Origin of the sequence: Azospira sp. I09 (genome assembly GCF_009177135.1) — a bacterium.
Taxonomy (GTDB): domain Bacteria; phylum Pseudomonadota; class Gammaproteobacteria; order Burkholderiales; family Rhodocyclaceae; genus Azospira; species Azospira oryzae.
Window position 1 is genome coordinate 1574757 of sequence record NZ_AP021844.1, and the last position, 113036, is coordinate 1687792.

Annotated in this window: 99 protein-coding genes (2 of these 99 cut by a window edge); 33 read left to right on the top strand and 66 right to left on the bottom strand. The window is 67.6% G+C overall.

Translation table 11 applies throughout. From position 1 onward, the window contains the following. The 3 genes in view from AZSP09_RS20570 to AZSP09_RS07305 are tightly spaced (at most 44 nt apart) and all read left to right on the top strand, a layout consistent with a single transcriptional unit that may run on beyond the window. Positions 1–993: the 3' portion of a Na/Pi cotransporter family protein gene (locus tag AZSP09_RS20570; RefSeq protein ID WP_152089607.1), read on the top strand. The gene continues 699 nt to the left of window position 1, outside the view; only the last 993 of its 1692 coding nucleotides appear in the window; its start codon lies beyond the left edge, outside the window; the stop codon is at positions 991–993. Positions 994–1013: 20 nt separating this feature from the next. Beyond that, the gene (locus AZSP09_RS07300; RefSeq protein WP_152089608.1) at positions 1014–1379 is read left to right on the top strand and encodes a Crp/Fnr family transcriptional regulator; all 366 of its coding nucleotides are present in this window, start codon (positions 1014–1016) and stop codon (positions 1377–1379) included. 44 nt (positions 1380–1423) lie between these two features. Continuing rightward, positions 1424–2221: an FRG domain-containing protein gene (locus AZSP09_RS07305; RefSeq protein ID WP_152089609.1), complete on the top strand. Its 798-nt coding sequence runs from the start codon at positions 1424–1426 to the stop codon at positions 2219–2221. 125 nt (positions 2222–2346) lie between these two features. Here AZSP09_RS07305 and AZSP09_RS19935 read toward each other — a convergent pair whose 3' ends face one another. The 4 genes from AZSP09_RS19935 to AZSP09_RS07320 all read right to left on the bottom strand — a co-directional run bounded on the left by AZSP09_RS19935 (position 2347) and on the right by AZSP09_RS07320 (position 5935). Further along, positions 2347–2523 (bottom strand): hypothetical protein, encoded by a 177-nt coding sequence (locus AZSP09_RS19935; protein ID WP_172974716.1) that lies wholly within the window; start codon positions 2521–2523, stop codon positions 2347–2349. Between the two features lie 180 nt (positions 2524–2703). After that, positions 2704–3858: a pyridoxal phosphate-dependent aminotransferase gene (locus tag AZSP09_RS07310; protein ID WP_152089610.1), complete on the bottom strand. Its 1155-nt coding sequence runs from the start codon at positions 3856–3858 to the stop codon at positions 2704–2706. 186 nt (positions 3859–4044) lie between these two features. Next, on the bottom strand, positions 4045–4767 hold the full coding sequence (locus AZSP09_RS07315; protein WP_152089611.1) for a DUF2325 domain-containing protein: 723 nt from the start codon (positions 4765–4767) through the stop codon (positions 4045–4047). 253 nt (positions 4768–5020) lie between these two features. Continuing rightward, entirely contained in the window at positions 5021–5935 is a 915-nt protein-coding gene (locus AZSP09_RS07320; RefSeq protein WP_152089612.1) for a YXWGXW repeat-containing protein, read from the bottom strand. A 196-nt stretch (positions 5936–6131) separates the two neighbouring features. Here AZSP09_RS07320 and mtnA point away from each other — a divergent pair, with 196 nt between their 5' ends. Both mtnA and AZSP09_RS07330 read left to right on the top strand, forming a co-directional pair. After that, complete coding sequence (mtnA, locus tag AZSP09_RS07325; RefSeq protein ID WP_152089613.1) at positions 6132–7223, top strand: S-methyl-5-thioribose-1-phosphate isomerase; 1092 nt, start codon at positions 6132–6134, stop codon at positions 7221–7223. After that, positions 7213–7863, top strand: a complete 651-nt coding sequence (locus AZSP09_RS07330) for a class II aldolase/adducin family protein (RefSeq protein WP_152089614.1) — start codon at positions 7213–7215, stop codon at positions 7861–7863. The genes mtnA and AZSP09_RS07330 overlap by 11 nt, the downstream gene beginning before the upstream one ends. 79 nt (positions 7864–7942) lie before the next feature. Here the strand turns inward: AZSP09_RS07330 and AZSP09_RS07335 are convergent, their stop codons facing one another. Both AZSP09_RS07335 and AZSP09_RS20575 read right to left on the bottom strand, forming a co-directional pair. After that, positions 7943–8518, bottom strand: coding sequence for a hypothetical protein (locus AZSP09_RS07335; RefSeq protein ID WP_152089615.1), 576 nt, complete (start codon positions 8516–8518; stop codon positions 7943–7945). Between the two features lie 416 nt (positions 8519–8934). Further along, positions 8935–9846, bottom strand: coding sequence for a universal stress protein (locus AZSP09_RS20575; protein WP_014238392.1), 912 nt, complete (start codon positions 9844–9846; stop codon positions 8935–8937). A gap of 386 nt (positions 9847–10232) precedes the next feature. Here AZSP09_RS20575 and AZSP09_RS07345 point away from each other — a divergent pair, with 386 nt between their 5' ends. After that, entirely contained in the window at positions 10233–10934 is a 702-nt protein-coding gene (locus tag AZSP09_RS07345; RefSeq protein WP_152089616.1) for a Crp/Fnr family transcriptional regulator, read from the top strand. A 21-nt stretch (positions 10935–10955) separates the two neighbouring features. Here AZSP09_RS07345 and AZSP09_RS07350 read toward each other — a convergent pair whose 3' ends face one another. The 5 genes from AZSP09_RS07350 to AZSP09_RS07370 all read right to left on the bottom strand — a co-directional run bounded on the left by AZSP09_RS07350 (position 10956) and on the right by AZSP09_RS07370 (position 18305). Next, positions 10956–12920 carry a monovalent cation:proton antiporter-2 (CPA2) family protein gene (locus AZSP09_RS07350; RefSeq protein ID WP_014238394.1) on the bottom strand — a complete coding sequence of 655 codons (1965 nt, stop codon included), beginning with the start codon at positions 12918–12920 and terminating at the stop codon, positions 10956–10958. A 36-nt stretch (positions 12921–12956) separates the two neighbouring features. Next, complete coding sequence (locus tag AZSP09_RS07355) at positions 12957–14225, bottom strand: putative Na+/H+ antiporter (RefSeq protein ID WP_130458968.1); 1269 nt, start codon at positions 14223–14225, stop codon at positions 12957–12959. 196 nt (positions 14226–14421) lie between these two features. Beyond that, on the bottom strand, positions 14422–15081 hold the full coding sequence (locus AZSP09_RS07360) for a response regulator transcription factor (RefSeq protein WP_014238396.1): 660 nt from the start codon (positions 15079–15081) through the stop codon (positions 14422–14424). Further along, complete coding sequence (locus AZSP09_RS07365; protein ID WP_152089617.1) at positions 15078–16847, bottom strand: ATP-binding protein; 1770 nt, start codon at positions 16845–16847, stop codon at positions 15078–15080. The genes AZSP09_RS07360 and AZSP09_RS07365 overlap by 4 nt, the downstream gene beginning before the upstream one ends. Before the next feature lie 90 nt (positions 16848–16937). After that, positions 16938–18305, bottom strand: a complete 1368-nt coding sequence (locus tag AZSP09_RS07370) for a citrate transporter (RefSeq protein WP_130458970.1) — start codon at positions 18303–18305, stop codon at positions 16938–16940. A 135-nt stretch (positions 18306–18440) separates the two neighbouring features. Between AZSP09_RS07370 and scpB the strand changes: the two genes are divergently transcribed. The 3 genes from scpB to AZSP09_RS07385 are packed head-to-tail and all read left to right on the top strand — an operon-like array spanning position 18441 to position 20091. Then, complete coding sequence (gene scpB / locus AZSP09_RS07375; RefSeq protein ID WP_152089618.1) at positions 18441–19220, top strand: methylmalonyl-CoA decarboxylase; 780 nt, start codon at positions 18441–18443, stop codon at positions 19218–19220. 46 nt (positions 19221–19266) lie between these two features. Further along, positions 19267–19659, top strand: a complete 393-nt coding sequence (locus tag AZSP09_RS07380; RefSeq protein WP_152089619.1) for a VOC family protein — start codon at positions 19267–19269, stop codon at positions 19657–19659. Between the two features lie 33 nt (positions 19660–19692). After that, positions 19693–20091: a hypothetical protein gene (locus tag AZSP09_RS07385; protein ID WP_152089620.1), complete on the top strand. Its 399-nt coding sequence runs from the start codon at positions 19693–19695 to the stop codon at positions 20089–20091. 36 nt (positions 20092–20127) lie between these two features. Here the strand turns inward: AZSP09_RS07385 and AZSP09_RS07390 are convergent, their stop codons facing one another. The 5 genes from AZSP09_RS07390 to AZSP09_RS07410 form a co-directional block, all read right to left on the bottom strand. Continuing rightward, a complete protein-coding gene (locus AZSP09_RS07390) occupies positions 20128–20907 on the bottom strand; it encodes a gamma-glutamyl-gamma-aminobutyrate hydrolase family protein (protein WP_130458974.1) in 780 nt (259 codons plus the stop codon). 134 nt (positions 20908–21041) lie between these two features. Beyond that, entirely contained in the window at positions 21042–22166 is a 1125-nt protein-coding gene (locus AZSP09_RS07395) for a YbdK family carboxylate-amine ligase (protein ID WP_152089621.1), read from the bottom strand. Next, complete coding sequence (locus AZSP09_RS07400; RefSeq protein ID WP_152089622.1) at positions 22159–23403, bottom strand: cation:proton antiporter; 1245 nt, start codon at positions 23401–23403, stop codon at positions 22159–22161. The genes AZSP09_RS07395 and AZSP09_RS07400 overlap by 8 nt, the downstream gene beginning before the upstream one ends. Before the next feature lie 186 nt (positions 23404–23589). Then, positions 23590–26337, bottom strand: coding sequence for a cation-translocating P-type ATPase (locus AZSP09_RS07405; RefSeq protein ID WP_152089623.1), 2748 nt, complete (start codon positions 26335–26337; stop codon positions 23590–23592). A 64-nt stretch (positions 26338–26401) separates the two neighbouring features. Further along, positions 26402–27607: an MFS transporter gene (locus AZSP09_RS07410; RefSeq protein ID WP_152089624.1), complete on the bottom strand. Its 1206-nt coding sequence runs from the start codon at positions 27605–27607 to the stop codon at positions 26402–26404. Positions 27608–27741: 134 nt separating this feature from the next. Between AZSP09_RS07410 and AZSP09_RS07415 the strand changes: the two genes are divergently transcribed. Continuing rightward, positions 27742–28614, top strand: a complete 873-nt coding sequence (locus AZSP09_RS07415) for a LysR family transcriptional regulator (RefSeq protein ID WP_152089625.1) — start codon at positions 27742–27744, stop codon at positions 28612–28614. A 531-nt stretch (positions 28615–29145) separates the two neighbouring features. Here AZSP09_RS07415 and AZSP09_RS07420 read toward each other — a convergent pair. The 8 genes from AZSP09_RS07420 to AZSP09_RS07455 all read right to left on the bottom strand — a co-directional run bounded on the left by AZSP09_RS07420 (position 29146) and on the right by AZSP09_RS07455 (position 39583). Further along, positions 29146–29475 (bottom strand): hypothetical protein, encoded by a 330-nt coding sequence (locus AZSP09_RS07420; protein WP_152089626.1) that lies wholly within the window; start codon positions 29473–29475, stop codon positions 29146–29148. A gap of 628 nt (positions 29476–30103) precedes the next feature. Next, complete coding sequence (locus AZSP09_RS07425; protein ID WP_152089627.1) at positions 30104–30700, bottom strand: PIN domain-containing protein; 597 nt, start codon at positions 30698–30700, stop codon at positions 30104–30106. Positions 30701–30804: 104 nt separating this feature from the next. Further along, complete coding sequence (locus AZSP09_RS07430) at positions 30805–31086, bottom strand: hypothetical protein (protein ID WP_152089628.1); 282 nt, start codon at positions 31084–31086, stop codon at positions 30805–30807. A 20-nt stretch (positions 31087–31106) separates the two neighbouring features. Continuing rightward, positions 31107–31835 (bottom strand): hypothetical protein, encoded by a 729-nt coding sequence (locus tag AZSP09_RS07435; protein WP_152089629.1) that lies wholly within the window; start codon positions 31833–31835, stop codon positions 31107–31109. 699 nt (positions 31836–32534) lie between these two features. Next, a complete protein-coding gene (locus AZSP09_RS07440; RefSeq protein ID WP_152089630.1) occupies positions 32535–33038 on the bottom strand; it encodes a hypothetical protein in 504 nt (167 codons plus the stop codon). Between the two features lie 214 nt (positions 33039–33252). Next, positions 33253–34692 carry a metalloprotease TldD gene (gene tldD, locus AZSP09_RS07445; RefSeq protein WP_152089631.1) on the bottom strand — a complete coding sequence of 480 codons (1440 nt, stop codon included), beginning with the start codon at positions 34690–34692 and terminating at the stop codon, positions 33253–33255. A 99-nt stretch (positions 34693–34791) separates the two neighbouring features. Then, positions 34792–35625: a carbon-nitrogen hydrolase family protein gene (locus AZSP09_RS07450; RefSeq protein ID WP_014238411.1), complete on the bottom strand. Its 834-nt coding sequence runs from the start codon at positions 35623–35625 to the stop codon at positions 34792–34794. Beyond that, positions 35606–39583, bottom strand: a complete 3978-nt coding sequence (locus tag AZSP09_RS07455; RefSeq protein WP_152089632.1) for a YhdP family protein — start codon at positions 39581–39583, stop codon at positions 35606–35608. The genes AZSP09_RS07450 and AZSP09_RS07455 overlap by 20 nt, the downstream gene beginning before the upstream one ends. Before the next feature lie 158 nt (positions 39584–39741). Here AZSP09_RS07455 and glnE point away from each other — a divergent pair, with 158 nt between their 5' ends. Then, positions 39742–42525 (top strand): bifunctional [glutamate--ammonia ligase]-adenylyl-L-tyrosine phosphorylase/[glutamate--ammonia-ligase] adenylyltransferase, encoded by a 2784-nt coding sequence (gene glnE / locus AZSP09_RS07460; RefSeq protein WP_152089633.1) that lies wholly within the window; start codon positions 39742–39744, stop codon positions 42523–42525. Positions 42526–42809: 284 nt separating this feature from the next. On the opposite strand, the gene AZSP09_RS07465 is transcribed toward glnE, so the two are convergent. Both AZSP09_RS07465 and AZSP09_RS07470 read right to left on the bottom strand, forming a co-directional pair. Continuing rightward, on the bottom strand, positions 42810–43028 hold the full coding sequence (locus tag AZSP09_RS07465; RefSeq protein ID WP_152089634.1) for a hypothetical protein: 219 nt from the start codon (positions 43026–43028) through the stop codon (positions 42810–42812). A 99-nt stretch (positions 43029–43127) separates the two neighbouring features. Then, on the bottom strand, positions 43128–43607 hold the full coding sequence (locus AZSP09_RS07470) for a hypothetical protein (RefSeq protein ID WP_152089635.1): 480 nt from the start codon (positions 43605–43607) through the stop codon (positions 43128–43130). Positions 43608–44239: 632 nt separating this feature from the next. Here AZSP09_RS07470 and AZSP09_RS07475 point away from each other — a divergent pair. After that, the gene (locus AZSP09_RS07475) at positions 44240–45664 is read left to right on the top strand and encodes a DEAD/DEAH box helicase (RefSeq protein WP_152089636.1); all 1425 of its coding nucleotides are present in this window, start codon (positions 44240–44242) and stop codon (positions 45662–45664) included. A gap of 146 nt (positions 45665–45810) precedes the next feature. Next, on the top strand, positions 45811–46950 hold the full coding sequence (locus AZSP09_RS07480) for a methyltransferase (protein ID WP_152089637.1): 1140 nt from the start codon (positions 45811–45813) through the stop codon (positions 46948–46950). Between the two features lie 83 nt (positions 46951–47033). On the opposite strand, the gene AZSP09_RS07485 is transcribed toward AZSP09_RS07480, so the two are convergent. The 11 genes from AZSP09_RS07485 to AZSP09_RS07535 all read right to left on the bottom strand — a co-directional run bounded on the left by AZSP09_RS07485 (position 47034) and on the right by AZSP09_RS07535 (position 56032). Then, complete coding sequence (locus tag AZSP09_RS07485) at positions 47034–47423, bottom strand: hypothetical protein (protein WP_152089638.1); 390 nt, start codon at positions 47421–47423, stop codon at positions 47034–47036. Positions 47424–47556: 133 nt separating this feature from the next. Further along, on the bottom strand, positions 47557–48123 hold the full coding sequence (locus tag AZSP09_RS07490) for a hypothetical protein (protein ID WP_152089639.1): 567 nt from the start codon (positions 48121–48123) through the stop codon (positions 47557–47559). 68 nt (positions 48124–48191) lie between these two features. Then, positions 48192–48932 (bottom strand): PP2C family protein-serine/threonine phosphatase, encoded by a 741-nt coding sequence (locus AZSP09_RS07495; protein ID WP_152089640.1) that lies wholly within the window; start codon positions 48930–48932, stop codon positions 48192–48194. A gap of 21 nt (positions 48933–48953) precedes the next feature. Then, entirely contained in the window at positions 48954–49265 is a 312-nt protein-coding gene (locus tag AZSP09_RS07500) for a hypothetical protein (RefSeq protein ID WP_014238420.1), read from the bottom strand. Positions 49266–49326: 61 nt separating this feature from the next. After that, entirely contained in the window at positions 49327–50223 is an 897-nt protein-coding gene (locus AZSP09_RS07505; protein ID WP_014238421.1) for an HDOD domain-containing protein, read from the bottom strand. 6 nt (positions 50224–50229) lie between these two features. Beyond that, positions 50230–51492: a glycolate oxidase subunit GlcF gene (gene glcF / locus AZSP09_RS07510; protein ID WP_152089641.1), complete on the bottom strand. Its 1263-nt coding sequence runs from the start codon at positions 51490–51492 to the stop codon at positions 50230–50232. 1 nt (position 51493) lies between these two features. Beyond that, positions 51494–52594, bottom strand: a complete 1101-nt coding sequence (glcE, locus tag AZSP09_RS07515; protein ID WP_152089642.1) for a glycolate oxidase subunit GlcE — start codon at positions 52592–52594, stop codon at positions 51494–51496. Further along, positions 52591–54051: an FAD-linked oxidase C-terminal domain-containing protein gene (locus tag AZSP09_RS07520; RefSeq protein WP_152089643.1), complete on the bottom strand. Its 1461-nt coding sequence runs from the start codon at positions 54049–54051 to the stop codon at positions 52591–52593. Before AZSP09_RS07520 ends, glcE begins: the two co-directional genes overlap by 4 nt. Continuing rightward, positions 54044–54853, bottom strand: coding sequence for a FadR/GntR family transcriptional regulator (locus AZSP09_RS07525; protein WP_130458994.1), 810 nt, complete (start codon positions 54851–54853; stop codon positions 54044–54046). Before AZSP09_RS07525 ends, AZSP09_RS07520 begins: the two co-directional genes overlap by 8 nt. Positions 54854–54909: 56 nt before the next feature. After that, positions 54910–55305: a hypothetical protein gene (locus tag AZSP09_RS07530; protein ID WP_152089644.1), complete on the bottom strand. Its 396-nt coding sequence runs from the start codon at positions 55303–55305 to the stop codon at positions 54910–54912. Beyond that, positions 55298–56032, bottom strand: coding sequence for a sulfite exporter TauE/SafE family protein (locus AZSP09_RS07535; RefSeq protein WP_152089645.1), 735 nt, complete (start codon positions 56030–56032; stop codon positions 55298–55300). The genes AZSP09_RS07530 and AZSP09_RS07535 overlap by 8 nt, the downstream gene beginning before the upstream one ends. Positions 56033–56141: 109 nt before the next feature. Between AZSP09_RS07535 and AZSP09_RS07540 the strand changes: the two genes are divergently transcribed. After that, positions 56142–57041, top strand: coding sequence for a LysR family transcriptional regulator (locus AZSP09_RS07540; RefSeq protein WP_152089646.1), 900 nt, complete (start codon positions 56142–56144; stop codon positions 57039–57041). Between the two features lie 25 nt (positions 57042–57066). Here the strand turns inward: AZSP09_RS07540 and AZSP09_RS20580 are convergent, their stop codons facing one another. Together AZSP09_RS20580 and AZSP09_RS07545 are read right to left on the bottom strand one after the other, a co-directional pair. Next, on the bottom strand, positions 57067–57192 hold the full coding sequence (locus AZSP09_RS20580) for a hypothetical protein (protein WP_269473827.1): 126 nt from the start codon (positions 57190–57192) through the stop codon (positions 57067–57069). A gap of 234 nt (positions 57193–57426) precedes the next feature. After that, positions 57427–58746: a glycerate kinase type-2 family protein gene (locus AZSP09_RS07545; protein WP_152089647.1), complete on the bottom strand. Its 1320-nt coding sequence runs from the start codon at positions 58744–58746 to the stop codon at positions 57427–57429. A 359-nt stretch (positions 58747–59105) separates the two neighbouring features. On the opposite strand from AZSP09_RS07545, the gene AZSP09_RS07550 reads away from it, so the two are divergent. After that, complete coding sequence (locus tag AZSP09_RS07550) at positions 59106–59582, top strand: bacteriohemerythrin (protein ID WP_014238430.1); 477 nt, start codon at positions 59106–59108, stop codon at positions 59580–59582. Between the two features lie 287 nt (positions 59583–59869). On the opposite strand, the gene otnI is transcribed toward AZSP09_RS07550, so the two are convergent. Next, positions 59870–60679, bottom strand: a complete 810-nt coding sequence (otnI, locus tag AZSP09_RS07555) for a 2-oxo-tetronate isomerase (protein ID WP_152089648.1) — start codon at positions 60677–60679, stop codon at positions 59870–59872. Between the two features lie 85 nt (positions 60680–60764). Here otnI and AZSP09_RS07560 point away from each other — a divergent pair, with 85 nt between their 5' ends. Beyond that, complete coding sequence (locus AZSP09_RS07560) at positions 60765–61343, top strand: cob(I)yrinic acid a,c-diamide adenosyltransferase (protein ID WP_152089649.1); 579 nt, start codon at positions 60765–60767, stop codon at positions 61341–61343. Positions 61344–61507: 164 nt separating this feature from the next. On the opposite strand, the gene AZSP09_RS07565 is transcribed toward AZSP09_RS07560, so the two are convergent. After that, positions 61508–61906 (bottom strand): RidA family protein, encoded by a 399-nt coding sequence (locus AZSP09_RS07565; RefSeq protein ID WP_014238433.1) that lies wholly within the window; start codon positions 61904–61906, stop codon positions 61508–61510. A 188-nt stretch (positions 61907–62094) separates the two neighbouring features. Between AZSP09_RS07565 and AZSP09_RS07570 the strand changes: the two genes are divergently transcribed. Then, positions 62095–62997, top strand: coding sequence for a LysR family transcriptional regulator (locus AZSP09_RS07570; RefSeq protein WP_152089650.1), 903 nt, complete (start codon positions 62095–62097; stop codon positions 62995–62997). Positions 62998–63134: 137 nt separating this feature from the next. Here AZSP09_RS07570 and AZSP09_RS07575 read toward each other — a convergent pair whose 3' ends face one another. Further along, on the bottom strand, positions 63135–63659 hold the full coding sequence (locus tag AZSP09_RS07575) for a cysteine hydrolase family protein (protein WP_152089651.1): 525 nt from the start codon (positions 63657–63659) through the stop codon (positions 63135–63137). A gap of 118 nt (positions 63660–63777) precedes the next feature. Between AZSP09_RS07575 and AZSP09_RS07580 the strand changes: the two genes are divergently transcribed. The 5 genes from AZSP09_RS07580 (at position 63778) to AZSP09_RS07600 (ending at position 70794) form a co-directional block, all read left to right on the top strand. Beyond that, positions 63778–64737 (top strand): helix-turn-helix domain-containing protein, encoded by a 960-nt coding sequence (locus AZSP09_RS07580; RefSeq protein WP_152089652.1) that lies wholly within the window; start codon positions 63778–63780, stop codon positions 64735–64737. A 219-nt stretch (positions 64738–64956) separates the two neighbouring features. Continuing rightward, complete coding sequence (locus tag AZSP09_RS07585) at positions 64957–66114, top strand: efflux RND transporter periplasmic adaptor subunit (protein WP_152089653.1); 1158 nt, start codon at positions 64957–64959, stop codon at positions 66112–66114. Continuing rightward, positions 66114–69200: an efflux RND transporter permease subunit gene (locus AZSP09_RS07590; protein WP_152089654.1), complete on the top strand. Its 3087-nt coding sequence runs from the start codon at positions 66114–66116 to the stop codon at positions 69198–69200. The genes AZSP09_RS07585 and AZSP09_RS07590 overlap by 1 nt, the downstream gene beginning before the upstream one ends. Further along, positions 69197–69517 (top strand): DUF3240 family protein, encoded by a 321-nt coding sequence (locus tag AZSP09_RS07595; protein WP_014238439.1) that lies wholly within the window; start codon positions 69197–69199, stop codon positions 69515–69517. Before AZSP09_RS07590 ends, AZSP09_RS07595 begins: the two co-directional genes overlap by 4 nt. Before the next feature lie 8 nt (positions 69518–69525). Continuing rightward, positions 69526–70794 (top strand): TolC family protein, encoded by a 1269-nt coding sequence (locus AZSP09_RS07600; protein WP_165397460.1) that lies wholly within the window; start codon positions 69526–69528, stop codon positions 70792–70794. A gap of 124 nt (positions 70795–70918) precedes the next feature. Here the strand turns inward: AZSP09_RS07600 and AZSP09_RS07605 are convergent, their stop codons facing one another. The 16 genes from AZSP09_RS07605 to AZSP09_RS07680 all read right to left on the bottom strand — a co-directional run bounded on the left by AZSP09_RS07605 (position 70919) and on the right by AZSP09_RS07680 (position 90729). Continuing rightward, entirely contained in the window at positions 70919–71425 is a 507-nt protein-coding gene (locus AZSP09_RS07605) for a GNAT family N-acetyltransferase (RefSeq protein ID WP_152089655.1), read from the bottom strand. An 82-nt stretch (positions 71426–71507) separates the two neighbouring features. Further along, on the bottom strand, positions 71508–71765 hold the full coding sequence (locus AZSP09_RS07610) for a YjhX family toxin (protein ID WP_014238442.1): 258 nt from the start codon (positions 71763–71765) through the stop codon (positions 71508–71510). 668 nt (positions 71766–72433) lie between these two features. Continuing rightward, entirely contained in the window at positions 72434–72817 is a 384-nt protein-coding gene (locus AZSP09_RS07615; protein WP_197739069.1) for a nuclear transport factor 2 family protein, read from the bottom strand. 85 nt (positions 72818–72902) lie between these two features. Beyond that, on the bottom strand, positions 72903–73436 hold the full coding sequence (locus AZSP09_RS07620) for a dihydrofolate reductase family protein (protein WP_232058866.1): 534 nt from the start codon (positions 73434–73436) through the stop codon (positions 72903–72905). A 96-nt stretch (positions 73437–73532) separates the two neighbouring features. Then, a complete protein-coding gene (locus AZSP09_RS07625; RefSeq protein ID WP_152089657.1) occupies positions 73533–74387 on the bottom strand; it encodes a hypothetical protein in 855 nt (284 codons plus the stop codon). A 74-nt stretch (positions 74388–74461) separates the two neighbouring features. Continuing rightward, entirely contained in the window at positions 74462–75478 is a 1017-nt protein-coding gene (locus AZSP09_RS07630) for an SIR2 family protein (protein ID WP_172974718.1), read from the bottom strand. Positions 75479–75663: 185 nt separating this feature from the next. Next, positions 75664–76161, bottom strand: a complete 498-nt coding sequence (locus tag AZSP09_RS07635) for a GNAT family N-acetyltransferase (RefSeq protein WP_152089659.1) — start codon at positions 76159–76161, stop codon at positions 75664–75666. A gap of 287 nt (positions 76162–76448) precedes the next feature. Continuing rightward, complete coding sequence (locus AZSP09_RS07640; RefSeq protein ID WP_152089232.1) at positions 76449–77462, bottom strand: IS110 family transposase; 1014 nt, start codon at positions 77460–77462, stop codon at positions 76449–76451. 636 nt (positions 77463–78098) lie between these two features. Beyond that, on the bottom strand, positions 78099–78989 hold the full coding sequence (locus AZSP09_RS07645; protein WP_152089660.1) for an NAD(P)-dependent oxidoreductase: 891 nt from the start codon (positions 78987–78989) through the stop codon (positions 78099–78101). Continuing rightward, a complete protein-coding gene (locus AZSP09_RS07650) occupies positions 78986–82018 on the bottom strand; it encodes a sensor domain-containing diguanylate cyclase (protein ID WP_152089661.1) in 3033 nt (1010 codons plus the stop codon). The genes AZSP09_RS07645 and AZSP09_RS07650 overlap by 4 nt, the downstream gene beginning before the upstream one ends. Before the next feature lie 13 nt (positions 82019–82031). Then, positions 82032–82931, bottom strand: coding sequence for an NAD(P)-dependent oxidoreductase (locus tag AZSP09_RS07655; RefSeq protein ID WP_130459013.1), 900 nt, complete (start codon positions 82929–82931; stop codon positions 82032–82034). A gap of 145 nt (positions 82932–83076) precedes the next feature. Next, a complete protein-coding gene (locus AZSP09_RS07660; protein ID WP_152089662.1) occupies positions 83077–84726 on the bottom strand; it encodes a methyl-accepting chemotaxis protein in 1650 nt (549 codons plus the stop codon). Between the two features lie 127 nt (positions 84727–84853). Continuing rightward, positions 84854–85063 carry a YgaP family membrane protein gene (locus AZSP09_RS07665; RefSeq protein WP_014238448.1) on the bottom strand — a complete coding sequence of 70 codons (210 nt, stop codon included), beginning with the start codon at positions 85061–85063 and terminating at the stop codon, positions 84854–84856. Next, complete coding sequence (locus AZSP09_RS07670) at positions 85060–88311, bottom strand: efflux RND transporter permease subunit (RefSeq protein ID WP_152089663.1); 3252 nt, start codon at positions 88309–88311, stop codon at positions 85060–85062. The genes AZSP09_RS07665 and AZSP09_RS07670 overlap by 4 nt, the downstream gene beginning before the upstream one ends. A 26-nt stretch (positions 88312–88337) precedes the next feature. Next, complete coding sequence (locus tag AZSP09_RS07675; protein ID WP_014238450.1) at positions 88338–89612, bottom strand: NAD(P)/FAD-dependent oxidoreductase; 1275 nt, start codon at positions 89610–89612, stop codon at positions 88338–88340. Between the two features lie 82 nt (positions 89613–89694). Continuing rightward, positions 89695–90729, bottom strand: coding sequence for an efflux RND transporter periplasmic adaptor subunit (locus AZSP09_RS07680; protein ID WP_232058867.1), 1035 nt, complete (start codon positions 90727–90729; stop codon positions 89695–89697). Between the two features lie 326 nt (positions 90730–91055). Here AZSP09_RS07680 and aroG point away from each other — a divergent pair, with 326 nt between their 5' ends. Genes aroG through AZSP09_RS07695 form a run of 3 tightly spaced genes read left to right on the top strand, consistent with a single transcriptional unit; the run spans position 91056 to position 94719 of the window. Next, positions 91056–92153: a 3-deoxy-7-phosphoheptulonate synthase AroG gene (gene aroG / locus AZSP09_RS07685; protein ID WP_152089665.1), complete on the top strand. Its 1098-nt coding sequence runs from the start codon at positions 91056–91058 to the stop codon at positions 92151–92153. An 11-nt stretch (positions 92154–92164) separates the two neighbouring features. Further along, on the top strand, positions 92165–93811 hold the full coding sequence (locus tag AZSP09_RS07690) for an ArnT family glycosyltransferase (RefSeq protein ID WP_152089666.1): 1647 nt from the start codon (positions 92165–92167) through the stop codon (positions 93809–93811). Next, entirely contained in the window at positions 93811–94719 is a 909-nt protein-coding gene (locus AZSP09_RS07695; RefSeq protein WP_152089667.1) for a decaprenyl-phosphate phosphoribosyltransferase, read from the top strand. The genes AZSP09_RS07690 and AZSP09_RS07695 overlap by 1 nt, the downstream gene beginning before the upstream one ends. Before the next feature lie 229 nt (positions 94720–94948). Here AZSP09_RS07695 and AZSP09_RS07700 read toward each other — a convergent pair whose 3' ends face one another. Then, positions 94949–96319, bottom strand: coding sequence for an ATP-binding protein (locus AZSP09_RS07700; RefSeq protein ID WP_152089668.1), 1371 nt, complete (start codon positions 96317–96319; stop codon positions 94949–94951). Further along, entirely contained in the window at positions 96319–97017 is a 699-nt protein-coding gene (locus AZSP09_RS07705; RefSeq protein ID WP_152089669.1) for a winged helix-turn-helix domain-containing protein, read from the bottom strand. The genes AZSP09_RS07700 and AZSP09_RS07705 overlap by 1 nt, the downstream gene beginning before the upstream one ends. An 85-nt stretch (positions 97018–97102) precedes the next feature. Here AZSP09_RS07705 and AZSP09_RS07710 point away from each other — a divergent pair, with 85 nt between their 5' ends. Both AZSP09_RS07710 and AZSP09_RS07715 read left to right on the top strand, forming a co-directional pair. Next, positions 97103–99226 (top strand): putative bifunctional diguanylate cyclase/phosphodiesterase, encoded by a 2124-nt coding sequence (locus tag AZSP09_RS07710; protein ID WP_152089670.1) that lies wholly within the window; start codon positions 97103–97105, stop codon positions 99224–99226. Positions 99227–99365: 139 nt separating this feature from the next. After that, the gene (locus tag AZSP09_RS07715; protein ID WP_014238458.1) at positions 99366–100661 is read left to right on the top strand and encodes an acetyl-CoA hydrolase/transferase family protein; all 1296 of its coding nucleotides are present in this window, start codon (positions 99366–99368) and stop codon (positions 100659–100661) included. 73 nt (positions 100662–100734) lie between these two features. Here AZSP09_RS07715 and AZSP09_RS07720 read toward each other — a convergent pair whose 3' ends face one another. Next, positions 100735–102018 (bottom strand): MFS transporter, encoded by a 1284-nt coding sequence (locus AZSP09_RS07720; protein WP_152089671.1) that lies wholly within the window; start codon positions 102016–102018, stop codon positions 100735–100737. 172 nt (positions 102019–102190) lie between these two features. Here AZSP09_RS07720 and rfaE2 point away from each other — a divergent pair, with 172 nt between their 5' ends. Then, complete coding sequence (rfaE2, locus tag AZSP09_RS07725; protein ID WP_014238460.1) at positions 102191–102682, top strand: D-glycero-beta-D-manno-heptose 1-phosphate adenylyltransferase; 492 nt, start codon at positions 102191–102193, stop codon at positions 102680–102682. Between the two features lie 9 nt (positions 102683–102691). Further along, positions 102692–103600: a cation diffusion facilitator family transporter gene (locus AZSP09_RS07730; protein ID WP_152089672.1), complete on the top strand. Its 909-nt coding sequence runs from the start codon at positions 102692–102694 to the stop codon at positions 103598–103600. Positions 103601–103685: 85 nt separating this feature from the next. On the opposite strand, the gene AZSP09_RS07735 is transcribed toward AZSP09_RS07730, so the two are convergent. Together AZSP09_RS07735 and AZSP09_RS20295 are read right to left on the bottom strand one after the other, a co-directional pair. After that, on the bottom strand, positions 103686–104102 hold the full coding sequence (locus AZSP09_RS07735; RefSeq protein WP_152089673.1) for a YbhB/YbcL family Raf kinase inhibitor-like protein: 417 nt from the start codon (positions 104100–104102) through the stop codon (positions 103686–103688). 77 nt (positions 104103–104179) lie between these two features. Continuing rightward, positions 104180–107155 (bottom strand): HD domain-containing phosphohydrolase, encoded by a 2976-nt coding sequence (locus AZSP09_RS20295; RefSeq protein ID WP_152089674.1) that lies wholly within the window; start codon positions 107153–107155, stop codon positions 104180–104182. A gap of 188 nt (positions 107156–107343) precedes the next feature. On the opposite strand from AZSP09_RS20295, the gene AZSP09_RS07745 reads away from it, so the two are divergent. Next, a complete protein-coding gene (locus AZSP09_RS07745) occupies positions 107344–107721 on the top strand; it encodes an oxidoreductase (protein ID WP_014238464.1) in 378 nt (125 codons plus the stop codon). A gap of 74 nt (positions 107722–107795) precedes the next feature. On the opposite strand, the gene AZSP09_RS07750 is transcribed toward AZSP09_RS07745, so the two are convergent. Then, the gene (locus AZSP09_RS07750; protein ID WP_014238465.1) at positions 107796–109679 is read right to left on the bottom strand and encodes a potassium transporter Kup; all 1884 of its coding nucleotides are present in this window, start codon (positions 109677–109679) and stop codon (positions 107796–107798) included. A gap of 308 nt (positions 109680–109987) precedes the next feature. On the opposite strand from AZSP09_RS07750, the gene minC reads away from it, so the two are divergent. The 3 genes from minC to minE are packed head-to-tail and all read left to right on the top strand — an operon-like array spanning position 109988 to position 111963. Next, positions 109988–110836 carry a septum site-determining protein MinC gene (gene minC, locus AZSP09_RS07755; protein ID WP_130459027.1) on the top strand — a complete coding sequence of 283 codons (849 nt, stop codon included), beginning with the start codon at positions 109988–109990 and terminating at the stop codon, positions 110834–110836. 46 nt (positions 110837–110882) lie between these two features. Next, positions 110883–111695 carry a septum site-determining protein MinD gene (gene minD / locus AZSP09_RS07760; protein WP_014238467.1) on the top strand — a complete coding sequence of 271 codons (813 nt, stop codon included), beginning with the start codon at positions 110883–110885 and terminating at the stop codon, positions 111693–111695. Position 111696: 1 nt separating this feature from the next. After that, positions 111697–111963 (top strand): cell division topological specificity factor MinE, encoded by a 267-nt coding sequence (gene minE / locus AZSP09_RS07765; RefSeq protein ID WP_152089675.1) that lies wholly within the window; start codon positions 111697–111699, stop codon positions 111961–111963. A 94-nt stretch (positions 111964–112057) separates the two neighbouring features. Here the strand turns inward: minE and AZSP09_RS07770 are convergent, their stop codons facing one another. Together AZSP09_RS07770 and AZSP09_RS07775 are read right to left on the bottom strand one after the other, a co-directional pair. Then, positions 112058–112915 carry a transporter gene (locus tag AZSP09_RS07770; protein WP_152089676.1) on the bottom strand — a complete coding sequence of 286 codons (858 nt, stop codon included), beginning with the start codon at positions 112913–112915 and terminating at the stop codon, positions 112058–112060. Between the two features lie 85 nt (positions 112916–113000). Then, positions 113001–113036, bottom strand: the 3' end of a protein-coding gene (locus tag AZSP09_RS07775; protein WP_172974719.1) for a tetratricopeptide repeat protein. The gene runs 1515 nt beyond the window's last position; 36 of the gene's 1551 nt are visible here — the last part of the coding sequence; the start codon falls outside the window, past its right edge — the gene reads right to left on this strand; it ends in the stop codon at positions 113001–113003.

A 113036-nucleotide genomic window follows, 5' to 3' on the forward strand; every position in this document is an offset into this window, starting at 1 on the left:
GGCATCGTCGCCGCCATCGGCGCCACCGCCAACGCCAAACGCCTGGCCGCCGCCCACGTCTTCTTCAACGTCGCCACCGCGGTGGTTGCCGCCGCCCTGCTGGTGCCCCTGCTGTGGCTGTCAAAGGCCATAGACCTGGGGCTGGGCGACGGTGACGACCCGGTAACCCAGCTGGTGATTTTCCACACTCTCTTCAACGCCCTCGGCGTGGTGCTGATGGGCCTGCTCTCCCGCTGGCTGGTGCCCTTCCTGCTGTCCCGCTTCGCCTCCACCGAAGACAACGCCGCCCATCCCCGCTACCTGGACCGCAACGTCGCCACCGTGCCCCAGCTGGCGCTGCAGGCCCTGCGCCGGGAACTGGCCCGGGTCGCCCACCTGGCCCTGGAACTGGGGGACCTGGCCTGCCGCCACCTGCAGCAGCAGGCGCCGGCCGACGCGGTGCAATTCACCCGCCGCCTGGAAGTGATCGAAAAGCTCCAGGCCGAGATCGGCCGCTTCGTCGGCGAAGTCAGCCGCCGCCAGGTGCACCGGGACCAGGCCGAACAGCTGCCCGAGCTGCTGCGCATCGCCAACTACTACGACACCCTGGCCCGGGTCATGTACCACGTGGCTCTCAGCGGCCAGGCCGGCCCCCGGGTCCTCAGCAGCCCCAACCGGGACGAACAGACCGACCTGCTGGCCGCCGTCGCCCCCGTGCTGGTCTCGGCCCAGGCCTTCTTCGGCGCCGCCGACCCGGACTGCGGTGAGGCCCCGGAGAACATCGCCCTGCGCGCCGAAGAGGCCCGGGACAGCTTCGAGGACACCTACCAGCGCAGCAAGGCCGCCCTGCTCCAGGCCGGGGCCGGCGGCACCGACGTCAATGCCATTTACGACTGGCTGGCCTGCCTCAGCGACCTGCGCCGCGCCGTGGCCCAGGGCTTCAAGGCCAGCCAGCGCTTCGCCTCCCTGCCCGAGCTGAAGGAACCGGCCCTGGACAGCGAGTCGGAAGACTGAACATTCCAAGGAGAAACCCCATGCTGTTCCACGACCTGTTCCGCCACGAACCCAACCAGCGCCGCATCGCCGCCGGCGACTTCCTCTTCCGCGCCGGCGACCCAGGCGACGCCCTCTACGTCCTCCTCGATGGCCACGCCCGGGTGCTGGTGGGCGAGCGGGCGGTGGACGAAGTGGAAGCCGGCGCCATCCTCGGCGAAATGTCCCTGGTGGAACGGCTGCCCCACTCCGCCAGCGTCCTCGCCGTCAGCGACTGCACCTTCGCCGCCATCGACGAAAAGCGCTTCCACATCCTCATCGCCCAGACCCCCCACTTCGCCACCGAAGTCATGCGCATCATGGCCCACCGGCTGCGGGCGACGAATCAGTTGCTGAGTCAGGCCTAAGCCCCGCACAGCATTTAGTGATTTTGCAGAAAGGACAGTCCCATATGAATGAGCAGTTCGATTACGCAACATGGGAGGAACTGGAAGAGAAGCTTCTGGAATTGGACAACACCGCTGTCGAAAGCGGACATTCTCATTTGCTGTATCGAGGTCAGGCCAACCATGAATGGGAGCTGCAAACCACTCTTGAACGCAGTGGTGCCAGAATCGAACGCCTAACTGACTACTACCGTAGCATTGCGATAGCAAAAACCAGGATTGAAACCTTTACTGAAAAGGCTTGGCCTGAAATCGATTACCTCACAATCGATCCACATTTCCGAAACTATGACGCTTTACGCAATCAGCCCCCGCCAGCCTATGAATTTCTTGTTTACCTGCGACACCACGGCTTTCCCTCTCCACTTCTAGATTGGACAAGCACCCCTTACATCGCTGCTTTTTTTGCTTTTCAAAGTGTTCCTAAAGACGCGGAGCGGGTTGCCATCTGGGTATACCAAGAACATTCGGGAAGCGGAAAACACACTTCCTCCAGGACACCTCAAATTAAGCAACTGGGACCATACATTCGCTCTGATAGGAGGCATTTTCTGCAGCAGGGGGAGTACACATTAGCTGTCACATTCCAAGAAGGAGAGTGGTGTTTTGTACCACACGCATCCATATTCAACGATGGAAACAGGCAGTGTGATCACCTCATCAAGCTGACTCTTCCAAAATCGGAAACTGATAGGGTCATGTCAAAGCTTGATCGGATGAACATCAACACTTACTCCCTGTTTCAAACTGAAGATGCACTCCTGGAAACCACCTGGCGAAAACTTAAAATGCGATTTGGATAAAAAAAGGGCACGTCACCGTGCCCTTTTTTGTTGCCTCACCGAGGCGTCCAATCCACGCCACTCTCCAGGCATACCACCCGAAGAATGTCGTCCCGCCTGGCCCCCAGGCCAGGCGGATTACGGAATCACTTGCCGGCGTCTTCCGGCTGGCCGGCGGCCCGCTTCCACGCGGCTTCTTCGGCCAGTTCCCTGGCCCGCAGTTCCTGCCATTGGGCTTCGCTCAGCCCGTGGCTGCCGTCGCAGTATTCGCGGCGGCCGCAGCCGCAGCGGCCGATGTCGGCCGGATTTTCCTGTACCCGCATGGGGATGCTCCTGATGTTGCGGTTGATCGAGACGCCGGCTGTGGCGCCGGCCCGCTGCAAAGACCGCCGGCGCGGTGGAAAATTCCCCGGCCATGAAAAAAGCGCGGCGATTGCCGCGCTTTTTCTTTGGGGTCCGGAGCTGCAGCCGGCCCGCCGATGGCGCTCCGGGCCGCGCCCGGCTCAGATGCCGCGCAGCTTTTCACCGGCGGCGGCCAGGGTGGATTCCTGCTTGGCGAAGCAGAAGCGCACCACCTTGTCGTCCCAGCCGTCCGGGTAGAAGACGGAGACGGGGATCACCGCCACCCCCACTTCCCGGGTCAGCCACTGGGCGAACTCGGTGTCGGGCAGATCTGAGATGGCGTCATAGCGGGCCAGCTGGAAGTAGGTGCCGCGGCTGGGCAGCAGTTCGAACTTGGTGCCGGCCAGCTGCTGGCGGAAGAAGTCCCGCTTCTGCCGGTAGAACTCGGCCAGCTGCAGGTGCCGGGAGTGGTCGGCCATGAAGGCGGCCAGGCCCACCTGGGAGGGGGCGTGCACGGTGAACACGTTGAACTGGTGCACCTTGCGGAACTCGGCCATGAGGGCGGCGGCGCCGTAGCAGTAGCCGATCTTCCAGCCGGTGATGTGGTAGGTCTTGCCGAAGCTGGAGACGATCAGGCTGCGGGCGGCCAGCTCCGGGTGGCGCGCCAGGGACTGGTGCTCGCCTTCGAAGCAGATGTGTTCGTACACCTCGTCCCCCAGCACCACAATATTGGTGTCGCGGGTCAGTTCCGCCAGGGCCTCCAGGTCGGCGGCGTCGAGCAGGCTGCCGGTGGGGTTGTGGGGGGTGTTGACGATAATCATGCGGGTGCGGGGCGTGATCAGGGCGCGCACCTCGTTCCAGTCGGGCTTGTAGTCCGGGTAGCAGAGGTTGGCGTAGACGGCCTTGGCGCCCACGGTCTCGATGGCGGGCACGTAGGAGTCGTACACCGGGGCGAAGACGATGACCTCGTCCCCCGGACCGGCGAAGGCGGCGATGGCGGTGAACAGGGCCTGGGTGGCGCCGGCGGTGACGGTGATCTCGCTCTCGGCATCATAGACGGTGCCGTAGAGGGCCTGGACCTTGGCGGCGATGGCCTGGCGCAGTTCCGGCAGGCCGGTCATGGGGGCGTACTGGTTGCGCCCGTCGAGCATGGCCTGGTGCACGGCGTCGAACAGGCTGCGGTCGGCCTGGAAATCGGGGAAGCCCTGGGACAGGTTGATGGCGCCGCATTCGGCGGCCAGCTTGCTCATCACGGTGAAAATGGTGGTGCCGACCCAAGGCAGCTTGGAGTCGATGGCGACGGGAGATTGGGGCATGGAAATCGGGACTTGAGGCTTGGGGAAGCGGAAGTTTAGGCCCTTTCGCCGGAATAGGCACCTGGGGCCATCCCCGGTTGCGGAGGGAAGGCGACGGCGGGCCTGCCGGTGGTTTGGGTGGCGCCCGGCCCGTCTTCCCGATTCACGGCGGGCGCCCTGATGGGGGCCGGGCTGCCCCGAAACGCCTCAGTCCGCCGCGGCCCGGGCCGGCGCGGGGGCCGCCGCATCCTCCTTGGCCAGCAGCAGGCAGCGCTTGCCGCTGCGGGCGCAGTAGTCCTGCACCCGCCAGTAGTCGTCGTGGCTGAGGCAGCCGGTCTGGCACAGCACCAGGTCGGCCGCCGCCAGAGCCTCGGTCAGTTGGGCCTCGTCGGGCAGGGCCGCCACCAGGTCGGCGGAGAGGATGGCCACGGTGCCCGGCCCGGCGGCCGCTTCCCTGGCCCGCAGGCTTTCCCGCTCGGCCCGCCACAGGGCGGCGTTGCGCTCCCGCTCCAGGGCGACGATGCGCTCGGCCTGGATGTCCAGCAGGCGCACCAGCTCCTGCCGCCCGGCCAGACCCGGCACCTGACGGCGCAGTTCCGCCAGTTCCTCCCGCAGCAGTTCCAGGGCTGTGTCCCGCACCATGAGCTGGCCGCGCAGGGCCAGCAGCTGGTCGTCCCGCGCCGCCAGCTGGTCCGCCAGGGCCCGGCGCTCGGTGTCGTGCTCCGCCTGCAGTTCCGCCTGGAGTTCGCTGCGCACTTCGGCACGCAGCTCCTCGAACTGCCGCCCCACCCGCTGCTGCACCTGGCCCAGATAGCGCAGCAGGACGCTGCGCTCGCAAGACTGGGCAGAACGGCCGGGGCCGGCTGGGAAAATGGCGGCGTCGGCAGTAGCGCCGGGCAGGGGCGGAAGATCGGCAGGCAGATGGGCCATGGTCGGCTCCCAGGAAAAGTGGATGAAGGTGGCGCGGGGCGGCGTCCGCCGGCCCGCTCTGCGCCCCCGCCGGCAGCCCCGGACTGCCCGCCAGACGGCGGCGGCGGGGGCGCCCGGCGAGGTGCCATGGCGTCATCCTAGTACAGTCTCCACCCCATGTAAACGCGAACGACTCTCAACAACTAACTTTTACACGGCATAAAAAAGGGCGCCCCTGGGGACGCCCGTATTGCCGCATCGCCGCGGCCAGGGCTCAGCGGTCGCCGTCGCCGCCCGACCGATCGTTGCGCCGGCCGCCGCCCCAGGAGTTGCCTTGGCGCTGCTCGCCGCCATCGCCACCTCGGGGCGGGGTCACCCGGCTCTCGCCGGAGCTGCCGCCGTCCCGGCCCATGCTGCGCTCCCCGCCCGGCTGGCCGGACTGGCCCCGGGGCTGGAGCGGAGCGCTGCGGATCTCTTCGCGACGGAAGCCGCTGTCCCGGTCCAGGGGCGTCAGACGGCGCTGCTCGACGCTGCTGTCGGTAGCGGGCCGGTTGCGCTCCTGGGGGGCGACGCCGTTGCCCGGGGTGCCGCGGCGGCTGTCGTCACCCCGGTCGTTGCGGTCGCCCCAGCCGCCATCCTGGTTGCCGCGGCGCCCATCGCGGTCGCGCCCCTGGACGCCGTCGGGGATGCCGTCCCGGTCCCGGTCCTGCCGGCCGTCCCAGCCGCCGGCGCCATCCCGGTCGCGCCGGGGCGAGACGTCGGTGCCGCCGTAGCCGTAACCGGGGCGGGCAGGCTGGGGCACGGCCTGGGGCCGGGGCTGGGCGGGGGATTCCCAGCGATGCTCCCGGGGGGAATCGCGCATGGGTTCATCATGCCGTTCCCACTGGCCGCCCCGGGGCTGCCAGCGGTCGCCGTCCCGCTCCCACTGGCGCGGCACCCAGCGATAGCCGGGGCGGGGCGCCTCCCAGCGGCCCGGGACCCAGACGTAGCGCACGCCGATCCAGTTCCAGTAGCCGCCGATCCAGACATAGCCCACCACCGGCGGCGCTCCCATCACTTCCACCCGCAGCGGCGGCGGCGCCATGCGCACCGGTTCGCCGTAGTAGGGACGGCTGACGGGCTCGACGGCACAGCCGGCCAGGCCGGCCACGGCGGCGAAGAGAAGGGAAAGCCAGAGTTTGCGTTTCATGGTGCCTGCCTCATGGGGCGTTGGAAAAAAAGCGCTGTTGCCGGCTTTAACGCGGCAGCGGCAGGCACCGCCGACCCGTTGCCCCGGGCCTTACGAATTGTTGCAACTGCCTTTACCCAATCTTGCCGCGGGCCTCTGGCCGGGCCGTGGCGTCGCCGTGCTTGGGCCGCCCGCCGCCTTGGCCTAGAATCGCCCCATGAGCCCAACCACCCTCCCCTCCCGCACCCTCTGGCCCGTGCCCGGCACCTGCGCCGTGGACATCATCGACCAGACGGCCCTGCCCCATCATTTCCGCACCCTGCGCCTGTTCACCCTGGAAGAGGCGGCCCACGCCATCCGCGCCATGCAGGTGCGGGGCGCGCCCCTGATCGGCGCCACCGCCGCCTACGGCGTCGCCCTGGCCCTGCAGCGGGATGCCTCCGACGCCGCCCTGAGCCAGGCTGTGGCCACCCTGGGCGCCACCCGGCCGACGGCGATCAACCTGCACTGGGCCCTCAACCGCATGCAGGCCCTGCTGCGCCTGCTGCCCCAGGAAGACCGGGCCGAAGCGGCATGGACCGAAGCCGCCGCCATCGCCGACGAGGACGCGGAACAGAACCGCCGCATCGGCCAGCACGGCCTGGAACTGCTGCGGCCCCTGGCGGAAAAGCGGGGACGGCTGCAGATCATGACCCACTGCAACGCCGGCTGGCTGGCCACTGTGGAACACGGCACCGCTCTCGCCCCGGTCTATGCCGCCCACGCCGCCGGCCTGCCGGTGCATGTCTGGGTCTCCGAGACCCGGCCCCGCAACCAGGGCCTGCTGACGGCCTGGGAACTGGCCCAGAAGGGCGTGCCCCACACCCTCATCGCCGACAACGCCGCCGGCCTGCTGCTGACCCGGGGCGAGGTGGATGCGGTGATCGTCGGCGCCGACCGCATCGCCGCCAACGGCGACGTGGCCAACAAGGTGGGCACCTATCTCAAGGCCCTGGCGGCCCGGGAGGCGGGCGTGCCCTTCTATGTCGCGGCGCCCCGTTCCACCCTGGATTTCGCCTGCCCCGGCGGCGCCGCCATTCCCATCGAGGAGCGGGAAGGCGACGAGCTGCGCCTGGTGCACGGCCTGGATGGCGCCGGCAGCCCCGGCTCCATCCGCCAGATCGCCGCCGCCGAGGCCGTCGCCAACCCGGCCTTCGACGTCACCCCGGCGGGCCTGGTGGCCGCCCTCATCACCGAGCGCGGCGCCTGCCCGGCCAGCGCCGACGGCATCTTCGGCCTCTACCCGGAGGAACAGGACCATGCCCGCTGACCCGCGCCAGAGCCTCATCACCGCCGCCCACCGCATGGCGGCGGAGGGCCTCAACCGGGGCACCGCCGGCAACCTGAGCCTGCGGGCCAAGCTGGACGGGGTGGACGGCTTCTACGTCACCCCCACCGGCATGAGCTACGACAGCCTGCAGGCGGAGGACATCCCCTTCGTCAAACTGGCGGACGGCAGCCATGTGGGGCGCCGCCTGCCCTCCTCCGAATGGCGCTTCCACCGGGACATCTACGCCGCCCGGCCCGAGACGGGCGCGGTGCTGCACGCCCATTCCCCCTTCGCCACGTCCCTGGCCTGCCTGCGCCGGGACATTCCCCCCTTCCACTACATGATCGCCCGCTTCGGCGGCGACACGGTGCGCTGCTCGGATTACGCCACCTTCGGCACCCAGGCCCTCTCCGACACCGCCCTCACCGCCCTGGAAGAACGCAAGGGCTGCCTCCTGGCCAACCACGGCATGATCGTCTGCGGCAAGGATCTGGGCGAGGCCCTGGCCCTGGGGGTGGAACTGGAAAGCCTCAGCGAGCAGTTCTGGCGCGCCAGCCAGCTGGGCTCGCCGGTGCTGCTCGACACGGAACAGATGGCCGAGGCCCTGGCCAGATTCGCCACCTACGGCAAACAGGCCTGAAGGGCCGGAACTCAACAACAGGATCGCCTGGAAGGCAGCAGGGACGCCAATCTCGGGACACCCTGCCTGAAGAGGATTGCTAGGAGCGGCCCCTGGCGGGGCGGCGTTCTGAACGCCGCAACCGTGCCAGCAGCAGCCAGCCCGCCAGCACCACCCCCACCAGCAGCAGACTCGCCGCCCACAGGCGCAGGGACAGGGCCAGACTCCCGGGCTGGAACATGCCCACCAGCCAGGCCACGGGGAACGGCACCGGCACGCTCATGTCGGCCACGCCGATGACCGCCGGCGCCAGGCCGCAGACCATGCGGAAGGACCACAGGGCCGGCCGGCGCCAGCTGCCCCGGGGCGCCGGCACCAGGAAGGACAGGGCCAGGGCCAGCAACAGCAGCCCCCCCAGGCTGCGCGCCGCCCAGGCCGGCAGGGCCGAATCCAGGGCCAGGAAAGCCTCGCAGCCCGTCACCCCCGGCAGCAGGCAGGCCCCGCCCACCGCCAGGGTGAGCAGATAGAGGGCCAGGGCCGGCCAGACGAAGAGATAGAAAACCCCGAGAAAGAGCGCGATGCGCAGGGCCGGGCTCGGTCCCTTGGCCGGTGCCGCCTCGGCAGTTTCCCGGGCACGGCGGGAAGCGGCGGTGGAGGGCTTGAAGGGCAGGCTCATGGGGCGGGCTCAGGTGGAAGCTGGGCGGAAAAAAGGGAAACGGGAAGATTCGCGGGCCGGGCATCAGCCAGGATATGACCGAATGCGGACCGAATGCGGACCGAGTGCGGGCCGGGTACGGGCCGGGTACGGGCCGGGTACGCCACCGGCAAAGCTCGCCGGCGGCAGAACCGCGAACCACCCGGCAGCGGCGCCAGGCGCCACTATAGGCCCTCCGCGCGCCCCTGACGAGAGCGCGAACGCTGCAGCGACAGCCGGGCAGCGGAGCGCCGCGGCCGGGAAGAAGCTACGGAACAGGCACCCGTCGCCGGCCATCGCGGCCGCGGCCGGCCTGGGGCGCCATGTCTGCCGCAAACGCCGAAGGCGCCCGCGGCGCCGCCCTCATCCCGCCACCGCGACGCAAGCCAGGACGGGATTCAGTCCGGAGCGCCCATGCCCCGCACCACCAGCAGGTCGCACTGGATTTCCTCGATGACGTGGAGGCTGACGCTGCCCAGGAGGGCGGCGGTGAGTTCGGAATTGTCCTGGGTCGCCAGGGCGATCAGGTCGAAGCTGAAGTCCTGCACCACCCGCTCGATTTCCGCCGGGGCGTAGCCGTGGCGCAGGCGGGTGCCCGGAGCCGGGCCGTCCTGCCAGCCCAGCTCGGCGACGAAGCGGCCCATGGCTTCCCGGGCGTCGCTCTCGGCCTTGTGGCGGTAGAAATCCAGGGTGCTGTCCCGGGCGCCCGCAAAGTACATCTGGCGCTCGAAGGGGGCTTCATAGACGTGCAGGAATTCCCGGTCCGCCTCGGGGGCGAAGGCCCGGGCGATGGCGGCGGCGGTGCGGGCATTGGCGGAGAAGTCGGTGGGCAGCAGCACCCGCCGGTAGGGACCGGCGGCGGCCTGCTTCACCACCAGCACCGGGCAGGGGGCCAGGCGCAGGGCCTTGTGCACCGTGGAGCCGAGCAGCACTTCCTTGAGGAAGCGTTCGCCGTGGGCGCCGAGGACGATCAGGTCGGCTCCCAGTTCGCCGGCGGCCTTGGCGATTTCCGCCCCGGGCCGGCCGACCCGCAGTTCCACCTGATGGGGCGGCAGCTCGGGCAGGCGGGAGAGGCGCTCCTCCAGCTCCTGACGGGCACCGCGGCGGGCCTCGGCCTCGGCAGCCTCCGGCGCCTGCATGGCGAAGCGCCGGGCCAGGTCCAGGGGCCCCTGGGGAATGACGTGCAGCACCGTCAGGCGGGCGCCCCGCTGCCGCGCCAGCTGGGCGGCCCGGGCCAGGGCCCGGTCGGCGGCGGCGGAAAAGTCGGTGGCGATGAGCAGGTGGCGCAGGGCGTTGACGGGAGCGTTCATGGGCGGGTTTCCGGAGCGAAGGGAGGCAGCCCCCAGGGGACATGCCGACGGCAAAATTCTAGCGGCGGGCGGGCCTTTGCACAGTCCGGCAGGCCCCCAGCCGGGGCGGCCCCGAACCGGCGCCGGGAAGAAAGTGGGGCAAGGCTCGATCAGTCCTTGGCATCGGCCCGGGAATGGCTACAATGAATGTTCCCCGGCCCCGCTGCCGGGGAAACGACCAAAATAGCGGCATTCGGGATACCCCCGGTGGAGAGGCCCGTCCCTTGGGCTTCCCCAGGCACCCATGAAAGTGTGACGTACGTCACGTTCCGCAATATATTTGGCATGGTTGGTGTGCTAGTTTTCCGTCATAGCGACTGTCAAACAAGCAAAGGGAGGGGAGTCCCATGCACCAGAACCATCGGCCCGTCATCGACGACGAGCTGTTCGGGGCAGCACTTGCCCAGACGGAGAGGGAAACGGCGGAGCGGCACGTGCGCGTGCAGCTGTGGGAACCGGGCGCCGTCGGCCTCGACAGCCAGGGCCACAACGGCGGCCTCTACTGCGTCCAGCACGGCCGCCTGGAACTGATGGTGCGGGACGCCAACGGCGGCGAACGCTCCCTGCGCCTGATGGGCGCCGGCGACATCTTCGGCCTGGAATGCCTGCTGCCCCAGGCCCCGGGCGGCTACCAGGTGCGGGCCCTGACCCGCTCGGCGGTGATCGCCGTCAATCCGGAACTGGTGGACCGCTGGATCCTCTCCTGCCCCGATTTCCGCCGCGCCCTGGCCAACCGCCTGGCCTCGGGCATCTGCCACCTGGAACAGGAACGGGAGCACACCCTCTCGCGCCCGGTGTCCGAGCGGCTGCTGTGCTATCTCATCTGCGGCGAGAGCTGCCAGTCCGAAAGCGCCGAGCGCCATCCCGGCCACGGCCCCCTGCCCATGCAGGTGCTGGCCCGCCGTCTGGGCTGCAGCGCCGGCCACCTGTCCCGGGCGGCGCGGCGGCTGTTGCAGAGCGGAGTGGTGCAGCGCACCCATGGCGGCCTGCAGATCGGCGATCTGAGCCGCTTCGAGGGCGCCCTGTGCGAGGGTTGCCGCAAGTCCTAGGGACGGCGGCGGGAACGACGGCTACTTGCCGTCGAGAATGAAGTGCATGGCGGCCGACAGGGCCTCGCTGGTTCCCACCAGAATCAACACATCCTCGGGCTGCACCACGGTCTCCGGCAGGGGCGCCTCGTCCCGCACCCGGTGCCGGCGCAGGGCTTCCAGCTCGACGCCGAAGCGGCCCAGGTCCAGCTCGGCCAGGCTGCGGCCGACGGCGTAGGCCTGCTGCTCGATGACACAGGCCAGCTTCTCCTGGGAGATGCGCTGCAGGCGGTCGCTCTCGCCCCGGTAGAAGGCCCGCAGGGCGGTGTAGCGGTGGGCCCGCACCTCCCGCACCTGTTCCAGGGCCCGCTCCACCGGCACGCCGAGCTGGGTCAGGGTCTGGGCCGCCAGCATCAGGCTGCCTTCCAGCACTTCGGGAATGACTTCGGTGGCTCCCAGGCTCTTCAGATGCTCCAGGTGCAGGTCGTCCTGGGCGCGGACGATGATGGGCATGTCCGGCCGCAACTCCCGCACCAGATGCAGCACCTTCTCCGTCGCCGGCAAGTCGGCGTAGGTCACCACCAGGGCCCGGGCCCGGTCCAGGCCCGCCGCCTTGAGAATCTCGCGGCGGTCGGCGTTGCCGTACACCACGTTTTCCCCCGCCTCCACCGCCTGGCGGATGCGGGCCTCGTCCACATCCAGGGCGATGAAGGGAATGCTCTCTAGGTCGAGGAAGCGGGCCACGCTCTGGCCGGTGCGGCCGAAGCCGCAAAGGATCACGTGCTGCTCGATGCCCATGGCGTGCACCGCCACCTCGTGGATCATGCGGGTGCGGTCGCTCCATTCCTGCCGTGACAGGTGCTTGCTCCAGCGGCCGGCCTGGCCGATCAGGAGGGGGGCGATGAACATGGAGAGCAGCATGGCCGCCATGGTCACCTGGAACACGTCGGTGGGCAGCAGCTTGTTGTCCCGGGCCAGTTCCAGCAGCACGAAGCCGAACTCGCCGGCCTGAGCCAGTTGGATGGCGGTGCGGGCCCCCACTTCCGGCGAATTGCGCATCAGGAGGGTGATGAGGAAGACGATGCCGCCCTTGGCCAGCACCAGCAGGGCCAGGGCCAGCAGCACCGCCGGCAGGTTCTGCAGGACGAACTGCAGGTCCAGCAGCATGCCGATGGTGACGAAGAAGAGGCCCAGCAGCACATCGCGGAAGGGCCGGATATCGGCCTCCACCTGGTGCCGGTAGAGGGTCTCGGAAATGAGCATGCCTCCGATGAAGGCGCCCAGGGCCAGGGAGAGGCCGGCCCAGGCGGTCAGGGCGGAGAGGCCGATCACGATCCACAGTACGCTGAGCATGAACAGCTCGGGGGACTTCTGCCGGGCCACGGCATCGAACCAGCGGCGCATCAGGCGCTGCCCCACCAGGATCATGGCCACCAGGGCCAGGGCGGCCTGGCCCAGGGCCATGGAAATGGCGCCGGCCATGCCCTTGGCGTCGGCGGCCAGGGCGGGAATGATGATCAGCAGGGGCACCACCGCCAGATCCTGGAACAGCAGCACGGCCATGGTCTGGCGCCCGGGCTGGGAATGCAGCTCCAGGCGCTCGGAGAGCAGCTTGCTGACGATGGCGGTGGAGGACATGGCGCAGGCGGCGCCGACGGCCAGGCCGATGCGCCAGTCCTGGCCGTAGTAGAGGATGGTGACCAGGGTGGTGCCCACCAGGGTCACCCCCACCTGGGCGCCCCCCAGGCCGAATACCAGGCGGTGCATGGCCTTGAGCCGGGCCAGGCTGAACTCCAGGCCGATGGAGAACATCAGGAAGACCACGCCGAACTCGGCGAAGTGGCTGGCCTCCTCACTCTCCGCCAGGAGGCCGAAGCCGTAGGGACCGACGATGAGGCCGATGGCCAGGTAGGCCAGCAGGGAGGGCAGACGCAGCTGCTTGGCGACGACGACGAACAACACCGCCAGGGAGAGCAGGAGGACGACGCTGAACAGTGAGTCGGTCACGGCGGACTCCGGCTCCGAATAATGGGTTGGGGCGGATTATAGAAGCTGGAAGGCCAGGACGGACACCAACGTAGGCGGCAACGCGCACAGCAGCAGGCCGATGGGGCTGATGGCCTGCTCGTGGAAGGTGCCTTTGAGGATGGAGAAGCCCGCCGGGTTGGGGGCGTTGGCGATCACCGTGAGACCGCCGCCGGTGACGGCCCCCGCCACCAGGGCGTACTGGAAGGCAGGAGTGACGCCCTCCACCAGGGAGCCCAGGTAGGTCAGGGCCGCATTGTCGGTGAGGGCCGTGAGGGCGGTGGCGCCGAAGAACAGCACGGTGGGCGCCATGCCCGCCAGCACGTCCTGCAGCCACCACTTCTGCAGGCCGCCCAGGGTCACCAGGCCGGCCAGGAAGAAGGCCACCAGCAGGCCTTCCCGCAGGATGAGGCGGTCCTGGTGGTGCTTGTAGGCCTCGCAGAAGCCGAGGAAGAAGAGGAACAGGCCGAGGAACACGGCCGGATGGTGGGCGAACACCACCACCCCGACCAGGAAGGCCAGGTGCACCAGCACCATGCCGGCCGGCACGGCGGGGGCGGCCTCGCCTTCCACGGCGCCGCACAGGCTGACCAGTTCCCGGCGATAGACGAAGGTCACCACCAGGGCGTTGATGCCGACGGCGATGGCGGCCTTCCAGCCGAAGGTGCTGGCCATGAAGGCCAGGTCCCAGCCCCACTTGCCGGCCACCATCAGCACCGGCGGCGCGGCGAAGGGGGTCAGGGTGCCGCCGATGGAAATGTTCACGAACAGCACCGCCAGGGTGGCGTACTTGAGGCGGCTGGAAACGGGCCGGGCGAAATAGCGGTCCCGCAGCAGCAGGGCCCCCAGGGTCATGGCGGCGGGCTCGGTGATGAAGGAGCCGAGCAGGGGCACCAGGAAGAGAATGACGAAGAAGGTGGCGACGCTGTCCGGCAGGGGCAGCGTTCGCGCCGCGGCGCGGACGCTGTGGCCGGCCAGGGCCAGGATGGGCCGGCTGGCGGCGATGACCATGATGACGAAGACGAACAGGGCCTCCGTGTAGTTGCAGGATTCCAGGTAGGTCACCGCCTCCCCGGTGCCCTGCAGGCCGACCATGACCAGCACCAGCACCATGGCCCAGAAGCCGAACACCACCTCCACCTCGCCCAGCAGGTGCCACAGGCCGGCATGGGCCGGCTGGGTGTGGGCCAGGTGTTCGAAGTACTTGGTGGAAAAGGTATGCACGATGGCCAGGGCGAACAGCACCGTGGCGGCGATTTCAACGGGAGTGGGGGCGAGGGCCGACATCAGGGCAGGTCCGGGCGCGGGGCAAAAGAAACGCCCGCTGCGGATGACGACGCAGCGGGCGACACGAGTGGGTGTCCAACAGGATTGTTGCTGAATCCAGCCTGGGCATCATAGGCGCGACCGCTCCCGGCGGTAATTCGCCGTTCAGCGTACGGCCGACCAACGACGCGACCAACCCTAGGGACACGCCGGGCCATCAGGCGGCCTCTTCGTCCGGCGCCGGGGGCGGCACCTCGTTGTCGAACTGGACGACGATGCGCACCAGCTCGGAGAGGTTGCGGGCCTGCAGCTTTTCCATCATGCGGGCCTTGTACACCTCCACCGTGCGCGGGCTGATGCCGAGCACCTCGCCGATTTCCCGGTTGGGCTTGCCGGCGGCGGCCAGGCGCATCACCTCCCGCTCGCGCCGGGAGAGGCGCTCCAGGCGGTCGCGCATCTCAGCGCCGGTGGCGGCCTCCTTGCGGCGGGCCGTGTCCAGGGCCAGGGCGGTGGCGACGGCGTTGAACAGCTGGTTGTCGTCGATGGGCTTTTCCAGGAAATCCACGGCCTGGGCCTTGAAGGCGGTGCGGGCGGTGGAGGCGTCGCCGTGGGCGGAAATGACGATCACCGGCAGCTGGATGCCCTTCTCCGCCAGGGTGGCCTGCAGGGAGAGGCCGTCCATGCCGGGCAGGCGCACGTCGGCGATGAGACAGCCGGGGGCGTCGGGATCGACGGCCGCCAGGTAGTCCTCGGCGGAGCCGAAGGCCTGGACCCGGTAACCCTTGAGGTTGAGCAGCAGACCCAGGGAATCCCGGATGGCCGCGTCGTCGTCCACCACATAGACGGTGGGGGCGTTGGGAGGAATGCTCAGATTCATGGGGCTCCTTTCACAGGCAACGGTTTTACGGAATAAACGGAATGGTGCAGCGGCAGGGCGATGGTGAAGCGGCTGCCGCCGGCGCTGGGCGATTCGGCCCACAGGCGGCCGCCGTGGGCCTCGACGATGGCCCGGCTGATGGCCAGGCCCAGACCCATGCCGGTGGGCTTGCTGGTGGCGAAGGGCTCGAACAGGCGTTCGCGGAACTGGGGCAGGATGCCCGGCCCGTTGTCCTGCACCACCAGTTGCAGTTCGTTGCCGTCCCGGTGGGCGGCCAGGCTCACCACCGGCTCGTCGGTGCTGCGACCGAAGCTTTCCGGCGACACGGCGTCGAGGGCGTTGATGAGCAGGTTGCGCAGCACCACCTGGAGCTGCACCCCGTCGCCCCGGGCCGGCGGCAGGTCGGCCGGAATGGCGTATTCGAGGCGGCAGGCCTGGCGCTTGGCCCGTTCCTCCACCTCGCCGATGGTTTCCACCACCAGGGGCAGGATCGGCACCGGATCGCGCCGGGTGTGGCCGGTCTTGAAGAAGTCCCGCAGGCGGCGCACCACGGCGCCGGCGCGACGGGCCTCGGCCGCCACCTTGTCCAGCACGTCGGACAGCTCGCCGCCCCGCCCCGCCTCCAGCATCAGCTGGCCGGCCCGGGCGTAGTTGGCCACGGCGGTGAGGGGCTGGTTCAGTTCGTGGGCCAGGGCCGCCGCCATCTCGCCAGCCGCCGCCAGGCGCAGGGCCCGCTTCAGTTCGCTCTCGGCCACCTTGCGGGCGCTGGAGGTGACCCCCAGGGTGAGGCCGGTGATGGCCAGGGAGGCCATGAGGAACTGCATCTCCTGCACCGTGCCGCCCTTGTAGCCGAGCCACTGGGCGCTGACGATGAGGCCCACCTGGATCATGGCCAGGGTCAGGCAGGCCCCCTCCAGGCCATGGCGCAGGGAAATCCAGGTGAGGGGCAGGAACAGCAGGTAGAAGTACTTGAATTCGTCGGTCCACGGCAGGCCGAACACCACCCACAGGGAGAGCATCACCGCCAGGCACTGCAGGGTGAATTCCCGGGTCTCCAGGAATTTCCAGTCCCCCGGGCGCAGCAGCACCAGGATCAGGGGGGCACTGACCAGGACGCCGATGGCATCCCCCACCCAGAAGCGCACCAGGGCGTAGAGGAAGCCCCGCTGGCTGTCGGGCAGGAAGGCGCTGACCACCAGCAGATAGAGCCCGCCCAGGAGCAGGGCGGTGCCGGCGAGGACGGCGAGGAAACGGGGCAGCGCGCCCCGGTCCCGGATGTCGGCGGCGCCGACCCGGTGCAGCAGGGCCGCCATGAGGCCGTAGCCGCCGGCGGTGATGCCGGTGAGCAGCAGGGTTTCCACGGACAGGGCGGCCATGCCGTGCACCAGCACATTGCCGCACCACACGGTGGCAAAGGCCAGGGGCCAGAAACGCAGGCCGAAGGCCAGCAGCAGGGCCAGGGTCAGTCCGGGGGGCGGATTCCAGGGCGTCACCTCGAAGGCCGGCAGGGGGTGGATGAAGCTGACCCAGTCCAGCAGGAGGTAAAGCAGCACGTAGACGCACCCTACGGCCGCAACCCGACTCGGGTTCAGCGCAGGGGGAACGGGCAGGTGGAAAAAGCGGGCAAAAGTCATACCCGGATCATGCCTGAAAACAGGCCAGGACTGGGTCTGCCGGGGTACGTACGGATTTGCCACGACACGCCGCCAGCGGAAATGCCGGACGCATCCCCCGTGCGGCGCAGTACGCACCCGTAAAAGCACCATGCCCGAGCAGCGCACGGGACGGCGCTGTCGGGCATGGGTGTCCGGAGAGGGCCGCGGAACCTTGGTCCCGGACCGGCCCTGAATCAGAAGTTAGGGCTTGGCGGCAGCCTCGGCCGGAACGGCGGCAGCGGCTGCCGCTTCGACGGCGGCGGGCGCCTTGTGGTCCGCGTCCGGATGCCAGCCGAGCACGGTGAGCAGGACGAAGAAGCCGACCACGTAGGCCAGGGCCACGTGCCAGCCGTGGCGCAGCCAGTTACCCACGGACTTGGCCTCGGGGAACATGTTGGAGAGGGCCACGCCGGCGGAGGAGCCGAACCACACCATGGAACCGCCGAAGCCCACGGCGTAGGCCAGGAAGCCCCAGTCGTAGCCGCCCTGCTTCAGGGCCAGGGCGGTCAGCGGGATGTTGTCGAAGACGGCGGAAACGAAGCCCAGGCCCAGGGCGGTCTGCCAGGAGGCGCCGGGCAGCTCTTCCACCGGCATCATGGAAGCGCAGGTGACCAGGGAGAGCAGGAAGATGGAGCCCTTGAAGGTTTCCGGCAGCACTTCCCAGTCGGGCCGGCGGATGGAGGTGGAAATGAGGATGGCCAGCCACACGGCGACGCCGATGAAGGGGAAATGGTCCGCCTCTTCGGGGAAATTGATATTCACCAGCACGTTGGCGCCGATGGCGAAGGCCAGGATCATGCCGACGATGCCGACCCGGGCCCAGTCGATCTTGGTGTGCTGGTGCCCGCCCTTGATGATGGGGGAGTAGGCATGCTGCTGCCTGGAGGCGACGAAGGCGACGATGAGCAGGGCGACGATGGCCGCCACGTAGGCGTCGAGCACGATGTGGGGCGGCACGCCGTCGATCCACATCATGGTGGTGGTGGTATCCCCCACCACGGAGCCGGAGCCGCCGGCATTGGAGGCGGCGACGATGCCGGCCAGGTAGCCCACATGGACCTTGCCGCGGAACAGCTGGTGGGCCATGGCGCCGCCGATGAGGGCCGCGGCGATGTTGTCGAGGAAGGAGGACAGCACGAAGACCATCACCAGCAGCACGAAACCGCCCTTCCACTCGCCCGGCAGGTACTTGGGCAGGATCACCGGCACGTGGCTCTTCTCGAAGTGGCGCGAGAGCAGGGCGAAGCCCATGAGCAGGCACAGCAGGTTGGAGAGGGTGACGAACTCGTGGCCCAGGTGGGCGGCGAAGCCGGCAAAGCCGACCCCGGTCTTGAAGCCGGTGACGAAGATCTTGTACAGGCTGATCACGGTGACGCCGGTGAGACCGACGTAGAGGGTGTAGTTGTGGAACAGGGCCACGCCCAGCAGGGTCAGGCCGAACAGGATGAAGTCCAGGGGAATGCCGGCCACCAGCACCGGGCCGTCGGCCCAGGCGGAGAGGGGAAAAGCCAGGCACAGGGCCAGCAGGCCGAGGGAGCGCGCTCCCGGGCGGGACAGGGTCGACAGCATGGAATCCTCCAGATTTTTGTGGGCCGGATTCTAACATTCGCCCCGCGGCCTCCCCCTTAGGGGAAAACACTTAGCCCCATGCTGCAACGCGGCATTCTGGCGCACAATAGGACATCGTCTTCCACCGCCCGCCCCATGTCCCTCATCAACGCCCACCTCGCCGAAGGCATCGGCAGCATCACCTTCAACTACGACTTCAAGCGCAACGCCCTCTCCGAAGCCATGACCGGCGAAATCGCCGCCGCCCTCGCCCTGTTCACCCAGGAAGGGGCCCGGGTCGCGGTGATCCGGGGCCAGCCGGGGGCCAAGGTGTGGTCCGCCGGCCACAGCGTGGACGAGCTGCCCACCGGCGGCCACGACCCCCTGGGCTGGAAGGACTCGCTGCGCATGGTGATCCGGGAGATCGAAGCCTTCCCCGGCCCGGTCATCGCCCAGGTGGGCGGCAGCGTCTGGGGCGGCGCCTGCGAACTGGTGTTCGCCTGCGACCTCATCGTCGCCACCCCCGAAGCCACCTTCGCCGCCACCCCGGCCAAGCTGGGCGTGCCCTACAACGCTACCGGCCTGCTCACCTTCCTCAACGCCCTGCCCCTGCACCTGGCCAAGGAACTGCTGTTCACCGGCAGCCCCATGGGCGCCGCCCGCCTGGAACGCCAGGGCGTCATCAACCACCTGGTGCCCGCCGCCGAGATCGACGCCTTCGTGCACGAGCTGGCCAAGGGCATGGCCCACAACGCGCCCCTCTCCATCTCCGTGATCAAGGAACAGCTGCGCATCCTGGCCGGCGCCCACGCCCTCTCCCCCCAGGATTTCGAACGCATCCAGGGCCTGCGCCGGGTGGTGTACAACAGCGCCGACTACGCCGAAGGCATCCACGCCTTCAAGCAGAAGCGCAAGCCGATTTATCGGGGGCAGTAGGTAGGATTAGGCTTCCGGCAATCGGGCCGCGAAGGGGAGACAAAGCGTGAAATTCGGTTACACCATCATCTACGTCGCCGACGTACCGGCCTCCATGGCCTTCTGGGAAAGGGCCTTCGGCCTGCAACGGCGCTTCGTCGACGCAACGGGCGCCTACGGAGAGCTGGAGGCCGGCGCCACCTGCATCGCCTTCGCCAGCCACGGCCTGATGGCGGATCTGCTGCCCCCGGAATGCGTGACGGCGCCGCCATCGCCCCAGCATCACGCTTTCGAGATCGGCCTCTTCACGGAAGACGTGCCGGCCGCCTACGCCCAGGCCCTGGCCGAGGGCGCCACCGGCCTGACGCCACCGCGCACCACGCCCTGGGGCCAGACCGTCTCCTTCGTCCGCTGCCCGGAGGGAACCCTGGTGGAGTTGTGTACGGCCATCAAGCGTTAGTGCCCCAGCGCCCGATCCATATCGCCTGATCCAATGGAAACCAATCCCAAGCAGTCTCCGCGCCCCGAAGCGGAACGTCGGAAATATCAGACGCTGCATGCCGGCATTGTCTACGGCTTCGCCGCGGTTGTTCTCTTTATTGCTTTGACAGTCTCGTTGCAACTCGGACTGGGGATTGGTCTGGCGGCCCTGCTCCTCCTGTGCACTTGGTGGGGCGTCCTCATCGTTTTCTGGAGCCACCCAGTTTTCTGCCGGTTCGAAATGGAACATGAGTGGTTGGCCAAGACGCGCCAACTGCCGGCGGGGGTAGAAAGAACATTGCTCACAGGCCTATGGGTCACTTTCTACTGGCCCCTTCTGCTATCGAAGAACGTCTATTTCTGGGCATTGCTTGCAGGCGTCGGCATCTATTACGCCTTGAAACTCAGGTAAGCCTTCAGTAGAACCGCCAAGGCCGGAATCAACCCCCTACCACCGCCGCTTTCTTGCTTCGTCCAGAAACGCCTGCAGCAGCGGCTCCCCGTCCAGCAGTTCGCCCTTGCCCGGGGTGTGGAATTCCGGGTGCCATTGCAGGCCCACCACGAAGCCCCGACCGGTCCAGCGCACGGCTTCCACCAGGCCGTCGGCGGCGGTGGCTTCCACCGTCAGGTCCTTGCCCAGCACCTTGACCGCCTGGTGGTGGATGGAAACCACCTGGCCGCCCGTCTGTTCCGGGTAGAGCCTGGCCAGCAGGCCGCCCTCGGCGAACTGCACCGGGTGGGTGTGACGGTCGTATTCAGGGGCCTCGTGGGCGATGGCGTCTTCCACCAGGCTGGGGATGTCCTGGTGCAGGCTGCCCCCCAGGGCCACGTTGATCAGTTGCAGGCCGCGGCAGATGCCCAGCACCGGCTTGCCCGCCTCCATGAACTCGTGCAGCAGTTCCATCTCGTAGGCGTCCCGCACCCGGTCGCCGGCCCATTCGGGCTTGAGGGGTTCCTCGCCGTAGCTGAGGGGCGAGAGGTCGGTGCCGCCCTGCAGCACCAGGCCGTCCAGGGCGCCCACGTAGTCGGCCAGGCGCATGTTGCTGCGCTGCATGGGGCTGTCCTGGACAATGGAGGGCACCATGAACACCAGCACGTCCCGGGACATGACCCAGTGGGCCACGGACTGCTCCAGGTACTGCAGGGTCTTGCCCAGCAGGCCGACGCTCTCGGGCTGGGGGTGGTAAAGGCGGGCGGAAATGCCGATCTTGACGGTGCGCTTGGCCATGTCTGACTCCTTTCGATCCGGGTTTCAGGGCATTGCCGCAGCAAGGACAGGACGGAAAAGCACCGGGGAACGCCCCCAACACTGTCTCGGTGAACGCTGTGCCCTCTGTGGCAAAAGCATTTTCAATACAGCCGCTACACGCCCCCCGCCCAGCAACGGGCCGAGTGGCGCACCACGTCTTCCAGGGCGCCGCTTTCCTCGTGCCGGGCCCGCAGCCAGGCGCTGCCGTTGGCGCCGCTGCCGGCCATGGCGGCCAGCCGGGCCAGGGGCGTGCGGCTGCCGAGGATGTCGGCGAAGGGCTGCAGGCGCTCCAGGGTGGCCAGCAGATCGTCCCGCAGCACCAGGCTCTGCTGGCTGCGCGGGTCCACCAGGGTGGCGTCGAAACCGAAGCGGGTGGCCTGGAAGCGGTTGTAGCCGTAGACCAGGTACAGCCCCTCCTCCACCCGGTCCGCCGGGTAGGGGCGCTCCACCAGCAGCCAGAAGGCCAGGGCCTGGACGAAGGCGGCCAGGGCGGCGGCCGTATCCACCTCCAGGGGGGTGTCGCAGATGCGCACCTCCACGGTGCCGAATTCGGGCTTGGGGCGGATGTCCCAGTAGAAGTCCTTGATGCTGCCGATGATGCCGTAGCCCAGCATCTTGGCAAAAAACTCCTCGAAGCCGGCCCAGGTGCTCACCGGCGGCATGTGGCCGGAGAGGGGAAAGGCGGAAACGGCGTGCAGGCGCGAGGTCTCGAAGGAGGTGTCCTGCCCCTGGGAAAAGGGCGAGGCTGCCGAGAGGGCGATGAAGTGGGGAATGTAGCGGGACAGCTGGTGCGTCAGATACACCGCGTCGTCCCCCGACTCGCAGGCCACGTGGATATGCTGGCCGAAGACGGTGAACTGCTTGGCCAGGTAGCCGTAAAGGCTGGACAGCTGCTGGAAGCGCTCGGTGGGGAAGATGCGCCGCTCGTGCCAGCGGTGGAAAGGGTGGGTGCCGCCGCCGGCGATGGCCAAGTTGAGGCTGCCGGCGGTATGCACCACCGCATCGCGCATGGCGTGCAGTTCCTCCAGCAGGCTGTCGTGGCGGGCGTGGGGGCTGCTGTTGAGCTCGATCATGCTTTCGGTGATCTCGGGCTTGATCTCCCCCGGGTGGGCCACCTTCTCCAGGGCCCGCAGCAGGTCCGGGCCGCCCCGGGTCAGGTCCTGGGTATGGGGGTTGATCACCTGCAGTTCCAGCTCCACCCCCAGGGTGTAGGGACTGACGGACTTGAAATCAAGCATGTTCGTCTCCTTCCGGCCGGCTCTCGCCGGCGCCCTTGAAGGCCGCCTGCACTGCCAGGGGGCCGAGGAATTCCAGCAGCACCACCGCCGCCAGCACCAGGTTGCCCAGCCGTTCGCCGAACTGGGGATAGAGGCTGGTGAGGTCATGCACCAGGGCGATGGCCACCCCGGACATGGGCAGCAAAGCCAGGCTCAGCCAGGCGTGCTGGCGCCAGGTGATGCGGGAGAAAGGCGCGGTGAGCATGACCCCGGCCGCCTTGCCCAGGCTGCGGGCCGCCAGGTAGGCCAGCACCGGCAGGCCGGCGGCCAGCACCGCCGCCAGGGGCAGGCTGGCCCCGGTGAGGACGAAGAGGACGATGTAGAAAAGTTGGGCGGCGCCCCCCAGGTCCACGCTGAGCAGGGCGTAGCGGCTGTCCCACTGGCGGCAGGCCAGGCCGAACACCAGCAGGGCCAGGAACACCGACAGCTGGAAGGCGTGGGCCAGGCCCACCGCCGCCAGCAGCATGCCGGCCAGGAGGATGAACTGGGAGAACTTGGATTCAGGCCCCTTGCCCAGCAGGCGGGCGCCCCACAGCACCAGGCGGGCGGCCAGGCTGCCCAGCAGCACCGAACCCAGCAGCAGGTAGAGGGGATGCAGCAGGGTCTTGTGCCAGGGCGCCGCATTTTCCGCATGGGCCACCGAGAGCAGGGTGGTGGCGGTGAGGAAGGCGAGCAGGGTGTTGATGGCCACCAGGGCCAGGGTGCGCTCCGTCACCTGGCCTTCGGCCCGGAACTCCCGGGCCACCAGCAGCACCACGGCAGGCGAGGTGGACAGGCCGATTGCCGCCGCCAGGCCCGCCTCCACCCGGGTGAAGCCGAACAGGCACAGCACCCCGGCCATGGCGGCGAAGGCCAGGGCCGATTCGAGCAGGGCCGCGGCCAGCAGGGAGCGGTCCCGCTTGAACCAGGTCAGGTCCAGGCGCCGGCCCAGGTCGAAGAGGATCAGGCCCACGGCCACATCGAAGAAGAGCCGGGTTTCCCCCAGCAGGGGATGCAGGGACCAGCCCGGCGGCAGCCAGGGGCCGGCCTGGCCCAGCAGCAGGCCGGCCAGGAGCCAGCCCAGCAGGCGCGGCAGTTTCAGGCGGCGGGCCAACTCGCCGCCGAACAGCCCGGCCAGCAGCAGGCTGCCGAACAGGGCGGCGGGGCCCAGGGCCGGCGGCAGGGCCGGCAGAAAAGCGAAAGAGATGTTTCCGTCCATAGCGCGGTGCTCCCATGGGACGGCTGTTCAGCAATGTCTCAACAATGCGGCGCCCGGGCGGCCTGCCCGATGGGGCAGGAGCGGTCAGCGCACAGCCTGTTTTTGTTATTGAAAGACGGGCGCCGGCAAGGCGCCCCGGGATCATCCCCGGGGGCGGGGACGGTGGAGGCCGTAGGTTACTTCAGGTCAGAGTCGGCCGGACCCCGGCAAGTTCCGTACGGCCTGACGGCGCGCAAAGCCCAGGCGCAGACGCTTCTCGGTGCCGATGACCAGGCCGCAGAAGAGGGCGAAAGCGCCGATTTCCAGCCATTCCGTGAGGCCGATGGGGGCCGTGGCGAAGAGCCGGTTCATGATCGGCGCGTAGGTGAACAGCAGCTGCAGGGCCGCCATGGTGCCGATGCCGCCCCAGAACCAGCGGTTGGTGAACAGGCCGATGCTCCAGAAGGAATGGGTGAGGGAGCGGCAGTTGAAGAGATAGACCGTTTCCACCAGCACGAACACATTGACCGCCACGGTGCGGGCCTCGGCCAGGGTGTGGCCCTGGTCCAACTCCCGCAGGAAGAGGCCGAAGGCCCCGAGCAGCAGCAACAGGCTCACCAGCAGGATGCGCCCCACCAGGGGGGCGTCCAGCACCGGCGTCTGGGGCGCCCGGGGCGGGCGGGCCATGACGCCCTTCTCGATGGGCTCGAAGGCCAGCATGAGGCCGAGGAACACGGCCGTGGTCATGTTGATCCAGAGGATCTGCAGGGGCGTGATGGGCAGGGTGGCACCGGCAACGATGGCGGCGACGATGACCAGGCCCTCGCCGAAATTGGTGGGCAGGGTCCAGGTGATGAACTTCACCAGATTGTCGAAGACGCCCCTGCCCTCCTCCACCGCCGCCTCGATGGCGGCGAAGTTGTCGTCGGTGAGGACCATGGCGGCGGCCTCCTTGGCCACCTCGGTGCCGGTGATGCCCATGGCGATGCCGATGTTGGCCTGCTTCAGGGCCGGGGCGTCGTTCACCCCGTCGCCGGTCATGGCCACCACCTGGCCCTGGGCCTGCAGGGCCCGCACCAGGCGCAGCTTCTGTTCCGGCTCGACCCGGGCGAAGACGTTGATCTGCTGCACCGCCGCCTGCAGCCCGGCATCGTCCAGGGCCGCCAGTTCGCCGCCGGAGAGGGCCTGCTCGCCCTCGGCGGCGATGCCGATCTGGCGGGCGATGGCCAGGGCGGTCACGGCATGGTCGCCGGTGATCATCTTGACCCGGATGCCGGCGTTGCGGCAGGCCTTAACCGCCGCCACGGCCTGGGCCCGGGGCGGGTCCATCATGCCGATCAGGCCCAGGTAGTCCAGGCCCTCGCCGGCGATCAGGGAGTCGGCCTCCAGCACGGCCTCGGCCGCCCAGCCGCGGCGGGCCACGGCCAGCACCCGCAGGCCCCGGGCCGCCATCTCCCGGGCCTGGCGCTCGATGGCGGCGGCGTCGGCCGCAGTCAGGGGCACCGGCAGGCCTTCCGCATTGCAGCGGCGGCGGCAGTGGGGCAGCAGCTTTTCCAGGGCGCCCTTGGCATAGACCACCAGGCCGCCGTCGCCCCGGTGCAGGGTGGCCATGTACTGGCGGGCCGAGTCGAAGGGCAGTTCATCCTGGCGCGGATAGAGGGAAAGCAGGGTGTGCTCGTCCAGCCCGGCCTTGCGCGCCGCCACCAGCAGGGCGGCCTCCGTCGGGTCGCCGCTGATCTGCCAGTGGCGCCCCTCCTTGAAGAGGCCGGCGTCATTGCACAGGGCGGCGGCCAGCAGGGTTTCCCGCAGGGCCGGCTCCGGCGGCGCCTCGTTACCCAAGTGGCGGCCGCCGATCTCCCCTTCCGGGGCGTAGCCGTTGCCGCTCACCGGGTAGGCGATGCCGCCGGCCACCACTTCCCGCACCGTCATCTGGTTTTCGGTGAGGGTTCCGGTCTTGTCGGAGCAGATCACCGTGGTGCTGCCCAGGGTTTCCACCGCCGGCAGCTTGCGGATGATGGCGCGGCGCTTGGCCATGCGCGAGACGCCGATGGCCAGGGTGATGGTCATGGCCGCCGGCAGGCCTTCGGGAATGGCGCCCACGGCCAGGGCCACCGCCGCCATGAACATCTCGAAGGGGGATTCGCCGCGCCACAGGCCCACGGCAAAGGTGAACAGGGCCAGGGCGCCGATGGCCATCAGCAGCCAGTTGGAAAAGGCCGCCATCTTGCGGGTGAGGGGCGTCATCAGGTCCGGCGTCTCGCCCATCAGCTTGGAGATGCGGCCGGTCTCGGTGGCGTCGCCGGTGGCGATGGTGATGCCGGCGCCCTGGCCGCTCACCACCATGGTGCCGGCGTAGGCCATGTTGCCCCGGTCTGCCAGCAGGGTTTCCGGCGGCAGGGTCTCGGCGTGCTTGTCGCTGGCCGTGGATTCGCCGGTGAGGGCCGCCTCCATGGCCTTCATCTCCTTGGCCCGGAACAGGCGCAGGTCCGCCGGCACCTTGTCGCCGGCGGCCAGCAGCACCACGTCGCCGGGCACCAGGGCGCGGGAGGGCAGGCGCTTCTTCTCCCCTTCCCGCAGCACCGTCACCTCGCTGGCGACGGAACGGGCCAGGGCCGCCAGGGCGCTCTCCGCCTTGCCTTCCTGGATGAAGCCGATGACGGCGTTGATCAGGGTGACCCCGAAGATGACCCCCGAATCCACCCACTCGCCGAGAAAGGCGGTGACGGCCCCGGCCAGCAGCAGCACCAGCACCAGGGGCTGGGCGAACTGCAGGGCGAAGCGCAGCAGGGGACCCTTGCCCGGCTTGGGCGTCAGCCGGTTCTCGCCGTGGGTCTGGCGGCGGCATTCCACCTCGGCCTCCGACAGCCCTTCGGCGCAGGAGGTCTGCCAATGCTCGGCTACGGCATCGCCGGAAAGGTGGTGCCAGACGGGTGAGGAAGCATCGGGACGGGGCATGGTGGGCGAGAAGGCAATGACGACAGCCTTATTGTCCGCCCTTTCCCCTTTCCGGTGGAGTACGTCAGGCTCCCGACACGGCCTTGTGCAAACGGCTGCCGCCCAGCCAGGCGGCCAGCCCGGCCAGGCTGACGATGCCGCCGCAGAGGCAGACGCCGCTCCAGCCGGCAGCGCCGTAGGCGGCGGCGGAGACCAGGGAGCCGGCGGCGCCGCCGATGAAATAGCAGGTCATGTAGGCCGCCGTCAGCCGGTTGCGGGCCTCGGGCCGGATGCGGTAGATGGCGCCCTGGTTGCTCACGTGCACGCCCTGCACCGCCAGGTCCAGGGCCAGCACGCCGAGGATCAGGGCCGCCAGGAACAGGGGCGCGAAATAGAGGGCGCCCCAGGAGAGCAGCAGCAGCCACCAGCCCAGGGTGGTGGCCCGGTCGCCGTGGCCCCGGTCCGCCAGATGGCCGACGGCGGAGGCAGCCAGGGCGCCGGCGGCGCCGGCCAGGCCGAAGAGGCCGATGGTGACTTCGGAAAAGCCGTAGGCGGGGCCGGCCAGGAGGAAGGCCATGGAAGTCCACAACACGCTGAAGGCGGCGAAGGCGGCGGCGCCGAGGAAGGCCCGCAGGCGCAGGCTCGGCTCCTCCCGGAAAAGGCCGAGCACCGACAGCAGCAGCCGCGGATAGCTGAGGCCGACGCTGTGCTGGTAGCGGGGCAGGCGCCGGGCCAGCACCAGGGCCGCCAGGGCCATGGCCGCGGCGCCGACCCAATAGACCGTGCGCCAGCCGCCCAGGGTGGCCAGGGCCCCGGCCACGGTACGGGCCAGCAGGATGCCCAGCAGCAGGCCGCTCATCACCGTGCCCACCACCTTGCCGCGCTGGGCCGGCGCCGCCAGGGTCGCCGCCAGGGGCACCAGCACCTGGGCCACCACGGAGAACAGGCCGGCCAGGGCGGTGCCGACGAAGACGCCGGCCATGGAGGGCGACAGGGCGGTGACCAGCAGGCCCGCCGCCGCCAGCAGGGTCATCACCACGATCAGGCGGCGCCGCTCCAGCAGGTCACCCAGGGGCACGATCAGCAGCAGGCCCAGGGCGTAGCCCAGCTGGGCCGTAGTGACGATGGCCCCGGCCCCGGCGGCGGACAGCCCCATCTCCCGGGCGATGGCCGGCAGCAGGGGCTGGGCGTAATAGTTGCCGGCCACGGCCAGGCCGGTGGCGACGGACATGATGGGCACCAGGCCGGGCGTCAGGCCCGGGGTGGCAGGAACGGCGGCAGCAGAGGACACGGCAATCTCCAGGGGAAGGTGGGCGCCCCGGTCCCGGCCGGAGCGGCGTTATGTGGCGCCAGTATGGGAATGGCCGATCAATGACGCCAATGCATTGTTATCATCCAACCAATCCATTTTTCAGATTGATCGCCATGAACCTGCGCCAGATCGACTATGCCGTGGCAGTGGCAGAAACCGGCAGCTTCACCCGGGCCGCCGAGCGCTGCCACACAGTGCAATCCGCCCTCAGCCACCAGATCTCCCGCCTGGAGGAGCAGCTGGGAGCCCGCCTCTTCGAGCGCACCTCCCGCCGGGTGGCCCTGACCCCGGCCGGCCGCACCTTTCTCACCCACGCCCGCCAGGTGCAGGAAGCCGCCCGTCGCCTGGGAGACGAAATGGCCGCCGCCACCGGCGAGATCCGGGGCACCCTGACCCTGGGCACCATTTCCACCCTCACCGTGGTAAACCTGCCCGCCCTCCTCGCCGAATTCCACCGCCGCCACCCCCAGGTGGACATCCGCCTGCACACCGGCATGAGCGACCGCCTGCTGGAGGAACTGCGGCAGCAGGAAACCGACGCCGCCTTCATCGGCGTCTGGCCCGGCGAGCCGGTGGCCGGGGTGGACGCCCGCCTCCTCAGCGAAGAGCCCCTGGTAGCCCTGCTGCACCCGAACCATGCCCTGGCCGGGCGCAAGCGCCTGAGCCTGGCCGAACTGGCCCGGCAAACCCTGGTGGACTACCAGGCCGGCACCGGCCCCCGGCAACAGACCGACGCCGCCTTCCAGGCCGCCGCCATCGAGCGCCGGGTGACGGTGGAGGTCAATCACGTGGAATGGCTGGAGGCCCTGGTGCGGCAAAACGTCGGCATCGCCCTGGTGCCCCTGGCGACGGCGGCCCACTACCCGGGGCTGGTCACCATCCCGGTCCAGGCCGCGCCCCGCCGCCGGGTCTACTTCGCCTGGGGCCGCCACCCCACCCCGGCCGCCCTGGCCTTTCTTGGGCTGGTGCAGCAGGCGCTGGAGTGAGCGGCGGGACGCTCAGGGCATCCCGGTCTGGGAGGCAGGAGGGACGGACCTTTCGGCCATGGCATGGCGGAGAGGGGCGTCGCTGTTGGGTTGTGGGGCTGGTGCTTTTCGGCAGGGGATATTGCCTGTGAGGCTGAATCCTCAGGCGTGGTGGGTTGATTGACCGCTGTGTTCCGCGCCTGACGCGCGGGTTACTTGTTCTTGTCTCGCCAAGAATAAGTAACCAACAAGAAGGCGAGCCCGGTTTGGCGCCCCTGCGGGGTCCCCTGCGCTACTCGCTTCCGGCGGGGGCTGCGCAACTCGGCCTACGGCCTCAGACAGTGCTCGCCCATTTTCCGCCAGAAGCTCCGTTGCTCGGCGCCGCACAGGGCGGGATTGGCGCTTGCCGAATTCAGCTATCGACCTAAAACGGGAATGACCTAGGGAAAGCAGATGTTCAACGTTAAATTAAGCGGCGCGCCGCTTGTGGCGCGTCTGAGCGACTGAAGGGAACGGTTTTGATGTGATGTTAGGGAGCATTAGTTCCTAAACTCACATCAATTGTTTGACATGTTGAAAGCTACACGTCGTTGGTGGCGTATCGCTCAAGAAACGCCATTTAACAACGACATGATCAGCAGCCCGGATTGAAAAAACGTAATTACACTGGTCCGATCTGCGACTTACGAGTTCATAGGTTTGGGAATTCACTTCACGCCGCTCAAATGACCACTCAATCGGATGGTCATATTTCGGCAATGGCTTTCCGACATATTGATCCAACACCGTTTCCATATCTTGGTAAGTGACCATAGGAACACAGCCACATAGAAAGCACAGAATCGAGAGAAAAATACCTTTCTCGACGGCAGCCACAAGCATGCGCGGCTCCCTAACGTGGAGCTAATCGGACCTGCGCGGATTTTCGCGCAGGTCCGGTTGAGTGCAGACAGACATAGCGATGAGAACTACAACCATACCAATTGACCTCAAATGATTTTGAAGTACCCCGTGAGATGCCATCCAACTATCCAGCAGATTAGTGAAAAAGCACCGCCGATATATACAACAATGCCACCAACGACTGGATCGGCAACTCGCGAAAGAGCCACAACAAGAATTGCGGCAAACCCAAAGGCGGTGTTCCCAACTGTGACGAGAGTGCTGCCGATTCGATGCTTTTGGCTAGGAGGCAGCCGTGTCAGAGGCGATTTCTCAGTTCGTGATCGGCGACGACCAAATACGAACCACGCAATCAGCGCCATGCTAATAATGCCGGCAAGACTGCCCGCAAGACGATCAGCAAATCCCAACATCCCAATCAAGGCGGCAAGTAAGGCCCATAGAACCCCACCCGCGATTAGGCATAGGCCGAAAAACTGAGAGATCAGGATGTTAAGGGGTGGCATCAGTCGGTGCCCAACGTGGAAGTGAGGGGTAGCCGGAGCGAAGCGTAGGGAACCACAAGCGCAGCTTGTGGCTGTCCCGCTCGACTGCAAAGTTAGAAGTGTCAGGCGGGTAGAGCATATGAGACCTTTGTGCCCGCGACAGTGATAAGCCCTTGCTCTTTGAGCTCATTCAGTAACGACTGAAGCTCCTGCTCGGGGAGTTGTTTTTGGAACATTGAGCTGATGGTGCTGGTGAGCGTCTTAACGGCCCGAGGCTTTGATGCGCCTCTGCGCTTGAGGTCGGCAACGATCACAGCAATTTTCTCGCTCGGTGATTTTGAGTTTGAGGCTTTCACGATGGGGATGTCGGTCACATCCTTGGAGCGACAAGCAAATATCTTCCTGGTCTTCAGGTGTGTGATTAGCGGGTCAAAGCCCGTATCCTTTGACACGATGTGGAAGTAAGCGTCGGGCTCTTTACTTGCCAAGGCTCCGATGTAGTATGCAACGTGAAAATCGAGAGCATTTGAACCATTGCCAGAAATCTTGATGTACTCGGCCCGCTCTCCCATTTGCTGAAGAACAGATGCAACCTCGAAGGTAACTTTGGCTTGGTTGGCGCCGACAAAGACGATGACTTTGAAATGCTCCTTGTTGAGCACGGCCATCGCTTCTGGCTGCACGTTCTCGTAATCGATGAGTACGTAGTTTGTTCGCAAGTTTCCCCCGGGATTTATGAGACTTCTAACGTAGAGGTGACCGGCGCTGCGCGGTCTTATCGCGCAGCGTCCAGCGACCGAAGGGAGCGCGGTCGACCGCCATGTTATGTTTTGGAAGTTGGTAATGACGCAGACTCAACAAGCCTGCAAAAAACATTTTTAATTCTCCCCTGCACAAGAGCAACCTCAGTGGAGTCTCCCGTTTCAACGGAAAGGATACTGACACCACTATCGAAGTACGCATCAGAAGGAGAAGCTGAAAAATTGAACTTGAGATTGTATTGATCAAGCTCGAATTCTGCTTTTATGGCGTCTTCGAAATCGTCGCTGAGAAAGCCATTAGATTTGCAGCTTGGGAAATGTATGGTGATCGACAGTTCTTTCATTGTTTGCCCCTCATGAAACGTTAAATTTTCCAGAAAAAATCTCCATCAACCGGCAGACTCATCAGCATTGATTCGATTTCGTGAACTAATTTAATCGCTTGATCTGTTAGCGCTATTACGTCTTCTTTTCTGAGATAGACCTCGTTACCGTCTTTGTCGTACCCAGCGCGATGCACACAGTGGTGACGGATGAGAACTGCCTGAAAAAGCCATTTGACCTCACCAAAATCAACCTCCAATACCGAGGAGTAAAGAGGTTTTACCTTTGCAATGTCATGAAAAATTAACCCTTTCAGATACTCGCTTAGGTCATTCTTTAGGTCTTCTCTCTTGGTGAATATCTCCTGAACTGTAAATTTTCGTTTGGCGAACTCAGGGTCATTTTCAACAAGCCGCCTCATGTGGCTCTCAGAGGAAAGCGCATAGTGGATAAAAGTTGAGGAAAGATATGCCTCAACCGTGGCAACCACGTGCCCGAAAAGCATGACTATCAGGTTTTTTTCATACTTTGGGTTAACTGCATGATTGAGAATTTCTAGGGTTGCTTCGATATTCTCATCAAAAATTTCGAGACGACTTTTCCCCTCTACAGTCCAATCATCTTCGTATTGATCGTGGTCGTGAAATTGGTATTCGCGATCAAACTCTTCTGATAGTTCATCCCACCCCTCGGTATCCTCATCTGCTTCTGGGTCATCTAGCCTTTCGCGTATCCACTCGGCCCTTTCTTCCCAGGCCTCGTCCTCCATGCGCTCCATCCATCTTTGCTTTGCTAGGCCCACAGAAACCTCCCAGAAACATAACTAGTAGTAGACGACAAAAGTGTCCAATAAAAACGGGGCTGTCCAATATCCTGGAACACCGGACAGCCGAATCGATTGTCCCGCAACGGATTCAGCGAACCTTCCGTTTACTGGCCTCACTAAAAATCCGTGAAACCGGACAGCCTCAAACTTACCGACAGGACACCAGAATCGCAACCAAAAGTTGCAAATCGCATATCCCAAAGAACTACCCCCCAGCCCCAACCGGCGCGACCACCTTCGCTACGCCACCGGTTTTCCATCCCCTTCCACCCCCGCCGAGCAGCGCAAGGCGGGCGGGGGGCTTTCGGCGAGGACTGTTTGAGGCCCGAAGGGCCGAGTTCCGCAGCCGCCCCGTCCGACTGAGCAGCGCAGGGGAGCCCGCAGGGCCGGGGGTGAGGGTCGCCTTCTTGTTGGTTACTTGTTCTTGGCGAGACAAGAATAAGTAACCCGCGCGTCAGGCGCGGAACACAGCCGCAAAATCAACAGTCCACGCCCAACCAATCCCCCAGTAACAAAGCCTCCCCACCCCGCCACCAAACAAAAAGGACGGCCATCTCCACCATACCCCGGCGGAAATGCCCGTCCTTCCTGCCTCCTGGCGCACCCCGGTGCGCCGGCCAATTCAAACCCCGCTAATCCGGCTCACCAGCCGTAATAGACGCCCCCGCCCCGGCGGTAGTAGGGCCCCCAGCGCGGACCCCAGAAGGGATCGTAGTAGGGCATGGCCCGCAGCCGCTCCTGCTGCCGCACGGCCTCCACCTCCCGGGCGTTCTGCTGTTCCTTTTCCGTCAGGGTGGTGGCCAGATCGGCCCGCAGGGCCTTTTCCCGGTATTCGTGCAGGTAGTCGAGCACCGCCACCGGCAAGCCCTGGCGGGTCAGGTCCAGCACCTGGCTGGGGGTGGGGTCGAGGCGGGTCTGGGTTTCCTTGAGGCGGGCGATGATGGCGTCGGCCTTCATGCCGGACTTGGCCATGGCCACCAGTTCGGGAAAGCCCAGCTTGGGCGTGTCGGGCGCCAGGCGCTGCATCTGCTCGGGAGTGAGGCGGGCCAGCTTGGGGGTGGCGGTGCCGTCGGGAGGGGCGCTGGCGCAGCCGGCCAGCAGGGTCAGGGGCAGCAGGAGCGGGAATAGGCGGCGATGCACGGTCATGATGCTTTCTCCTCCATTACGGGGCCGGGATCAGGGAGAGACCCCACGGCCGGCCCCCTGGTTCCGGAACCGGCCCGGCGAACACCAGGCGGCGGAACCCCGGGGACGCAGCCTGAGCGTCAGGCCCGGGGCTGCGGGCCAGGCGTGTCGCCGTAAACAGTACGCAACTACGGCAAGGCGACACCACAACGCCCGCGGCCTCCGGGCCGGGTACTCAGGCGGTGCCGCCGACGGTGAGGCCGTCGATGCGCAGGGTGGGCTGGCCCACGCCCACGGGCACGGACTGGCCGTCCTTGCCGCAGGTGCCGACGCCCGGGTCCAGGCCCAGGTCGTTGCCGATCATCTTCACCCGGGTCAGGGCGTCCGGGCCGTTGCCGATGAGGGTGGCGCCCTTCACCGGGTAGAGCACCTTGCCGTTTTCCACCATGTAGGCTTCGGACATGGAGAAGACGAACTTGCCGCTGGTGATGTCCACCTGGCCGCCGCCGAAATTGACGGCGTAGATGCCCTTCTTCACCGACTTGAGGATTTCCTCCGGCGACTTGTCGCCGGCCAGCATGATGGTGTTGGTCATGCGCGGCAGGGGCAGGTGGGCGAAAGATTCGCGGCGGCCGTTGCCGGTGGGCTCGACGCCCATGAGGCGGGCGTTGAGGGAATCCTGCATGTAGCCTTTCAGGATGCCGTCCTCGATCAGCACGGTGCGGCGGGTGGGGTTGCCCTCGTCGTCGATGTTGAGGGAGCCGCGACGGTCCGGCAGGGTGCCGTCGTCCACCACGGTGACGCCCTTGGCGGCGACCCGCTCGCCGATACGGCCGGAGAAGGCGGAGGAGCCCTTGCGGTTGAAATCGCCCTCGAGGCCGTGGCCGATGGCTTCGTGCAGCAGGATGCCGGGCCAGCCGGGGCCGAGCACCACGGTCATGGTGCCGGCCGGCGCGGGCCGGGCGTCCAGGTTGGTGACGGCCTGATGCACGGCTTCGGCGGCGTAGCGCTTGAGCACTTCCTCGCTGAAGTAACCGTAGTCGTAGCGGCCGCCGCCGCCGGCGGAGCCCTGCTCCCGCTTGCCCTTGCCGCCATCCACGATGACGGTGACGGAGACCCGCACCAGGGGCCGCACGTCGGCGGCCAGACGGCCGTCGCTGCCGGCCACCAGCACCACGTCGTATTCGCTGGCGAGGGAGGCCATGACCTGGGTGACGCGGGAATCGATGGCCCGGGCGTAGCCTTCCAGGCGTTCCAGCAGCTTCACCTTGTCGGCAGCCTGCAGGGAGGGAATGGGGTCCTGGGCCGGATAGAGGCCGTGGCCCTTGCGCCCCTTCAGCTTGGGCGCCGTGCCCGACTGGCCGACGGCGCCGATGGCGCGCACGGCGGCGGCAGCGTCGCCGAGGGCGTTGCGGCTGATGTCGTCGGAGTAGGCAAAGGCGGTCTTCTCGCCGGAGATGGCGCGCACGCCGACGCCCTGGTCGATGTTGAAGCTGCCGGATTTGACGATGCCCTCCTCCAGGCTCCAGGCCTCGGCCCGGCTGTACTGGAAGTAGAGGTCGGCGTAATCCACGTCGTTCTTCATGATCTGGCCGAATACCTCGGACAGGCGCTTGTCGTCCAGGCCGTAGGGGGTCAGCAACAGGGATTCGGCTTGCTTGATGATCTTGCTCATGGGGAAACCTAAAGCCTTAAATAACTTTTGCCACAGAGGGCACAGAGTTCACAGAGTTTTTAGCGATCGAGTCCTGGCTCTGCGTGGATAACGGAAGGGTCACAGCACCCGGTGCTTGAGGGCCGGCAGGTTGGCCCGGGTCTCGGCGATGCAGCCGTGGTCGAGCAGGCCCAGGACCACGCCGGGGCCTTTCAGCTTGCGGTCCACGATGGTGCCCCAGGGGTCCACGATCATGCTGTTGCCGTGGGTCTCCCGGCCGTTCTCGTGCTTGCCGCCCTGGCCCACGGCCAGCACGTAGCACTGGTTCTCGATGGCCCGGGCCCGCAGCAGGATTTCCCAGTGGGCGCGGCCGGTGGTCTCGGTGAAGGCGGCGGGCACCACGATCAGGTCCACCGGCGCCAGGCGGCGGTACAGCTCGGGGAAGCGCAGGTCGTAGCAGATGGAAAGACCGATGCGGCCATAGGGCGTGTCAAAGGCCACCGGCTCGCTGCCGGCCTCGATGGAGGCGGCCTCGTCGTAACGCTCCAGGCCCTTCTGGAAGCCGAACAGGTGGATCTTGTCGTAGCGGGCCACACGCTGGCCGGCCGGGTCGTAGACCACGGTGGAATTCATCACCTTCGCCGCGTCCTTCGCCTCCAGGGGAATGGAGCCGCCGATGAGCCAGATGCCGTGCTGCTTTGCCGTGGCGGCGAGGAATTCCTGGATCGGGCCGTGGCCGTCGGCTTCCCGCACCTTGACCTTGTCGCCCTCGGCCATGCCCATGATGGGGAAATACTCGGGCAGGGCGACGATGCGGGCGCCCTGGGCCGCCGCTTCGGCGACGCCGTGGGCGGCGGCCGCCAGGTTGTCGGCGACCCGGGGGCCGGACACCAGCTGCACGGCGGCGATCAGGGCATTTTCGGTCTTCTGGCGCTCAGGGCTTGGCGGATTCATCGGTCTTGGCCTTCTCGGATTTATCGGCTTTGGCGGCGGATACTTTTTCCACCTTGGGGTCTTCCCAGCTGCCGGTGACGGCGTATTCGAAAGCAAAAATCTGGTCCACCGGATTCTGCAGCACTTTCTGGGCGATGAGGGCGGCCACGCCGGCCACCGGATTGACCAGGGCCGCCGTGCCCAGGGCCACGGAGCTGCCCAGGGCCGGCTGCACCCGCACCCGCAGGTTCTGGGTTTCGTTGTCCAGGTTGATGTCGCCCTTGATGCCCACCTTGGCCGCCGGACCGTCGATGCTGAGGTCAGAGGTCTTCATCAGACCATTCTGCACCTTGAAGGTGCCCTCCACATTGTCGAAGGCGAAACCTTCGGAGAAGACGTCGCGGAAATCCAGGGTGATGCGCCGGGGCAGGGACTGCAGGGAAAGCAGGCCGATGAGCTTGCCGATGCCCGGCTCCACCTTGGCGAACTGGCCCTTTTCCGCCGTCAGCTTGACCTCGCCGGAGAGGCTGGGAATGTCCAGGGTGGTGGGCGTGTTGTTCCAGGCCAGCTTGCCCGCCAGGGTGGCGCTGCCCCGCTTGAGGGTGCCGGGGAAGCCCAGGCGGTCCAGGTACTTGCCGGCATCCCCCGCTTCCAGCTTGAATTCCACGTCGGTGCGGTGGGCGCCCCGGGGATCGGTGCGCCACAGGCCCTTGCCGTTGATGGAACCGTCCGGGCTGGAGAGCAGCACCTTGTCCAGGCGCCATACCCGGCCTTCGTTGCGGGCCAGCAGTTCGAGCTTGCCGAAGCGGCGGCTGCCCAGGGTGAAGCTGTCGGCAACGATGTCCAGGCCCGGCAGTTCGTCCTGGCTCTCGGCCTCGCCCAGGCGCTGCATGGCTTCCTGCTGGGGCGTGCTTTCCGGCAGGGTAAGGTATTTGAGGCGGGCCTTGACCCTGCCCTGGCCGGCGCCGTCCCAGTTGATCTGGCCGGCGGCTTCCTTGGCGTTGACCTCCACCTGCCAGCTGTTGCCGGCGGGCGCCGCCTTCAGGGTGACGTCGTGCAGGCGCCGCCCGGAGATGTCCAGCAGGGGCGTCTTCAGCACCGCCAGGGAGAGGGGCGCCGCCGACTCGCCGGCGGCGGCGCTGCCGCCACTACTGGCGCTAGTGCCGTTGCCGTTGACCGGGGTCAGGGCCTTGCGCCAGAAATCCGCATCCACGCTGGGCAGGTTCACCGTCAGGGCGAGGCCCCGCTCGGGCAGGCTGAGGCCTTCGCCGATGGCGATGGCGCCGCGCTCGGTGACCGGGCCGGCGGCTTCCCGGCGGCGGATGATGTGGGCGCTGGCCAGCTTGCCCAGGGTGAATTTCACCTGTTCCCTCGCCACCGGCGCCGGCGCGCCCTTGCGGGGGGCGGTTTCGGCCAGGGCGCCCCGCTCCAGGTGCAGGGGCAGGGCGGCGGCGGCGCTCTTGTTGAAGGGCTCGGGCAGGCTGGAGGCCAGGCCCTTGAGGTCGGAATCCACCACCAGCTCCGCCGTCTTCTTGCGCACCCGCACCTCGCCCTTCCAGGCGGCGCTGCCGGAGACGTTGTCGAACAGGGGCAGGTCCAGCTGGCGGCGCAGGGCAGCGGCGGTGAGGCTGCCGGAGGCATTGACCAGCACCTTGTCGCCCTCGTTGCTGGCGGAGAGCTTCATGGGGCCGCCGAGGAACTGGCCGGTGATTTCCTTGACGCTGATGCCGGCGTCGGTGAAGTGCAGGCGGCCGTTGGCCTGGGTGATGGGCGGCAGGCCCGGCTCCACCGTCACCTGGTTGTTGAGGAATTCGTAGTCGCCCTTGATGCGGCTGTCGGCCATGCGGCGCAGGAACAGTTCCAGCTGCAGGTTGAGGCGGCCTTCGCCCTGGGCCTTCATGCCGTCGGTGAAGTTGTCGATCTTGTTGCCCACCGGGCTCTGGTCGATGAACTTGAGGAATTCGCCGGTGGGGCCTTCGGCCTTGCCGGTGATGCTGAGCAACTCCTCCGGCGCCTCCAGGTCGGCGATCTCGGCCTTGACGCCGGAGAGGCGGGCCCCCAGCAGCTTGGCGCTCTTGGCTTCGATCAGCATGCGGGCGCCCTCGAAACGCAGGGAGCCCTGGATGTCGTCGATGCGGGGCCAGCCGGAGGCGTATTCCAGGGTGGCACCGTTGATGCGGGCGGTGACCAGGAACTGGCCGTCCTTGGGGTCGAGGAAGGGGAAGCGGGCCAGGTCGCCCTTGAGCACCAGCTTGGCCTCGGAGGCGGTGCCGCCGGTGATGGAACTCTTCAGCCAGTCCCGGGCATCCTGGGACACCACCTTGGGCATGTAGCGCCAGACGGCGGTGCCGTCGGCCTTGCTGATGCCGGCGGTGAGGTCGATGCTGCCGGGGCCGTCGCCGCTGAGGCGGTAGGTGCCCTGGGCCGAGCCGGTGGCGTCGGGGCCGTTGAAGGTGAGGCTGTCCAGGCTGACGTCGAGGCGGCTGCCGTCGATCTTCCAGCTGACCTGGCTGTTGAGGGCATCCACCGCCAGGCGCGGATCGGGGAAGACCTGGGGCAGTTCCAGCTGGGCCTTGGCCGAGCGCAGGGTGAGGCTGCCGCCCCGGTCCCCGGCGTCCACCGTGCCGCTCATGCCGGAAAAGCCCGGGAAGCGGCTGCTGGCCTTGATGCCGAGGCCGTCGAAGCGGGCCTTGAGGTTGTAGTCCTGAGGCTTGCCCTCGTTTTCCGTCCAGCTGGCCTTGAGGTCCCGCACCAGGCCCCGGGGGGCGTAGTCGTTCAGCCACTGGCGCACCTCGGCCCCCAGGGGCAGGTGCTCGGCCAGGGCCGCCAGGGCGCCCAGGTCCAGGGTGGTGGCGGCGGCGCTGCCGCGGCGGCGGTCGGAGAAAAGGCCGCCCTCCTGCCAGGAGAAGGCGAAATCCGTGGGTTCCAGGCTGGTGCCGTCCCGGGTGGCAAGGCCGACCCGCTTGCCGGAGAAGCGGGTGTCGCCGTTGCGCCGCTCGCCGCTGATGCGGCCCGCCAGGCGCAGCAGGTCCAGTTCCGGCAGGTCCTTGGCCAGCTTCAGGCGCAGGTCCTGCAGCCCCACGTCGGCGGTGGCCGCCACGGGCAGGCCCTTTTCCACCTCCAGCCACAGGCGCAGGGCGCCGCTGCCCTGGGGCAGGGAAACGGGGTAATCGACCCAGGCCTGCCAGGCCGCCAGGTCGGTGTGCACGAATTCGGTGTACAGCTCGCCGCTCCAGTCCTCCAGCTGCTGCGGATCGGAGCCCCGCAGGTCGCCCCGCAGGTCGAGGCGGGAAGCCAGTTCCGCCGGCGGCAGGGCAGAGAGGCCGAAGCGGTGGCGGCGGCCCCGGTTCTCCAGGAGGAAATTCACCGCCTCCAGAGTCAGGGGCGGGGCGCCCCGCTGCAGGTCTTCCCAGACGATGGTGGCGTCCTTGATGTGGATGCGCTCCTGGCTCAGCACCCAGTGCAGGGCGCTGCCGTCGCTCTTGCCGTCTTCCAGGGGAATGCCGGCCACCTCGAAGCGGCCGTCGGCGAGGCGCCGCACCAGCAGGGTCGGCTCGCTGATTTCCAGCAGGTGCAGGCGGGGCGAGAGGTGGGGCACGCTCCACCAGGAGAGCACGCTCTCCACCCGCTCGAAGGCCAGGGCCGGATAGCCCTGCCTGTCGGCCACCCGCACGTCGGCCAGGGTCAGCTCGGGGCGCAGGCCGCGCCAGCCGGCGTCGATGTGGCCGATGGTGACCGGCAGGCCGACGGCCTGGCTCACCGCCTGTTCGATGTCGGCCCGGTAGTTGCCCACGTTGGGCAGCACCCAGTAGCGCAGGGCCAGCACCAGGAAGGCGAAGACGAAATAGACCACCACCCCCGCCACCAGGGCCAGGCGGCCGGCGCGGCGCCAGAACTGGCGCGCCCGGGGGCTGACGAGGAAGGGCAGGAGGGCGTGCAGGCGGTGGTAAAGGGCCGACCGCAGGACGGAATCAGTCATGGGCCTCGACCGGCAACAGGGCGGAGGCGGCGGCAACGATGGCGGCGGCGCTTTGCAAAGGTATTGGGCGGGTCACTACAATGGCAAGTTCTGGGCGAAGGGGTGGATTTTAACCCAGCCACCCCCGGAAACCCCGGATATAACCGGATGATTCCCTGATGAATAACGATTCCAACAATAACGCCGCACCCGCCCCTGCCGCCGACACGACTTTTCCCGCCGCCTGGCAACCCGCCCTGGACCACAGCGCCTACCTGCGCCAACTGCTCTCCTGCCGCGGCGAACTGGTGCCGATCCTGGCCGAATCCTGGCAGCGCCCCCTCACCGCCGCCGACCTGGAGGAGTGGATCGCCCAGGCCGCCCCGGCCGACGAGGAGGCCCTCAAGCCGGTGCTGCGCCGCCTGCGCCAGCGGGTCATGGCCCACCTGATCATCCGCGACCTGGCCGCCGCCGCGCCCCTGCAGGAGGTGGTGGAAACCATGACCCTGCTGGCCGACATCACCACCAACTTCGCCCTGGACTTCGTACACCGCAGCCTGGTGCAGCAGTACGGCGAACCCCTGGACAGCCAGGGCCGGCCCCAGCGCCTGCTGGTGGTGGGCATGGGCAAGCTGGGCGGACGGGAGCTGAACGTCTCCTCCGATGTGGACTACATCTTCGTCTATCCGGAAGAAGGCCAGACCGCCGGCCGCGCCGACGGCGGCGGCCAGGTGGACAACTACGACTTCTTCCACCGCCTGGGCAAGCGCCTCATCATCGCCCTGGGGGACCTCACCGCCGACGGCCAGGTCTTCCGCGTGGACATGCGCCTGCGCCCCAACGGCGAGTCCGGCCCCCTGGTGTGCAGCCTGGACGCCCTGGAAAACTACTTCATCACCCAGGGCCGGGAGTGGGAACGCTACGCCTGGATCAAGGCCCGGGTGATGAACGCCGGCGCCAACGACGTGAACAACTGGGGCCCGGTGCTGAGCCAGACCGGCCGCCCCTTCGTCTTCCGCAAGTACCTGGACTTCGGCGCCATCAACGCCATGCGCGACCTGCACGCCCAGATCCGCCGCGAGGTGGCGCGCAAGGACATGGCCAACCACGTCAAGCTGGGCCCCGGCGGCATCCGGGAAATCGAATTCATCGCCCAGGTCTTCCAGCTGATCCGCGGCGGCCGCGACACCGCCCTGCAGATCCGCCCAACCCTGCAGGTCCTGGCCCTGCTGCCGGAGCGGGGCCTGATGGCCCAGGAGGCGGTGGACGAGCTGAGCACCGCCTACGATTTCCTGCGCCGCCTGGAACACCGCCTGCAGTACGTGGCCGATCAGCAGACCCACAGCCTGCCCGAAGATGCGGAGGGCCAGGCCCGCATCGCCCGTTCCATGGGCTTTCCCGACTACCCTGCCCTGCTGGCCGTGCTCGACGGCCATCGCCAGCGGGTCTCCCTGCACTTCGAGGCCGTCTTTGCCGAACCGGAGGCCCCCAGCTCCCAGAGCGAGACCCTCACCGCCCTGTGGCAGGGCGCCCTGGAATGCGACGGCGCCCAGGAGAAATTCGCCGGCCTCGGCTTTGCCGACGTGCAGGACTCCCTGGAACGGCTGCAGGCCTTCCGCGACGGCGCCCGCTACCAGCAGCTGCCCGCCAGCAACCGGGAACGCATGGACGCCCTGGGCCCGCGCCTGATCGAAGCCGCCGCGGCGACGCCGACGCCAGACCTGACCCTCTCCCGCTGCCTCGCCTTCCTCGAGGCCATCGGCCGCCGCGGCGCCTATCTGGCCCTGTTGCAGCAGTATCCCCAGGCCCTGAAGAAGGTGGCCGAACTCATCGGCGGCTCCAGCTGGGCCGCCGAATACCTGACCCGCCACCCCATCCTGCTGGATGAACTGCTGGACCCGCGCCTGCTGGAAGTGGCCACCGACTGGCAGCGCTTCCGCCGCGAACTGCGCCGGGCCCTGGACGAATGCGCCGGCGATACGGAACGGGAAATGGACCTGCTGCGGGAAATGCACCACGCCCAGGTCTTCCGCCTGCTGGCACAGGACCTGGCCGGCCTGCACAGCATCGAGAAAATCTCCGACCACCTGACCGAACTGGCCGACATCATGGTGGCCGAGACGGTGCGCCTGTGCTGGGGCAAGCTCAAGACCCGGCACCGGGAAGAGCCCGTCTTCGCCGTCATCGGCTACGGCAAGCTGGGGGGCAAGGAGCTGGGCTATGCCTCAGACCTGGACATCATCTTCCTCTTCGACGAAAAGAAGGACACCGCCCAGGAGGCCGAAGAGGTCTACGCCCGCCTGGCCCAGCGGGTGAACACCTGGCTCTCCTCCCAGACCCCCGCCGGCCTGCTCTTCGAGACCGACCTGCGCCTGCGCCCCAACGGCGATTCCGGCCTCATGGTCTCCTCCCTCGCCTCCTTCCGCGAATACCAGCTGCACAGCGCCTGGGTCTGGGAACACCAGGCCCTCACCCGGGCCCGCTTCGTCGCCGGCGATACGGACGTGGGCCGGGGCTTCGACGCCATCCGGGAGGAAATCCTGCGCCAGCCCCGGGACCGGACCAAGCTCAAGGAAGAAGTGCTAGCCATGCGCCAGAAGATGATCGACGCCAACGCCTCGGATGCCGAAACCGTGGCCCGGGGCGAATTCGACATCAAGCAGGACCCGGGCGGCATCATCGACGTGGAATTCATCATCCAGTACCTGGTGCTGGGCCACGCCCACGAGCACCCGGAACTCACCGGCAACCTAGGCAACATCGCCCTCCTCGGCATCGCCGCCCGCCTCGGCCTGATCCCCGCCGCCCTGGCCGAACCGGTGCAAAACGCCTACCGCGACTACCGCCGCCTGCAACACGCCAAACGCCTCAACGGCAGCCCCAAGAGCCGGGTGGCAAGGGAGTCCGTAGCCGAACGCATCGCCGCGGTACGGGCGTTGTGGGAGGAAGTGTTCAAGGGGTAAGGGCTAGGAGCGGCGGATGCCGCGGGCCTGAAATGGAAAAAGCCGCCGGGAATCCGGCGGCTTTGTTTTTTTGTCCAAACCCAGTCACGCAGAAACGACATGCTGACGAAGCACCCAGACAGTGAGGGGTAACCTCAACCGGGAAAATTGCAAGTCTTGCTATTCCCCCTGTTACGAGTGTTTTTTTAAGCGAAAACCAGCCTGCAATTGCAAAGATTTGAATGGCCATTCGTGTCATGCAACGACCAACACGAGCGCGTGACATTTGGTATTTGCGCCTATGGTCACGACAAAGGGAGCAGGTTCGTTGCCAGACCAGAGATGAGCATCAGAATAAAGGTACCCGAGTAGGCCAACCCCAAAAAGCCACCACGCTTTGCCAGCCGGAAAACGATTTGGATGACCGAGCCGGACTCCTTTCTCAGTGCGTTTTGGTTGCAAAGAATTACGATCAAATGTGCAAGCGCGAAGGTAATGAATGACCAGAAGCTGACTGCCTGCATGAGAAAATGCCTAACGTCGAAGGTAAGGGGCGCCGCGCGGCGCTTTATCTCGCAGCGTCCCAGCGACCGGAGGGAGCGCCTTGACCGCAGGATTTGGGGTCAAACCGACATCCACGAGCTACCCCGGCTATTGCGATTTATGGGTTTGGATTTTTCAGTAGCAATGTCCGTTTTGCACTCCGGGCAATGAAGAAAACGGCCTTGCGGCTGCAATGTGGTTTTCTTTTTCTTGTCCACGCAGGCGGTACAAAGATAGTGCATCGGCTCGCCGTTCTCATATCCTGGCTTCAGAGCGTAGGCAAGGGCTCCAGTTGTGAATTGAAAAAGCGCGTACCGTTGAAGTTGACTCTTCCAGTCTTCAATCTCAGCAATCTGCTTTTCAAGTTCGCGCACTCGCTCGGCGAGCGCCGCCTGCTTCTCTTGGCTTGCCAACTCAGAAGCGATTGCGTCCGTGAGCTTTATTTGAACGGCTGTAACCGCAGTTAGGAGTTCGCTGTAATTGGACAGCCCATGAGCAGCCTTGACAAGCTCGATAGCGGTCTTGGTGCTTTGAATAGCAGCGGTGATTTCGGAGTACATATCAAGACCCCCAACGTGAAGTAGACGGCATATCTGCCGTATAAGCTGGCGAGAAAAATCCTGAACGCTCCCGGTTAGCCGGCGGAATCCCGTTTCCAACAAGGCGCCTGACTGGGTAGCTCATAGTTCCTGACCTGATAGCAACTAATAAAAGACGGCGTTTTTCCGTCGTCGCGCCATCTAAATCGGCGCACCGCCGTATAACACCGGCAACGCATCACCTGAAAACAACGCTGCCCCAGGGATTTTTGCAAATCAGCTGCTTATGCGCATCGATAGCAAAACGACAAACATGGCGTAGCTGCAGCCTACAGACTCCAGGCCGTGAGCATAATCAGCCACCCAAAGTATGTCGAGTGACTAGGTCAAAACACTGCACTTTCCCTCCCCGGCAAACCTGGGCATCAACCCGGCCACGGGCCTTACCGGAATCGCCCCAGCCCCTTGCCCCGCAACCCAATCCCCACGCCCCTCCCAGCCAGGCCATGCCGGAGAAGCCCATCCCGCCTGCCTCCCAGGCCGGCACCCGCAAACGACCCATTTCCCCCATTCCGGCCTCCGGCGCGCATGGGTGTATAATCCCGGCCCTATGTCCTTGATGCCACATTTACTTTTCTGCGGAGACGCCCCCTTTGCGTTTTGACGAACTGGGCCTGGCGCCCGAAATTCTTAAGGCCGTGACCGAGATGGGTTACGCCGAAGCAACCCCGATTCAGCAGCAGGCCATTCCCCTGGTCCTGCAGGGCAAGGACCTCAAGGCCTGCGCCCAGACCGGTACCGGCAAGACCGCCGCCTTCACCCTGCCCCTGATCCAGCGCCTGCTGCACCTCGATACGGCCAGCCCGTCGCCGGCCAAGCACCCGGTGCGCGCCCTGATGCTGGCCCCCACCCGGGAACTGGCGCTGCAGGTGTATGAGTCGGTGAAGTCCTATACCAAGTACACCCACTTCCGCTCCATCTGCCTCTTCGGCGGCGTGGATATCAAGCCCCAGATCGCCGAGATGAAGAAGGGCGTGGAGTTCGTCGTCGCCACCCCGGGCCGCCTGCTGGACCACGTGGAACAGAAGAGCGTCTCCTTCAATCAGGTCCAGGCCCTGGTGCTGGACGAGGCCGACCGCATGCTGGACATGGGCTTCATCCCCGATATCCAGCGCATCCTCAACATGCTGCCCAAGACCCGGCAGAGCCTGCTCTTCTCCGCCACCTTCTCCAACGAGATCCAGCGCCTGGCTGACACCATGCTGCAGTCGCCGATCCTGGTGGAAGTGGCCCGGCGCAACCAGGTGAACGACACCATCACCCACCGGGTGCACCCGGTGGCCGAGACGCGCAAGAAGGACCTGCTGATCAAGCTGCTGCGCTCCGGCGAAATCACCCAGACCCTGGTCTTCATGCGCACCAAGCAGGGCTGTGGCCGTCTGGCCCGGGAACTGGAGCGGGCCGGCATCGCCGCCGACTCCATCCACGGCGACAAGTCCCAGAACGAGCGCATCAAGGCCCTGGACGCCTTCAAGAACGGCGGCTGCAAGGTACTGGTGGCCACCGACGTGGCGGCCCGCGGCCTGGACATTGACCACCTGCCCTACGTCATCAACTTCGAGCTGCCCCACACGCCGGAAGACTACGTGCACCGCATCGGCCGCACCGGCCGCGCCGGCCGCCAGGGCAACGCCATTTCCCTGGTCTGCGCCCACGAGGTCGGCTATCTGGCGGATATCGAAAAGCTGATCAAGATGCAGATCGAGCAGGTGGCCGTGGCCGGCTTCGAGCCGGAGATGGATTACGAATACCCCCCCGGCAGCGGCAAGAAGCGCCGGGCCCACGAGACCCACGCCCCGTCCCAGCCCGTGGCCGGCCGCAGCAAGCCCCCGGTGAAGCGCAACAACATGATCGCCAAGGACGGCTTCGACTTCTCCAAGCCCTACGAGCCCAAGGCCGCCCCGGCCACGGTGCCGAGCAAGGAGGAAGCGGCCCACACCCCGGTCGGCAAGCCCGATCCCCACAAGCCGAAGAAGCCCATGGTGGCGGCCCTCCTGGGCGGCCTGGGGAAGCGCTGAGCGACGGCAAGATCCTAGCCACAGAGGGCACCGAGATCACCGAGAGCATCAGTCTGGCGTAACGGTGCTCTCCCCGCCCCCGACCCGATAGCCACTCAGTCAGGCAAGGCCACCCCGGTGGCCTTTTTCATTGCGGACCGAACGCCATGAGCGACACTCCCCTCCTCCACTGGCAGGAAGACGGCCAGCCCCACACCGCCCGGTGGCGCTCCGAGGCCGGGCTGCCGCCGCCGAAGCGGGTACTGGTGGCCGACGACACCCTCAACGCCGACCAGGCCTACCGCCTGGCCTGCGAGGGGACCGCTCTTCTCTGGCGCAGCGACTTCCACAACGGCCGCCAGCTGCTGCAGGCCCTGGCCCGGCGCATCGAGCGCAAGCAGCCCAAGGGCAAAGGCAAGGCCAGCAAGCCGGCCTCACTCACCGAAGCCTTCCATCTGCACCGCCAGGCCCAGGGCCAGCGGGCCCGCATCCTGGCCATGCTGCTCATCGCCGTGGACGCCGACTACCGGGTGAACCTGCGCCGGGCGCCGGATTTCAGCGCCGCCTGCACTGAGGCCTACGGCCCGGCCGGGGAGCCCTTCGTCGTCAGCCTGCGGGAACTGCAGGCCCTGGTGGGCGCCCACGAATGGCGCCGCAAGGGCGTCTCCATCCCGGCCCTGGGCGCCACCATCCACCCCCATTACGGCGTCTTCTCGCCCCTGCGCGGCGAATACCTGGAACTGCTGGCCCAGGCCCCCCTTCCTGCCTCGGACCTGGCCTTCGACATCGGCACCGGCACCGGCGTCATCGCCGCCCTGCTGGCCAAGCGGGGCCTGGCCAGGGTGGTGGCGACGGATCTGGACCCGCGGGCCCTGGCCTGCGCCCGGGAAAACCTGGAACGCCTGGGCCTCTCCGCCCGGGTGGAACTGCAGCAGCGGGACCTCTTTCCCGAGGGGCGGGCGCCCCTGGTGGTGTGCAACCCGCCCTGGGTGCCGGCCAAGCCCAGCTCCCCCATCGAATACGCCGTCTTCGACCCGGACAGCCGCATGCTGCGCGGCTTCCTGGCCGGCCTCAAGGACCATCTGGCGCCCGGCGGCGAAGGCTGGCTGATCATCTCCGACCTGGCCGAGCACCTGGGCCTGCGCTCCCGCCAGCAGCTGCTCGACTGGATCGCCGCCGCCGGCCTGGAAGTGGCGGCCCGCCACGACATCCGCCCCAGCCACGGCAAGACCCGGGATGCCGACGATCCCCTGCACGCCGCCCGGGCCGCCGAAGTCACCTCCCTGTGGCGCCTGCGGGCCGCTTAGCGCCGGCAGCAGGGCCCGCCCCGGGCCGGTCAACGCAAAAGGGCCGCGTCGTGACGCGGCCCTTGCCTTGAGGGGAGACTGTTTCAGGGATTGGCGTTGCGCATGCCGCCGGGGCCCATACCGCCCCCGCCCGGACCCATGCCGCCACCGCCGGGACCCATGCCACCTCCCGGGCCCATGCCGCCGCCCCGGGCCGGCGGCACCTCGGGGAGGGTCACGCCTTTTTCCTTGGCCCGGGCCTGCATGGCCTCGTGGTGTTCCAGGCGCACCTTTTCCCGCTCCTCGGCGGTCTTGGCGCTGCGCATCTTGGCCCGGTGTTCCCGGCGCTCCTGGGGCGTCATCAGCTGGCTGCCGTAAATCTGCTCCTGCTTGGCCGGCGCCGCCTGTTTGGCGGTATCGGCGGCCTGGGCCAGGCCGGGCAGCAGCAGGGCGCCCAGGAGGGCGGAAACGGCACAGAGAGTCGGAGTTTTCATGATCGAATCCTTCCACGGTTAGGTTGGCATGACACGGCTGTTCCTGTGCTCAATCTAGGCCGTCCAACCCCGTAACGCCAGAATCAATATCAAGAAACGCTGATAAACCTCGAATCCCCGGGCTGACCAAAGCTCAGGCCGTTACGCCCTGCAGGCCGCCGAAGAAGGTCTCGGTGCCGCCGTCGCCCTTGAGGGTGATGTAGAAACTCTGGTTGTTGTAGGCGATGCGGGCTTCCACCAGGGCGGCCTGGGCCGTGGGATTGCCCTGCAGCGCCCCATAGCGGGCGGCGTATTCCTCATAACCCTGGGCGGCATGAAGCATCTCTTCGCCGGAAGCCACCTCGGCGAACTGGTCCCGCAGCTCCGTGTCTTCATGGAACAACTGCTCGATCCTGGCCTTGTCCGGGTGATCGTTGGCGACGCTGACGTAGCCCATGCGGTCCGGCGTCAGCACGGGCTCGGGTGGCACCTGGATGCCGGCCTGGCGGAACTTCTCTGCCGCATTGGCGGCAAACTTTTCCTTGGCGGCGGCCACCGAGGCGGGCGTGGGGCACTCCAGGGGCGGCAACTCCTGGGGCAGGTTGCTGGCGGCCGCCGTCTGGGTGGCAGCGCTGCTACCGTCAGTGGCGGCGGCCTTTACGGGCGTGGCCGAGGCGGTGCTGTAGGTTGCGTAGAGTCTGTTGAGGGAAGCGATGTTCATGACCGGCTCCGGGGGGAAGACGGCCATGCATTTGCGATTTCCATGCCAGAGGCCTGGCGGCGGACGGCTCAGGGCAGCAGGCGGAGGATGGCCAGGGAGCAGTTGTCGCCCTCCCCCTGGCAGCGCTGGCGGGCCCGGTTGATGAGGATTTCCGCCGCTTCCCGGGCCGGGAAGGCGGCCAGCACGCCGCCGATCTCGGCGTCGGAAAAATAGGCCCAGAGGCCGTCGGAGCAGAGCAGGAAGTTGTCGCCGGGCTGGACCTCGGCCTGGCCCACGTCGATCTTGGGATCGTCCTTGTCGCCCAGGGAGGTGAGCAGGACATTGCGGTTGGGGTGGATCAGGGCCTGCTCCGGCGTGATCTTGCCGGCCCGCACCAGATGCTCGACGTAGGAATGGTCGGCGCTGTGCTGCAGCAGCCGGTCGCCCCGGTAGTGGTAGAGGCGGGAGTCGCCGCAGTGGGCCCAGGTGGCGCCGCCGGGCTCCAGCACCAGCATGACGGCGGTGCTGTGGGGGTCCTTCTCGTTGAGGAAGCGGCTGGTGCGGATCAGCAGGTGGGCCTCGTGGATGGCGGTGCGCAGCAGGTCGCCGGCGGCCTCATCCTTGGGGGCGTAGCTGGAGAAGTTGTTCTGGGCGGTATGCACCACCTGCTCGGCCGCCAGGGCGCCGCCGGTGTGGCCGCCCATGCCGTCGGCCAGCACGGCCAGCACCGTGCCCTTGAGCCGGGGATGGGCCACCAGCCCCACCCGGTCCTGCTGTTCCTTGCGGTCGCCCTGATGCTGGGCGACGCAGGCATCCAGGGTCAGCGCCATGAGAGGCTCCCGGGGCCGTGCCTAGCCGAGCAGCTTGTCCTTGATTTCCTCGGCGCTGGGCACCTTGCCCGCCATGTGGGGATTGCGGCTGTGGAAGACCCGGGTGGCGGCGACGATGACCTGATGCACTTCCTGCTGGGTCAGTTCCGGGTGGCTGTCACGCACCACGCGGAAGGCCAGGTGTTCCAGGGAGTGGCCGCCCCAGGTGTTCTTGGGGTCGAAGAAGGGTTCGATCTGCACATACACCGCGTCGAATACATTGCGCAGTTTGCTGTTGCCGCGGCGGTCGGGGCGTTCCTGACCGTTGGCGTCGATAAAGGTGGCCGTATTCAAGGGTGCTGTCCTTCAGGGGATGGTTTTTCCGGACGATTATAGCGCCGGGGCCGGCCCCGAGTCAGGATTGGTGCTGAAAGCGCTCCAGCAGCACGTCCAGGTATTCGGGCAGGTCGTCGGCATGGATGCCCAGTTCCTCCTGCACGTCCTCCACCACCCGGCCCCAGTCCGGGTCGTCCAGGTGCAGATACTGGTGGTAGGCGTGGATGGCCAGCTGGATGATGGCCGCCAGGCTGCGGGAGTCGCCCGGCACCAGCTGGGGCAGGTCGTGGTGGAAGCGGATGGCCTCGCAGATGAACTCGGGCAGGTGCCAGTGGCGGGCCACGAAATAGCCGACGACGCAGTGGTCCGCCTGGTATTTCTTGTCCTCTTCCAGCAGGTCGATCCAGGTGTCGTTCTCCTCCAGGTGCATGGCCCGGCAGTAGGAGGGGAAACGCTCCATCAGCAGGGGCACGCCGCAGTCGTGGAAGATGCCGGCCAGGTAGGCCTGGTCGGGGAAGACGTTGCACACCATGACCCGTTCGTCGGCGATCAGCATGGCCAGCTGGGCGATGGTCTGGGAGCGGCTCCAGAAGCGCTCGTAGGCCTTGCGGTGCTTGGAAACCTTGTTGGCGCCCATGAGGGCGATGGCCTGCACCAGGTTGAGGGTCTGCTTGAGGCCGATGGCCTGGAGGATTTTCTCCAGGTTGTCGAAGGGCTGGTGCTGGCGGTAGGCGGAGGACTGCACCGCCTTGAACAGCATGGCGGTGATGCCCGCATCCTGGGAAATGACCCTGGCCAGGGCCCGCAGGTCCGCCTCGTCGCTGCGCAGCAACCGCTCCAGTTCCTCCACCACCTTGGGCTGGGGCGGCAGCTTGACGCCCTGGGACAGCAGCCGCTGCAGCGTCTTCTCGTCCTTTTGCAGACGGCTTTCAGGGACGGATTCGACCGTTGCGGCGGCGGAGGCAGAGGAGGTCATGGGGCCTTAAGTCTGGGGTAATTGCTCTTCCAGCAATTCTACCCAGTGCCGCACCGGCACGGCACTAGGAGTCCCCCTAGGTGCGCCGCCGCTCTGCAGGTGGGTGAGACAGCCGATGTTGGCGGTGGCGATCACTTCCGGCAGGCCGGCGCCGAGGGCCGAGAGCTTGTTGTCCCGCAGCTGCTTGGAGAGTTCCGGCTGCAGGATCGAGTAGGTGCCCGCCGAACCGCAGCAGAGGTGGCTGTCGGCCACCGGGGTGAGGGTGAAGCCGGCGGCGGCCAGCAGCTCCTCCACCACGCCGCGGATGCCCTGGCCGTGCTGCAGGGTGCAGGGCGAGTGGAAGGCCACCTTGCGCCCGGCCGCCGGCTGGTGGGCCAGCAGGGGCAGCAGGGCTTCCTTCTGGGCCAGCACCAGTTCGGCCGCGTCCTTGGTCAGCTCGGCGATGCGGGCCGCCTTGGCGGCGTAGGCCGGATCGTCCTGCAGCAGGTGGCCGTATTCCTTGACGTGGGCGCCGCAGCCGGAGGCGGTCATGAGGATGGCCTCGGCGCCGGCCTCGACGTGGGGCCACCAGGCGTCGATGTTGCGCCGCATGTCGTCCAGGGCCGCCTCCTGGGCATTGAGGTGGAAGCGCAGGGCGCCGCAGCAGCCGGCCTTTTGCTCCTCGATCATCTGGATGCCCAGGCGGTCCAGCACCCGGGCCGCGGCGGCGTTGATGTTGGGCGCCAGGCCGGGCTGCACGCAGCCGGCCAGGGCCAGCACCTTGCGCTGGCGCACCGCCGTGGGCCGGGGCTTGGCCGGCCCGCCGGCGGCCGCGGGAATCTTGTCGCCGAGGACGGAGGGCAGGAAGGGCTTCAACACCTTGCCCACGGCCACCGCCGGGTTGAACAGCCAGGGCCGCGGCAGCACTTCCTTGAGGGCCAGGCGGGTCAAGGCTTCCAGACCGCCCCGGGGCACCCGTTCCTCCACCACCTGGCGGCCGATGTCCAGCAGGCGGTGATACTTCACGCCGGAGGGACAGGTGGTCTCGCAGGAGCGGCAGGTGAGGCAGCGGTCCAGATGCAGACGGGTGCGCTCGGTCACCGGGCCGCCCTCCAGCACCTGCTTGATCAGGTAGATGCGGCCCCGGGGGCCGTCCAGCTCGTCCCCCAGCAGCTGATAGGTGGGACAGGTGGCGGTACAGAAGCCGCAGTGCACGCAGGTGCGCAGGATGGCGTCCGCCTCCTTGCCGGCCGGCGTGTCCTTGATGAAATCGGCGAGTTGGGTCTGCATCTCAGAGGCCCTCGTAGAGGCGCCCGGCGGCGAAGATGCCGCGGGGGTCAAAAGTGGCTTTCAGGCGGCGGTGGATGTCCAGCAGGGGCGAGGCCAGGGGGTGGAAGGCCTGGTCCCGGGCCGCTGCCGGGCCGCGGAACAGGGTGGCGTGGCCGCCGGCCTTTTCCACCGTTTCCCGGATGCGCCGGGGCTCGGCGTCGGACACCAGCCAGCGCTGGGCGCCGCCCCACTCCACCAGGGTGCGCCCCGGCAGGTCCAGCTGGGGCGCCGTGGAGGGCACGGCGAGGCGCCACAGGGCGGGCTCGTTGGCACCGCCGGCGCCGGCGAAGAAGGGATGGGTCTGTTCCCGCACCCCGGCCCAGAAGGCAGACGCGACGCCAGCCTCCACCAGGGTGCCGCCAAGAGCGGCCTGGGCTGCGGCGACGGCGGCACGGGCGCCGGAAAGGCGCACCGTGATTGCCTCTCCGTCCGGGTGCCCGGCGTCGCTCCACACCGTGGCGGAAATGGGCAGGGGCTTGCCGCCCCACTGGTTCATCAGGGCCAGGGCCTTGGCCTGGGAGGTTTCCAGGCGGATGGTGGCCTCGGCCACGGGCCGGGGCAGCACCTTGAGGGATACTTCCAGCAGCAGACCCAGCTGCCCCAGGCTGCCGGCCAGAAGCCGGGGCACGTCGTAGCCGGCCACGTTCTTCATCACCTGGCCGCCGAAGTCGAGCACCTGGCCCTGGCCGTCCATCAGGCGCACGCCGAGGACGAAGTCCCGCACCGCCCCGGCCTGGGCCCGGCGGGGGCCGGAGAGGCCGGCGGCGACCATGCCGCCGACGGTGGCATCAGGGCCGAAATGGGGCGGCTCGCAGGCCAGGTACTGGCCCTTTTCCGCCAGCACCGCCTCCAGCTCGGCCAGGGGCGTGCCGGCCTTCACCGTCACCACCAGTTCGGTAGGCTCGTAGGCCACCACGCCGCGATGGCTGCGGGTGTCGACAATGTCGCCCTGCACCGGGCGGCCGTAGAAGTCCTTGCTGCCGCCACCCCGGAGCAGCAGGGGGGCGCCGGGGGAAGCGGCCAGGATGCGCTCCCGGCACTGTTGTTCGAAAACCTGGCTCATGCCTTTTCTCCACGGGTCTGGCGATACTCCCGGCAGCGGGCCGGGGTGGGGATGGCCTTGCCCGGGTTGAGCAGGCCGGCCGGGTCGAAGGACTGCTTGACGCCCTCGAAGCGGGCCAGCTCCTCCGGCGTGAACTGGGCGCACATCTGGGTGATCTTCTCCACCCCGACGCCGTGCTCGCCGGTGATGGAGCCGCCCAGGGCCACCGACAGCTCCAGGATCTCGGCGCCGAAGGCGGTGGCCCGCTCCAGTTCGCCGGGCTGGTTGGCGTCGTACATGATCAGGGGATGCAGGTTGCCGTCGCCGGCGTGGAAGACGTTGGCGCAGCGCAGGCCGTATTTCTTCTCCATGGCGGCGATGGCGGTGAGCATCTCCGCCACCCGCTTGCGCGGAATGGTGCCGTCCATGCACAGGTAGTCCGGGGTGATGCGGCCCACGGCGGGAAAGGCGGCCTTGCGCCCGGCCCAGAAGCGCAGCCGCTCGGCCTCGTTGGCGGAGACCCGCAGGGAGGTGGCGCCGCTCTTTTCCAGCACGGCGCGCATGGCGGCGATTTCCTCCTCCACCTCCTCCGGCGTGCCGTCGGATTCGCACAGCAGCACGGCCTCGGCGTCGAGATCGTAGCCCGCCTTGACGTAGGGCTCCACGGCGTGGGTGGCGGGCTTGTCCATCATTTCCAGGCCGGCGGGAATAATGCCGGCGGCGATAACATCGGCCACCGCATTGCCGGCCTTGGTGACGGAATCGAAGTAGGCCAGCACCACCTTGGCCACCTGGGGCTTGGGCGTCAGCTTCACCAGCACCTCGGTGATCACCGCCAGCATGCCTTCGGAGCCGTTGAGCAGGGCCAGCAGGTCAAAGCCCGGAGCATCCAGGGCGGCGCTGCCGAAGGTCACCGGCTCGCCGGCCATGGTGTAGCCCCGCACCTGCAGCACGTTATGCACGGTGAGGCCGTACTTGAGGCAATGCACGCCACCCGAGTTCTCCGAGACGTTGCCGCCGATGGTGCAGGCGATCTGGGAAGAAGGGTCCGGCGCATAGTAGAGGTTGTAGGGCGCGGCGGCCTCGGACACGGCCAGGTTGCGCACCCCGGGCTGGACCAGGGCGGTACGGGCCACCGGGTCCACCTTGAGGATTTTCTTGAACTTGGCCAGGGACAGCAGCAGGCCCTGGTGGTGCGGCATGGCACCGCCGGAAAGGCCCGTGGCAGCGCCCCGGGGCACCACCGGCACCTGGAGCCGGTGGCACAGCTGCAGGATGGCCTGCACCTCCGCCTCCGTCTCCGGCAGGGCCACCGCCAGGGGCAGGTTGCGGTAGGCCGTGAGGCCGTCGCATTCGTAGGGACGCAGGTCCTCCGGCTCCCCGTAGACCCGGCCCGGGGGCAGGATGCGCCCCAGGGCGGCCAGCAGGGCCGCCTGGTCCACGGCGAAATCCGGACTGTCCGGCAGACGGTCACCCATGGTCGTTCTCCTCGTGCGCTGGACCCACGGCCAGCTTGGCTTCAAGACAGGTTGCTTGGGGCGCCGCGCCCACCCGGGCCGCCGCCTGATAAAGATGGCCGGCCGCCGCCTGGCGTGCCGCCGCTGCATCGCCGGCGGCGATGGCGGCGTAGAGCCGTTCGTGTTCGGCCTGGGCCGCCGCAGCCCGGCCCGTGGCATGGCCGGCTGCATCCCAGGTGGGACGGCGGCTTTCGGAAAACTGGGCGGAAAGGAAGCTGACGAAGCGGCGGATTTCCGGGTTGTGGGTGGCGGCGGCAATGGCCTGGTGGAAGACGTCGTCGTCCTCGGCGCCGTCATCGCCCTGGCGCACCGCCTCCCCCATGGCCTGCAGGGCCGCGTACATGGCCGCCAGGTCGGCCGGGGTGCGGCGCCGCGCCGCCAGTTCCGCCGCCCCGGTCTCCACCAGGGCCCGCAGTTCGAAGATGTGGCTGAGGGCTTCCCCCGCCGGGGTCCCCGGGGCCAGCTTGAAGCTGCCGCTGTCGGGCCGGGCGGCCACGCTCATGCCCGAACCCTGGCGCGAGGCCACCAAGCCGTCGGCCTTGAGGCGGGCCACCGCCTCCCGCACCACGGCGCGGGAAACGCCAAACTCGGCGGCCAGGGCCATTTCCGTCGGCAGGCGCGCCCCCGGCGCATAGGCGCCGCTGCGGATGCGCTGCTCCAGGGCCGCCCCGATGTCGGCGGAAAGCCCGGCCGAAGGGCCCACGCCACGGCCCCGGGCGGAACCCGGGGCGGCAGTGCTGGCAAGGGATGGGGAAGCGGCCATGAAAGTTGTCTGACAAATTTTTGCCAAGACTAAAACCCGCCCCGCCACCGGTCAACCTAGGGGAAACCCTCCCCGCCCCCGGCCTGCGCCCCACGCCGGGCGGAGAGGAAATGCAACAGCCCCGGCGGCATCTCCCTCGGCACTTCCAGCATGAACCCGGCCAGCCAGCCGGCAATGGGGTCAGCGGGCAGCGTGACCCCGCTAAAGTCCCGGGCCAGATGGAAATAGGCGGCCCCGTAGGCACGCAACCCGGACGGGCCGCCAGCGCCAAGCCTCGCGGCAGTTGGCGACAGCAACAGCCGACGGCAGCGGCCGTGACGGAACAGGAACACCACCCGGGCCGCCCCGCAGCCGGCCAGGGGTTCCCCCCGGCCATTGACCAGCCCTTCCCCCGGCCTCTCGTACAGATACAGCCGCCGGCACCCGGGCAAGGGCGGCAGGACTTCAGCCATAGGTGCGCCAGAAGAAGGCGCCGGCCATGACGAAGTTAAGCAGCACCACCCCCTTCCGCAGACGCCGGGGTTCCAGGCGCTGACTGAGCCGCGCCCCCAGCCAGCCCCCGGCAACGGCGCCGGCCGCCAGGGCCAGGCCCGGCCCCCAGCGCACCTGGCCGGCGACAATGAAGCAGAGGACGGCCACCGCATTGGTGGCGCCGACGAACAGGCTCTTGGCGCCATTCACCGCCCGCAGTTCGGTATGGCCCCAGATGCCCCACAGGGCCATCATCATGATGCCCACGGCGCCGCCGAAATAGCCGCCGTAGACGGCCAGCAGGCCCTGGCCGGCCAGCATGACGCCCGGCCCCGGATGGCGCTGCCGTCGCAGCAGGCGGCCCGCCGCGCCGCCCCAGGCGAAGGCCACGGCCCCCAGCAGGAGCAGCCAGGGCACCAGCAGGTCGAAATGGCGGGAGGGCGTCAGCAACAGCAGAATGGCGCCGATCAGCCCGCCGGCCAGGCTGACCGCCAGCAGGCGGGAGGTGGCCACCCCGGGGAAGGGGGCAAAGTCCCGCCGCAGGGTCCAGGCGCTGGCCAGGGCGCCGGGGAACAGGGCCACGGTGCTGGTGGCATTGGCGACGGTGGACGGCACCCCGGCCAGGATCAGGGCCGGCAGGGTGACGAAGGAGCCGCCGCCCGCCAGGGCATTCATGGCCCCGGCCAGGGTGCCGACGGCGAGAAGCATGAGTGAGTTTTCCATGAGCCTCAGTCTGAAACATGGAGCACCCCCTGAAAATCGGCATTTTTCTCAGGCACACTTCGGTTAATCCATAGGCTGAGCAGGGAGCCGCGCCATGCGTTTCGATCTCACGGACCTCGATCTCTTCATCCAGGTCGCCGACAGCGGCAGCATCACGGCCGGCGCCGAGCGCTGCCATCTCTCCCTAGCCTCGGCCAGCGCCCGTATCCGGGGCATGGAGGAAACCCTGGGCACGCCCCTGTTGCAACGGGGCCGGCGCGGCGTCACGCCGACACCTGCCGGCCGGGCCCTGCTGCACCACGCCCAGACCATCGCGGCCCAGGTGCAGCATCTGCGCGGCGACCTGGGCCAGTATGCCCAGGGCCTCAAGGGCCACATCCGGCTGCTGGGCAACACCGCCGCCCTCAGCGAGTTCCTGCCGGAGGCCCTGGCTGCCTTTCTCGCCGCCCATCCCCAGGTCGATGTGGACGTGGAGGAACGGCTCAGCCACCACATCGTCGAGGCCATCGCTGCCGGCCTGGGCGATGTGGGCATCATTGCCGACTCGGTGGACCCGGGGGAGCTGGAAACTCTGCCGTTCCGGGAAGACCGCCTGGTGCTGGTATGCAGCCGCCGCCATGGGCTTGCCGGGCGCGAGACGGTCAATTTCGCCGACACCCTGGACTGGGAATGGGTCGGCCTCACCCCGGGCAGCGCCCTGCCCGACTTTCTCGCCGCCCATGGCGCCCGCATCGGCCGCCAGCCCCGCTACCGGGTGCGGCTCGGCAATTTCGACGCCCTCTGCCGCATGGTGGAAGCGGGCGTCGGCGTCGGCATCGTCCCGGTGACGGCAGCCCGCCGCTACGCCCGCAGCATGGACCTGGCGGTGGTGCCCCTGGCCGATGCCTGGGCCAGCCGCCAGTTGCGGCTCTGCTGCCGCCGGCTGGAGGCGCTGCCGCCCTATGCCCGGCAGCTGGTGGAGCATCTGCGGCAAGCCGCGCCGCCGGCCAGCTGAGGCGCCACACCCGGCGCCCGGCGCCTCATTCGCCGCCCCTGCCCAGCGCCCCGTCCGCCAACTCCTCCGGCACCGCGGCGAGGACTGCGGCGGAAAGGGTTTCATCCTCCACCGCCCGGGCCGGCACCAGACCGCCGACCGGGGAGGGCATCAGGGCCAGGGCCCGGCGGCGAAATCGTCTGGCCTCGGCCGACCCGGCCCGGCGACACCCTGCGGGGGAAAGCGAGGTGCAGTCCGTGCAGCCCTCCCGTTCCAAACCCCGGCAGGGCATGGTCACGGTGCGCAGCGAAATCCTCAACCAGCACGGCGACACGGTGCAGGTGCAGTAGCAGACCGCCAAACTGGTGGTGCCGCGCCGGCGCCTGAGCCGGCCAAGGGCCCGGCCTCAGCCGTTGTCCTCCTCCGGCAGCACCAGCACGGCACGGAAGTCGTTGACGTTGGTGCGGGTGGGGCCGGTCAGCAGCAGGCCCCCCAGGCCGGCGAAAAAGCCGTAGGCGTCGTGGCCGGCCAGATGGCCCCGGGCGTCCAGGCCGGCGGCGGCGGCCCGGGCCAGGGTTGCCGGATCGATGCGGGCGCCGGCGTTGTCCTCGGAGCCGTCGATGCCGTCCGTGTCCGCCGCCAGGGCGTGGATGCCGGGCCGGCCGCCGAGGGCCAGCGCCAGGGCCAGGAGGAATTCGCTGTTGCGCCCGCCCCGGCCCAGGGGCGCGCCCGGCGCCACGCTGACGGTGGTCTCGCCGCCGGAGAGGAGCACGCAGGGCGGCGCCAGGGGCGTGCCGTGGTCCTGACAGGTCAGGGCCAGGCCGGCCATGACCTTGGCCACCTCCTTCGCCTCCCCTTCCACCCGGTCCCCCAGCACCAGGGGCGTGATGCCGGCGGCCCGGGCGGCCTCGGCGGCGGCCAGGAGGGACTGCTGGGGCCGGCCGATGAGCCGGTAGTCGCTGCGGCCGAGCCGGGGATCGCCGGGCTTGGGCGTCTCCAGGGCGCCGGACTGCAGCAGGGCGGCCACTTCCGGCGGCACCTCGATGCCATGGCGGGCCAGCACTGCCAGGGCGTCGTCGCAGGTAGTGGGATCGGCCACGGTGGGGCCGGAGGCGATGACCGACGGGTCGTCCCCGGCCACGTCGGAAATGGCCAGGGTCAGCACCGGGGCCGGCCAGGCCGCGGCGGCCAGGCGCCCGCCCTTGACCGCCGAGAGGTGCTTGCGCACGCAGTTGATCTCGCCGATGTCGGCGCCGCTGAGCAGCAGGGCCCGGGTCAGGGCCCGCTTCTGGGCCAGGCTGACGCCGGGGGCCGGTGCCGCCATGAGGGCGGAACCGCCGCCGGAAATGAGGGCCAGCACCCGGTCCTTTTCCGTCAGGCCCCGCACCTGTTCCAGGATGCGGGCGGCAGCGGCCTCGCCGGCGGCGTCGGGCACCGGATGGGCCGCCTCCACCACTTCGATGCGGCGGCAGGGCAGGCCGTGGCCGTAGCGGGTCACCACCAGGCCGGAGAGGGGGCCGGGCCAGTGCTCCTCCACCGCCCGGGCCATGGCCCCTGCCGCCTTGCCGGCGCCCACCACCACCAGGCGCCCGCCCTCGGGCAGGCTGGCCGGGTCCGGCAGATGGGGCGGCACCAGCCGGGCCGGATCGGCGGCGGCGAGGGCGGCCTGCAGCAGGTTGTGCAGCAGGGCGTCGGGGGCTAGTTGCTTCTGGGCGGCAGCGAACATGGGGACTCCGGGAAAAGTCGGGACTGGCCGGACGGCACTTGCCGCCAGCGTCGGCGGCTGGCGGCGGCTGGCGGCAGAAGCGGGGCCGATGGCCGGCGCCGGTGCGGCCTGGGCCGGCCGTGCGCTGGGCAGGTCGCCCGGCAGCGCGCTATTACCTCGCTATTACCTAATGCATACTTTCTTGACCTGGATCAACGGTCGCCGGCGTCCAGGGGTTAGGCTGACCGCCCAGCCTCCGGGCTCCCTGCGGCCAAGGGCCCGGTCTGCGCCGGCCTCGGGCCGGCCGGGGAGGACATGGGGCCGTTGCCCCGTTGCCGCCTATTTACCGCCTTCTGCCTTTCTGACCATAGCGCCCGCCCATGAGCACCGAACTTTTCACCTGGAGCGACGATTTTTCCGTCGGCATCCAGGAAATCGACGAACAGCACAAGGTCCTGGTGGGCCTGCTCAACCAGCTCCACGAGGCCATCCGCGACCACCAGGGCAGCGCCACCTCCCGGGAGATCCTGGACCGGCTGGCCGACTATACCCGCACCCATTTCACCGTGGAAGAGAGCCTCATGCGGGTCACCAACTACCCGGATTTCCCCGGCCACAAGGCCCAGCACGAGGAGCTGATCCGCCAGATCCGGGAGCTGCAGGAGAAGCTGGACACGGGCAAGGCCGCCATCAGCTTCGAGCTGCTGCACTTCCTCAAGGTGTGGCTGACCAAGCACATCAGCGAGACCGACAAGCGCTTCGGCAGCCACTTCCTCGGCGTGCCCCTGGCCGCCGACTGGTCGCCGGAGGTGGAGGCGGCCATGAACTCGAAGAAGGCCTGGTGGCGCTTCTGGTAAGCCGGGCCGCTTGAGGCCGGCAGTGCAGGACAACGGCAGCGCGGCTGCCGTTTCTTTTTGCCGCGGCCGTGGCGCCCCGGGCGATGCTGCCGCCCCCGCGGCTTGCCGCTTACAGGCAACTGCCGCCAGGGAAATCGGTCTGCCTGCCCCGCAAGCGACAAGGCCCGCCGAGGGATACCCGGCGCGACCGCCGTACAGCACCTGCCCGCTGAGGCAGCAACGACGCCACTCTCCGATGACCCATGGCTGAGATGACCGTCCTGCCTGGGCCCCAGGTCACTCCCCTTTCAGATGCCCCGCGCCGCCGCCAGCCAGCTCAGGCCGGCCTCGGTGCCGGCGGCGGGCTTGTATTCGCAGCCGATCCAGCCGTCGTAGCCCAGTTCCGCCAGGCGGCGGAAGAGATAGGGGTAATGGATTTCGCCGCTGCCCGGTTCGTGGCGCCCCGGGTTGTCGGCGATCTGCAGGTGGCCGATGGCCGCCAGATGGCGCTCCAGGAATCGGGCCAGGTCCCCCTCCATGATCTGGGCGTGGTAGAGGTCGTACTGCAGCCGCCCCACGCCCGCCTCCGCCAGCACCTCCAGGCCCTTGGCCGGGCGGTCGAGCCAGAAGCCGGGCATGTCCACCCGGCTGTTGATGGGCTCGGCCAGCAGTTCGATACCGTGGGGCGCCAGCTTGGCGTGGGCCCAGCGCAGGTTGGCGACGAAGGTGGCACGCAATTCGGCTTCCACTTCCGCCGCTTCCACGTCCGCCGCCTCCACCGCCCCGGCCGGGGCCAGACCGGCCAGGCAGTTCAGCCGGCGGCAGCCCAGGGTGAGCGCATACTCCAGCGCCAGCTCAACGCCCTGGCGGAATTCCGCCTCCCGCCCGGGCAGGCAGCCGAGGCCCCGCTCGCCCGCCTCCCAGTCCCCCGCCGGCAGGTTGAACAGCACCTGCTCCAGGCCGTGGGCCCGCAGGCGCTCGGCGATTTCCTCCTTGGCGTGGGCGTAGGGGAACATGTATTCGACGCCCCGGAAGCCGGCGGCGGCTGCCCGGGCGAAGCGATCGAGGAAGGGATGCTCGGCAAAGAGAAAGCTCAGATTGGCGGCAAATTTCAACATAAGGGCGGGAAACGCAAGGGCGGCGAAGGGGAAAGCCTCAGTATAATCGGCCCACCAAGTTATCTATAAGACAGAGGAGACTGCCATGGGCAACCGCCTTTCCAAGATCGTCACCCGCACCGGCGACCAGGGTGAAACCGGCCTCGGCGACGGTTCCCGCACCGGCAAGGACAGCCTGCGCATCGACGCCATCGGCGAGGTGGACGAGCTCAACTCCTCCCTCGGCCTGCTGCTGGCCGAAAGCTTCCCCGAGGCCATCGACGCCGCCGCGCGGGAAGCCCTGATCCAGGTCCAGCACGACCTCTTCGACCTGGGGGGCGAGCTGTGCATCCCCGGCATGGAAATGGTCAAGGAAGAACAGGTGCTGCGCCTGGAGCAATGGGTGGCCGACTTCAACGAGCCCCTGGCGCCCCTCAAGGAATTCATCCTCCCCGGCGGCACCCGGGCCGCTGCCCACGCCCACCTGGCCCGCACCATCTGCCGCCGCGCCGAGCGCGCCGTGGTGCGCCTGGCCCACGCCGAGAGCGTGGCCGACGGCCCGCGCCAGTACCTCAACCGGCTCTCCGACCTGCTCTTCGTCCTCGGCCGTGGGCTCAATCACGCCGCCGGCTGCGGCGACGTGCTGTGGAAGCACGAGCGCAAGGCCAAGCCGAAGAAGGCGTGAAGGTCTGAAGCCGGAAAGGAAAAGGCACCGCGCGGTGCCTTTTTTCTTGGCCGGTGGCCGCAAGTCGCCAGCCAGTCCTGGCCGCAAGCCCTGGCGCCATCAAGGGGGCAGCGCCCGGCTGGGCAGGTCTCCCGGGCGGCCCCAGTCCGCCGGGCGTATCGGGCTCAGGCCCCGGGCAGGCGGGCGATGACCTTGATCTCGAACTGGAAACCATAGAGCCAGGTCACCCCCACCCCGGTCAGGGCGGGATAGGGAGCCTCGCCCCAGTAGTCCGGCAACACCCGCCAGAAAGTCTCCAGCACGGCCTCGGGATCGACCAGGAACACGGTCACCTCTACCACGTCGGCAAAGGTGCAGCCGGCGGCCTCCAGCACCCCGTTCAGGTTGTCGAAGGCGCGGCGGATCTGGGCCTCCAGCTGCGGCTCCGGCGAACCGTCGTCGCGGCTGCCGACCTGGCCGGAGACAAAGAGGAAACCGTTCGAGCGCACGGCGGGGGAATAGCGGTTGCGTTCATACAGGGCTTGGCGCCCCGGCGGAAATACCGCATCGCGGGGTGATGTCATGGCAAGGGCTCTCTTTCTTGGCCGGCGGCGATGGCCGGACATGGCGGTAAATGGTGCGTCCCCCGGAGGCGGGGCACGCTGCAGCGGAGCACCCACTGTAGCGCCGCGGTCGGGGCCGATAAATGGCGGCGGCTGGGCAACAGTGTTTGTAAAATGCAAACAATCATCACCGGAAAATCAAAACAAACATGGACCGCTTCGATGCCATGCGCGCCTTTACCTGCGTCGTCGACACCGGCAGCTTCACCAAGGCGGCGGAGACCCTGCATATCAGCCGGGCCACGGCGACCCAGCTGGTGCAGCAGCTGGAGAAGCGGCTGCAGGTCCGTCTGCTGGACAGGACCACGCGCAAGGTGGGAGTGACCGGTGCCGGCAGCGCCTTTTACGAGCGGGCGGTGCGCCTGCTGGCCGATCTGGACGATGCGGAAAACAGCGTCACCGCAAGCCAGGAAACCCTGGGCGGCCGCCTGCGCCTCGACGTGCCCAGCCCCCTGGCGCGCCTGGTGCTGCTGCCGGCCCTGCCCGCCTTTTTCGCACGCCATCCCGACATCCAGATCGACATGCGGGTCAGCGACCGTACTTCGGACCTGCTGGACGAAAACATCGACGGCGTCATCCGGGGCGGCCCCATGGCGGACCCGACGCTGATTGCCAGACGCCTGGGCGACCTGCGCCTGCAGACCTACGCGGCGCCCGACTATCTGCAGCGCCTGGGTTCGCCGCAGCACCCCCGGGAACTGGAGGGCCCGGAGCATCGCATCGTCGGCTATCTGTGGGCCCACCGGAACCAGCAGGCGCCCTATCTGATGCGGCGGCAGCAGGAGGCCCTCGGCATCCGCGGCCATTACGCCCTGGCCGTGGACGACGGCAACGCCTACCTGGCGGCAGCCCTGGCCGGGCTGGGGATCGTCTGGCTGCCCGACTACATGGCCCGGCCCCACGTGGCCGCAGGCTCCCTGATCCGGTTATTCCCGGACTGGCAACAGGACCCCATGCCCCTGCATGCCGCCTTCCCCCCCAGCCGGCGCAACAATGCCCGGCTGCGGGCCTTCATCGACTGGGCTGCCGAACTGATCGCCGGCATTTCCTGACGCCGGGCCGGGAGCCGGCCCGCGCCCCGGCCTGCCGGCGCCCTCGCCGCGATTGGCGGCCCGCCGGGCGTGGGTTTCCACAGCAGCCGCCGCAGCGCCGGCAAACCGCCGGTGCCGACCGCCCTGGGCGGGCCGGCCTACAGCAGCGCCGCCGTATCCACCACCGCCACCCGGGTGATCAGGGCGCTGAGGGCGATACGGTGGATCATCTCGCTGACCGTGGTGCAGCAGTCCTTCAGCACCGAGACCGGGTACTTCTCCGCCGCCTTGGAGAGGGCGGTATGGGTGACGCAGTTGTGGGTCATCATGCCGCACAGCCACAGTTCGGTGATGCCCCGCTGTGCCAGCACGGCTTCCAGATCGGTCTGGTGGAAGCTGTCGGCAAAACGCTTCAGCACCACCGGCGCCTCCGGTGCGGCGGCCAGGAGACGGGGATGGATGTCCACGCCCGGCGTCCCCTGGTTGAAGAAAGGCGCCGGCCCCTTGGTCGGGTCGGCCACGTGCTGCACCAGGATCACCGGCACGCCCCGGGCCCGGGCCGCGGCCACCGCCGCCAGGGTGCGCTCCAGCACCGCCTCCGGCTGCCACAGGGGAAAGGCGCCGCCGGGGAAATAGTCGTTCTGCAGGTCGATCACGACCAGGGCGGGTTTGCTGTTGCTCATGGGAATCTCCTTGAGTGGGGTGCGATGGGCCGATTATTGGCTAGCCCCGGCGCCACCGGCAGTGGCCCGAATGACAATTTCCGTTAATATCGGGCCACACCATTTCCCGGGAACTGCCATGAACCGGCTCCCCGTCGCCGTGCTGGCCTACCAGCGCATCAGCCCCTTCCACCTCTCCGTGCCCTGCGTCGTCTTCGGCGAGCGCCACCTGGGCGCCCCGGCCTTCGAACTGCGGGTGTGCGCCTGGGAGGACGGCCCCCTCGCCACCAGCGCCGGCTTCAGCCTCAACGTGGAACAGGGCCTGGAGGCCCTGGCCACGGCCCGGGTGGTGATCGTGCCGAGCTGGCGCGATCCGGCGGAACGGCCGCCCCAGGCCGTGCTCGATGCCCTGGTGGCCGCCCACCGGCGCGGCGCCCAGGTGGTGGGCCTGTGTCTGGGGGCCTACGTGCTGGCCGAGGCGGGCCTGCTGGACGGCCGCCGCGCCACCACCCACTGGGAATTCGCCGCGGACTTCGCCCGCCGCTACCCGGCCGTGACCCTGGACCCGGGGGTGCTCTACGTGGACGAAGGCAACCTCCTCACCTCCGCCGGCACGGCGGCGGGCATCGACGCCTGCCTGCACCTGCTGCGCCAGCGCTGCGGCGCCACTGCCGCCAACCGGGTGGCCCGCCGCCTGGTGACGCCGCCCCACCGCCAGGGCGGCCAGGCCCAGTACATCCCCCAGCCCCTGCCCGCCAGCGCCGGCGATTCCCGCCTGGCGGCGCTGCTGGACCGGGTGCGGGCCAGCCTGGAACAGCCCCACGACCTCAACAGCCTGGCGGCCCAGGCCCTGATGAGCCGGCGCACCTTCACCCGCCACTTCCGCCAGCTAACCGGCGCCACCGTCGGCCAGTGGCTGCTGGGGGAACGGCTGGGCCTGGCCCAGCGCCTGCTGGAGAGCACGGACCACGGCATCGAACGCATCGCCCAGCTGGCCGGCTTCGGCTCCCCGGAAGCCCTGCGTCTGCACTTCCGCCGCAGCCTGGGGGTTTCCCCCAGCCAGTGGCGGCAATCCTTCGGCGCCCGGGACGGGGCCTGAGGGCGCCGCCATACCCGCAACACCGCCCGCCGCTCAGCCCGCCAACACCCCCATGCCCGGAACGCCTTTCCCCGCCTGCCTCTCCGGCATGGCATGGCGGAAATCCGCGTCCTTCCTGCCCCTCCGGACAGGCAGGGCGGCAAGCCCCATCCCTGCGCCTTAAGACCGCCTTAAGATTCGCCGGTTAAGGTGGCGCACAAACTGACTCAGAGTGCCGCCATGAACCGTCGCCATCCTTCCCCCAGCTTCAGCCTCGCCGCCGTCGCCCTGCTCTGCGCCCTGGCCTTCCCGGCCCGGGCCGCCAACCCGGCCGACTTCATTGCCCTGGCCCCCGCCCAGGCCAAGGCCCTGGGGGTGGAAACCCGGCCCCTGGCCGCCGCCGACACGGGCAGCGCCGCCGGCCTGCCGGCCAAGGTGGTGGTGCCGGTGGAGCAGATGCGGGTGGTGGCGGCGCCCCTGGCCGGCCTGCTGACCCAGGTGGGCGCCGTGGCCGGGCAGACGGTGAAGAAGGGCCAGATGCTGGCCCGCCTGGCCAGCCCGGGCCTCTTGCAGGTGCAGCGGGACTACCTGCAGGCCAAACAGCAGGCCGACCTGGCCCAGCGCAGCCTGGCCCGGGACGAACAGCTGTTCAAGGAAGGCATCATCGCCGAAGCCCGGCTCCAGGCCAGCCGCGCCAGCCAGGCCCAGGCGGCGGTGGCGGCGCGGGAACTGCAGGCCGAACTGCGCATTGCCGGCGCCACCGCCGGCGGCGGCAGCCTGACCCCGGAAGTGGCGGTCAGCGCGCCCCTGGACGGCGTGGTGCTGGAAGCCAGCGCCGCCGTGGGCAGCCGGGTGGAGGCGGCCACCGCCCTGTTCACCGTGGCCCAACTGAATCCCCTGTGGCTGGAAATCCAGGCCCCCGCCGCCCTGGCCGGCAACCTGAAGGAAGGGGCGGCGGTGCGCATCGCCGGCAGCGAGGCCAGCGGCAAGCTCATCAACGTGGGCCGCCAGATCAGCCCCGGCAGCCAGACCGTGACCCTGCGGGCGAGGATGGACGCGGGTCTCGACTCCCTGCACCCGGGCCAGATGGTGGAAGCCACGGTGGCCGCGGCGCCCCAGGCCGGCGCCACTGCCGGCAAGGGCGCCACCTACCGCATCCCCCAGGCCGCCGTGGTGCGCCAGGCCGGCCAGGCCTGGGTCTTCGTGCAGACGGCCGGCGCCAGGCCCGGCTTCCAGGCCACCCCGGTGAGCGTGGCCGGTAACGCCGGTCCCGACGTGCTGGTGAGCGGCAGCGCCCTGGCGGCCAACGCGGCGGTGGCGGTGAAGGGCGTCAGCGCCCTCAAGTCCGCCTGGAGTACTGCTGCCAGCGCCGCCAGCGATGCCGGGAGCGCCCAGTAATGCTCTCCCGCCTGGTCGAATTCTCCCTGGCCCAGCGCCTCCTGATGCTGGTGCTGACGGCCCTGCTGGTGGGCGCCGGCATCATGGCCTTCCACAACCTGCCCATCGACGCCTTCCCCGACGTTTCCACCACCCAGGTGAAAATCATCATGAAGGCCCCGGGCATGACCCCGGAAGAGGTGGAGGCCCGCATCGTGGTGCCCATCGAGCAGGAAATGCTGGGCATCCCCAAGCAGCGCATCCTGCGCACCACCTCCAAATACGCCATCGCCGACGTCACCATCGACTTCGAGGATGGCACCGACATCTACTGGGCCCGCCAGCAGGTGGCCGAACGCCTCGGCGGCGTCGAGCTGCCCCCCGGCGCCAGCGGCGGCCTGGCCCCCATCACCACGCCCCTCTCCGAGATGTTCATGTTCACCGTGGAAGGCCCCCTCTCCCTGGAGGAGAAGCGGACCATCCTGGACTGGACCATCCGCCCCCAGCTGCGCACCCTGCGCGGTGTCGCCGACGTGAACAGCCTGGGCGGCCACGCCAAGGCCTTCGAGGTGGTGCCCGACGCGGCGGCCCTCAATGCCCGCGGCGTCAGCCTCAACGAACTGCGCCAGGCGGTGGAAGGCAACAACCGCAACGACGGCGCCGGCCGCCTCACCGAGGGCGAGGAAACCCTGCTGGTGCGGGTCGAAGGGGCCGTGCGCAGCCTGGACGACCTGCGCGCCATCGTCATCGCCCAGCGCGGCGGCAACCCGGTGCGGGTGGGCGACGTGGCCGAGGTGCGCTTCGGCGCCCTCACCCGCTACGGCGCGGTGACCAAGGATGGCCAGGGCGAGGCGGTGGAAGGCCTGGTGCTGGGCCTGCGCGGCGCCAACGCCCAGCAGGTGGTGGACCAGGTGAAGGCCAAGCTGGCCGAGATCCAGGCCACCCTGCCCGAAGGCGTCAGCATCGTGCCCTTCTACGACCGGGGCCATCTGGTGGAGCGGGCCGTGGGCACCGTCTCCAAGGCCCTGGGCGAGGCCATCGTGCTGGTGGTGATCCTGCTCCTGGCCTTCCTCGGCAACCTGCGGGCGGCCTTGGTGGTGTCGGTGATCCTGCCCCTCTCGGCCCTGCTCACCTTCATCCTCATGCAGCACTTCGGCCTCTCCGCCAACCTGATGAGCCTGGGCGGCCTGGCCATCGCCATCGGCATGCTGGTGGATGCGGCGGTGGTGATCGTGGAAAACGTGGAGAGCCACCTCTCCAGCCCCCATACCTCCGCCCGCCTGCCCCTGCTGCACGTCATCTACCGCTCGGTGCGGGAGGTGACGGTGCCGGTGGCCTCCGGCATCGCCATCATCGTCATCGTCTTCGTGCCCCTGCTGACCCTGGAGGGGCTGGAAGGCAAGCTCTTCATCCCGGTGGCCCTGACCATCGTCTTCGCCCTGGTCTCCTCCCTGCTGCTGGCCCTCACCGTCATCCCGGCCCTGGCCTCCATGCTCATGCAGCGGGGCGGCCACCACGAGGCCTGGCTGGTGAAGAAACTCAACGCCGCCTACGCCCCGGCCCTGGACTGGGCCCTGGCCCACACCCGGCAGGTGGTGGTCGCCGCCCTGGCCCTGCTGGTGCTGGCCATCGGCGCCTACACCCTGCTGGGCAAGACCTTCCTGCCCACCATGGACGAGGGCGACCTCATCATCCAGCTGGAAAAGCTGCCCTCCATCAGCCTGGAGGAGACGGTGGAAACGGATCAGCGGGTGCAGCGGGCCATCCTGGAGCGGGTGCCGGAGGTGAAGAACATCATCGCCCGGGTCGGCTCCGACGAACTGGGCCTGGACCCCATGGGCCTCAACCAGACCGACACCTTCCTCGTGCTCAAGCCCATCGATGAATGGCGCCAGCCGGACAAGGACTGGCTCACCGACCAGCTGCGCCAGGTGATGGAAGACTTCCCCGGCATCGCCTACACCTTCACCCAGCCCATCGACATGCGCATCTCGGAAATGCTCACCGGCGTGCGCGGCGACATCGCGGTGAAGGTCTTCGGCACCGATTTGGACCAGCTCAACCACGCCGCCGACGGCATCGTCGCCCTGCTCAAGGGCATCAAGGGGGCGGAAGACGTATTCACCCTGAAGAACGAAGGGGTGCAGTACCTCAAGGTGGAGATCGACCGCCTCGCCGCCGGCCGCCTGGGCCTGCCCATTGAAGAGGTGCAGAACGCCCTCAAGACCCTGGTGGAAGGCCTGCCCGCCGGCCTGGTGGTGGAGCCGGGACGGCGCACCCCGGTGCTGCTGCGGGGCGGCCCGGACTACAAGACCAGCGTCGAGCGCTTCGCCGACCTGCGCCTGTCCCTGCCCGGCGAAGGCACCAATGTCCGCACCGTGCCTCTGTCCCAGGTGGCCAAGATCGAACGGGTGGAAGGCCCGGTCAAGGTGGACCGGGAAAACGCCCAGCGCTACGTGGTGATCCAGTCCAACGTGCGGGACCGGGACCTGGTGGGCTTCGTCGAGGAAGCCCAGGCCAAGGTGGCCCAGCAGCTGAAGCTGCCCCAGGGCTACCGCATCGTCTGGGGCGGCCAGTTCGAGAACCAGCAGCGGGCCGCCCAGCGCCTGATGCTGGTGGTGCCGGTGGCCCTGGGCCTGATCTTCATGCTGCTCTTTTCCACCTTCGGCTCCCTGCGCCAGGCCGGCCTGGTCCTGGCCATGATCCCCTTCGCCCTGGTGGGCGGCGTCTTCGCCCTGCTGCTTTCCGGCCAGTACCTGTCGGTGCCCGCCTCGGTCGGCTTCATCGCCCTGCTCGGCATCGCCGTGCTCAACGGCGTGGTGATGCTCACCTACTTCAACCAGCTGCGCACCCAGGGCCTGCCCCTGGAGCAGGTGGTGCGGGAAGGGGCCAGGCGGCGCCTGCGCCCGGTGCTGATGACGGCCTCCATCGCCGCCTTCGGCCTGGTGCCCCTGCTCTTCGCCAGCGGCCCCGGTTCCGAGATCCAGAAGCCCCTGGCCATCGTCGTCATCGGCGGCCTGCTCAGCTCCACCCTGCTGACCCTGCTGCTGCTGCCCATCCTCTACCGCCGCTTCGGCTTCGACAACACTCCGGGAGAACGGCCATGAGCGCAAACAATCGCCCCGTGGATACCTGCCTGACCCTGGTGATCCACCCCAATCTGGAAGACGCGGTGGTGGACTTTCTCCTCGACCGGGCCGAGACCGTGGGCCATTTCACCTCCCGCCCGGTGGATGCCCACGGCGGCGACATCGCCTACGAAACCGCCGCCGAACGGGTGCGCGGCCGGGCCCGCCGCTTCCGCATCCAGGCCCTCATGGCCGGCACCCACGTGCACGACCTGCTGCGGGACCTGCGCCAGCAATTCACCGGCGCCGACATCTACTACTGGACCGCCCCGGTCCAGCAATCCGGGAGGCTGTAATGGGCCCCATGCTGAAACTGATGCCCCTGGCCGCCCTGCTCTGCAGCGCCGCCCTCCAGGCCGCCGAACCGCCGCCCCTGGCCTACCCCACCGACCTGCCGCCGCGGGAAGCGGCGGTCAACGCCATCCGCCTCGCGCCCCAGGCCAAGGCCGCCGAAGCCATGCTGGAAGCCGAGGGCGAAAACCGCAAGCGCCTGGAAGCCGGCCCCTATGAATGGACCGCCCGGGTCGGCAGCCAGCGGCGCAACGTCAACGGCGTAAACGGCGCCGCCAACGAACGCTACCGGGAATGGAGCGGCGGCATCGAGCGGGGCATCCGCCTGCCCGGCAAGGCCGCCCTCGACGAGCAGCTCGGCGCCAACGGCGAAGCCATGGCCAAGGTGGCCCTGGGCGACACCCTGCACGAGACCTCCCGCAGCCTGCTGCGCTACTGGTTCATCTGGCTGCGGGAAAACGAAGGCGCCGCCCAGTGGCAGCGCCAGAGCGAATCCCTGGCCCGCCAGCGCCAGGTCACCGCCCGCCGCGTGCAGCTGGGGGATGCGCCGCGCCTGGAACTGATGCAGGCCGAAGCCGCCGCCGCCCAGGCCCAGGCCGCCCTGGAACAGGCCCGCCTGCGCCGCCAGGTGGCCGAGGCCGACCTGGCGGCCCGCTTCCCCGGCCTGCCCCAGCCCAGGCAGGTGGCTCCCAGCGAGCCCCTGCCCCTGGAAGAGGCCGAGTGGCGCGAGCACCTGCTGGAACACAACCACGAGCTGATGCTGGCCCGGGCCGAAAGCGAACAGGCCCGGCTGGTGGCCAACCGGGCCGACGCCGAGCGGATGCCCGACCCCACCCTGGGAGTGCACGTGGGCTCCGACAAGGGCGGCGAGGAACGCATCGCCGGGGTCAGCATCTCCATCCCCTTCTCCGGCAGCCTGCGCAGCGCCACCGCCCGCCGCGACGCCGCCTACGCCAGCGCCGCCGCCAGCCGGGAAGCCGCCACCCTGGCCCGCATCAACGCCGAAGTGGCCGCCCTCCTGGCCAACGCCCGGGCTGCCTACGAATCCTGGCGCCGGGCCGAGGATGCCGCCCAGCGCATCGAACAGGCCGCCGCCCTCATGGCCCGGGCCTACCAGCTGGGCGAAGCCGGCATCACCGAACTGCTCACCGCCCAGCGCCAGGCCAACGAAGCCCGCCTCGCCGCCAACCAGAGCCGCCTCGACGCCCTGGAAAGCCGCTACCGGGTGTACCTGGACGGCCACGGCCTGTGGCCGGTGGACGGGGAGCACACAGAGAAATAAGGCCGTCACGAAGCACCGCCCTGGAAGGCAGAAGGGACGGGCCTCCCCACCGTACAACGGTGGAGAAGCCCGTCCCTTCTTGTTGGTGGCGATGGTGCCGCTGCCGGGCAGCGGACCGCTACGGCTAGGCGGTGGCGAAGAAGGCCGGATCGAAGGCGACGCTGGCGGCCGGCAGCGGCCCCTGGAAAGCCAGGGCCTGGAAGTACTGGGGCGGCACCTCCGGCAGCAGCAGCGGCGCCGCCTGGACGAAGCCGAAGCAGCCGTAGAAGGCCGGCTCCCCCACTAGCACGCAGCCGGCGGCGCCGCGCCGGCGCAGTTCCTCCAGGCCGTGCCGCATCAGCCGGCTGCCGATGCCGCAGCCCTGATGCTCTGGCAGCACCGAGACGGGGCCGACCCCGAACCAGCCGGGAGCGGCCGGGCTCAGGGTCACCGGCGAAAAGGCCACGTGGCCGAGAAGGCGCCCGCCCTCCTCCGCCACCAGGGAAAGGCTGAGCCTGCCGCTATCTCGCAGGGCGCCGACGATGAACTGCTCGGTGCCCGCACTGTGGGCCGCCGTGGCAAAGGCCAGGCGGGTCAGGTCGAAAATGGCGGCGCTGTCGGCCGGCTCTTCGGGACGAATGGTGATGGTCATGTGATGAATTCCTTTTTGCAATGCAGGCGCCGCACCGCCCGGCCGCCAGTAGGGCCCCAGGCCGGGCGGTGGCGCGGGAGGATTACTGGTTGTCGAGCTGGCCGCGCACGGCCCCCAGGCCGGCCCGGTTGATCCGGTAAGGCCGGCCGTCCAGGGAGGCGATGAGGCGCTTGGCCTTCAGCTTCTTGAACACCGGCAAGGTGCAGTCGCTGAGGACGAAACCTTCGCGGGTATAGCAATCGACGTGGGTAATGCGGCCGGAAGCATCGCGGTGATGTTCGATATGGCCGCCTTTGGCGAGGACGTGCAACGTCCGCTGCTCGGGCTTGGAAAGATTCATGTTGGATTGTTCCGCAATCAAATGCACACACGACGGCAGCCTCCGAGAGGCGCCATCGACGCTATGGGCATATCGATAACTCGCGGCCGGCGGGGCCAGACGGAGTTATCGGATTGCGGCAATCTCCAACATACAGACCTAACTCAAATGGAATGGGCTTGCCCGTTTGCCGGGCAGGCGCGAATGATAGCGCTCCCCTCGGGGCGGGGCAATCGGGGCGGTGTCGGGCAGGGCGCCGCCGGACGCCTGACACCCGGCCTGCAAGGCAGGAAGGACGGGCCTTCCAGCCATGTCATGGCGGAGAGTGGCGTCGTTATTGGATCGTGGCGCTGTTGTTTCCGGGACTGCGGGCGCGTGGTTGCCGGTCTGAGTCTTCGGGCGTGGTGGGTTTAGCGACCGCTGTGTTCCGCGCCTGACGCGCGGGTTACTCTCTTTTGCTTCGCCAAAAGAAGAGTAACCAAAGAAAAGGCGAGCCCGGTTTGGCGCCCCTGCGGGGTCCCCTGCGCTACTCGCCTCCGGCGGGGGCTGCGCAACTCGGCCTACGGCCTCAGACAGTGCTCGCCCTTTTCCCGCCGCAAGCTCCGTTGCTCGGCGCCGCACAGGGCGGGATTGGCCTGCGCAGCCATTCCCGCAGGTCCGGTTGAGCCCGGGTTAGCCGTATGGAGCATTCAACTGATGTCAGTGATTTTGGAGATTGCGCCGTCCCGGAACTCAAATTCCGAGCGGCCAGAAAGGTTCAGAACCTGCCCCTTCTTTAGGCCGTTCGGCAGATCGGCGGCAACGACGGCGCGAAAAGCGATGGTGACAACCGCGACACCGCCTTCAATCTCGAAGGACTCGATTCTCTGATGCCTTTCCGAGAACAGCGATAGCGACTGCAGCGCAAGGGCTTTAAGTTCTGCGATTCCATTTGTACTGGCGTTCACTACACCGGCAGAAATGTTCTTGAATTCCACCCGCGGGTGAAGGCCATTGAGCATGTCGTCCACATCCTGGCGGTTGTAGGCGTCGATGTAGTGGTCGACGAGGGCGCGAATCTCAGTGGGACTCAATTGGCGATCTCCGTGAAAGGCTGCATACCGGTGAAGTGATGAGGGTGGCGCTGCTTCATCGGGCAGCGTCCCCTCGACTGAAAGACTATGTGTTGCGGAAGACGCGATATCGGCTCTGCACAAAGCCAAACTCGAAAGCTGTGGTGCCTTCGTGCACAAGGTGTAAATCAGTTTGAAGTGGCCCAAATAGCGGCTTCCCCGTACCAAGCAAGACAGGGATGACAGTAATGGTGATGTCGTCGATCAGACCTGCTGCAAAGAAGCTCTGGATCGTGAGACCACCATCAACATAAATCTTCCTAGCCCCCCGTTCAGTCAGCGACGCCACCAATTCAGTCGGCGTTTTATTTGATACGGAGACACTTTTCGGAAGACTGGGCGACAAAGAAATTTCTCGGTGGCTCAAGACGACTACGGGAGTCGAACCATACGGCCAGGACTCAAAGGTGAGCACCTGTTCGAAGGTGTTTCGACCCATAACCAAAGCATCGACATCGGCCATGAACTTACCGTAGCCGCAATCTTCTCCGGGTATTACGGACTTGTTTGCCTCGTTCAGCCAATCAATGCTCCCATCGCTACGGGCGATAAAGCCGTCAAGACTTGTGGCGATAAACACTGAACACCTAGCTACCATTGCAAATTCCTTAGAGACACATAACGTGGAACTGAGCAGCCTGTGCGGCGTTTCGCGCAGGTCCGCTGGACTGCCAGGTTATGCGGCTGGACGCGCATTGGCCTGTCGCTGTTGCCACGATTGAAATAACTGGGCCTGTTGCGTTAGGTCCTCTGGACAAAGCCTCGCGTCGGGAGCATCAGTAACGGCCAGCGTTACGAAATGATATGGAGCGTGAATACGGGTAATGCCTTTACCCACCAAATACTCGTGCATCTTGATAGTCCATTCGTGAAGTTCAATAACCGCGTCAAACCACTCTCGGATGACAGGCATGTAGCTACCGAGATTGGTTGGTCTGGGTATTCTGTCTCGGCGATCATGTTGCTGTAGGTTGGCGATGCTATGGTGCTTGTAGTAAATAATGGAATAGACCGCACGATGAATTTCCGGGTCTAAAGCACTGCTGTGTCTCTCCAAAATTTTTTCGGCCCATTGGTGGATTCTCTGCATCTCATGGTCAACGTAGTTTCCCCAAGGAGCTGGGGGAAGTATGTTGGCTGGTCTTGCTATATCAAGACTTATCATCACTCGCTGGACGAATTCGTCAGATAACAGCTGGCGCCAACTGGTTGGGTCGGCATTTCCCACCGATTTCTCATAAGCAGCCTTCCAAAGATTGAGAGCCCAGTGCGCCATTATTCTTACGTCTTCGTATGAAGCTGCCCTTACCGGCAATAGCCGTTTCTCTTCGCGACGTCGGATTAGAAAGTCGATGCCATATACGGTTATGGCGGCACCAATGAATTCGGACAAGAGGTTCGGCCCGAGAGATGCGCCATAGGCGCCGCAGCATTCTTGAACAATCAGAGCGCTGGCTATTAGGAAGAGGAACAAGACAACAAGAAATACATTTTCCTTCACCGCCTGAACTGCTGATTTAAGTCGCGACATTCAGCAATACCTCTTGGGAACCGCATAACGTTTGAATTTAGCGGCTGCCGCAGGCAGTCCGCTGAAATGATGGGTTAGGGCGCACTCTTCAGCGCCAGCAAGTTGTCGAACACGTCACCGATCTGCCCCCAGTCATCCACCCAGCACACGCGGACACCCAAGTGAAGCAATGAAATCTCCTGAATCCGACGCTGGTCAGTTTCCTTGGGCCGCCTGGCCACCCAGATATGACGGGCCGTGAACTCGCTTGCAGTACTCACTGCTGCCATTTCCTCCAGCGAACTGCGGAGGCTCCAAGCAAGCCACTTGCGAATGTTCGGATCGGAGAGCGAGTGTCCGACGATCAGGAGCCTCGAGCTCTGGGCATGAAACAAAAACAGCGATTGAGCCCAAGTCGCAACATTCCCCGCAATGTTTAGATAGTCTGCCTCGGTAAAGACGAGGTGCTCTCTGGCGTCGCGACGTTTCGCCTTCGTCAGCCGACCGCTTGGTGAAGGAGAAACGGCTCCATGGCAGTGGAAGATAGGGGTCGCACCAGCGGGGAGACCATCAATGCCACGCAGCGTTCGAACGAAAGCAAAGGAAGGGTGTTCCCACTTCCCGACCTTGGCCGCGTGTGCGCGGATAAGGAATAGGTCGAGCAATGCAAAGAGAAGCGTGTCGGCGTTAAAGTTAATGATCGCCTGCGGGCCTTTTTTCGCTTCTTTCGCCTCAGCGAGCGACCGAGACAGGTTCACTAGAGTACTTCCTCCGTGAGACTTCTCGAAAAAGTCTGTTAGCTGGAGTATTTCCTCTTTCCTCAGCCAACGCGGATTGTTTAGTGCGTCACTCAGACACTCTTTCAACCCTCCGGCATCCGCTTGCGTCAGCAAGTCCGAGTACAGCTCAGACTCGAGGAGTTCGCCAAAGGCCTCGTCAGGCTTGCCCGTGAGGGTAAGGTTGTTTGCCGCTCCCTGTAACAGGGCATCCAAACTCCAACGGGTCGCTTTTACCAGATCCTCGAACCCTGCATCGTCGTACGCACTCCCAAACGATTCGTTTACTACGCGCCTCGTGAGTTCCTGCCAAGTGGGAACCAGCCCGAACGACACTCCAGCACCGACGCAGAGCGACCATGCAGATCTAGCGAGATTACCTCGGAAGCGTCTATCGAGACCATCAAACGGCTTATGTTTAACAAGCGGCATTGTTGCGCCCTAACGTTGGAGGTAAGGGGCCGGCTGGAGGCGGCATGCCGGAAGACGGTCCCGCTTGACCGAGAGGTTAGAGCACTTAATCACGCGGGGCTCCATAAGTGGTCAATCATGCCCTCTGGGGGCTGGCTCTCAGAGCTTTCAAGAAATCCTAACTTTTCCAATACGCGACGAGATGCCGGATTATCGGGTTTTGTTGCCGCAAATACTTTTGGGCTACCACCTGCGCTCACAAACAAAACCAGAGCAAGCGATGCAGCGGCAGAAGCTATTCCATGGCCCCAATATTCTTTGCCGATCCAGTAACCCAGCTCCAGGTCCATATTAAGGCGGCGGCATATTTGCACATAACCCACAGGGGTTCGTTGGGGCCCGACTTTAATCAAATGTCTGATGTGGTTACAACCATTGTCGATCGCGTTTTTACACCAAGTCTCTGCGTCGAAAGGTTGCTTGATTTCAGGAATGTATTGAAACACCTCGGGGTGTCTTCCAAGATGGGCGATAGCTTTGGTGTCTTCAATTTCCAAAGGGGTTATAGATATGGGCCCCATTTGCATACAAGCCAGCAGTGCAACCATAAGCTCTAACTAGTATCTATGGACTCCCCCGATTTGCAAGTAAGAAACAAGTGGTTGGTTCTTTGGTAACAGCCTGCAGGAATCTATCCGGCCTACTTTGATACCCGTCGGTATCGGCCCTGATGACATTCGCTCCGTGGAAGCCTCATTAGTAGAGCGGCCTGGATGCGGCCAAACACGTTATCAGGCTGGTTCCACGTCGGTCTGCACCGTTGTCCCATCAACTCATTTCGCTCGCAATCTTCAGGCGGGAATCGTTCTGATCAATCGGTGGATCAAAGCAAGCCTTAGCTTGCCACCTGGTATTCAGTACCACGGGATAGCATTGCCCAAATGATACGTGCATTTTTGGCAGCCAGTGCAACCGCGGCCACGTTCGTACAACTGCGCTCTTTGAGGGCTTCTGCCCAGACGCTCTTTCGATCCGTTCTGCCTGTCGTCAGTCGCAATACCGAGCGGGTACCGTGTATCAGCAAGGTGCGCAGGGTGACATCGCCCCGTTTGCTGATGGAACCGAGTTTCGTCTTGCCGCCGCTGGAATTTTGCCGGGGCGTCAGCCCCAGCCAGGCGGCAAACTGTCGGCCACTCTTGAAGGTGCTGGCATTGCCGACGCTGGCGACCAGCGCGGTCGCAGTCACCGGGCCCACGCCCTCAATGGCCATCAGCCGACGCGCCGGTTCGCAAGCCTTGGCCAAGGCCGATATCTTGCGATCGTAAGCCAGAATTCTTTCGTCGAGTGTGCGTAGGCGGTCGTGCAGGTCGCCAATGGTTTCCCGGGCCAGGGGTGGCAGTTGACGACCACCGGCGCCAATCTCGCCCAGCAGTCGCCGTGCCTGGGCGATACCTTGTCCGATCACAATCCCGAATTCACCCAATAGCCCACGCACTTGATTGACCAGCGCGGTTCGCTCAGAGACAGTCAGGGCTCGAACCCGATGGACGGCGAGCACCGCTTGGGCCTCTTCCGACTTGACCGGTACAAAGCGCATGTTCGGCCGACCTACGGCTTCACAGATTGCTTCGGCATCGTTGGCGTCGTTCTTGCCACTCTTGCGGTAGGGAGATACGAACTGGGCGGCCATCAGACGGGCATCGTGGCCCTGTTTGATCAATTCACGCGCCCAGTAATGGGCCCCCGCACAGGCCTCGATGCCAATCAGGCTGGCCGGCGTATTGGCAAAAAAGGCGAGAACTTCTCCGCGGGAAAGCGTCTTCTTGAGCACTGTCTTGCCCTGCATATCCACGCCATGGACCTGGAAAACTGTCTTGGCGATATCCAGACCAACGCGAGCAACCTTCATGGCACACCTCCTTCACGAGCTCACAGCACTTTGGCTGCAATGCCTTCAGTGTCCCGCTGGGCGGGTGGGGGAGTCCATTTCATTAGTAGACGACAAAAGTGGCCAATAGAAATGGGACTGTCCAATATCCTGGAACACCGGACAGCCTCAAACTTACCGACAGGATGCCAGAATCGCAACCCGAAGTTGCGAATTGCATATTCCAATCAACTCCCCCCTCCCAACCGGTGCGACCGCGTTCGCTACGCAACCGGTTTCCCATCCCCTTCCACCCCCGCCGAGCAGCGCAAGGCGGGCGGGGGGCTTTCGGCGAGGACTGTTTGAGGTCCCGCAGGGACCGAGTTCCGCAGCCGCCCCGCTCGACTGAGCAGCGCAGGGGAGCCCGCAGGGCCGGGGGTGAGGGTTCCCCTTCTTTTGGTTCCTTTTCTTGGGGAAGCAAGAAAAGGAACACGCGCGGCGGCGCGGAACCCAGCCGCAAAATCAACAAACCACGCCCAACCAATCCCCCAGTAACAAAGCCAAACCCCCACCCCGCCACCAAACAAAAAAGACGGCCATCCCCACCATACCCCGGTGAAAACGCCCGTCCCCATTGCCTCCCGGGCCGATGCCCGGATCAGATCAACACCGTCGAGACTAGCCCTTCCCCTCCAGCACCCGCAGCAGGGAGGAGGTGTCGTCCTTGCCCATGCCCTGCCCCATCAGGGCGTTGAGTTGCTGACCCACCTGGGCCGCCACCGGCAGGGGCGCACCCAGGGCGTGGGCCTCGGCCAGGAGGATGCCGAAATCCTTGTGGTGCAGCCGGGCCTCGATGCCGGCGGCGAAGTCCCGCTCCGCCATGCGCTCGCCCATCACCTCCAGCACCCGGCTGCCGGCGGAGCCGCCGAGCAGGGCTTCCCGCAGGCGGGAGGTGTCCACGCCGCTGGCGGCGGCCAGGTGCATGGCTTCGGCGCAGGCCTGGATGGCGGCCACCATGATCATCTGGTTGCAGGCCTTGGCCACCTGGCCGGCGCCGTTGTCGCCGATGTGCACCACGGTTTTGCCCAGGCGCAGCAGCAGGGGCCGCACCCGCTCCAGTACGGCGGCGTCGCCGCCGGCCATGATGGCCAGGGTGGCGTGGATGGCGCCCTGCTCGCCGCCGGAAACGGGGGCGTCGAGGAAATGGATGCCCCGGGCGGCCAGGGCGGCGGCGATCTCCCGGGCATCGCCGGGGGCGATGGTGCTCATGTCCACCACCACGCTGCCGGGGGCCAGGCCTTCGATGAGGCCGGCTTCGCCGAGGACCACGCTTTTGACGTCGCTGCCGCTGGTGACCACGGTGAACACGATCTCGGCCCGGCGCCCGACCTCGGCCGGGGTGGCGGCGACGGCGGCGCCCATTTCGGCCAGGGGCTCAGTACTGGCGGGACGGCGGCCCCACACGGTGAGGGGATAGCCGGCGTCGAGCAGGTGGCCGGCCATGGGGCGGCCCATGACGCCGAGGCCGATGAAGCCGACGGCGGGTTTGGCGGAGGAGCTGGCGGTCATGTGGAATGCAGTGATTGAGGGGATGGGGATGGGGCGCCGCCGGGGCCGGCGGCCTGGCGGTGCTGCTGCTTGGCCAGGTACATGGCCTGGTCGGCGGCGCCGATGAGGGATTCGGCCACGTCGGCCTGGTCGGGGAAGACGGCGCTGCCGATGGAAACGCCGACCCGCAGTTCCTGGCCCTGCCACATCACCGGGCGGGCGACGGCGTTTTCGATCTCGCCCATCACCCGCTCCAGATCGTCCTCGACGGAGAGGTGGGCGAGGAGTACGGCGAATTCGTCGCCGGCCAGGCGGGCCACCGTGTCGCTGGTGCGCACGGCATTCTGCAGGCGGCACCCCACCTCCTGCAGCACCGTGTCGCCGGCCTGGTGGCCGTAGGTGTCATTGACGCTCTTGAAGCCGTCCAGGTCCATGTAGAGCAGGCCCAGCCGCTCGCCCTGGCGCCGGGCGTGGGCCAGGGCCTGATCCAGGCGCTCGAGGAAGAGGGAGCGGTTGGGCAGGCCGGTAAGGGGGTCATGGTGGGCCAGGCGCCACATTTCCTCTTGGCTGCGGCGCAGTTCGGTGACGTCCTGGTACACAGCGACGAACTGGCGCACCCCGCCCTGGGCGTCGGTGACGGAGCGGATGTCCAGCTCCACCAGGATGGCTTCGCCGGTCTTGCGCCGGTTCCAGATTTCGCCGCGCCACTCGCCCCGGGTCTTCAGGGCCTGCCACATGCGGGAGAAGAATTCCGGGCTGTGGCGGTTGGAGCGGAAGAAGCCGGTGCGCCGGCCCAGGCACTCCTCCCGGCTGTAACCGAGGAGGCTGACGAAGGCGGAGTTCACGTTGTTGATGGTGCCGTCGCCGTCGGTGATGAGAATGGCCCGGCCGGCCCGCTCCAGCACGTCCCGGTAGATGCGGCTGGAGAGTTCCGCCGCCTTTATCTCGGTGATGTCGGCGAAGGAGGTGACGACGGCGAAGGGCTGCCGCTCGTCGGCGAAGTTGAGGGGTCGGCTGTTCACGCTGAGCCAGACGAGGCCGGCGTCGGGCCGGTGCAGGCCCATGATGATGTTGTCGCAGGAGACGCCGGTGCGCAGGGTGACCATGGCCGGATGGTCGCGGCCGGGGAAGGGGCTGCTGTCCTCCCGCACCGCCTGCCATTCCGGGTCGGTGGAATCCAGGCCCACCAGGTTCTCGCCGATGCGCAGGATGCGCCGGGCCGAGGCGTTGGCGGAAATGATCTTGCCTGCCTGGTCCTGCACCACCACGCCCTCGGCCATGGCCGAGACCAGGGAACGCTGCATGGCTTCGCTGCGGGCCAGGTCCAGTTCGGCCTGCTTGCGCGCCGAGATGTCGGAGATGATGCCGAGCATGCGCAGGGGCCGGCCCTCCGGGTCCCGGGCGCAGACTTTGCCCCGGCTCAGCACCCAGCGATAGTTGCCGTCCTTGTGGCGCAGGCGGAATTCCATCTCGTACACCGGCGTGCGCCCGGCGAAATGGTCGGTGACGGCGGCCATGGCCCGTTCCCGGTCGTCCGGATGCAGGCGCTCCAGCCACTCCTCGTGGCGGCTCGGCAGTTCCTCGTCCCGGTAGCCCAGGATGGCCTTCCAGCGCGGCGAGAAATAGGCCCGGTTGTCCGCCACGAACCAGTCCCAGACCCCGGCGTCGGCCCCGTCCAGGGCGAACTTCCAGCGCTCCTCCGCATCGGCCAGGGCCTGTTGCATGTTCATGTAGTCGGTGACGTCCTGCAGGGTGCCGGTAAGGCGGCTGGGACGGCCGCTGCCGTCCCGCTCGGCGCGACCGCCCAGGTGCACGTAGCGCTCCACATTGCCCGGCAGCAGCAGGCGGCAGGCGATGTCGAGGGAACCGCCCTGCTCCCGCACCTGGGCGAAGTTGACCTCGATGCGCTTGCGGTCCCGGGGATTGACCCGGGCCAGGAAGGCCTGCAGGGAGGGCTTCTGGCTCTCCGGCAGATAGCCCAGGATGCGGTAGGTCTCGTCGGACCACCACACCTGGTTGCCCGGAATGTCCCGCTCCCAGCTGCCCAGGTTGGCCACCCGCTGGGCTTCGATGAAATGGCCCCGCTCCCGGGCCAGCATGGTTTCGAGCCGGTCCCGGCGCAGCTGGTAGAAGGCGACGGCACCGCCGCACAGCAGCACCAGCAGGGACAGCAGCATGCCCTTGCGCAGGTTGGCGTTGCGCTGGGCCAGCAGTTCCTCCTCCAGGCCCCGGGGCGACACGGCCACCATCACCAGCATGGGATAGCGGTCCAGCCAGCGGTAGGCGACGGTGCGGGTGATGCCGTCCAGGGCCGAAACCCGGGTGACCAGGCCGTGGGAGCTTTTCTTGAAGGGGCCGAACAACTCGTCGCTGAGCTGCTTGCCCAGGTGCTTTTCCATTTCCCGGGAGCGGCCCAGGACCTTGCCGGCAGCGGAATACAGGGTCAGCACCCCGTCCGGCCCCAGGTCCTGGTGCTGGACGAAGGCGGTGAGCTGGCGCGGCTCCATGAAGAAGGCGACGACCCCGGCAAACTGGCCCCGGGCATCGAAGATGGGGCGGGACAGCTGCACCCCCGGCGCCCCGGTCATGCGCCCCTGGACCGGCCCGCTGATGTAGAGGCTGTCGCGGCCGCCACTGGAGAAATGGATGTAGTTGTCCCGGTCCCCCAGATAGACCCGCTCGCCGGGACGGCGGGGGGCATCGGAGGTGGCGACGTAGCCGTCTCGGTCGATGACGGTGACCCGGGCCCCCAGCTCCTGCAGGGAACCCTGGCGCAGCAGGGCGATGGTGGTGTCGACTGACTTGCGCTCGGCCACGTATTCGCTGCGCAGGAGCAGGAGCACGTCGTCCAGGCGCTGCAGCTGGCGCAGCAGGTTTTCCGCCACCAGGTCGGCCACCACCCGGCGCTCCGCCTCGAAGCGCTGCTGCCGCTCCTCGGCGAAGAGGCGGTTTTCCCGCAGCAGGAAGGTCCAGATCAGGGCCAGGGCCGCCGCCACCATGAGCAGCAGCGCGACGGGCCAGCGGCGCCCCGGGAACAAGAGTTTGGGCATGGCCGGCGGGTTCTCAGTCGGCCCCGTCGGTCCGGCCGGAAAGGCGCTCCAGCAGTTTCAGCACCGCCACCGAATCCTCCTCCCCCAGGCCGGAGCCGACCATGGCGTTGAACATCTGGGCCGTGGCGGCGGCGCCAGGCAGGCACAGGCCCAGTTCATGGGCGCTCTGCATGACGATGTTGAGGTCCTTCTGGTGCATCCAGGATTTGAAGCCGGGCTTGAAGTTGCGCTCCAGCATGCGCTGGCCGTGGTTCTCCAGGATGCGGCTGTAGGCGAAGCCGCCAAGCAGGGCCTCGCGCACCTTGGCCGGGTCCACCCCGGCCTGGCGGGCGAAGTTGAAGGCTTCGGCCACCGCCAGCACGCCCATGCCGGTGACGATCTGGTTGCAGGCCTTGGCCACCTGGCCGGCGCCGGCGGCGCCCACGTGGACCACGTTCTGGCCCAGGCAGAGGAAGGCCGGCAGGGCCTTGGCAAAGGCTTCGGCGGAACCGCCGGCCATGATGGAAAGGCTGCCGGCAATGGCCCCCACTTCGCCGCCGGAGACCGGGGCATCGACGAAGTCCACGCCCCGGGCCTGCAGCCTGGCGGCCAGGTCGCGGGCCGCGGCGGGAGCGATGGTGCTCATGTCCACCGCCACCAGACCGTGCTTGCCGGCCCCCTCGGCGCCGGCGGCAACGCCGTCGGGACCCAGCATCACCTGCGCCACGTCGGGGGCATCGGCCACCATGGAAATGACCACTTCGACCTGGCCGGCTACGGCCGCCGGGCTGCTGCAGCCGACGGCGCCGGCCTCCAGCAGAGGCGCCATGGATTCGGGCCGGCGCGCCCAGACATGGACGCCGTGGCCGCCCTTGAGCAGGTTGAGAGCCATGGGGCGGCCCATGATGCCAAGACCGATGAAGCCGATTTCCATACTGTTTCCTCTGGTGATTGATGTCGTTCCGGCCGCCTCTGCCGGGCGGCATCTTCATACTAAAGTCATAGTTAGTTTAACCCCCTCGCGGCATGAAAAAAAGCGCCCGGGCGGGCGCTTTTGCATATTTCCTGCACGACGGGGGTTAGACGCGGAAGCCGGCGATGGCCGTACTCAACCCACCGGCGGCGGAACGCAGTTGCACGGCGGACTGGCTCATCTGCCCGGCCACTTCGCTGGCCTCTTCCGCCGAGGAGGAAATGCGCTCCATGTTCTGGGCGATTTCCGTGCTGGCCACCTGCTGCTCCCGCACCGAGAGGACAATTTCATCGACCCCGCGGCTGGCCTGCTCCACCTTGCCCCGGGCCTGCTCCAGGGTGCCCTCGACGCCGCCGGCCAGGCCGGCGCTGGCTTCGATGGATTGCAGCCCGGCCCCCACCGCCGCCCGCACCTGGTCGGTCTGACTGACGATGGCGCTGGCCAGGCGGGCGATCTCGGAGGCGGAGCCGCCGGATTTTTCCGCCAGCTTGCGCACCTCGTCGGCCACCACGGCGAAGCCCCGGCCCGCCTCGCCGGCCCGGGCCGCCTCGATGGCGGCATTCAGGGCCAGCAGGTTGGTCTGGTCGGCGATCTCCCGCACTTCCTGGGTCATGTGGGTGATGGCGCTGGTGCTGTGCACGAAGTCCTCCACCACCCGGGCCACGTCATCCACCGTGTCGCGGATGCGGTGAATCTCGGCCACCAGCTCGCTCACCTGCTGGCTGCCGGCGTTGGTGGAGCTGACGCTTTCCTGGGACTGGCCATGGACGTCGCCGGCCACTTCGGCCACGGTGGCGATGGCCACCGTCAGCTCCTCGATGGCGGCGGCGTTGCTGGCCACGGACTCGGACTGGGCATGGGAGGCGTCGTTGAGCAGCCCGGAAGTGTGGGCCAGTTCGCCGGCGGTGTGGTCCACGGTCTGGACCGAGACCGCCACCTGCCCCACCAGGGAGTGCATCTTGCCCATCATGTCGTTGAAGGCGGACGCCATGCGGCCGATTTCGTCGCGCTGGTCGATGCCCACCCGCTGGGTCAGGTCGCCGGTGGCGGCGATGCGGGTGATGGTGCCCTCCAGCAGTTGCACCGGCCCGGTGATGGCCCGGATCAGGTAGAAGGAAAGAGCGGCCAGCAGCGCCAGCGCCAGGGCCAGGAAGGCCCCCAGCCAGAGCAGCATGGTGCGGTAGGTGGCAGCGGCGGCGGCCTGCTCGGCGGCGCCGTTCTCGGCGGCCGCCGACTGGATCTGGGCCACCAGTCCGTCGATCATCTGGGTCGGCTCCCGGTCGATGCCCCGCACCAGCTTGTCCACCGTCGCCGCCGGATCGCCAGCGGTGCGTTCGTAGGATTTCAGCGCCGCCCGGTAGGCCGGCCCCAGCTTGGCGAAGGTGCTGCCCGCCTCGGCCACCTTGAGCCGGTCGGCAATGCCCAGGCGACGGGCCAGGCCGTCCAGCTTCTCCAGGCCGGCGATGACCTGGGCCTCCTCCTTGTCGAAGCCGGCCAGGTGCTTGTCGAAGGCCTGGGCGTCCTTGCCCCGCAGCAGGATGTTCTTCCATTCCTGCACCTGGATCTTGAAGGCAACCTGGACGCCCCGGGCGGTATTAACCGCCTCCAGGTAGGTCTGCTGACGGTCGAGGGCCCCGACCATCTGGCGGTTGAGGTGGCTGCTCTGCAGGGCGGAAAATCCGCCCATGACCACCAGGGTGAGTACGGCAACGGCGGCCAGAAGCAGAAGCTTCCAGCGGATGCTGGCATTTTTCATGGAATCCCCCCGAATCGTTGTCAGGACCGAATGATCCGGCCTGAGCGAAGGACCATCATACGGCCCGGAGGTTCCGGAAAATATAGAAAAACCGGATATTAATCAGCAACCTGGGAGTAACCCTAGGTCAGCCGCCACGCTTCACACCGGCCTTCAGCAGCATCATTTCCAGGGGGCAGAAACGGGTGAAACCGCTCTGCAGCAGGTTGGCGCCGACGAAGGCGGTGAACCAGAGGAAATTGGCATTGACGAACAGGGGGCTGGCTTCCACCCCCAGGGCCAGGGACAGCAGCACGAAGCTGCCGGCGAAGATGCGGATGAGACGTTCCGAGGTCATGGTTGTTGCTCCTTGAAAGTGGCGTAGTAGAGCACCGGGATCACCACCAGGGTCAGCAGGGTGGAAACCAGGATGCCGAAGATGAGGCTGATGGCCAGCCCGTTGAAAATGGGGTCGTCGAGGATGAACAGGGCACCCAGCATCGCCGCCAGGGCGGTCAGGGCGATCGGCTTGGCGCGCACGGCGGCGGCGGTGACGATGGCCTCCTTGAAGGGCATGCCCTTGGCCGTTTCCTCCTTGATGAAATCCACCAGCAGGATGGAGTTGCGCACGATGATGCCGGCCAGGGCGATCATGCCGATCATGGAGGTGGCGGTGAACTGGGAGCGCAGCAGGGCGTGGCCGGGCATGACGCCGATGATGGTGAGGGGAATCGGCGCCATGATGATCAGCGGCGTCACATAGCTCTTGAAGTGGGCCACCACCAGCAGGTAGATGAGGATCAGGCCGACGCCATAGGCGGCGCCCATGTCGCGGAAGGTCTCGTAGGTGATCTGCCATTCCCCGTCCCACTTGAGGGAGAAGCCGGCATAGGGGTCCGCCGGCTGGCGGATGAAGGTGTCGGCCAGGGTGCCGCCGGCGCCCTTGAGGCCGTCCAGGTTCATGCCGACGATGTCGCCCCGGGCGGCGAACATGCCGTAGAGGGGCGAATCCAGGTCGCCGCCCATGTCGCCATAGACGTACACCACGGGCAGCAGGTCCTTGTGGTAGATGGCCTTTTCCCGGGCCAGGCGGCGCACCTCCACCACCTCGGAGACCGGCACCAGGGCGCCGGAACGGGCCCGCACCTTGAGCCGCAGCAGGGCATCCAGACTGCTCTGCACCTCGGCCGGGAGGGTGATGCGCACCGGAATCTCGTACTTGGAATCCTGGTTGTGGGCGGGAGTCACGTCCTCGCCGGCCAGGCCCATGCGCACCACCTCGACGATGTCCTTCTGGGCCACGCCAAGCTGGGCCGCCTTGGTCTGGTTCACCCGCAGCACGGTCTTTTCCGCATCGGCCTGGACCGAGTCGTCCACGCTGGTGAAGTCCGGAGCTTTCTCGAAGACACCGCGCACCTGCTTGGCCACGGCGATGCGCCCGGCCTCTTCCGGCCCGTAGATCTCGGCCACGATGGGGCTCATCACCGGCGGCCCCGGCGGCACTTCCACCACCTTGGCGTTGCCGCCGGCGCGGCGGGCCACCGCCTCGATCTCGGCCCGCACCGCCACGGCGATCTCGTGGGACTGGCGGGAGCGGTGGTGCTTGTCCACCAGATTGACCTGGATGTCGCCCATCTCCGGCTCGCTGCGCAGGTAGTACTGGCGCACCAGGCCGTTGAAATTGATGGGGCTGGCGGTGCCGGCGTAGGCCTGGTAGTCGGTCACCTCCGGCACCTGCTGCAGCACGGCGCCGATGTCCTTCAGCACCCGGGCGGTCTCTTCCAGGGGCGTGCCCACGGGCATGTCCAGCACCACCTGGAATTCGCTCTTGTTGTCGAAGGGCAGCATCTTCAGCACCACCAGCTTCACCACCGCCAGGGAGACGGAAAGGAAGATGGCCGCCAGCACCCCGAGAAAGAGCTTTTTGCGGGCGGCGGCGCCGCTGCGCTCGTCGAGGAAGGGCGGCAGCACCTTGTGGAAGAGCCGGTCCAGCTTGCCCGCCACCTTGCCGTCGTCGGCCCCGTGGCCGCCGCCATGGGCCAGCAGCTTGGCCGCCAGCCAGGGAGTGACGATGAAGGCCACGGCCAGGGAGATGGCCATGCCGAGGGAGGAATTGATGGGGATGGGGCTCATGTAGGGCCCCATCAGGCCGGTGACGAAGGCCATGGGCAGGAGGGCCGCGATCACCGTCAGGGTGGCCAGGATGGTGGGCCCGCCGACCTCGTCCACCGCCCCGGGGATCAGCTCCAGCAGGGTCTTCTCGGGATGCAGCAGTTTCCAGCGGTGGATGTTCTCCACCACCACGATGGCGTCGTCCACCAGGATGCCAATGGAGAAGATAAGGGCGAACAGGCTGACCCGGTTCAGGGTGAAGCCCCAGGCCCAGGAGGCGAACAGGGTGGCGGCCAGGGTCAGGGAGACGGCGATGCCGACGATGAGGGCCTCCCGCCGCCCCAGGGCGAAGAACACCAGCAGCACGACAAAGGCGGTGGCGAAGAGCAGCTTGCCGATCAGCTTCTGGGCCTTCTCCGTGGCGGTGGCGCCGTAGTTGCGGGTGACGGTGACTTCCACGCCCTCGGGGATGAGGCTGCCCTTGAGGCTCTCGGCCCGGGCGATGACGGCGTCGGCCACGTCCGCAGCATTGACCCCGGGCTTCTTGGAAATGGCCAGGGTGACGGCCGGATAGGTGCCGTCCGGGGAAGCATCCTCGCCCCCCGCGGCGATGCCCCGCTGGGCCGCCGCCGGGCCGGCGCCGAACCAGACGTAGCGCTTGGGCTGGTCCGGGCCGTCCTCCACCGTGGCCACGTCGGCCAGGAACACGGGCTTGCGGATGCTGCCTTCGCTGCGCACGGCCACCACCAGGTTCTTCACGTCCTGGGCCGATTCGATCAGGGTGCCGGTGTGTACCAGCATTTCCCGCCCGCCCTCCACCAGGCGGCCGGAAGGCTGCTCGTTGTTGGCGATCTGCAGGGCGTCGCGCAGGTCCTGGGCGGTGACGCCGTAGGCATTCATGCGCTCGGCGTCCATGGCGACCCGGATCACGTGGTCCGGCCCGCCCAGGGTGGTGACGTCCCGGGTGCCGGCCAGGTGCTTGAATTCCACCTCGGCGGAGCGGGCGATCTGCTGCAGTTCGAAGGCGGAGCGGCGGCTGTCCCGGGTCCAGAAGGTGAGGGAGACGATGGGCACGTCGTCGATGCCCTTGGGCTTGACGATGGGTTCGCCGACGCCCAGGTTGGCCGGCAGCCAGTCCCGGTTGGAATGGACGGTGTCGTAGAGGCGCACCAGGGCATCCTGGTTCTTCACCCCCACCTCGAACTGCACCGTGATCACCGCCATGCCCGGGCGGGAGACGGAAAAGACATGGTCCACCCCGGTCATGCGCGAGAGCACCTGCTCGCCCGGGGTGGCCACCAGGTTTTCCACATCCTTGCTCGATGCCCCGGGGAAGGGCACCACCACGTTGGCCATGGTGACGTCGATCTGGGGCTCCTCCTCCCGGGGCGTCACCATGACGGCGAACAACCCGAGGAGCAGCAGCACCAGGGCCAGCAGGGGCGTCATGGGGGACGCCTGGAAGGTGTGGGCAATACGGCCGGAAATTCCCATGTCTGTGTCGGCCCGGATGAACCGGGCTATTTGCCTTTCAGTTTCATGATGCCCAGGGCCTCCATGACGATCTTTTCATAGACCGGCTCGGTGGCCCCCGTTTTCATCTTGCGCAGGAAGTACTTCTCGAAGGCCACCTTGGCCAGATGCACCCACTTGCCCTCGGAGAACCAGCTGACGTTGCGCGGCGGAATCTGGGGCAGGGCCACGAAGGCGGCGCCGGAGTCGCCGAAATCGGCCAGACAGACCGCATTCCAGGTGGCCTTCTCGGTGGGCTCGCGCCCATCCAGCACGGCGCGGATGTTCTTGGCCGTGGCGGTGACCATGGACTCGATCATGTAGCCGGTCTTGGGCGTGCCCGTGGGCACCGGCGTCGCCTCCACCGGGGGGATGGCGACGCAGACGCCGACGGAGAAGATGTTGGGGTAGCGCGGGTTGCGCTGGTGCTCGTCGATGAGGACGAAGCCCCGGGGATTGGTCAGGCCCTCGATGCCGAATACCGCCTCCACGCCCTTGAAGGCCGGCAGCATCATGGAATAGCTGAAGGGCAGCTCGTGCTCCTTCTTCGGCTGGCCCTCCTCGTCGTGCTCGGTCACAAACATCCTGCCGGCTTCCACCCTGCTCACCTTGGCGTTGCAGATCCACTTGATGTGGCGCTGGCGGAACATGGACTCGATCATGCCCTTGGAGTCGCCGACGCCGCCCAGGCCCAGGTGGCCGATGTAGGGCTCGGAGGTGACGAAGGTCATGGGCACCCGGTCCCGAATCTTGCGCTTGCGCAGGTCCGTTTCCATGATGAAAGCGTATTCGTAGGCCGGGCCGAAACAGGAGGCGCCCTGCACCGCCCCCACCACCACCGGGCCGGGCGCGGCAACGAAGCTTTTCCAGCTCTCGGCCGCCTGCTGGGCATGGTCCACGTGGCAGATGGACTGGGTGTGGCCCTGGGGCCCCAGGCCCTCGATCTCGTCAAAGGCCAGACGGGGGCCGGTGGCGATGATGAGGAAATCGTAGTCCAGGCTGCTGCCGTCCTCCAGCTCCACCTGGTTACGCTCCGGATGCACCCGGCGGGCGCCGCACTGGACCAGGGCGATGCCCTTGCGGCTCAGCAGGGGAGCCAGTTCCAGCTCGATGTCCTGGCGCTGGCGCCAGTCCACCGCCACCCAGGGGTTGGATGGCACGAAATGGAAGCGGGACTGATTGGAGACGACGGTGAGCCTGTCGCCGTTGCGCAGCAGTTCGCGCATTTCGTAGGCCATGGGCATGCCGCCCAGGCCCGCGCCGATGATGATGATGTGCGCCATGGTGTCTCCTCCGTTGGCGTGGTGCGTGGATGAGCGGTCTTCTGCCGCTTCTGGGGAAACTGGGGCCGTGTGCTGCAGAGGCCTAGCGGGCTGCGCCCTGCTTCAGGGCGATGCCGCCCCGGACCGGATCGAGGACGATGGTCTCGCCGGCGGCAAGCCCCGCCAGCACTTCCACCTCGCCGTCGCCGACGGCCTGGCCCAGGCGCAGCTGGCGCAGGGACAGACGGCCCTGGCCGTCGCGCACATAGAGGCCGGCCACCTCGCCGCGACGCACCACGGCGCTGGCCGGCACCGTCAGCTTGACCGCCCGGCCGAGAACGAAATGGACCCGGGCCGCCATGCCCGGCAGCACATCCTGCAGGGAAGCGGCATCGCCGGGCAGGTTGAGGCGCACCTGGACCGTATGGGTGGCGGCATCCGCCGCCGGCAGCACGGTCACCTTGGCCGCCGCCACCTGGCGCTGCAGTTCCGGGAATTCGATGCGGCCCTGCAGATCCTTGCCGCCCTTCAGTTCCTTCAGCCGGTACTGGGGAATTTCCACCGTCACGCGCAAGCCCGCCGGGTCATAGAGGGTCACCAGGGAACGGCCCTGGGCCGCCATTTCCCCCAGCTCAATGTGGCGCCGCGCCACCAGGCCGCTGATGGGCGCCGTGATGGTGCCGTGGCTCTGGCTGGCGCCGGAGGCTCCGGCATTGGCCATGGCCAGGTCCAGGTCGGCCTTGGCCTTGTCCAGGGCCGACTGGCTGATGAAATTCCGCTGTCGCAGGCTGCGGCTGCGCTCGTACTGGGCCCGGGCATTGACCAGGGCAGCCTGGGCCCCGGCGGCAGTCTCGGCCGCCTCGCGCACGTCCAGGCGCAGCATGACTTCGCCCTTCTTCACCGCCTGCCCCGCATCGACCCGCATCTCGGTCACCCGGCCGGCCACCTGGGCCGCCACCACGGCCTGGGAGAGGGCTTCCACCACCCCTTCCGCCGGCAATGTCAGTGCCACTTCCCGGGGCTGCACCACCCGGGTCGGCAACTCGCTCGGGGACGTTTCGGCAGCCACGACGGACCCGACCGCCAGCGACAAGGCCAGGCTCAGGCAGCGACGGAGGAAGAGGGATGAGGTATTCATGTATATAAGAATATACTTATGTTCGAGAATCGACAAGCGGGGCATTGCTTTCGGCTCATTTGGGGAACGTCCCGCCCGCCATGTCGGTTCCGCCGCGGGGACACTCATGGCACGTGACAACGAATGGCGCATCTCCAGGCAGCAGTACCGGTCATGGCCGTTTCCGGCTGGCCGGGAAAAGCGACAGCGCAAAAGGTAGGCGGCGGGCCCTCGTCGCTCCCGCCAAAACAGCCCCGCCCTTCGCCCCAGGCGGGCTTTGGCGTAGAATCGGGCGCTTTCCCATTGCCTGGCGCCCTTGTGGGCGCTGCTGTTCCGAGGTCTGTACCATGACGTCCCTGAAAGCCGCCTCCCACGCCACCAAACCCGTCACCGACGATGTGCGCATTCGCGAGATCAAGGAACTGGTGCCGCCGGCCCACGTCTTCCGCGAATATCCGGTGAGCAACCGGGCGGCCCAGACCACCTACGGCGCCCGCCAGGGCATCCACCGCATCCTGCACGGCGCCGACGACCGGCTGCTGGTGGTGATCGGCCCCTGCTCCATCCACGACTACGAAGCCGCCATGGAGTACGCCCAGCGCCTGCAGAAGGAAGCCGAGCGCCTCAAGGACGACCTGCTGGTGGTGATGCGCGTCTATTTCGAGAAGCCCCGCACCACCGTGGGCTGGAAGGGCCTCATCAACGATCCGCGCATGGACGGCTCCTTCCGCATCAACGAGGGCCTGCGCCTGGCGCGCAAAATCCTGCTCGACATCAACGAGCTGGGCCTCTCCTGCGCCACCGAGTTCCTCGACACCATCAGCCCCCAGTACACAGCGGACCTGATCGCCTGGGGCGCCATCGGCGCCCGCACCACCGAATCCCAGGTGCACCGGGAGCTGGCCTCCGGCCTCTCCTGCCCCGTGGGCTTCAAGAACGGCACCGACGGCAACGTGCGCATCGCCGTGGACGCCATCCGTTCCGCCTCCGCCCCCCACCATTTCCTCTCGGTGACCAAGGGCGGCCATTCGGCCATCGTTTCCACCGCCGGCAATGAGGACTGCCACGTCATCCTGCGCGGCGGCAAGGGCCCCAACTACGATGCAGCCAGCGTGGACGCGGCCTGCAAGGACATCGCCGCGGCCGGCCTGGCGGCCCGCCTGATGGTGGATTTCTCCCACGCCAACAGCAGCAAGAAGTTCGAGCGCCAGGTGGACGTGGCCAAGGACGTGGCCACCCAGCTTGCCGCCGGCGACGAGCGCATCATCGGCGTCATGGTCGAATCCCACCTGGTGGAAGGCCGCCAGGACATCACCCCGGACCAGCCCCTGGAATACGGCAAGAGCGTCACCGACGCCTGCATCGGCTGGGAAGACTCCGTGCGGGTGCTGGACATCCTGGCCCGGGCCGTGCGCGAGCGCCGCCTGGTGGAAGCCACGGAATAAGGGCCCCCGGTTTGGCGGAACACGACTCCCCTCCTCCGAGCGAGACACCGGCGCCGACTGAGACCGGCACGGACACCTCCACCCGCGCCCTGCTCGGCCCCGGCCACTTCCTCGCCCGCCTGCCCATGCACCGCCTGGTGCTGGGGGTGGCGGCCGTACTATTTCTGTTCCGCCTCTGGCTGGCGGCGGTCACGCCCATCACCGGCGACGAAGCCTATTTCGCCTTCTGGGGCTGGCAGCCGGACTGGGGCTTCTACGACCACCCGCCCATGGTGGGCTGGTGGCTGGCACCCCTCATGGCCCTCTCCTGGGACGAATGGGTAGTGCGCCTGCCGGCCCTGCTGCTGCCCTTCGTCCTGGCCGGACTCTCCGGCTGGCTGGTGCGCCGCTCCGGCATTGCCTTCGCCGGGGAGCGGGGCTGGCTGACGGCCCTGCTGGTACTGCTGCTGCCCACCTCGGTGTGGAACGTCTTCATCACCACCGACACGCCCCTGGTCTTCTTCTCCCTGCTCTCGGTGGCCGCCTACGTGGTGGCCCTGGAGCGCCAGGGCTGGCAGCGCTGGGCCCTACACGCCCTGGCCGGGCTGATGCTGGGCCTGGCCTTCCTCTCCAAGTATTTCTCGGTGCTGCTGGGCGTCGCCTTCCTGGTGCACGTGCTCGTCGCCCGCCGCGAGGAGGGCTGGAAGCGTTTCGCCGAATTCGCCCTGTTCGTCGCCGTGGCCCTGCTGGGGCCGGCCCTCAACATCTGGTGGAACTGCAGCCACTGCTGGGCCAACATCATGTTCAACCTCTACAACCGGCACGAGAGTTCCGGTTGGGGCAAGTCCTGGGCCAATCCCTTCCTCTATGTGCTGACCCTGGGCTACGTCGCCACCCCCTTCCTCCTGGCCGCCCTGTGGAAGTTCCGCGACGAGGTGAAGAACGCCATCGCCCAGCCGGGCCTGGCCCGCACCGCCTTCTGGCTGGCGGCCGTGCCCCTGGGCCTGTTCGCCGCCCTGGCCCTGGCCAAGAAGATCGGCCTGCACTGGCTGCTCTCCTTCATCACCCTGCTCTGCATCCTGGCCGCCAGCAGCCTGCCCATGACCGCCCTGCGCCGCCTGGCGGCCTGGCTCGGCGGCTTCGCCGCCCTGCACGTGGTGCTGTTGCTGGTGGTCAGCCAGTTGCCCCTGTCCACCTGGGAGAAGACGGATTTCCACCGCAGCATCGTCCTCACCTTCCGCAGCCCGGAACTGCTGCAGCGGCTGGAACCCTACGCCAACGACTATGCCTTCGCCTCCGACGGCTACTCCAACGCCGTCACCCTGGGCTACAACGCCCGGCGCTATTTCATGGTCTTCGGCCTGGCCTCCTCCCACGCCCGCCACGACGACATCCTCACTGACTTCCGCGAACTGGACGGCAAGAACATCCTCATCCTGCGGAAGAGCGAGCCCAATCCGGGGGAATACACCCCCTACTTCCGCGACGTGCAGCAGCTGGCCTTCCAGGTGGAGGGCGTCACCTTCTACCAGGTGCTGGGCCACGGCTTCGACTTTCACACCTACCGGGAACGGGTGTTGCGGGAGGTGAAACAGCGCTACTACCGCATCCCCGGCTTTCTGCCCATGAACGGCTGCTACTTCTGCGAACGCTATTTCCCCGACGAGGAATGCCGCTGATGGCCCGCCGCCCCCAAAAGGCCGGCGACAGCACGCCCCGCGGCGGCCTCTGGCCCTACGTCAAACTGCTGCGCCCGCACCAGTGGGTGAAGAACGGCTTCGTTTTCGTCGGCCTCATTTTCGGCGAGGCCTTCGCCGACCTGGCCCTGCTGCAGTCCGTGGTCCTGGCGGCCCTGGCCTTTTCCCTGGCCGCCTCCAGCATCTATGTGGTGAACGACCTGGCGGACCGGGAAAAGGACCGACTGCATCCGGTCAAGCGGCACCGCCCCCTGGCCGCCGGCACCGTCAATGTCACCGCCGCCCTGCTGCTGGCCGGGGCCTGCCTGTTCGGCGCCCTCATGCTGGCCTACAGCGTCTCCCTCACCGTGCTGCTGGTGGTGGCCCTCTACGCCGGCCTCAACGTGGGCTACTCCATGGGCCTCAAGCACGTGGCCGTGCTCGACGTCTTCATCATCGCCGCCGGCTTCATGCTGCGCATCCTGGCCGGCACCCTGGGGGTGGGCATCGCCCCCTCCCACTGGCTGCTGGTGTGCGGCCTGCTGCTGACCCTGTTCCTCGGTTTCGCCAAGCGCCGCGCCGAACTGAAGGCCCTGGAGGAGGATGCGGGCAGCCACCGCAAGGTGCTGGACGACTACGACCCGGTGCTGCTGGACCAGTTCATCACCCTCTGCGCCGCCGGCACCGTGGTCACCTACAGCCTGTACACCGTGGCCCCGGAGACGGTGGCCATGCACGGCAGCCAGTGGCTCATCGCCACCGTGCCCTTCGTCGTCTACGGCATCTGCCGCTACCTGTTCCGCCTGCACCGGCGCGGCGGCGGCGGCGACCCGGCGGCGGACCTGCTGGCCGACCCCCATCTCATCGCCGCCTTCGTCGGCTGGTTCGCCACCGTCCTGCTGGTGATCTGAGCCAGCCGGTTTCCGCCGACCCAGGTCAGCGGAAACCGGCCTACGCAACCGGCCGGCTGAAGGACCTTACCCAGGGACCTGCCCCGCCCCCCGCCGGCACCGCCGCTGGCGGCATGACGCGGAATCTCAGCGGCACCATCGCCAGGAGCCAATAGGGGCGGCCCTATCAGCCACGGCACCCCCAAAAGCACCGTCCCTATTACCTCCCAGGGGAGGCATCAAAAGCCGCCTATGCCGCCAGGGGCGGAAACACCACCAGCACCCGCAGGCCGTTGCCTTCCGGCCCCACGCCCAGGCTGAGGGCGGCGCCGTGCAGCTCCGCCACCCGCTGCACGATGGACAGCCCCAGGCCGGAACCTTCCGCCCGGGCCGGCGCCAGCCGGGTGAAGCGCCCCAGGGCCCGCTCCCGGGCCTCGGCGGGAATGCCCGGACCGTCGTCGGCCACCGCCAGCACCACCCGCTCTCCGTCCCGGCCCAGGGACACCCACACATGGCCGCCCTCCCGGGTGTAGCGGATGGCGTTGTCCACCAGGTTGCGCAGCAGGATGCGCAGCAGGTCCCCATTGCCGGCCAGGGTCAGGCTGCCGTCGCCGTCGCTGCCGGCCAGGTCCAGGGCCAGATCCACCTGCCGGGACTGGGCCGCCGGGGCCAGCACGGCGCACACCTCCCGCGCCAGGGGCCGGGGGTCCAGGGGCTGAAGGCTGGCGTTGGCGCCCGGGTCCAGGCGGGCCAGGGTGAGCAGCTGTTCCACCAGCCGGGCCAGGCGTTCGGTACCTTCCAGCACATTGAGCAGGGCCCGCTGCCGCACCTCCCCCTCCCCCGCCCGCAGGGCCACCTGGGCCTGGGTCTTGAGGGCGGCCAGGGGCGTGCGCAATTCGTGGGCGGCGTTGGCGGTGAACTGGCGTTCGTTGTCCAGCAGACGGGCGATGCGGGCGAAGAGGCCGTCCAGGGCCTGCACCAGGGGCGCCACTTCCGCCGGCACCGGACCGCTGCCCAGGGGCTGGGGCGAATCGGGGGGACGCCGGTCCAGGTGTTCGGCGATGCGGGCCAGGGGCACCAGGCCACGGCCGACGGCCACCCACAGGGCTGCCGCCAGCAGGGGCAGGCCCAGGATCAGGGGCGCCAGCAGGCGCATGGCGGCCTCCTGGGCCAGGGCATAGCGGATGTCGTGGCTCTGGCCCACCTGCACCTGGCGCAGCCCGTCCCGGCTCCATTCGCTGTAGAAGCGCCATTCGCCGCCGTTCCAGCGGGTCTCGGCAAAGCCCTCCACCGCCGTCAGGGGCGTCTGCCCGGCCCCGGCGGAATGGAGGGCCAGCATCGGCCCCTGGGGGGTGCGACGCCAGATCTGGAACAGCACTTCGCCGCCGGCGGCGCCGGGAGTGGGCCGCACTTCCACGTGGCCGCTGGTGGGCTCGGTGGCCAGCAGCAGGCGGGCGGTCTGCTGCAGGTGGGCGTCGAAAATGTCGTCGGCCAGGTCGTGGGCCCGCAGGAAGGCGGCGGCGATGGTGGCCACCCAGATCAGGGCCGACACGGCAAGCAGCAGCAGGAGCAGGCGGCGGCGCAGGGAATAGGCCGGCGTCGGGCGTTGCACGGCAGCCATCAGGACTCCGGCGCCGCGGGCGCGGCGGACGCCTCCCGGGCCACGGTGTAGCCGACGCCGCGCACGGTGCGGATCAGGTCGCTGCCGAACTTGCGCCGCAGGTGGTGGATGTGCACCTCCACCGCATTGCTGTCCACCGTCTCGTTCCAGCCGTAGGCGGCCTCCTCCAGCTGGTGCCGGGTCAGCACCCGGCCGGAGGCGGCGAGCAGGGCCTCGAGCAGGGCGAACTCCCGGGGCGACAGCTCCACCGGCTGCCCCGCCAGCTCCACCCGGCGGGCCGCCGGGTCCAGGCGGATGGCCCCGTGCACCAGCAGCGGCGCCGCCCGGCCGGCGCTGCGGCGGATCAGGGCGCGCAGGCGGGCCGCCACCTCGTCCAGGTCGAAAGGCTTGACCAGGTAGTCGTCGGCGCCGCCGTCCAGGGCCGAGAGCTTGTCGGGCACCCCGTCCCGGGCGGTCAGCACCAGCACCGGCACCGGGTTGCCGGCAGCGCGGCAGCGGGCCAGCACCTCCTGGCCCGACAGCTGGGGCAGGTTGAGGTCCAGCACCACGGCGGCAAAGCAGTGGGCCTCTGGGCTGGCGAGGACGGTGGCGGCTTCCTGGCCGTCGCGCAGCCAGTCCACGGTGAAGCCGGCCTGGCCCAGACCGACCTGGAGCCCGTCTCCCAGCAGGGAATCGTCCTCGACGATGAGGATTCGCATGGCTTTATGCTATTTGAAAAAAACGAAATGACTACGGAGAATTAGGCGCTAGAATAACCGCTTTTCATGGCCCCCCGATGCCGTCATGACCCCCAGGATGGACAACGCTGCCCGGCAGGACGATCCAGAACGCGAGCTTTTGCGCGGCCTGCGGGTGCTGCTGGTGGAGGACGACCCGGTGGCGCGCTGCGCCGCCGCCGGCATCCTCAGCCGCCACGTGGGCACCCTGTGGGAAGCGGCTGACGGCGACGAGGGCCTGCAGCTGTTCCGCCGGCACCAGCCGGACCTGGTCATTTCCGACATCGTCATGCCCCACCGGGACGGCCTCTCCCTGGCCCGGGAGATCAAGGCCCAGAGTCCGGCGACGCCGATCGTCATCATCACCTCCCACAGCGACAGCGGCGCCCTGCTCGACGCCATCGAGATCGGCATCGACCGCTACGTGCTCAAGCCCCTCAAGGCCAGCGCCCTGCTCGAAGCCATGGCCACCTGCGCCCGGGCCGCCCGCCTGGAGTCGGAACACCGCCTGGCCACCACCGTTTTCCACGCCTCCAGCGAAGCCATCATGATCACCGATGCGGAAAACCGCATCGTGGACGTCAATCCCGCCTTCACCCGCATCACCGGCTTCTCCCGGGGCGAGGTGCTGGGCCGCAATCCCCGCATCCTCCAGTCCGGCATCCAGAGCGAGCACTTCTACCGGGAGATGTGGGCGGCCATCAACCAGTACGGCCACTGGCGCGGCGAAATCTGGAACCGGCGGCGCAACGGCGAGCTGTATCCGGAATGGCTGGCGGTGGACCGGGTGCTTTCCCCCGAAGGTGCCGTGCTCAACTACGTCGCCATGTGGTCGGACATCTCCGAGCGCAAGGAGGCGGAGGCCCGCATCCACTACCTGGCCCACTACGACGCCCTCACCGACCTGCCCAACCGGGTGCTGTTCAACGACCGCTTCACCCAGGCCCTGATCCACGCCCGCCGCTACGACCAGAGCGTGGCCCTGATGTTCGTGGACCTGGACCGCTTCAAGGTGGTCAACGACACCCTGGGCCACCGGGTCGGCGACGAGCTGCTGAAGCAGGTGGCCGAGCGCCTGCGCCGCTGCGTGCGCGAGGAGGACACGGTGTCGCGCCAGGGCGGCGACGAGTTCGTGGTGCTGCTGGCCAACCTGGACATGTCCGCCGACGCCGCCGTGGTCTCCGACAAGATCCTCGAGGCCCTGGCCGAGCCCATGTACTTCGAGGGCCACGAACTGAGCGTCACCTGCTCCATCGGCATCGCCTGCTACCCCAGCGACGGCGCCGACCCGGACACCCTGATGAAGAACGCCGACCTGGCCATGTACCGGGCCAAGAGCGTGGGCCGCAACAACTACCAGTTCTTCAGCCCCGAGCTGGAACAGGGCGCCCTCACCCGCCTGACCCTGGAAAACGCCATGCGCCGGGCCCTGGACCGGGACGAGTTCGAACTGCATTACCTGCCCCAGGTGGACAACCCCTCGGGCCGCCTGCTCAGCCTGGAAGCCCTGATCCGCTGGCAGCATCCGGAGCGGGGCCTGCTCCTGCCCAGCCAGTTCATCCCCCTGGCCGAGGAAAGCGGCCTGGTGCTGCCCATTTCCCTCTGGGTGCTGCGCCGGGTGGCACGACAGCTGGCCGACTGGCGGCGGCAGAACCTGACCCTGGTGCCGGTGGCCATCAACCTGTGCGAAGCCCAGCTGCGCCAACCCGATTTCGCCGAGGCCCTGGGCCGCATCCTGAGCGAGGAAGGGGTGGAAGGGCGCTGGATCGAGCTGGAATTCACCGAAGGCGCCCTCATGCACGACACCGAGCGCAACCTGCGGGTGCTCTCGGCCCTGAAGCGTCTGGGGGTCGGCATCACCCTGGACGACTTCGGCGTCGGCTATTCCAACCTCAACGTCCTGCGCCGCCTGCCGGTGGATACCCTGAAAATCGACCGCTCCCTGGTCACCGACGTGACCCGCAACGAGGACGACGCGGTGATCGTGGACGCCATCATTTCCATGGCCCAGTCCATGAACCTCAAGGTGGTGGCCGAGGGCGTGGAAACGGCCGACCAGGCCGGCTTCTTCAAGGCCCGGGCCTGCGCCGAAATCCAGGGCCACTTCTTCTCCAAGGCCATCGGCGCCGTGGAAGTGGCGGCCATGCTGGGCCACGCCCCGACCGCCGCCAGCACCTCGTCCCCGGCCTGAACCCCGCTCCCTCCCGGTAGATCCCGTACGGCCGTCCGGCGGATTTTCGCGCGTCGGCAAGACTCCATACGCAATCGTATGGAGTGTACGTATAATGTTGCGCGACAAAGATTCCCCGCGATCTAAAAAAGGAGACAGCATGGACCTGCAGGCCCTGTACCAGGAAAAACTCGTAACTCCCGCCGACGCCATCGCCTGCGTCAGGAATGGCGACACCATCGTCGTTCCCACCGGGGTCGGCGAACCGCCCGCCCTGCTCACCGCTCTCTCCGATGCCCGGCGCAACTACCGGGACGTCACCGTCTCCCAGATCCTGGCCCTGCGCAAGTACGGCTACATCGACCCGGAAACCCGGGACCACGTGCGCCACACCGCCTACTTCTTCGGCGGCGCCACCCGCCCCGGCGGCCAGGCCGGCTGGGTCGATTTCATCCCCAACTATTTCGCAGAGCTGCCCCAGCTGATCGAGCGCGGCCTGTCGCCCGCCGACGTGGTCTTCACCATGGCCTCGCCCATGGACGAGCACGGCTACTTCGCCCTCTCCCTGGCCGCCGACTACACCATGGCCGCCGTGAAGAAGGCCCGGGCCATCGTCCTCGAAGTGAACCCCAACGTGCCCTTCGCCTACGGCGACTGTTACGTGCACATCTCCAAGGTCACCGCCCTGGTGGAAAGCAGCGACCCGGTGCTGGAAGTGGGCCTGCCCACCATCGGCCCGGTGCAGGAAGCCATCGGCAAATACGTAGCCGACCTGATCGAGGACGGCTCCACCCTGCAGATCGGCTACGGCGGCATTCCCGACGCCGTGGTGATGCAGCTCCAGCACAAGCACGACCTGGGCATCCACACCGAGATGATCGGCGACGGCATCCTTTCCCTGATCGAGTCCGGCGCCGTCACCAACAAGAAGAAGACCTTCATGCCCGGCAAGTCCGTGGCCACCTTCGCCCTGGGATCGAACAAGCTGTACAAGTTCATGCACCGCAATCCGGCCCTGGAAATGCATCCGGTGGAATTCACCAACGATCCCTACATCGCCGCCCGCAACGACAAGCTGATCGCCATCAACGCCACCATGCAGGTGGACCTGCTGGGCCAGTGCGGCTCCGAGAGCCTGGGCTTCTCCCCCTACTCCGGCACCGGCGGCCAGGCCGACTTCGTGCGCGCCGCCAACCGCTCCAAGGACGGCAAGGCCTTCATCGTGGTGCCCTCCACCGCCAAGGACGACACCATCTCCCGCATCGTCCCCACCCTGACCCCGGGCACCCACGTCACCACCAGCAAGAACGACATCAACTACGTGGTCACCGAGTACGGCGTCGCCCAGCTGCGCGGCAAGAGCGCCAAGCAGCGGGTGGAAGCCCTGATCGGCATCGCCCACCCCAACTTCCGCAATGAACTGCGGGAAGCGGCTAAAAAGATGAACCTGCTCTAAATCGAAAACCCCGGCAGCGCAGGCTGGCGGGGCTCGCTGGAGCGACAGGGCGCGGTCACCACCGCGCCCTTTTTCATGGCCCCGGCCGGGGCGCCTGCCAGATGTTGCGGCAGCCCGTCTCCTTGACCCAGAAGCTGGCGACGAAGCCGATGCAGGCGGCGGCGGCCATGCAGGCCATGCCGACGCGGAAGGTGTCCGGCCCATAGACGCGCACGCCGTTGGCCAGGGTGCCATCCCACACCTGGTCCATGGCCCAGCCGGCCAGGGGCTGCAGCAGGGCGCCGGCGAGGAAGCCGCCCATGTTGGTGACGCTGGTGGACATGCCGGACAGCATGGGCGGATTGACCTCCTTGGCGCAGGCCCAGGTGAGGGCGAAGCTGGCCGTGGTCAGGCCCATGAGGCCGAACAGGCAGTAGGTGGCCGCCAGGGGCAGGCGGATGTTGGTCAGCCAGAACAGCCACAGCAGGCAGTAAAGGAAGGCCCCGGCGATGACCACCGGCTTGCGCTTGCCGAGCCGGTCCGAGAGGGTGCCGATGAAAAAGCAGCCCAGGGCGAAGCCGGCGAAATAGAGGGAAAGATGGGAGGAGGCCTGGGCCCGGGTCAGCTCATGGACCCGCATCAGGTAGGGCGTGGCCCACAGGCCGGCAAAGGAGAAGAAGCTGCCGGCCAGGCCGAAATTGACCACCACCGCCGGCCAGGTGGAGCGGTTCTTCAGCACCGAAGCCAGGCCGCCGAAGATCACCGTGCGGTCGAAGCGGGGCCGCTCGCCGCCGCCATCCTTGACGAAGAACCAGCAGGCCACGCCCAGGAGGGCCGAGAGGGCGCCGGCGCCGACGAAAATGCCGCGCCAGGAAATGCTCTGGGCCAGCAGGGAAAGGGGGGCACCGGCCAGCACCGAGCCCAGGTTGCCCACCAGCATGGAAGCCCCCACCAGGGTGGCAAAGCGCCGCTCGTCGAAGTTGACGGCGATGATCTTGAGCATGGCAATGAAGGTCACCGACACCCCCAGACCCACCAGGGTGCGCCCCACCAGGGCCTCGTTGAGGGTGTCGGCGAGGCCGAAGAGAACGCTGCCCGCCGCCGCCACCAGGCCGCCGAGGAAGAGGATGCGCCGCGGCCCCAGGGTATCCACCAGAATACCGGTGGGCACCTGCATGATGGTGTAGACGTAGAAATAGGTGGCCGCCAGGGCGCCGAGGGACGCCGCCGTGGTCTGGAAGGCCAGGGTCAGGTCGTGGGCGATGCCCGCCGGGGCGAAGCGGTGGAAGAAGGACAGCATGTAGGCGGCGATGACCACCGCCAGGGTCACGGCACGGGCCGTGCGGGCGGAAGAACCGCCGCTTTGATGTGGGGGCATTTATGCCTCTCCTCTTGTCTCCTTTGGGGGAACGGCATCGTAGCATACGCAACCGTATGTCACGCCATTGGGGAATGCCCGCGGTCGGTCCGGGGCCCAGAAAGGGCGGCCCCTGCCGTGCTATCCTTGGCCCCCTGAGCGCCCTGCCGCACCCAATCCCATTGCCGCCGCCATGACCACCTACGCCCTGCCCGATTTCGAAGCCAAGATCTGCCCCCCCGACCAACTGGCCGAGCGCGCCGCCCGCCTGGCCCGCCCCCTGGTATTCACCAACGGCTGTTTCGACATCCTGCACCGGGGCCACGTCACCTATCTGGCCCAGGCCCGGGCCCTGGGCGCCGCCATGGTGGTGGCCCTCAACACCGACGCCTCGGTCAAGCGCCTGGGCAAGGGCGACGACCGGCCGGTAAACCGGCTGGAAGACCGGCTGGCGGTGATGGCCGCCCTCGGCTGTGTGGACCTGGTCACCTGGTTCGACGAGGACACGCCCCTGCAGCGCGTCCTCGAGGCCCGCCCCGAAGTCCTGGTGAAGGGCGGCGACTGGGCGCCGGAACGCATCGTCGGTGCCAGCGAGGTCCTGGGCTGGGGCGGCAGCGTCCACTCCATCCCCTTCCTCCACGAAAAATCCACCACCGCCCTGCTGACCAAGATCCGCGCCCTCTAAAGGCACGCCATGGCTCACGCCCACCACCACGACTGCGGCCACGGGCACGCCCACAGCCACCACCACGGCGGCAAGGGCCTGCTGCTGGCCACCCTGCTGACCCTGGGTTTTGCCGGGGTGGAGGCCGTGGCCGGCGCCTGGAGCGGTTCCCTGGCCCTCATCGGCGATGCGGGCCACATGGTGAACGACGGCGTTGCCCTGGCCCTGGCTGCAGCCGCCGCCTGGGTTGCCCGGCGCCCGCCGAGCCATCGCCACACCTACGGCTGGGGCCGGGCCGAAGTGCTAGCCGCCCTGCTCAACGGCCTGGCCATGCTGGCCCTGGTGGTGGCGATCCTGGTGGAGGCGGTGCAACGCTTCCAGGACCCCGCCCCGGTGGCCGGCCCGGCGGTGATGGCGGTGGCCGTGGTGGGGCTGCTGATGAACGCCCTGGTGGCCTGGATGCTCAGCCGCGGCGAAAGCTCCCTCAACACCCGGGCCGCCCTGCTGCACGTGCTGGGCGACATGCTCGGCTCCGTGGCCGCCATCGCCTCCGGCGCCATCGTCTATTTCACCGGCTGGAAACAGGCCGACCCACTGCTGGCCGCCGGCATCGCCCTGCTCATCTCCGTCTCCAGCCTGCGTCTGCTGCGGGAGGCGCTACACGCCCTGATGGAAGGCACGCCGCCCCACATCTCCGCCGCCGAGGTCAGCGCCGCCATGGAACAGGTGGACGGTGTGCTCGGGGTCCACGACCTGCATGTGTGGACGGTGGGCGACGGCGAGGTGATGCTCTCGGCCCATCTGCAGGTGGCCGACCTGGCCGCCTGGCCCCAGACCCTGGCCGGGCTGCGCCAGGTACTGCAGCAGCGCTGGCACATCCGCCACGTCACCCTGCAGCCCGAAACGGGCCCCATCGAACCGCTGCACCGCCCGGCCTGAAAGCCGCCCGCAGGAAAGCGAAAGGCCCCGCTGGCGGGGCCTTTTTCACGCCGGGAAAGCCGGATGCTCTCCCGGGATAGCGTTCCTACTTGGCCTTGCTGGCGGAAAAATTCCTGGTCGCGCTGCCCCGGCCCAGTTCCGTCTGCCCGTCGGCGGCCAGGGCCCGCACCGTGATGCTGTAATCGTGGCCGAAGGTGCCGAAGTTGTTGGGACAGGGACCCAGATAACGCCCCAGGGCGCCCTCGGGCAGGCTCGCAGTGGCGCCGCCGGCATGGGGCACCGTGCCACCGCCATGGTCCTTGTTCTGGAAATCCAGGTCGTTCATCACCACCGCCAGGGAGGCAGTCCCTTCGGGAATGCCGGAAATCTCCAGGGCAGGGGAGGTGTTGTCGCAGCGGTGCTTTTTCAGCCACTCCCAGTTCACACTGAGGGACGACTGGGCCAGGGCCAGGGGGCTGACGAGCAAGGCGGAGACGGCGAGAAGGGTGCGCAGGGACGGCATGCAAGGCTCCAAAGAAGAAAGAAGAAACAGCGGCGCCAGTTTATGACACCGGCAGCTTCGGTGACGTGACAAAAGCCTCAGCCGATACAACTCCCCACATCCACCGAATCGATCTGCTCCGGGCGCAGGTAGCGTTCGCCGTATTCCCGGTACACGCCCGAGGTGAGGAAGAGGTCGAACAGTTCCGGATCGATGTGCCCTTCCCGCTTCATGGCCACCATGATGCGGACGGCTTCGGAGAGGGTCTTGCCCTTCTTGTAGGGCCGGTCCACGGCGGTGAGGGCCTCGAAGATGTCGGCGATGGCCATCATGCGGGCCGGCGCGCTCATTTCCTCCCGCCGCAGGCGCCTCGGGTAGCCGCTGCCGTCCATTTTCTCGTGGTGGCCGCCGGCCAGCTCGGGAACGTTCTGCAGATGCCGCGGGAACGGCAGGGCGGTAAGCATGATGATGGTCTGCACGATGTGGTCGTTGATGATGTAGCGGTCCTCCTCGGACAGGGTGCCCCGGGCCACGGCCAGGTTGTGCAGTTCGCCCCGGTTGAACTTCCAGGCCGGCACCTGCAGCTTGAAGCCCCAGGGATTGTCGGCCGGCATCAGGTCCCGCGGGCCCCGCTCCAGGAGATGCTCCGGCTTGTCCGCCAGCAGGGGCTCGGGAGCCGGCAGGGGCACCGGCGGCAGCTGGGCCTTGCGCCGCCCCTCTTCCCAGGACAGACCCAGACGGTCGTCCAGGGTGCGCCGCCAGGTGCGGCCGGCGATGCGCTGCAGGCGCTCCAGCTTCTCCGGCGCCATGAATTCGCCGCCCTGGTTGCAGCTGGCGACGAAGGCGAACTCCTCGTCCAGCACCTGCCACTGGGCTTTCAGGGCCTGGCGCAGGGCCGCCCCGTCGCCGCCGGCGGCCACCTGCTGCCAGAACTCGACCTCCGCGTCCCGCTTGAGCACTTCGAAGCGCATGCGCACCTCGTGGATGCGGTCGTACAGGGTTTCCAGCTTGGTCGCCTTGTCCACCACGTATTCGGGGGTGGTCACCTTGCCGCAGTCGTGCAGCCAGCCGGCGATGTGCAGGGCCTCCCATTCCTCGTCGCTGAGGGTGAAGTCGGCGTAGGGGCCGGCGGTGGCGTCGCAGGCGGCCCGGGCCAGCATCTTGGTCAGCTCCGGCACCCGCTGGCAGTGGCCGCCCGTGTAGGGGCTCTTGGCGTCGATGGCACCGGCCACCAGCTGGATCAGGCTTTCCAGCAGGGCCTTCTGGGCCTGGATCAGGCGCTGGTTGTCGATGGCCACGGCGGAAGCCCCGGAGAGGGCCTCGATGAAGGAAATGCGCTCCGGCGACGGCGCCTCGGCGCTGCCCGGCAGAAACAGGGCCAGCACCCCCACCACCTCCTGGGCCCGGTTTTTCAGGGGCAGGGCCACCAGCAGCACCGGCAGGCCCACCAGGGGGCTGCCCGGGGCATCGAGGAATTCCATGCCGGGGGGACGCTGGGGCGGCACATCCAGCACCTGGGTGCGTGCCTCCAGGACCGCCAGCAGCAGGGGATGGGTCTCCCGAGCCGTCGGCAGGAAGACCAGACCCGGCAGCCCCGCCACCTCACCGCTGGCCGGTGCCCCTTGTTCTTCCGCGGTGGCCCCCACCTCCCAGCGCAGGGCCGCCGGCAGCAGGCCGCGGCCGTTCTCCGCCATCAGGTAGACGATGCCGCCGCTGGCCTCGGCGCTGGCCAGGGTCTCCTGCAGCACCCGCTCCAGCAGCCGGTCGAAATTGCGCTCGGCGGTGAGGGTAGCGCTGATGTCGAGGAATTTGCGGATGGTGCCCTTCATCTGGTTCATGGAGCGGGACAGCTCGTCGATCTCCCAGATGGGGGAGCCCTTGGCCGGGGTGCCGTCGAAGCGGAAGCGGCGGATTTCCGCCGACTCCCGGATCAGGGCCTTCAGCTCGCCGGAGATGCGCCGGGCCAGCCACCAGGTGCCGGGAATGGCCAGGGCGATGAGGGCCAGGGTGACCCACAGGGTCCAGGTGCGGATGCGCACCGCCTCGGCCAGCAATTCGTTTTCCGGCGCCGCCACCAGCAGGTAGTTGGGCTCGTCCCCGGCCTCGGGGACCGCCACCGCCCGCCCGTGCCAGACCTGGCCGGCGGCCTCGATCACCCGGGAATTCCCGGCGCCGGCCGCAGCCAGGGCCCCCAGCACCGGCACGCCCAGCTGGTCCAGGGTCGGCAGCTGGCCGCCGGCCCGGGCATTGACCCGGTGCAGCCGTTCCCGGTCCCGCTCCGCCAGAACCCGGCCCCGGGCATCCACCAGGGCCAGCTGGGAGCCGGGGGTGATGCCGGCCCCGGCGAGGGAGGCGGAAATCTCTTCCAGGGTCAGGTCCGCCGCCACCACGGCGCCGCTGCCGGCAAGGCGGGCGAAGGTCTTGCCCACCTCCCGGGTGGTGAAGAAGACATAGGGCTCGGTGCGCACCAGGGCAGTGGCGGTCTGGGCCCGGATGAACCAGGGACGGCCCCGGGGATCGAAATCGTAGGCGGCCGGATGGCGCCGCTCCAGTTCCTGCAGCCACTCGTCGAAAAAGATGAAGGTGGGACGCGCCCCCCTGCCCCCCCGCTCCATGCTCTGCACCAGGAAGCGGGCTCCGGCCGGCGCCTGCACCGCCAGGGCCACGGCCCGGCTGGCGAGGGAGCGGATGAGGAAGAAGTCCCCGTTGCCGTAGCCCACATAGACGGCGGAGAGATGGGTGTTCTTCTCCAGGGTTTCCCGCAACATGGGCAGGGCCTGCAGCCGGGAATCCAGGCTGGGGGCCGCGGCCAGGGGATGGTGCACCAGCAGTTCCACCAGGGTTTCCAGGGGGCCGTAGAGGCGCTGCAGGTCGTCCCCGGTCTGGCGGGCGGTGCGCTCGAAGACATCGCTGGCGGCGGTCAGGACGATGCGGCGTGACTGGTGGAAGTTGAACCAGCCGATCACCGAGCAGGCAACGAAAATGAGCAGGGTGAACAGGTAGGCGATGTGGATGTGCAGGGGATAGAGGCGGCCCCGCTGGCCCCTGGGAAAGACTGCTGCCTGAAGTGCCATGACCATTCTCCGCTGAGGCCCGTCGGGGCCGCGACATGGTCACAGGCTAACACCGGGACGCCGGGGGGAAACGCCACATCCGTCACGAAGTGGCCGGGGACGGGGGCGCCGGCGTTGATTTAGGTCAAGCCTGGCGATCGATTCTGGCGGCAGACTGGCGCTTTTCCCGATCCCGGAGTATTTCCACCATGCAAGGATTCCGCATTGCCGTCGTCGGCGCCGGCGAAACCGGCACCCCCCTGCTCAAGCAGCTGCTGACCGCCCCCTTCGTCACCGTCCTCGGCGTCGCCGACCTGGACCTGTCCATGCCCGGCATCGCCCTGGCCAAGGAGCACGGCGTCAAGGTCACCAACAACTTCATGGAGCTGGCCGCCCTGGGCAATGAAGTCGACATCATCATCGACGTCACCGGCGCCCCCAAGGTGCGCGAAGCCCTGCGCAAGCACATGGTGGACAGCGGCAACACCCACACCCTGATCATGCACGAGTCCATCGCCCTGCTGATGATGTCCCTCTCCGCCGGCAAGCTGGTGAGCGGCAAGCACGGCGACCAGGAATACGTCTGAAGCCAGGTCCCGGACCATGAAAAAAGCCGCCCGCGGGCGGCTTTTTCTTTGGCCGGAAGGCCGAGGCAAGGGGCTTACAGCACCACCTGGGTGCCCAGCTCCACCACCCGGTTGGAGGGGATCTTGAAGAAGCTGGTGGCACTGCCGGCGTTGCGGAACAGGGCGATGAACAGCTTCTCGCGCCAGAAGGCCATTTCCGAGCCGAGGCGGGGGATCAGGGTCTCCCGGCCGAGGAAGAAGGAGGTCTCCAGCATCTCGAAGGAGAGGCCGTAGTCGGCGCAGAGGGAAAGGGCCTGGGGAATGTCCGGATCATCCTTGAAGCCGTACTGGACGATGACGCGGAAGAAGTTTTCCTTCAGCTTGTGCACCTCCACCCGGTCGATCTCCGGCACGTAGGGCACGTCGAAGATCTGCACCGAGACCATGATCACCCGCTCGTGCAGCACCTTGTTGTGCATCAGGTTGTGCAGCAGGGAATGGGGCACGCCGTTGGGGTCCGCATTGAGGAAGACGGCGGTGCCGGGCACCCGGGTCGGCGGCGAGACGGCGATGCTGTCGATGAAGGGCAGCAGCTGCAGGGCCTCGCCCTTGAGGCGGTCGGCCAGGAGCTGGCGGCCCCGCTTCCAGGTGGTCATGAGGACGAAGACGAAGACGCCGACCACCAGGGGGAACCAGCCGCCGTCGGGAATCTTTAGGATGTTGGCGGTGAGGAAGGTCAGTTCCACCACCAGGAAGCCGGTGAACAGCAGCACCGCCCGGCTCCAGCCCCAGCGCCAGACCTTGGCCGCCACCACGGTGGCGAGCAGGGAGGTGATGACCATGTCGCCGGTGACGGCGATGCCGTAGGCCGCCGCCAGGTTGTTGGAGGACTTGAAGCCCAGCACCAGCACCGCCACGGCGCCGAAGAGGCCCCAGTTCACGCCCGGCAGGTAAATCTGGCCCTGCTCCTTCTCCGAGGTGTGCTGCACTTCCATGCGCGGCACGAAGCCCAGCTGCATGGCCTGGCGGGTCACCGAGAAGGCGCCGGAAATGACCGCCTGACAGGCGATCACCGTGGCCAAGGTGGCCAGGCAGACCAGGGGCATGACCGCCCATTCGGGAGCCAGGTTGAAGAAGGGATTGGTGGCTGCGGCGGGGTCGGCCAGGATCAGGGCGCCCTGGCCGAAATAGTTGAGCATCAGGGCCGGCAGCACGAAGCTGAACCAGGCCAGCTGGATCGGCTTGCGGCCGAAGTGGCCCATGTCGGCGTAAAGGGCCTCGGCCCCGGTCACCGCCAGCACCACGTTGCCCATGGCCACCAGGGCCATGGCCTTGTTGGCGAGGAGGAATTCGAAGCCGTAGACCGGGTTGGCGGCCAGCAGCACGTGGGGGTTGGCCATGATGTTCCACAGGCCCAGTAGGGCCAGGGTGGAGAACCACAGCATCATCACCGGCCCGAACATGACGCCCACCGTGGCGGTGCCCCGGCGCTGGATGAAGAAGAGGCCGAACAGCACCACCAGGGTGATGGGGATGACGAAGGGCTTGAAGGCCGGGGTGACGATCTCCAGGCCCTCCACCGCGGAGAGCACGGAAATGGCCGGGGTCACCATGCCGTCACCGTAGAACATGGCGGCACCGAGGATGCCGATGATCATGATGATCTGCTGGCGCCGCTTGCGGTCCTGGGCCTCGTGCAGGGCCAGGGCGATGAGGGCCATGATGCCGCCTTCGCCCCGGTTGTCGGCCCGCATGATGAAGACCACGTACTTCAGGGAAACGACGATGATCAGCGCCCAGAAGAACAGGGACAGGCTGCCCAGGACGTTGGTCTCGGTCAGGGGGATAGGATGGTTGCCGGCGAAAACTTCTTTCATGGCGTACAGGGGACTGGTCCCGATGTCGCCATAGACCACGCCGAGGGCGGCCAGGGCCAGAGCTGCCAGCCGCGCCTTGGTGGTCTGAACGGAATCGTGCATGCGAACTCCCGCAGGGGTGTCGAAAGTAATGACAGCGCTGGGTCTTCCCCGCTTTTGCCGCGGTTTGGAAGACGGGCCGGCGCCCCTTGCCCAGGGGCATACCGACATCCGGCCGACCTTCCGCTACAGCATGGAGGCAACCGGGGTGCGCCAGTCTACACCCATTTATTGCGACGCAACATTCCCCTCCGTACGGCCCCGGCAGGGCAGCAAATGACCGCGTCCTGAATGTTGCCGCCGATGGTGGCGGAAAGGCCCCAACTGTCTGGTAAACTCGCATTTTCTCACGTCCATGCCCCCGGGCCCCCATGAAGTCAGCCCCCAAGTCCGTCCCCCTGCTCGAAATCAAAGGCACCACCCTGGCCATGACGGTGCTGCAGGCCGCCCTCCGTTCGGCGGACCTGCCCTCCCTGGCCGACAGCCTGACCGACCAGTATGGCCCCAGTTCGGATTTCTTCAGTTTCGAGCCCACCGTCATCGACCTGGGCGAACTGCCCGCCGACATCGAGCTGGACTGGGCCGGCCTGCTGCCCCTGCTGCGCCGCTACCAGGTGGCCCCCATCGGCGTGCGCAATGCCTCCCCGGCCCAGGCCGAAGCGGCCCGCAACGTCGGCCTGATCGTGGTCGAAGAGGCGGAAACCCAGGTGCGCCACAGCCCGCGCCGGGCCGAAGCCGAGACTCCGGCCGCCCCCGCCGCCCCGACGGCAGCCGCCGCTGCGCCGGCCCAGGCCGAGCTGGACATCGCCCCCGCCAACGCCCCGGCCAATGAAGCGCCCGCTGCCGCCCCGGCCCCCGCCGCGGCAGCAGAAGCGGCCCCCAGCGGTACCCTGGTGCTGGACAAGCCCCTGCGCAGCGGCCAGCAGGTCTATGCCCGGGGCGGCGACCTGGTGGTGCTGGCCATGGTCAGCCCGGGTGCCGAGGTCATCGCCGACGGCAACATCCACATCTATGCCCCCCTGCGCGGCCGCGCCCTGGCCGGCGCCCGGGGCGACGCCAATGCCCGCATCTTCACCACCTGTTTCGAAGCCGAGCTGACCTCCGTCGCCGGGGTGTACCGCACCTTCGAACCGGGCTCGGAGAAGAGCCTCACCGGCAAGCCCGTACAAATCCGTCTGGAAGGCGAAAAGCTCGTGCTCGAAGCCCTCAAGACCAGCTGAACCCAAAATTTCCGACAACTCTTACTCTTACCAATCCAGAGGTCCCATGAGAATCATCGTCGTCACTTCCGGCAAGGGTGGTGTGGGCAAGACCACCACCAGCGCAGCCTTCGCCTCCGGCCTGGCCCTGCGCGGCTTCAAGACCGCGGTCATCGATTTCGACGTCGGCCTGCGCAACCTGGACCTGATCATGGGCTGCGAACGCCGGGTGGTCTACGACCTGGTGAACGTCATCAACGGCGAAGCCAACCTGACCCAGGCCCTGATCAAGGACAAGCACGCCGAGAACCTCTTCGTGCTGCCTGCCTCCCAGACCCGGGACAAGGACGCCCTGACCGAAGAAGGCGTGGAAAAGGTGCTCAAGGAACTGGAGCACATGGGCTTCGACTACGTGGTCTGCGACTCCCCCGCCGGCATCGAGCGGGGCGCCGTCATGGCCCTCACCTTCGCCGACGAGGCCATCGTCGTCTCCAATCCGGAAGTCTCCTCCGTGCGCGACTCGGACCGCATCCTGGGCATCGTCCAGTCCAAGTCCCGCCGCGCCAAGGAAGGCAACGAGGCAGTCAAGGAACACCTGCTGGTGACCCGCTATTCGCCCAAGCGCGTCGAGGACGGCGAAATGCTCTCCTACAAGGATGTGCACGAGCTGCTGCGCATTCCCCTGCTCGGCGTCATTCCCGAATCCGAAGTGGTGCTGCAGGCCTCCAACCAGGGCACGCCCGCCATCCACATGAACGGCAGCGACGTGGCCGACGCCTACCAGGACATGGTGGCCCGTTTCCTCGGCGAGGAAGTGCCCCTGCGCTTCGTGGACTACGAAAAGCCGGGCATCCTGAAGCGCCTGTTCGGAGGCAAGTGACATGTCCCTGCTCGACCTTCTTTTTGGCCAGAAACAAAAGACCGCTTCGGTCGCCAAGGAGCGCCTGCAGCTCATCATCGCCCGGGAACGCAGCGGCGAGCAGAGCTCGCCGGATTTCCTGCCCCAATTGCAGCAGGAGCTGATCGCCGTCATCTCCAAGTACGTCAAGGTGAACCAGGACGACATCAAGGTCTCCCTGGAGAAGAAGAACAACTTCGAAGTGCTGGAAGTGAACATCGTCCTGCCGGAAGTGGGCCAGACCCGCTGAGCCGGTCCGCCGCCAAGCAGAAAGCCGGGGCATGCCCCGGCTTTTTCTTTGTCCTGCGTTTGCCCCCTCCCTTGACGGCAGAGCCGGCCCCGCCTCAGAAGAAGCGGGTCAGGCGGACCACCCAGCGCCGGTCTTCCAGGAGGCCGTTTTCCGTGCGGAAATCACCGCCGTATTGCAGGGACAGCTTGCCGACGGGCGAGTTGGCAATCGCCGTGAGCTGGTAGCGCTCCAGCTGGGTGCGGTCGTTCTGGGCCACGCCCGCCACCCGGGTCTCGCCGCCCCAGGTGTAGAAATAGGTGGCGGCCAGGGCAAAGGTGGCATTGATGTCGTAGCGCAGGCCGGTCTGGGCGGTGTACAGCACCTCCTGGTCCTGCTCCCGGCGCAGGGGGCCGAATTCCTTGTTGGTGCCGGAGCGCATGCCGTCCACCGCGCCCATCCAGTGCAGATTGCGCAGCACGGCGGTCTGCAGGCCGACCTGCAGGGCCGTGCTGACCCGGTTGCTGCCCATGTTGAGGACGCGCCCCGCCTGGTAATCCCCGGTGGGCAGGGTCAGGTAGCCGCCCACGGCGAAATAGGTCTGGCTGGCATGGTTGGCGTAGGGCCACACGGCCAGCAGCATGGTGGTGTCGCCGAAGCCCGAAGCCCCCGGCAGGCTGGACAGGGTGCCGCCCGGATGCAGGCTGCCGACGGGCTGCTGCAGATAGGAGAAGGCAGGCATGCCGCCCAGGTCGAAGGTGGCGCCCAGGCGCAGCTGGGTCTGGGACAGGGTCACCTTGGGCTCGCCGGGCATCTTGCGGCCGCGGACGTACATGTCGCCCCGGTCGCTGTCCTGGTAGGCCAGCTGGATCATCCTGGTGCCGGAGGGCGGCACCTGCAGGTCCCCCGGCTGGAGGTCGATGGCCCAGGCGGCGGCGCTGGGCAGCAGCAGGGCGAGGTAGGTGAGTTTGCGCATGGCGCGCAAGTGTGGCGAAAGGCCCCCGGATAGGCAAGCTAGGGCCTTCCCCAGGCCAGGCCTGGCCCGATGCCGGCAGCCGCGCTCAGCCCCCGCGCCAGTCCGCCAGGGCGGCCGCCAC

Coding starts and splice junctions, on each gene's coding strand:
- AZSP09_RS07300 (WP_152089608.1), top strand. CDS start 1,014: ATGCTGTTCCACGACCTGTTCCGCCACGAACCCAACCAGCGCCGCATC.
- AZSP09_RS07305 (WP_152089609.1), top strand. CDS start 1,424: ATGAATGAGCAGTTCGATTACGCAACATGGGAGGAACTGGAAGAGAAG.
- AZSP09_RS19935 (WP_172974716.1), bottom strand. CDS start 2,523: ATGCGGGTACAGGAAAATCCGGCCGACATCGGCCGCTGCGGCTGCGGC.
- AZSP09_RS07310 (WP_152089610.1), bottom strand. CDS start 3,858: ATGCCCCAATCTCCCGTCGCCATCGACTCCAAGCTGCCTTGGGTCGGC.
- AZSP09_RS07315 (WP_152089611.1), bottom strand. CDS start 4,767: ATGGCCCATCTGCCTGCCGATCTTCCGCCCCTGCCCGGCGCTACTGCC.
- AZSP09_RS07320 (WP_152089612.1), bottom strand. CDS start 5,935: ATGAAACGCAAACTCTGGCTTTCCCTTCTCTTCGCCGCCGTGGCCGGC.
- mtnA (WP_152089613.1), top strand. CDS start 6,132: ATGAGCCCAACCACCCTCCCCTCCCGCACCCTCTGGCCCGTGCCCGGC.
- AZSP09_RS07330 (WP_152089614.1), top strand. CDS start 7,213: ATGCCCGCTGACCCGCGCCAGAGCCTCATCACCGCCGCCCACCGCATG.
- AZSP09_RS07335 (WP_152089615.1), bottom strand. CDS start 8,518: ATGAGCCTGCCCTTCAAGCCCTCCACCGCCGCTTCCCGCCGTGCCCGG.
- AZSP09_RS20575 (WP_014238392.1), bottom strand. CDS start 9,846: ATGAACGCTCCCGTCAACGCCCTGCGCCACCTGCTCATCGCCACCGAC.
- AZSP09_RS07345 (WP_152089616.1), top strand. CDS start 10,233: ATGCACCAGAACCATCGGCCCGTCATCGACGACGAGCTGTTCGGGGCA.
- AZSP09_RS07355 (WP_130458968.1), bottom strand. CDS start 14,225: ATGTCGGCCCTCGCCCCCACTCCCGTTGAAATCGCCGCCACGGTGCTG.
- AZSP09_RS07360 (WP_014238396.1), bottom strand. CDS start 15,081: ATGAATCTGAGCATTCCTCCCAACGCCCCCACCGTCTATGTGGTGGAC.
- AZSP09_RS07365 (WP_152089617.1), bottom strand. CDS start 16,847: ATGGTGCTTTTACGGGTGCGTACTGCGCCGCACGGGGGATGCGTCCGG.
- AZSP09_RS07370 (WP_130458970.1), bottom strand. CDS start 18,305: ATGCTGTCGACCCTGTCCCGCCCGGGAGCGCGCTCCCTCGGCCTGCTG.
- scpB (WP_152089618.1), top strand. CDS start 18,441: ATGTCCCTCATCAACGCCCACCTCGCCGAAGGCATCGGCAGCATCACC.
- AZSP09_RS07385 (WP_152089620.1), top strand. CDS start 19,693: ATGGAAACCAATCCCAAGCAGTCTCCGCGCCCCGAAGCGGAACGTCGG.
- AZSP09_RS07390 (WP_130458974.1), bottom strand. CDS start 20,907: ATGGCCAAGCGCACCGTCAAGATCGGCATTTCCGCCCGCCTTTACCAC.
- AZSP09_RS07395 (WP_152089621.1), bottom strand. CDS start 22,166: ATGCTTGATTTCAAGTCCGTCAGTCCCTACACCCTGGGGGTGGAGCTG.
- AZSP09_RS07400 (WP_152089622.1), bottom strand. CDS start 23,403: ATGGACGGAAACATCTCTTTCGCTTTTCTGCCGGCCCTGCCGCCGGCC.
- AZSP09_RS07405 (WP_152089623.1), bottom strand. CDS start 26,337: ATGCCCCGTCCCGATGCTTCCTCACCCGTCTGGCACCACCTTTCCGGC.
- AZSP09_RS07415 (WP_152089625.1), top strand. CDS start 27,742: ATGAACCTGCGCCAGATCGACTATGCCGTGGCAGTGGCAGAAACCGGC.
- AZSP09_RS07420 (WP_152089626.1), bottom strand. CDS start 29,475: ATGCTTGTGGCTGCCGTCGAGAAAGGTATTTTTCTCTCGATTCTGTGC.
- AZSP09_RS07430 (WP_152089628.1), bottom strand. CDS start 31,086: ATGAAAGAACTGTCGATCACCATACATTTCCCAAGCTGCAAATCTAAT.
- AZSP09_RS07435 (WP_152089629.1), bottom strand. CDS start 31,835: ATGGAGGACGAGGCCTGGGAAGAAAGGGCCGAGTGGATACGCGAAAGG.
- AZSP09_RS07440 (WP_152089630.1), bottom strand. CDS start 33,038: ATGACCGTGCATCGCCGCCTATTCCCGCTCCTGCTGCCCCTGACCCTG.
- tldD (WP_152089631.1), bottom strand. CDS start 34,692: ATGAGCAAGATCATCAAGCAAGCCGAATCCCTGTTGCTGACCCCCTAC.
- AZSP09_RS07450 (WP_014238411.1), bottom strand. CDS start 35,625: ATGAATCCGCCAAGCCCTGAGCGCCAGAAGACCGAAAATGCCCTGATC.
- AZSP09_RS07455 (WP_152089632.1), bottom strand. CDS start 39,583: ATGACTGATTCCGTCCTGCGGTCGGCCCTTTACCACCGCCTGCACGCC.
- glnE (WP_152089633.1), top strand. CDS start 39,742: ATGAATAACGATTCCAACAATAACGCCGCACCCGCCCCTGCCGCCGAC.
- AZSP09_RS07465 (WP_152089634.1), bottom strand. CDS start 43,028: ATGCAGGCAGTCAGCTTCTGGTCATTCATTACCTTCGCGCTTGCACAT.
- AZSP09_RS07470 (WP_152089635.1), bottom strand. CDS start 43,607: ATGTACTCCGAAATCACCGCTGCTATTCAAAGCACCAAGACCGCTATC.
- AZSP09_RS07480 (WP_152089637.1), top strand. CDS start 45,811: ATGAGCGACACTCCCCTCCTCCACTGGCAGGAAGACGGCCAGCCCCAC.
- AZSP09_RS07485 (WP_152089638.1), bottom strand. CDS start 47,423: ATGAAAACTCCGACTCTCTGTGCCGTTTCCGCCCTCCTGGGCGCCCTG.
- AZSP09_RS07490 (WP_152089639.1), bottom strand. CDS start 48,123: ATGAACATCGCTTCCCTCAACAGACTCTACGCAACCTACAGCACCGCC.
- AZSP09_RS07495 (WP_152089640.1), bottom strand. CDS start 48,932: ATGGCGCTGACCCTGGATGCCTGCGTCGCCCAGCATCAGGGCGACCGC.
- AZSP09_RS07505 (WP_014238421.1), bottom strand. CDS start 50,223: ATGACCTCCTCTGCCTCCGCCGCCGCAACGGTCGAATCCGTCCCTGAA.
- glcF (WP_152089641.1), bottom strand. CDS start 51,492: ATGCAGACCCAACTCGCCGATTTCATCAAGGACACGCCGGCCGGCAAG.
- glcE (WP_152089642.1), bottom strand. CDS start 52,594: ATGAGCCAGGTTTTCGAACAACAGTGCCGGGAGCGCATCCTGGCCGCT.
- AZSP09_RS07520 (WP_152089643.1), bottom strand. CDS start 54,051: ATGGGTGACCGTCTGCCGGACAGTCCGGATTTCGCCGTGGACCAGGCG.
- AZSP09_RS07525 (WP_130458994.1), bottom strand. CDS start 54,853: ATGGCCGCTTCCCCATCCCTTGCCAGCACTGCCGCCCCGGGTTCCGCC.
- AZSP09_RS07530 (WP_152089644.1), bottom strand. CDS start 55,305: ATGGCTGAAGTCCTGCCGCCCTTGCCCGGGTGCCGGCGGCTGTATCTG.
- AZSP09_RS07535 (WP_152089645.1), bottom strand. CDS start 56,032: ATGCTTCTCGCCGTCGGCACCCTGGCCGGGGCCATGAATGCCCTGGCG.
- AZSP09_RS07540 (WP_152089646.1), top strand. CDS start 56,142: ATGCGTTTCGATCTCACGGACCTCGATCTCTTCATCCAGGTCGCCGAC.
- AZSP09_RS20580 (WP_269473827.1), bottom strand. CDS start 57,192: ATGCCCTCCCCGGTCGGCGGTCTGGTGCCGGCCCGGGCGGTGGAGGAT.
- AZSP09_RS07545 (WP_152089647.1), bottom strand. CDS start 58,746: ATGTTCGCTGCCGCCCAGAAGCAACTAGCCCCCGACGCCCTGCTGCAC.
- AZSP09_RS07550 (WP_014238430.1), top strand. CDS start 59,106: ATGAGCACCGAACTTTTCACCTGGAGCGACGATTTTTCCGTCGGCATC.
- otnI (WP_152089648.1), bottom strand. CDS start 60,679: ATGTTGAAATTTGCCGCCAATCTGAGCTTTCTCTTTGCCGAGCATCCC.
- AZSP09_RS07560 (WP_152089649.1), top strand. CDS start 60,765: ATGGGCAACCGCCTTTCCAAGATCGTCACCCGCACCGGCGACCAGGGT.
- AZSP09_RS07565 (WP_014238433.1), bottom strand. CDS start 61,906: ATGACATCACCCCGCGATGCGGTATTTCCGCCGGGGCGCCAAGCCCTG.
- AZSP09_RS07570 (WP_152089650.1), top strand. CDS start 62,095: ATGGACCGCTTCGATGCCATGCGCGCCTTTACCTGCGTCGTCGACACC.
- AZSP09_RS07575 (WP_152089651.1), bottom strand. CDS start 63,659: ATGAGCAACAGCAAACCCGCCCTGGTCGTGATCGACCTGCAGAACGAC.
- AZSP09_RS07580 (WP_152089652.1), top strand. CDS start 63,778: ATGAACCGGCTCCCCGTCGCCGTGCTGGCCTACCAGCGCATCAGCCCC.
- AZSP09_RS07585 (WP_152089653.1), top strand. CDS start 64,957: ATGAACCGTCGCCATCCTTCCCCCAGCTTCAGCCTCGCCGCCGTCGCC.
- AZSP09_RS07590 (WP_152089654.1), top strand. CDS start 66,114: ATGCTCTCCCGCCTGGTCGAATTCTCCCTGGCCCAGCGCCTCCTGATG.
- AZSP09_RS07595 (WP_014238439.1), top strand. CDS start 69,197: ATGAGCGCAAACAATCGCCCCGTGGATACCTGCCTGACCCTGGTGATC.
- AZSP09_RS07600 (WP_165397460.1), top strand. CDS start 69,526: ATGCTGAAACTGATGCCCCTGGCCGCCCTGCTCTGCAGCGCCGCCCTC.
- AZSP09_RS07605 (WP_152089655.1), bottom strand. CDS start 71,425: ATGACCATCACCATTCGTCCCGAAGAGCCGGCCGACAGCGCCGCCATT.
- AZSP09_RS07610 (WP_014238442.1), bottom strand. CDS start 71,765: ATGAATCTTTCCAAGCCCGAGCAGCGGACGTTGCACGTCCTCGCCAAA.
- AZSP09_RS07625 (WP_152089657.1), bottom strand. CDS start 74,387: ATGTCGCGACTTAAATCAGCAGTTCAGGCGGTGAAGGAAAATGTATTT.
- AZSP09_RS07635 (WP_152089659.1), bottom strand. CDS start 76,161: ATGGTTGCACTGCTGGCTTGTATGCAAATGGGGCCCATATCTATAACC.
- AZSP09_RS07640 (WP_152089232.1), bottom strand. CDS start 77,462: ATGAAGGTTGCTCGCGTTGGTCTGGATATCGCCAAGACAGTTTTCCAG.
- AZSP09_RS07645 (WP_152089660.1), bottom strand. CDS start 78,989: ATGACCGCCAGCTCCTCCGCCAAACCCGCCGTCGGCTTCATCGGCCTC.
- AZSP09_RS07650 (WP_152089661.1), bottom strand. CDS start 82,018: ATGCCCAAACTCTTGTTCCCGGGGCGCCGCTGGCCCGTCGCGCTGCTG.
- AZSP09_RS07655 (WP_130459013.1), bottom strand. CDS start 82,931: ATGGAAATCGGCTTCATCGGTCTTGGCATCATGGGCCGCCCCATGGCT.
- AZSP09_RS07660 (WP_152089662.1), bottom strand. CDS start 84,726: ATGAAAAATGCCAGCATCCGCTGGAAGCTTCTGCTTCTGGCCGCCGTT.
- AZSP09_RS07665 (WP_014238448.1), bottom strand. CDS start 85,063: ATGACCTCGGAACGTCTCATCCGCATCTTCGCCGGCAGCTTCGTGCTG.
- AZSP09_RS07670 (WP_152089663.1), bottom strand. CDS start 88,311: ATGGGAATTTCCGGCCGTATTGCCCACACCTTCCAGGCGTCCCCCATG.
- AZSP09_RS07675 (WP_014238450.1), bottom strand. CDS start 89,612: ATGGCGCACATCATCATCATCGGCGCGGGCCTGGGCGGCATGCCCATG.
- AZSP09_RS07680 (WP_232058867.1), bottom strand. CDS start 90,729: ATGAATACCTCATCCCTCTTCCTCCGTCGCTGCCTGAGCCTGGCCTTG.
- aroG (WP_152089665.1), top strand. CDS start 91,056: ATGACGTCCCTGAAAGCCGCCTCCCACGCCACCAAACCCGTCACCGAC.
- AZSP09_RS07695 (WP_152089667.1), top strand. CDS start 93,811: ATGGCCCGCCGCCCCCAAAAGGCCGGCGACAGCACGCCCCGCGGCGGC.
- AZSP09_RS07700 (WP_152089668.1), bottom strand. CDS start 96,319: ATGGCTGCCGTGCAACGCCCGACGCCGGCCTATTCCCTGCGCCGCCGC.
- AZSP09_RS07705 (WP_152089669.1), bottom strand. CDS start 97,017: ATGCGAATCCTCATCGTCGAGGACGATTCCCTGCTGGGAGACGGGCTC.
- AZSP09_RS07710 (WP_152089670.1), top strand. CDS start 97,103: ATGACCCCCAGGATGGACAACGCTGCCCGGCAGGACGATCCAGAACGC.
- AZSP09_RS07715 (WP_014238458.1), top strand. CDS start 99,366: ATGGACCTGCAGGCCCTGTACCAGGAAAAACTCGTAACTCCCGCCGAC.
- AZSP09_RS07720 (WP_152089671.1), bottom strand. CDS start 102,018: ATGCCCCCACATCAAAGCGGCGGTTCTTCCGCCCGCACGGCCCGTGCC.
- rfaE2 (WP_014238460.1), top strand. CDS start 102,191: ATGACCACCTACGCCCTGCCCGATTTCGAAGCCAAGATCTGCCCCCCC.
- AZSP09_RS07730 (WP_152089672.1), top strand. CDS start 102,692: ATGGCTCACGCCCACCACCACGACTGCGGCCACGGGCACGCCCACAGC.
- AZSP09_RS07735 (WP_152089673.1), bottom strand. CDS start 104,102: ATGCCGTCCCTGCGCACCCTTCTCGCCGTCTCCGCCTTGCTCGTCAGC.
- AZSP09_RS20295 (WP_152089674.1), bottom strand. CDS start 107,155: ATGGCACTTCAGGCAGCAGTCTTTCCCAGGGGCCAGCGGGGCCGCCTC.
- AZSP09_RS07745 (WP_014238464.1), top strand. CDS start 107,344: ATGCAAGGATTCCGCATTGCCGTCGTCGGCGCCGGCGAAACCGGCACC.
- AZSP09_RS07750 (WP_014238465.1), bottom strand. CDS start 109,679: ATGCACGATTCCGTTCAGACCACCAAGGCGCGGCTGGCAGCTCTGGCC.
- minC (WP_130459027.1), top strand. CDS start 109,988: ATGAAGTCAGCCCCCAAGTCCGTCCCCCTGCTCGAAATCAAAGGCACC.
- minD (WP_014238467.1), top strand. CDS start 110,883: ATGAGAATCATCGTCGTCACTTCCGGCAAGGGTGGTGTGGGCAAGACC.
- minE (WP_152089675.1), top strand. CDS start 111,697: ATGTCCCTGCTCGACCTTCTTTTTGGCCAGAAACAAAAGACCGCTTCG.
- AZSP09_RS07770 (WP_152089676.1), bottom strand. CDS start 112,915: ATGCGCAAACTCACCTACCTCGCCCTGCTGCTGCCCAGCGCCGCCGCC.